Here is a 115343-nt window from a genome sequence, read left to right as displayed (position 1 = left end):
TACGTGGCAGCAAACGCGCGAAGTAGAAGCGTGCAGTGCCCAGTTTGCTGACATAAAAGGCTTCTTCGGACTCTTTGCCCAAAGCAGCCTTGGCCATCAATGCCCACATGTAGGCATAGGTCGTGTAACCAAAAACCTGCAGGTACTCGACCGATGCCGCGCCGATTTCATCGGGATTATTTTGCGAGCGGTCCAGAACCCAGGCCGTCAACTGGTCAAGGGTGTCCAGAGCGGCCGCCAGGGGCTGGGTAAACTCGCTCAAGTCGCTGGATTGCGCTGCGATGAACTGGCGGATTTCATCGGCAAACATCCGGTAGTAAGCCCCGCGGTTGCCAACCACCTTGCGGCCCATCAAGTCCAGCGCCTGAATGCCGTTAGTGCCTTCGTAGATCTGGGTGATACGCACATCGCGCACCAGTTGCTCCTGACCCCACTCACGAATATAGCCATGGCCGCCAAACACTTGCTGGCCATGCACGGTGGTTTCCAGCCCCAGATCGGTCAAAAAGGCCTTGGCCACAGGGGTCAGTAACGCCACCAGGGCATCGGCCCGTTCACGCGCCGCCGGGTCTTCGCTGAACTTGGCAATATCCAGCTGATTGGCGACATAGGTGGAAAATGCACGTCCGCCTTCGTTGCAGGCTTTCATGGTCAGGAGCATGCGGCGTACGTCAGCATGAACGATGATCGGGTCAGCCACTTTGTCCTTGGCCTGAGCGCCAGTTGCAGCACGCCCTTGCAGGCGGTCGCGGGCGTATTCCACCGCGTTCTGATACGAGCGTTCGCCCGAGGCCAGGCCCTGAATACCGACGCCCAGACGCTCGTAGTTCATCATGGTGAACATCGCGGCCAATCCACGGTTGGGCTCGCCCACCAGATAACCCACGGCTTCGTCGAAGTTCATGACGCAAGTGGCTGAAGCCTGAATTCCCATTTTGTGTTCGATGGAACCACAGGTAACCGGGTTGCGCTCACCCAGGCTGCCATCGGCATGCACCATGAACTTGGGCACCAGAAACAGCGAAATGCCTTTGGGCCCCGCCGGAGCATCCGGCAGTTTGGCCAGGACCAGATGGATAATGTTTTCGGTGAGGTCGTGCTCGCCACCGGTGATGAAAATCTTGGTGCCACTGACTTTGTAGGAACCATCAGCCTGAGGCTCGGCCCTGGTGCGAATAATCCCCAGATCGGTACCGGCATGTGGCTCGGTGAGGCACATGGAGCCCGCCCACACCCCCGAATACATATTGGGCAGGTAAGTGGCTTTCAACTCTTCACTGGCGTGAGCGTTGATCGATACACAGGCCCCGGCCGTCAGCATGGGATACAGGCCGAAAGCCAGGCTGGAGGAGTTGATCATTTCTTCAACCTGGGCCGATACCGACTTGGGCATGCCCATTCCGCCGAACTCGGGGGCGCCGCCCACGCCGACCCAACCGCCTTCAGCGTAGGTCCTGTAGGCATCGACGAAACCGGCTGGCGTAGTGACTACGGTGTCTTTCCAGTGGCAGCCTTCTTCGTCGCCGCTGCGGCTCAACGGCGCGATGCTTTTGGCAGTTACTTTGCCCGCCTCCTCAAGAATGGCTTCAACAGTTTCAACATCGACGGTTTCTGCTAATGCAGGCAATTGCGCCCAAAGAGAGGCGACCTCGAAAACCTCATTGAGGACGAAGCGCATATCGCGCAGGGGCGCTTTGTAATCAGCCATGGCAAACCTCGTAATCTGTAAACGTTGGAGCCCGTAGGGCAATTGAAACCGGCACTCAGTCTAGCTTAACGACGATAGTGATACATAGGGTCAAGCTGTGACCAGACATAATATTTAAGTCATGCCCTGCAGGAGCGAGCTTGCTCGCGAGGCGTTTTTATAAAAAGCTCGCGAGCAAGCTCGCTCCTACAAGGGGGGATGTGGATGGCGCACAATAAAAAAGCCGCGTCCCCTGGGGAGAAGCGGCTTTTTCAGATGACTCGCCGGGCTTAGTAGCCCAGGTCGAAGTCTTCTTCTTTCATGTCCATCAGGTTGCCTGCGCCCGAAAGCATGGTGGCAACGTGGGTACGGGTACGCGGCAAGATGCGCTGGAAGTAGAAACGTGCCGTTTGCAACTTGGCTTTATAGAACGCTTCTTCGGACGTGCCCGCTGCCAGCTTTTCAGCCGCCAGACGCGCCATGTCAGCCCAGAAATACGCCAGGCAGGCATAACCGGAATACATCAGGTAGTCGACCGAGGCCGCACCCACTTCTTCGCGGTCTTTCATGGCTGCCATACCGACCTTCATGGTCAGCTCGCCCCATTCCTTGTTCAGTGCAGCCAAAGGTGTCACGAACTCCTGAACGGCTTCGTTACCTTCATTGGACTGGCAGAACTTGTGCACGATCTTGGTGAAGCCTTTGAGCGCTTCGCCTTGAGTCATCAGCACTTTACGGCCCAGCAGATCGAGTGCCTGGATACCGGTGGTGCCTTCGTACAGCATCGAAATGCGGCTGTCGCGAACGTTCTGCTCCATACCCCATTCAGCGATAAAGCCGTGGCCGCCATAGATTTGTACGCCATGGTTGGCGGATTCAAAGCCGACTTCAGTCATGAACGCTTTAGCGATTGGAGTCATGAACGCCAACAACGCATCGGCTTTCTTTTTCTCGTCTTCATCAACGCCGTATTTCACGATGTCGACTTGCTTGGCGGTGAAGTAAACCATCGCACGGTTGCCTTCGGCGAATGCCTTCATGGTCAACAGCATGCGACGTACATCCGGATGAACGATGATCGGGTCAGCAGCCTTTTCCGGTGCCTTGGGCCCGGTCAACGAACGCATTTGCAGGCGGTCGCGAGCGTACTTCAGGCCGCCCTGGAAACCGATCTCGGCGTGGGACAGACCCTGCAGGGCAGTGCCCAGACGGGCCGTGTTCATAAAGGTGAACATGCAGTTCAGGCCTTTGTTCGGCGGGCCGATCAGGAAACCTGTTGCACCGTCGAAGTTCATCACACAGGTGGCGTTACCGTGGATCCCCATTTTGTGCTCAAGGGAGCCACAGGAAACCGCGTTGCGCTCACCGAGGCTGCCATCGGCGTTAGCGTTGAACTTGGGCACGATAAACAGCGAAATACCTTTGGTACCCGCCGGTGCATCCGGCAGGCGCGCCAGAACGATATGGACGATGTTGTCGGCCATGTCGTGTTCGCCGGCCGAGATGAAAATCTTGGTCCCGGAGATTTTGTAGGAACCATCAGCCTGAGGTTCAGCCTTGGTCCGCAGCAGACCCAGGTCGGTACCGCAATGGGACTCGGTCAGGCACATGGTGCCGGTCCACTCGCCGGTAACCAGCTTGCTCAGGTAGGTATTCTGCTGCTCGGGAGTACCGTGCTCAGAGATGGTGTTCATCGCACCATGGGACAGGCCCGGGTACATGCCCCACGACCAGTTGGCCGCACCCACCATTTCGCTGACTGCCAGACCCAGAGACTCCGGCAGGCCCTGGCCGCCGTGTTCTACGTCGTGAGCCAGGCTAGGCCAGCCGCCTTCAACGAATTGTTTGTAGGCTTCTTTAAAGCCGGTAGGCGTTTTAACCCCGGATTCACTCCAGGTGCAGCCTTCGATGTCACCCACGCGGTTCAGCGGTGCCAGCACTTGCTCACAAAACTTGGCGCCTTCTTCAAGAATGGCGTCAACCATATCTGGAGTAGCGTCCTGGCAAGCCGGCAGGCTCTGATAATGCGCTTCGTAACCGAGCAGTTCGTCACGAACGAAGCGAATATCACGCAAGGGGGCCTTGTAGTCAGGCATAGCGATAAACCTCTGCTGATGAATCCGGGGATGAACAACCGCGTGAATTTGTTATAGCGGTCAAACAGTTGTTTGAAACATACGTTTACGCCCATTTATTGTCAAGCAGCGCTATGCCGCCGTTCGTCTTGGGCATGATCGATACCCTTTTATATCGGGCCCGGCAGCAAATTGTGGGAGCCGGCTTGCCGGCCATCGCTTCAGCGTATTGCCACAGGCGCACCCGTCCCCAGGATCGCTGGCAAGCCAGCGCCTGAAGGGAGCAGTCACATGGGGAACAGAGCTTAGTCCAGCAAATCCAGCTGCAGATGCTCGGCCACAGCCTGCGCCGAGGCGCTCTTGAGCTTTGGCACACGGCCCAGGCAGGGAGCCGGGAGACGCTCGGCCAGGGTGGCGAGGTTTTCTTCAAGGCGGGAGGTCTTCGGACCAATGATGTTGGCCACCCAACCGGCCAGTTGCAGGCCATCCCGGGCAATCGCCTCGGCCGTCAACAGGGCGTGGCTGATGCAACCCAGGCGTACGCCCACCACCAGAATCACCGGCAGATCCAGTGCCTGGGCCAGATCCGACAAACTGTCTTGCCCGGACAGCGGCACGCGCCAGCCTCCGGCGCCTTCAATCAGAGTGAAATCCGCCTGCCGGGCCAGAATCTGGCGCATGGGCGACAACAACGATTTCACCGTCAGCACCACCCCGACTTCGCGCGCAGCAATGTGCGGAGCGATGGCCGGTTCGAATGCCACGGGGTTGACCTCGTCATAGCTGAGCTTGATTGAACACTCCGCCATCAGTGCCAGCGCGTCGGCGTTACGCAAACCTTCAGGGGTGTTGTCACAGCCCGAAGCCACCGGCTTGCCCGCCGCCGTGCTCAATCCGGCCTCGCGTGCGGCATACAACAAACCTGCTGCGATCGTGGTTTTGCCAACGTCGGTGTCGGTGCCAGTAATGAAGTACCCAGGGCTCATCGCGCTTTCTCCAGAATCCCGTAGACCACCTGATAGGTTGCCGGTAGTCCCGCAGGTTGACGAAACTGCTCGTAGGCACCCACCAATCCCTGAAGCCGTGCCCTGCCGGTCAGTCCTTCGGGGCGACCGGGGTTGAGATTATGCGCCCCTAGAGCCTTCAGCTCATGGGTCAACTGGCGCACTTGCGGGTAGTGCAGCACATGCGCCTGATTGTGCAGGCCGAGTACAGCCAGGCCGCTACCGGCGCACAGCTGTTGATAGGTCTCGAATTCACGGAAGCGATTGACGTGAACCTGACCATCCACCGCCCGCCAGCTATCACGCAACTCGCGCAATGTACCCACGCACAAACTGGCAAAGGCAAACACGCCTCCGGGTTTGAGCACCCGGCGGGCTTCGCTGAGCACGGCATTGAAATCGGCACACCATTGCAACGCCAGGCTGGAAAAAATCAAGTCACAACTGCCGGACTGCAGCGGCAGGCTTTCGGCATCCCCTGCAATAAAATGCTGGGCACCGCCCTGGGGCCGGGCGAACGCCAGCATGCCCTGGGCGATATCCAGCGCCAGCCCCTCACTGTGAGCAAAACGCTGCCCCAGCACCCGGCTGAAATAGCCCGTGCCACTGCCCAGATCCAGCCACCGCTCAGGCTTGAGATCTGCCGGTAAGCGGCTGGCCAGTTCATGACCTACTGCACGCTGCAGTTCAGCCACGCTGTCGTAGCTGGCTGCCGCCCGGGAAAACGAAACGGCCACCTGACGCTTGTCCGGCAAGGGATTGGCGTGGGTTGCAACACTCAAATCAGTCATCGCCCGACTCATGTAAAAAACCCTGGATCGCCGCCGCCAATTCGTGTGGGGCTTCCAGCAGGAATGCATGACAGGCCTGTTCAATCAGACCCACTTCGACATCTGGTAACAGCGCCAGCACATCGCTTGCGGCCTGTACCGGCACCAAGCCGTCAAGCCCGGCGAACAAATGCAATTGCGGACCGTTGAACGCCTGCAAGGCACTGCGCGTATCGAGCTTGCCCAGTAATTCCAGGCCTGCGAGCAGGATGTCCGGCTGCGCTTTGGGCGCGCCGCCCAACAGCTGGCTGGCCAATGCACGAGGCTCGGCCGAGCCCTGGCTGCATAACAGACAAAAGCGTTTCAGGGTGGTGTTGGGTGCTTCGCGAAAACCGCCAAGAAAGAGCTCGAAGGTAGCTGCCGGCATGCCACTGGTCCAGTCGTCACGGCTGACAAAGCTGGGGTTGCTGGCCAGGGTCACCAGCCCGCAACAACGCTCACCCCGGCGGGCGGCCAGCTCCGTGGCAAGCATGCCGCCCAGCGACCAGCCGCCCAGCCAGACGTTGTCGGGCAGTGTTGCATCCAGCTCATCGAGCCAGTCTTGCAACGTGGTCGACGCCAGCACCGGCAGCGGTTCGATTTCAACCCGAAAGTGCTCGTCCAGGCCTCGCAACGCTGCGGCCAGGGGCTCCAGCGGTGAAACCCCAAGGCCCCAGCCCGGCAGCAAAATCAAACGGTCACGCATGGTCGGGCTCCAGCTTGCGCCAACAGTCAGCGAGTGCATTTAACAATAGCTGCACCTGCGCCTCTGTGTGAGCGGCCGACAACGTCACGCGCAATCGCGCACTGCCTACCGGCACCGTTGGCGGACGAATCGCGGTCACCATCAATCCGCGTGTGCGCAGCATCTGTGACAGGCGAATCGCCCGGCCACTGTCGCCAATCATGATCGGCTGGATCGGAGTAAAGCTGTCCATCAGTTGCAGGCCAATCTGCTCGGCACCACGGCGGAACTGACTAATCAATTGCTTGAGGTGTTCACGGCGCCAGTGTTCGGTGCACAACAGCTCGAGGCTTTTCAGCGTGGCACAGGCCAGCGCCGGTGGCTGGCTGGTGGTGTAGATGTAAGGCCGGGCGAACTGGATCAGGCTTTCGATCAACTCTTCGCTGCCGGCCACAAACGCACCGCTGGTGCCAAATGCCTTGCCCAGGGTGCCGACCAGCACCGGAACATCGTCCGCGCTCAGGCCGAAGTGCTCGACAATCCCGCCGCCATTGGCGCCTAACGGGCCGAAACCATGGGCATCATCGACCATCAGCCATGCGCCTTTGGCTCTGGCCTGGCGGGCCAGGGCTGGCAGGTCAGCCAGATCACCGTCCATGCTGAACACGCCATCAGTCACCACCAGCGTATTACCGCAAGCCTTCTCCAGCCGCGCGGCCAGACTGAGCGCATCGTTATGCAGATAACGATTAAAACGCGCGCCGCTCAACAAACCGGCATCCAGCAGCGAAGCGTGATTGAGACGGTCTTCCAGCACCGTATCGCCCTGCCCCACCAATGCCGTGACCGTGCCCAGATTGGCCATATAGCCATTACTGAACAACAGCGCCCGCGGGCGACCGGTGAACTCGGCCAGCGCCTCCTCCAGTTCGTGATGCGGTGTGCTGTGGCCGATCACCAGATGGGATGCCCCGCCGCCCACGCCCCAGCGCGATGCCCCGGCCTGCCAGGCTTCGATGACCTGGGGATGATTGGCCAGACCGAGATAATCGTTATTGCAAAAAGCCAGTAACGGCTGGCCGTCGACCACTACCTGTGGCCCTTGCGGGCTCTCAAGCAACGGGCGCTGGCGATACAGGTGGTCGGCCCGACGCGCGGCCAGGCGGGCGCTTAGATCAAAAGACATGCTGGCCTCGAAAACAGATGGCGCACAACCTGCAGGAGCGAGCTGCCCCCTGTAGGAGCGAGCTTGCTCGCGAGCTTTTAAGCAACCTGAAACAGCTCGCTCCTACAGAGGGTGGGGCTCGGGTTTAAACCGCAGCGTTATAAAACTGTTCGCTGGATTTCTGATCCATCAGCGCGTGCTCAATGGCTGCCTGATGCACTTCGTCAGCGTGGTCCTCACCGGCCTCGGGCAAGATGCCCAGGCGGCTGAACAGCTGCATGTCCTTATCGGCCTGGGGGTTGGCCGTGGTCAGCAATTTATCGCCATAGAAAATCGAGTTGGCCCCGGCAAAGAACGCGAGTGCCTGCATCTGCTCGTTCATCGCTTCACGCCCCGCCGATAGCCGTACATGGCTCTGCGGCATCATGATCCGCGCCACCGCCAGCATGCGGATGAAATCAAACGGGTCGATATCTTCCGCGTTTTCCATCGGCGTACCGGCCACTTTCACCAGCATGTTGATCGGCACCGACTCCGGATGCCCGGGCAAGTTGGCCAGCTGGATCAGCAGATTGGCCCGGTCATCCAGCGACTCGCCCATGCCCAGGATCCCGCCGGAGCAGATTTTCATCCCGCTATCACGCACGTAACTCAGGGTTTGCAGGCGCTCGCTGTAAGTGCGGGTGGTGATGATGCTGGTGTAGAACTCAGGCGAGGTGTCGAGGTTGTGGTTGTAGTAATCGAGCCCGGCGTGGGCCAGCGCGCTGGTTTGCTCCTGGTCGAGCTTGCCCAGGGTCATGCAGGTTTCCAGCCCCAGCGCCTTGACCCCTTTGACCATTTCCAGCACGTAGGGCATGTCCTTGGCCGAAGGATGTTTCCAGGCTGCACCCATGCAAAAACGGGTGGCGCCGATCGACTTGGCCCGTGCCGCTTCTTCCAGCACTGCCTGGACCTGCATCAACTTCTCTTTGGCCAGGCCGGTGTTGTAATGGCCTGACTGCGGACAATATTTGCAATCTTCCGGGCAGGCCCCGGTCTTGATCGAAAGCAGCGTCGAAACCTGCACCCGATTGGCGTCGAAATGTGCGCGGTGAACGGTCTGTGCCTGGAATAACAGATCATTGAATGGCTGAACAAACAATGCGCGAACTTCGGCTAAGGACCAATCATGTCGCAAGTTGGCAAGGGTGCTGGCGCTCATCGGCGTTTCTCTTGATTTATGCTTTGACTTGAACCTGAAGCAAGGGCTTCAGACACGGCACGGATGCCCGGCATGTTTAAGGATGCAAGATGAACTGTCAACCACATTGGATTAGACTGGTTGACATCTGGCTATTTAATAACCAGAACTGTTTATTGTGCGATGAGGCGCTCAAGGGCGTTTTACCGATCTGCCGTGCCTGTGAGCCTGAGCTGCCTTGGCTGGGTGATTGCTGCCTGCGCTGCGCCTTGCCACTCCCGGCGGCCCGGTTGACCTGCGGTGACTGCCTCAAGCAACCGCCTGCGTTCGAGCAGGTGCATGCGGCCTGGGCGTACGGCTTTCCGGTCGACAGCCTGATCGTGGGTTTCAAACACAACAGTAAATGGCCCTATGGCCGGCTGTTGGCCGAACTTCTCGGCCAATGCCTGCTTGATAGCTTCAACTGCGGCCAAGAGCGACCCGACTTCTTGCTGCCGGTTCCGCTGTCCGTTCAGCGCCTGCGCCAACGTGGCTATAACCAGGCAGCCATGCTCAGTCACTGGCTCAGTGCCCGGTTGAACATCCCCTGCCGTGAACACTGGTTACTGCGCACCCAGGACACCCCCACGCAACAGGCGCTGAACGCCAAAGCCCGCAAGCGCAATCTGTTGCAAGCCTTCGGCCTGAGCCCGGGAGCGCAGGTCCAGGGCCTGCACCTGGCGCTGATTGATGACGTACTGACCACCGGCGCCACCGCTGAAAGCCTGGCGCGCCTGCTGCTCAAAGCCGGGGCTCGGCGGGTCGACGTGTATTGCCTGGCCCGCACCCCGAAACCTGACGGAGCGCCTTGACGGGCCCGGGCTGAACAGGCACTTTCCGGGCTTCCAGCCGCCTTGCGAATCCGCCGTCATGCACCTGCCCTCCTTGCTTGCACAACATATGGTCCGCCGCCCGCAGCGTATTGCGCTGTTACAGCACATTGCCGAACAGGGCTCGATCACTGCGGCGGCCAAAAGTGCGGGCATCAGCTACAAGGCCGCATGGGATGCCATTGATGAACTGAACAATCTGGCGCAAACCGCACTGGTTCAGCGCAGCGTTGGCGGCAAAGGCGGGGGCGGGGCGCGGCTGTCCGTTGCCGGAGAGCGGGTACTGCGTCTTTACCAGCGCTTGCAGGTGCTACAGAGCCAGGTGCTGGATGCCGCCGAAGACACCGAAGACCTCGACCTGCTGGGGCGCCTGATGCTCAGAACCAGCGCCCGCAACCAGTTGCACGGCAATGTGACTGCCATATCCAGCCATGGCCATAACGACATGATTGAGCTCGCCCTGGCGGGCGGTCTGAGCCTGCACGCGCAAATCACCCGCGACAGTACCCTGCGCCTGGAACTGCAGATCGGCAGCCCGGTGGTCGCCCTGATCAAGGCCGGCTGGCTACAACTAGTGGCTGCCAAACAGGCGCCCGCCCCGGGGCACAATCATCTGCAGGGGCGCATTGAGCAAATCCTCCACGCCGACGATGGCCCCAGCGAAGTGCGCATCAGCCTGTCCGGCGGCCAGGTTTTGTGCGCCCTGAGCGAGCCGCAACACCTTGAAATACTTGGCGCAAAGACGGGGGATGCAACCCAGGTGCAGTTCTCGCCGTCGCTGGTGTTGTTGGGCACCCCGCTGTAACGGCCACCACGGCCGCTTGCAACACGGCTGTCATACCCGCGGCTTATGGTGGCTGGCAAAATCGTCTGCGAGCCGAGCCTGACATGACCCTGTTAAAAGAAGACCAACCCACCGACCTTGAGCAGATCATCGGCCTCAGTCGACGTGGCTTTATCGGCGCCGGCGCCTTGTGCGGTGCTGCCATGTTTTTGGGCGGCGGCCTGCTGAGCCGCAGCGCCCTGGCTACCGGCATCAGCGCCGCCTCCAGCCCGTTGCTGGGTTTTGACAGTATCAAGGCGGCCACCACTGACAGTATCAGCCTGCCACCCGGCTATCGCTCCAGCGTACTGATCAGCTGGGGTCAGCCACTGCACGCCGCAGGCCCGGCGTTCGACCCCGACGGTAACGGCTCGGCCAGGGACCAGGAAGTGCAATTCGGCGACAACAATGACGGCATGAGCCTGTTCGCCTTCGCCGATGACCCGAACCGCGCCCTGATGGCCATCAACAACGAGTACACCAACTACCGCTATCTGTACCCCCACGGCGGCATGCCCGCCTCCCTTGAACAAGTGCATAAAGCCCAGGCCAGTGAAGGCGTATCGGTCATTGAAATCCGCCGCACCGGCAACGAATGGGCGTTTGCCCAGGGCTCACCGTTCAACCGGCGCATACATGGCAATACACCGATTCGCCTGGGTGGCCCGGCGGCCGGTCATGCCTTGCTGCGCACCCGGGCCGACAACACCGGCACCCTGGCCCTGGGCACCTTCCAGAACTGCGCCAATGGCAAAACCCCATGGGGCACCTACCTGACCTGTGAAGAGAACTTCACCGACTGTTTCGGCAGTTCTGACCCCAGGCAAGCCTTCGACACCGCGCAAAAACGCTATGGCGCCGTGGCCGCCAGCAAAGAAATCAACTGGCACCCCCATGACCCGCGATTCGATCTGGCGGTCAACCCCAACGAACTCAATCGCCACGGCTGGGTGGTGGAAATTGACCCGTTCGACCCGCACTCGATGCCCGTCAAACGCACAGCGCTGGGCCGCTTCAAGCACGAGAACGCCGCCCTGGCCGAAACCGCCGATGGCCGGGCGGTGGTCTATATGGGCGATGACGAACGCGGCGAATTTATCTACAAATTCATCAGCCGCGACCGGATCAACCATAAAGACCCCAAGGCCAATCGCGACCTGCTGGACCACGGCACCCTTTACGTTGCCCGCTTTGACGGCGGCGACAAAAACCCCGACCTGCCCAGGGGGCAGGGTCAGTGGGTTGAATTGAGCCATGGCAAAAACGGCATCGATTCCGCCGGCGGCTTCGCCAACCAGGGCGAAGTACTGATTCACGCACGCCTGGCAGGCAGCGCGGTGAATGCCACGCGCATGGACCGCCCGGAATGGATAGTGGTCAGCCCCAAGGACGGTCAGGTCTATTGCACCCTGACCAACAACGCCAAGCGCGGCGAAGACGGGCAACCGGTCGGCGGGCCCAACCCCCGGGAGAAGAATGTCTACGGACAGATCCTGCGCTGGAAAGCCCGCAACGACGATCACGGCACCGACACCTTCGACTGGGACCTGTTTGTAGTCGCCGGCAACCCGCTGGTGCATGCCGGAAAAGCCAAGGGCGGCTCGTCCAACATCACCCCGCAAAACATGTTCAACAGCCCCGACGGTCTGGGCTTCGACGACGCCGGACGCCTGTGGATCCAGACCGATGGCGATTCCGGCAATAGCGGGGACTTCGCCGGCATGGGCAATAACCAGATGCTCTGTGCCGACCCGGCAAGCGGTGAAATCCGCCGTTTCATGGTCGGGCCGATCGGTTGCGAAGTGACCGGCATCAGCTTCTCGCCAGACCAGAAAACCCTGTTCGTCGGCATCCAGCATCCCGGTGAAAACGGTGGATCGACCTTCCCCGAGCACTTGCCCAACGGCAAGCCACGCTCTTCGGTCATGGCCATCAGTCGCGAAGATGGCGGCATCATCGGCGCCTGATGACCGCAGGCCCATCTGTGGGAGCCGGCGTTGTGCCTCAATCGCCGGCAGCCACAGGTTTAGTGCCAGATCGTTCCCGGTCTGCGCTAACATGCATGGCCGGACGCGGCAGCCTGCTGCGCGCAGGAGTCAGCATGTCTCATCCGTTTGCAACACTTACCCCTGATCTGGTGCTCGACGCCGTCGAAAGCATCGGTTTCCTGAGCGATGCCCGCGTGCTCGCGCTCAACAGCTACGAAAATCGCGTGTACCAGGTCGGCATCGAAGACTCGGAACCGCTGATCGCCAAATTCTACCGACCGCAACGCTGGACCAACGAAGCCATCCTCGAAGAACACCGCTTCACCTTCGAGCTCGCCGACCTTGACGTCCCGGTGGTCGCACCGATGATTCACAACGGTCAGAGCCTGTTTGAACACGCAGGCTTTCGCTTCACCCTGTTTCCGCGCCGGGGCGGCCGTGCGCCGGAGCCCGGCAATCTCGACCAGCTGTACCGCCTGGGGCAATTGCTGGGGCGCCTGCATGCCGTGGGGGCAACCAAGCCATTTGAACACCGCGAAGCGCTGGGGGTGAAGAACTTTGGTCACGACTCCCTCACCACCCTGCTCGAAGGCAATTTCATCCCGCGCAGCCTGCTGCCGGCCTACGAGTCCGTGGCCCGTGACCTGCTAAAGCGTGTCGAAGACGTGTACGCCGCCACCCCGCACACCAACATCCGCATGCACGGTGATTGCCACCCCGGCAACATGATGTGCCGTGATGAAGTGTTCCATATCGTCGACCTCGACGACTGCCGCATGGGGCCTGCGGTGCAGGATCTGTGGATGATGCTTGCAGGTGATCGTCAGGAATGCCTGGGCCAGCTGTCAGAATTGATGGACGGCTACAGCGAGTTCCATGACTTCAACCCGCGGGAACTGGCGTTGATCGAACCGCTGCGGGCCTTGCGCCTGATGCATTACAGCGCCTGGCTGGCGCGCCGCTGGGACGACCCGGCGTTCCCCCACAGCTTCCCGTGGTTTGGCACCGAGCGTTACTGGGGCGACCAGGTGCTGGCTTTGCGCGAGCAACTGTCAGCGCTCAATGAAGAACCGCTGAAGCTGTTCTGACCCCCTCCGTTTTCTGTAGGTGCGAGCTTGTTCGCGGGTTTTTGACTACCCGGTAAACGAACAGCCCGGACCTACAAAAACTTTGCTCGCAATCTGTAAAACCTGCTTACACTCTTGGCCTGTTCCGTATCCGTTAGTTGCCTAAGCAAGGACTCTGCATGCAAGCCGCCAACCCGCGTCGCGGGTACATTTTAGGCCTCACCGCCTATATCATCTGGGGCATCTTCCCGCTCTACTTCAAACTCCTGGCCACTGTCCCCGCGGCCGAGATCATCGTAAACCGGGTGCTCTGGTCCGCACTGTTCGGCTCTTTGTTGCTGCTGTTCTGGAAACACCCCGGCTGGTGGCAGGAACTGCGCGACAACCCCAGGCGCCTCGGCGTGCTGGCCATCAGCGGGCTGTTGATTGCGGTCAACTGGCTGACCTATGTGTGGGCGGTCAATAACGACCGCATGCTGGAAGCCAGCCTCGGCTACTACATCAACCCGCTGGTCAATGTATTGCTTGGCATGCTGCTGCTGGGGGAGCGTTTACGCCGCCTGCAATGGCTGGCCGTAGGGCTTGCCGCCCTTGGCGTGGGGCAGCAGGTGTGGCAAGTGGGCAGCCTGCCGTGGGTGTCCCTGGTGCTGGCGCTGAGCTTCGGCTTTTACGGGCTGATCCGCAAACAGGCGCCCGTCAAGGCACTGCCCGGGCTGGTGGTCGAAACCTGGATTCTGGTGCCCATCGCCATTGGCTGGCTGCTCATGCACCCCGAGGCCAACAGTGCCCATACGGAGTTCTGGAGCAGTAAGGAAGCCTGGCTACTGGTGGCTGCAGGTCCGGCAACGTTGATCCCGCTGGTGAGCTTCAACGCCGCCGCCAGGCACTTGCCCTACACCACCCTGGGCTTTATGCAGTACATCGCGCCGACACTGGTACTGATTCTGGCGGTGTGGGTGTTTGGCGAGCATCTGTCAGAAGCCACACTGATGGCCTTTATGTTTATCTGGGCCGGTCTGGCGATCTATACCCTTGATGCAGTGCTGACCCTGCGCCGGGGATAGGGGGCGTGCCCAATCAGTTTCCACAGCACGCAGGTTCTGCTGTTGTGCAGCGCGGGAAGCGAGGCTGAATCATTCCAAACCAGCTTCGCGCAACACGGCTCTGCGCAACAGCAGGGCCGGCCCCTAGTCCTCGGGGCGCAACTCGAGCCCGACCATCAACTCGTCGGCCAGGGTTTCCAGGCGCGCCTGCAACACCTCCAGCGAGAGCGTCAGCGGTACCGCCAGAATGGCCTCGGCATGAAACAGCGGCTCGTTGCTCATGGGCGCGGGTCGCACATCCGTCACCAGACGCTCCAGATTCACTCCCTGCTCCGTCAGCACCAGGGTAATGTCGCGCACTATGCCCGGACGGTCATTTCCCACCAGGTCCATGGCAATCGGCTTCCAGGTGCAAGACTGCTCGATCCCGCTTTCGGCGATCAACACCCGAATCCCGTCCGGCGCCAGGCCGTGCAGCGCAGCGATCAATTCATCATGGGCTTCAGCCGGCACGCCTACGCGCAAGATCCCGGCGAATTGCCCGGCCATCCGTGACATCCGGCTTTCCAGCCAGTTGCCGCCATGCTCGGCGATGCATTGGGCAATACGTTCGACCTGCCCGGCCTTGTCCGGGGCAAAGACTGTAATCACAAGATGGTTCATGGCGGGACTCTCTTGTTAGGGGTCGGATGAGTATAGGCAAGACCTCGGGTGCCACTTCAGGTGCCACAAAAACACTTCGAAAGAACAAATTGTGTACTGTTTTTAGAATTATCTGGAACAAGCTGTACAATTCTTGAGAACATCCTGTTCTTCTGTATGACCGATAGCGTACAAATGGTCGCAGAACGACGTGATTAGTCTGATTTTCACATCTGCAATTGATCATGTAGTATCCCTTGGCGACCACTACATAATTTGTAATATGGTTCGCCAAGGCGTCTGCTACACCCCGCACAACCCCGCCAGCATGAGCTAACGCGGTGTTTTAAGAAGCGCTCCAGGCTTTAAATAAAAATGAGTGAGGCAAGCAATGACTGAACACGTTCACGTCGGTGGCCTGCAGGTCGCCAAAGTCCTGTTCGACTTCGTAAACAACGAAGCCATTCCCGGTACCGGCCTCGACGCCGACCAGTTCTGGGCCGGTGCCGACAAGGTTATTCATGACCTGGCACCCAAGAACAAAGCACTGCTCGCCAAACGCGATGATTTGCAGGCGCGGATCGACGCCTGGCACCAGGCTCAGGCCGGCAAAGCCCATGACGCCGTGGCTTATAAAGCCTTCTTGCAAGACATCGGGTATCTGCAGCCAGAAGCGGCGGATTTCCAGGCAACGACACAGAACGTCGACGACGAAATCGCCCGCATGGCAGGCCCCCAACTGGTGGTCCCGGTGATGAATGCGCGCTTTGCCCTCAACGCCTCGAACGCCCGCTGGGGGTCGTTGTATGACGCGTTGTACGGCACCGATGCCATCAGCGAAACCGATGGCGCCACCCGGGGCAAAGGCTACAACAAGGTCCGTGGCGACAAAGTGATCGCCTTCGCCCGCGCCTTCCTCGACGACGCCGCGCCCCTGGCAACAGGTTCCCACGTTGACGCCACAGGCTACGCCATTGTTGGCGGCGCCCTGCAGGTGATCCTCAAGGGCGGCGCCAGCAGCGGCCTGCGCGACACTGCGCAACTGACCGGCTACCACGGCGCGGCCGCAGCACCGACCGCCGTGTTGCTCAAACACAATGGCCTGCACTTCGAAATCCAGATCGACGCTGCCAGCCCGGTCGGCCAGACCGACGCTGCCGGGGTCAAAGACGTGCTGATGGAAGCCGCGCTGACCACCATCATGGACTGCGAAGACTCAGTCGCCGCCGTCGATGCTGACGACAAGGTGGTGATCTACCGCAACTGGCTCGGCCTGATGAAGGGCGACCTGAGCGAGCAAGTATCCAAGGGCGGCACAACCTTCACCCGCACCATGAACCCGGACCGCGAATACACCGCGCCCGACGGCGGCACTGTCAGCCTGCACGGCCGGTCGTTGTTGTTCGTGCGTAACGTGGGTCACTTGATGACCATCGATGCGATCCTCGACAAAGACGGCAACGAAGTACCTGAAGGCATTCTCGACGGCCTGCTGACCAGCCTGGCAGCGATCCATAGCCTCAATGGCAAAGCGACCCGCACCAACAGCCGCACCGGGTCGGTGTACATCGTCAAACCGAAAATGCACGGCGCTGAAGAAGCGGCGTTCACCAACGAGCTGTTCGGCCGCATCGAAGATGTCCTGAAGCTGCCACGCAACACGCTCAAAGTCGGGATCATGGACGAAGAGCGCCGCACCACCATCAACCTCAAGGCCTGCATCAAGGCCGCCAGCGAGCGGGTGGTGTTTATCAACACCGGCTTCCTGGACCGTACTGGCGACGAGATTCACACCTCGATGGAAGCCGGGCCAATGGTGCGCAAGGCGGACATGAAGTCCGAGAAATGGATTAGCGCGTACGAAAACAACAACGTCGATGTCGGCTTGAGTACTGGCCTGCAAGGTCGTGCGCAAATCGGTAAAGGCATGTGGGCCATGCCCGACCTGATGGCTGCCATGCTGGAGCAGAAAATCGCTCACCCGCTGGCCGGCGCCAACACCGCCTGGGTGCCTTCGCCGACGGCAGCCGCCCTGCATGCGCTGCACTACCACAAGGTTGACGTGTTCGCCCGTCAGGCCGAGCTGGCCAAACGCGCCCCGGCCTCCGTGGACGACATCCTGACCATCCCGCTGGCCGTTAGCCCGCAGTGGACGCCCGAGCAGATCCAGAACGAACTGGACAACAACTCCCAGGGCATTCTCGGTTACGTGGTGCGCTGGATCGACCAGGGCGTTGGTTGTTCGAAAGTACCGGACATCAATGACATCGGCCTGATGGAAGACCGTGCGACGCTGCGCATTTCCAGCCAGCACATCGCCAACTGGCTGCGCCATGGCATCGTCAACCAGACCCAGGTACTTGAAAGCCTCAAGCGCATGGCTCCGGTGGTCGACCGTCAAAATGCCAACGACGCGCTGTACCGTCCGCTGGCACCGGACTTCGACAGCAACATCGCCTTCCAGGCAGCGGTTGAACTGGTGATCGAAGGCAGCAAACAGCCAAACGGATACACCGAGCCTGTTCTGCACCGTCGTCGTCGCGAGTTCAAAGCCAGGAATGGTTTGTAACAAACCCCGAAAACCGCAAGCCCCTGCAGAGCGCTGTCTTTGCAGGGGCTTGCGGGTCCCGGGATATTCTCAATAACGCCGTGTTTACCCTGTAAACACGGCGTTATTGTTTAAAGCCCTCCCGCACCAGCTCGCCCCTGCAGTTGAGATAGCCGTTGTTCAAGCGAACCGCATTGCGGCCATGTGCCGGGCTACAACGCCAGTTCCTGCTTGATCAGCTTGAGCAACTTGGCGGTGTCGATAGGTTTGAGCAGGAAATCCACCACGTTGAGGTGCATCGCATCGATGGCATCACGCACTCCTGCATCGCCCGACATGATGATGATCGGCAAGCTTGCCCGCTCGGATGCGCGCACTTTGCGGATCAGGTGCAGGCCATCGTGGGGCACCATGCGCAAATCAGTGAGTATCAGCCCGATGGAGTGCTCAGACTTCAACAACGCCAGCGCCTGACGTTCATTTCTTGCGGTCACACACTCAATGCCGCTCAAGGTCAAAAACTCCGCCAGCAACTCGCAGGCCAACTCATCATCGTCAACAATCAACACCCCATGCTGCTCCGGCACAGGTGTTCGCATCACCTCGTTCAAGGCCTCGCGTTCGGCGTCGGTCAATATGTCGTGTTCAGTCATGCGGCTCTCGTAAACTGTCCTGCCGGTCAAATATCCCAGCGTTAAAGTCGGTTAATCCTTGATCGGATCAATGTGCACCCAGATCAGAGTAATTCCAAGTCCGGCATCAGGGTAAACAAGGAAATAGTCTGTAAGCATTCGCAAAAACTTCAACAGGCCTCTTCCCCATAGACTTACGTCCAATGGGCACCCGCGCCCAGACAACCGAGCATGAGGGTCACAACACGCCATGGGCCCGCCCCGTCCCGTCATAACAACAATGCGGTAATGGTAATGAGTAAATCGGATGCATTTCTCCAGGCAGGGAAAACTGCGGTGCTGCAGAACATTCACGGCACCATGCAATTCTTGCAGCGATTCCCGCCCTTCAACCAAATGGAAAATACGCACCTGGCATTCCTGGTGGAGCAGTGCCAGCTGCGCTTCTACGGGCCCGGTGAGAGCATCATCCGACCGACTGACGGGCCGGTGGATCACTTCTATATCGTCAAGCAGGGCCGGGTGGTGGGCGAACGGACCCATGTAGGCCGTGAAGACGCCGAGACCACCTTTGAAATCACTGCCGGCGAGTGCTTTCCGCTGGCCGCGTTGCTGGGCGAGCGCGCCACCCGTACCGAACATCTGGCCGCCGAAGACACCTTTTGCCTGCAACTGAACAAGCCTGCATTTATCAAATTGTTCGCCCTGTCCGACGAGTTCCGCGATTTTGCCCTGCGTGGCGTCAGCAGCTTGCTCGACAAGGTCAATCAACAGGTGCAGCGAAAAGCCGTAGAAACCCTCGGCACGCAATATTCACTCAACACCCGCCTCGGTGAACTGGCCATGCGCCACCCGGTGACCTGTCTGCCGGACACCGCGCTGCGTGAAGCTGTGCGCCTGATGCACGAACAGCAGGTGGGCAGCATTGTGGTGGTGGACGGGCACAAAGCGCCGCTGGGCATCTTCACCCTGCGCGACCTGCGCCAGGTGGTGGCCAGCGGGATTCAGGATTTCGCCCAAACCATCGACCTGTACATGACCCCCGGGCCGTTTTACCTGTCCCCCGATCACAGCGCCTTCGACGCCGCCATCGCCATGACCGAGCGCCATATTGCCCATGTGTGCCTGGTCAAGGATCAGCGCCTGTGCGGCGTAGTCTCCGAGCGCGATCTGTTTTCTCTGCAACGGGTTGACCTGGTTCATCTGGCCCGCACCATCCGTCATGCCCCCCGGCTGGAAAACCTGATCAGCCTGCGCGGCGAGATCGGGCAACTGGTGGAACGCATGCTGGCCCACGGCGCGTCCTCAACCCAGATCACCCACATCATCACCCAGCTCAACGACCACACCGTGTGCCGGGTCATCGAGCTGGTGCTGGCCGACCGTGGCGATCCTGGCGTGCCCTTCAGCTGGCTGTGCTTTGGCAGCGAAGGGCGACGCGAGCAAACCCTGCATACGGACCAGGACAACGGCATTTTATTCGAGGCCAAGGACGCCACCCAGGCCGCTGAAATCCGCCAGCGCCTGCTGCCCATCGCACAGCAGATCAACCATCATCTGGCGGCATGCGGCTTTACCCTGTGCAAGGGCAATGTCATGGCCGGCAACCCGGAGCTGTGCTTGTCGCGCGCCGAATGGGCCCGCCGTTTCGCCGCCTTCATTCGCGAGGCAACCCCCGAAAACCTGTTGGCCTCGAGCATCTATTTCGACCTGCGGGTGGTCTGGGGTGACGAACAGGGCTGCCAGCAACTGCGCCGCGGCATTCTCGAACAAGTGGCCGACAACCGCCTGTTCCAGCGCATGATGGCCGCCAACGCCCTGCGCCATAGCCCGCCGGTGGGGCGTTTCCGTGAGTTTGTACTGGAGCGCAAAGGCAGCGACAAAGCCACCCTGGACCTCAAGGTGCAGGGCCTCACGCCGTTCGTCGACGGTGCACGGCTGCTGGCTCTGGCCCACGGCGTGGAAGCCAACAACACCCTGGAACGCCTGCGCCAGCTGGTGACCCAGGAAGTGATCGAGGCACTGGATGGCGCGGCCTATGAAGAGGCCTACCACTTCATCCAGCAAACCCGCATGCAACAGCACCAGTTGCAAACCCGGGAGAACCGCCCGTATTCCAACCGTGTCGACCCGGACAGCCTGAACCAGCTGGACCGGCGCATCCTGCGTGAAGCCCTGCGCCAGGCCCAGCGCCTGCAGAGCAGCCTGGCCCTGCGGTATCAACTATGAGCCTGCTGTCCTGGTTGCTGCCGCGTAAAAAGCCGGTCCTGAGCCCTGAGCAACAACAACGGGTGCTGCAACTGCCGGCACCACCCGGGCTGAGCGAGGCCTCACTGCGCCAACAGCGCTGGGTGGTGGTCGACCTGGAAACCAGCGGCCTGAACCTCAATCGCGACCAGGTGCTGTCGATTGGCGCGATGGTCATCGAAGATGGTGCCATCGATCTGGGCCAGGCGTTCGAACGCACCCTGTTGCGCCCCGACAACACCCTCAACCCCAGCGTGTTGCTGCATGGTCTGAGCCCGGAAGCAATTGCCGCGGGCAGTGATCCGGTGGATGCCCTGCTGGACTTTATGGCCTTTGTCGGTGACAGCCCGCTGCTGGCCTTTCACGCCCCATTTGACCAGCACATGCTCGGGCGTGCCCTTAAAGACAGCCTGGGCTACCGCCTGCAGCACCCGTTTCTGGATGTGGCGGCCCTGGCGCCGATGCTGTGCCCGCAGGTCAATCCGCGAGAGGCGGGGCTTGATCACTGGATCCGGCACTTCAACCTGCAAGTCGAAGACCGCCACAACGCCAGCGCCGACGCCCTGGTCACAGCCGAACTGGCGTTGATCCTGTTCAGCCGCGCACGCACGCAACAGATCGACAGCCCCCTGGCCCTGCAGCAGCGGCTAAACCAATGGCAGCGACGCAAACAAGCCCATAGCTTCTGACACCGGACTCGACTCCTGAAGCGACACCACAGCTGACTTCACACCTGTAGGAGCGAGCTTGCTCGCGCGCCTTTCATGGCTGCGCCAAAGAGCTCGCGCCTGCAGGCTGTTTACCTTCCGATGAGTGTCAATTGCGCATGCCCATTGCCTCTGACACAATCGCGAATAGTTATCGTTAGTTAATGCATGTATTCGGTGATGCCCTTGTCGTCAGTCCAAACCCCCCACAGTGAACTGGTTGGAGCGCTTTACCGCGACCATCGCGGTTGGCTGCTGGCGTGGTTGCGACGCAATGTGGCCTGCCCGCAACGGGCGGAAGACTTGAGCCAGGACACTTTCGTGCGCCTGCTAGGCCGTGAAGACCTCAAGGCCCCCCGCGAACCCCGGGCTTTTCTGGCCGCCATTGCCAAAGGCCTGCTGTTTGACCATTTTCGCCGCGCTGCCCTGGAACAGGCCTACCTCAACGAGCTGATGCTGATCCCCGATGCCGAGCAACCCTCGCCCGAAGAGCAGCAACTGATCCTCGAAGACCTCAAAGCCATCGACCGCCTGCTGGCCAAACTCTCGAGCAAATCCCGGGCGGCCTACCTCTATAGCCGTATCGACGGCCTGACCCACGCTGAAATTGCCCAACGCCTCGGCGTATCAGTGCCCCGCGTGCGCCAGTATCTGGCCCAGGGCATCCGCCAGTGCTACATCGCCCTGTATGGCGAGCCGGCATGAGCCCGGTCAGCTCCAAACCGGTATCGGCACCCGTGCTGGATGCTGCCATTGCCTGGCAACTGTGCCTGGACTGCGGCAATGGCAGCGCCTTGGAGCAAGCCGAATTCAACAAGTGGTACAGCGCCAGCGAAGAGCACGCGCGGGCCTGGATGCAACTGGGCATGCTCGATCACCGCTTCAGCAGCACCAGTGTCCCGGCGCGTAACGCCTTGCTCAAGGCCCGCAGCGGCGTACAGCAACAGGTGCGCAAAATCGGCGGCGGCCTGGCCAGTATTGCGCTGGTGTGCGGGCTGACCTTGTTCGCCAGCAAAGACTACCTGCCGGTTGATTACTGGATGGCCGATCACCGCACCGCCACCGGCGAGCAACGCCAGTTACGCCTGGCCGATGGCACCCTGCTGAACCTCAACACCCACAGCGCAGTCGATGTGCGCTTTGATGGCACGACGCGACGCATCGTCCTGCAAGAAGGCGAAATCATGGTCGAGACCGGCCATGGCGACCCCCGGCCTTTTGTCGTGCAAACCCGTGATGGCAGCTTGCGAGCATTGGGCACGCGGTTTCTGGTCCGGCGCGAAGACGACGGCACCCGCCTCAGCGTGCTGCAGTCGCGGGTTGCAGCGCATCCCGAAAACAGCGTCGACGAAATCATCTACACCGAAGGTCAGCAAGTGCTGATGCACCGCGATTACCTGGGCCAGATGCTCGCCGTCAACCCCGGGGCAGACGCCTGGACCCGCGGCATGCTGGTGCTCGACAACGTACGCCTGGCCGACATGGTGCACGAACTCAAGCGCTATCGACGCGGCCACCTGGGCGTCGACCCCGACGTCGCCGACCTGCGCATCAGCGGCAGCTTCGCGCTGAACAACGTCGAGCTGGCCCTCAATGCACTGCTGCCCGCCTTGCCGGTGAAGATTGAACAGCACACCCCGTGGTGGGTCACCATCAGCGCCAGGCCGGAAAAAAACTAAATCTAAATTATTTTCAATCAGCCCTATCACTTTTCGGATCTCGTTCGGCAGATAGTCATTGAGAAACATTTCCATTCAGGAACCCGCCGAATGTCCCGCTCCCTCGACACCTTTTTGCGCCCTGGCCTGTTAGCCGTAGCCATCGCCCTCAGCATCCCGCTGACCAGCACCTGCGTCATCGCCGCCGAACAGGCCCCGACTGCGCGCAGCTACAACCTGCCCGCCGGACCGCTGGCCGCCACCCTGAACCAGATCGCCAGCCAGTCGGGTATCACCCTGGCCATCGACCCGGCCCTGGTTGCAGGTAAAACGTCAGCCCCGGTCCAGGGTTCGTTCGAGGCCAGCACTGCATTGCGCGAGGCATTGCGCGACAGTGGCCTGCAACTGGTGCCGGGAAGCGCCGGCAGCTTCAGCCTGATCGCCATTCCTGAAGGGGTGGTGGCGCTGGAAGCCACCACCATCAGCGGCCAGAGCAGCTATGAAAGCCCGTGGGGCCCGGTGGACGGCTACCTCGCCCAACGTACCGCCGCCGGCACCAAGACCGACACGTCCCTGCTCGAAGCCCCGCGCTCGATCTCCGTCGCCACCCGCAGCCAGATGCAGGACCGGGCGGTGCAGAACTTGGATGATGCGGTGCGTTACATGCCGGGCGTAACGGCCAGCAGCTATGGCAGCGACAGCCGTGCAGAATGGCTGAAGGTGCGAGGTTTCGAGCCAACCCAGTTCCTCGATGGCCTGCCATTGCCCAAGGGCACCTATGCCATGCCCAAGCTTGAAACCTGGGACCTGGAACGCGTGGCCCTGCTCCGCGGCCCGGCGTCATCGGTCTACGGCCAGACACCTGCCGGCGGCCTGCTGGATATGGTCAGCCGGCGCCCGGAAGACAGCGCCAGCCACGAAGTACAGATGCAGATCGGCAGCTATCAGCGCAAGCAGATCAGCTTCGACAGCACCGGCCCGATTGATGATGAAGGACGTTTTCTGTACCGCGTCAGCGGCGTGGTGCGTGACAGCAACACCGCCATCGACCACAACGAAGACAAGCGCTACAACATTGCACCGAGCCTGACCTGGAACATTGACGAAGACACCAAGCTGACCTTCCTCAGCCAGTTCAACCGTGATGACACCGGGATCACCAGCCAGTTCTTGCCGCTGCAAGGCACCAAGGTGTCCACGCCTGCGGGCAAAGTGAAGTATCACGAAAACCTCGGTGATCCGAAGTGGGAGTTCTACGACAAGACCTACTACGCACTGGGCTATGCGTTTGAGCACCGCCTGAACGACGTGTGGCAGTTCCGTCAAAATCTGCGTTACACCAAAAGCGATCTGGCCTTCCAGGGCATCACGGCGGGCGGTTACTACGGCTCGGTGGCAGACGATGGCACGGTTGAGCGCGGGGCCAACGTGGTGGATGAAGACATCAGCCAGTTCGCCGTGGACAACAATTTCCAGGCCGACTTCGACACCGGCGCAATCAAGCACACCGTGTTGATCGGTCTCGACCATCAGCGCGTCAATACCAACTACAAATGGGATTACGGCGCCGCGCCTGCCAGCAACATCATCAACCCGATCTACGGGCAGGATTTCAGCAACGTTAAATACACCACCTACAACGACTACAACCAGAAAACCCGCGACACCGGTCTTTACCTGCAAGACCAGATGGCTCTGGACAACTGGCGCTTGACCCTTGGCGGACGTCAGGACTGGTTGCACACCGACACCACGTTCTACAACGAGAAAAATGCCCGCGACACACGTGACGACAGCGCCTTTACCGGTAATGCCGCACTGAGCTATGTATTCGATTCCGGCTTCACGCCTTATGTTTCGTACGCCGAATCCTTCCAGGCCGAACCGGGCGGTTTTGCCGGCAAATCATTCAAGCCCGGCACCGGCAAGCAGTACGAACTGGGCCTCAAGTACCAGCCACCGGGCAGCGACATGCTGTTTACCGCCGCAGTCTATGACCTGACCCGCAAGAACATTGTGCTGAGCGATACGCTGGGCGTCAGCCGTCCGCTGGGTGAAGCCAACGTGCGTGGCCTGGAACTGGAAGCGGTGGGCAACGTTAACGAGAACCTGAAGTTGACGGCAGCCTATACCTACGCCAACACCAAAATGACCAAGGTGTCCGACCCGCTGGACAAGAACCGTCCACTGCCGCTGACCCCCGAGCATCAGGCTTCTATCTGGGCTGACTACACCTGGCACAAAGGCGCGCTGGAAGGCTTCGGCGTAGGCTTTGGTGCCCGCTACATCGGCGAGACCGACAACATCGCCATTGGCAGCATGGCCTATGTACCGGACGCTTCCTACGGTCATACAGACGCCTATACCGTCTACGATGCGGCGGTGCATTACGACCTTGGCAAGATGAACAAATCACTGCAGGGCGCCACGGTTTCGGTTAACGCCAACAACGTGTTCGACAAGCAATACCTGTCGACCTGCGATGGTTTCTACTGCTACTACGGCGACCGTCGCAACATCATGGCCAGCGTCAACTACAAGTGGTAACCCGCTAAACGCAACACCAATACCCACCTGCAGGAGCGAGCTTGCCTCGCGATGAAATCATCCCCCGACCGAGGGGCCGGCATCGCGAGACAAGTTCGCTCCTGCAGGGGAGTTTTTGCATTTGGGAATGTCATGAAAAGCAAAACCATCCGCCGCTGGTCCTTCATTCACACCTGGACCAGCCTGATTTGCACCGCGTTTTTGCTGATGCTGGCGCTGACCGGCCTGCCGTTGATTTTTCACCATGAAATCGACCATCTGCTGGGCGACGCCCCGCAGGTCAAGGAATTGCCCGCCGGTACTCCAACCCTCGATCTGCAACAACTGGTGCTCGCCGCGCAGGCCCACCGGCCGGGCGAGGTCATGCAGTATTTCGGCTGGGACGACGATGAACCCAACGCCGTCCTGACCATCATGGCCCCCACCGCAGGTACCGAACCCAATTCGTCCCATACCTTCATGCTCGATGCACGCACTGGCGAGGCGATTGATGTGCCCTCCGCCAACGGTGGCATCATGATGGTCATGCTGCGCCTGCACGTGGACATGTTTGCCGGCCTGCCCGGCAAACTGCTGCTGGCATTCATGGGTATCCTGTTCGTACTGGCGATCATCTCCGGCACCGTTTTGTACTTGCCGTTCATGCGCCGCCATGACTTCGCCACCGTGCGCACCGACAAGTCCCGGCGCCTGCGCTGGCTCGACCTGCACAACCTGATTGGCGTCGTGACCCTGACCTGGGCACTGGTGGTGGGCGTGACCGGGGTGATCAGCGCCAGCGCCGACCTGATCATCGCTGCCTGGCGTGCTGAAACCCTCAGCGCCATGATCGAACCCTACCGCGACGCCCCGCCATTGACTCACCTGGCACCTGCCAGTGATCTATTGCACATCGCCGCCAGGGCGGCACCCGACATGCAGCCGGACTTTATCGCCTTCCCCGGCACCCGGTTCTCCAGCGAACACCATTACTCGGTGTTCATGAAAGGCAGTACTCATCTGACCTCACACCTGCTGACTCCGGTCCTGATCGACGCCAGCAACCTTGAAGTCACCGCCGTGGCCGGACGGCCCTGGTACATGGATGCCATGGGCATGTCGCAGCCGCTGCACTTTGGCGACTACGGCGGCATGCCGATGAAAATCCTGTGGGCAGCACTCGACCTGCTGACCATCGTGGTCCTGGGCAGTGGCCTGTACCTGTGGTGGGTACGTCGCCGCGCGGCACAGGAGAGCACCCGATGAAACCGCGTCAGTCGAGTTTCTGGAAGGTGTTTTCCATTCCGCTGGCGATAGCCCTGGTGGGCGCCACCGGGTTGTTCTGCGCACTGCTGGACGATGGCGCCTGGGATTCGCTGAGCTGGATAGGGCTGGGCATACCGGCGTGGATCAGCCTGCGAGGCTTGCTCAAGCGTTGACCCTACCCCGCAGGGTAGGGCCAGGTCGCATCAGCAATCAGGCTTGTCTGCCGTATAACGACGGGCCGGGTTAACCGCGGCACCGAACTCGCGCAACGCCTTGGCACCGATCAGCAGCGGGTAGTTGAAGCTGCTGCGGTCGGTGAGGTTGACCTCAACCGTGCGTTTGACATTGCCCAGGCACATTTCCAGATCGACCACCGGGCGCTTGGCGCTTTCGCTCGCGTCCTTGTCTTCGTCTTCATCGGCGCGGCTTTTGATTTTGCTGATGCGTGCCACTTTGTGTTCATACACCTTGCTGCTCGCACCTTCGGTGGCCAGCTGGAAGCGTACCCAGTCGTCACCATCGCGGGTAAAGGTCTGGATGTTTTTGGCCGACAGCGACGCGGTCAGGGCACCGGTGTCCATCTTGGCTTTCAGGGTTTCACCGATTTCCGGCAACTTGATGTATTCGTAGCGCCCGTACAGGGTCGGCTCGGCGGCCATCACCGGCAATGCCAATACAGAGAGCAAGGCTAGAACAGACTTCATAAAGACAGTTTCCTTCGGTTTGACGCTGCCTGCAGGGGCGAGTCTGGCTCGCGATGCTGGCAACTCGTTTAATTCATTTGCCGTGGTGATGCTATTGCGAGCAAGCCCGCTTCTACAGTGTCGGTTGAACGATAGCGGCTGGCGCGTGAAACATTTGTCGATACGCCGATTTGGCGTTCGGCAAGGCTCTGCTTATCATTGCCTGTCATTAAACGTTCAAGAGTTACTTATGCGCCGCCTGCTCACCGGCTGTCTGGTCACACTGCTACTGCTGTGCAACACCCTCATCCTGTTTGGCCCCTTGATGCTGTTTGCCCTGCTCAAACTCATCTCGCCGGGTCGCCTGCGCGATTACAATTCGTGGGCCGTGATGTGGATCGCCGAGACCTGGTCTGAAATCGACAAACGCATTTTCGCCCTGTGCCTGCCCACCCAATGGGACATTCGCGGCGCTGAAGGCCTGAGCCGCGATACCTCGTACCTGGTGATCAGCAATCATCAATCCTGGGTGGATATCCCGGCGCTGATGCAGGGCCTTAACCGGCGTACGCCGTTCTTCAAGTTCTTCCTCAAAAAACAACTGATCTGGGTGCCCTTTCTGGGCCTGGCCTGGTGGGCGCTCGACTACCCGTTCATGAAGCGTTACTCCAAAGCCTTCCTCGCCAGACACCCGGAACTCAAAGGTGAAGACCTGAAAATCACCCGGGCAGCCTGCGAGCTTTTCAAGCGCCAGCCGGTGACCGTGGTCAATTACCTTGAAGGCACGCGTTTCACCCCGGCCAAGCGCGCCCGGCAACAATCGCCCTACACCTACCTGCTCAAACCCAAGGCGGGCGGCGTGGCGTTTGTACTGGCCGCCCTGGGCGAACAGCTGGATGCCGTGCTCGACGTGACCGTGGTTTATCCACAGGCAAAAATTCCGGGCTTTTGGGCATTGATCAGCGGGCAAGTGCCCAAGGTGATTGTCGACATTCAGATCCACCAACTGGACCCGGCGTTATGTCAGGGGGATTACGAGAATGATCCGCTGTTTCGCCAGCAGATCCAGAGCTGGGTCAACCAGCTCTGGATCAAGAAAGATCAGCGCATCAGCACCTTGCGTGCCGAGCGCGAGTGATCTTAAACGCCCCAGGCGCTACCCAGTTTGCTCAGCAGCGAAGTGCTGACGTTCTGGCCTTTGAAGTAGTCCAGCAGGACCGGAGCAAACTTGGCGACCATTCCGTCCTGCATGCCCAGCGCAGAGAACGCAGCATCAAGCTGGCTGGTATTGGCCACGTTGCTCACAGCGCTGGTCGCGGTTTCGGACACACCATTGGTCTTGCCCAGCAAACCGCCCAGTTGGCTCAGTTGACCCAGAGCACCGGCGCCAGCCAGTTTGTTAACACCCGGCACTTGCTTGGTCAGCTCGGAATAGTCACTTGAGGTCAGCTGGTTTTTCGCCAGGCTCAACATCGCGCCAACACCGCCAGCCGCCTGCTCGGGTTTGACCCCAAGTTCGTTGACCTTGCTCAGCAACTGTACCGCTTGTGCCGACTTGTCAGTGGTCGCGCCGTTACCGTTGGCGCCCTGCATTTGAGCCGCGACGCCAGCCACATCGCTCAAGCTGAAACCCGCAAACACCGGGCTTGCGGCCACGGTCATAAATGTTGCCAGTGCCACTGCGCTCAACTTTTTCATCGCATCAACCTCTATATCCAAAGAGCCGCGCGTCAATTAACGCGACGGCAAAACTGTGTGTAAGACCCGAAAAACCGGCAGATGTTCCCAAATGCCACTACGGGATCAAACGGCACGCAATCTTAATTGAAAAATTGTTTGCCCGCGCTGCATCCGCTTTGCCTTCGCCTGCGTATATCAAGCACGGACAGACCTTGTTGACCGCCTGCCAACCGACAAGGGCACAGACCATGAAACGCAACTCGATCAGAACCCCGTTGATTGCCAGCCTTCTGAGGCTGGTTGTTGCCGCCAGCAACTGTCGACAAAGTGCTGATGCCTGAATAGTGCATGCCTGCCCGGCCGGTGGGCACCCACGGTAAGCGGCCGGTCAATGGGAACCCCGCCATGAATGGAATAACTCTATATGCTCAACTAATCTCAACCGACAACTGGCATGGAGCCATCCCCAGTCATGTAGGGAGAACCGGTATTTTAACTGCCAACACCGAGAACCTGAGACAGCTGCTGGCCCAATGCTCGTTGGGCAATCGACGCGCTTTCGAAACCCTTTACCGCAGCGTTGCTCCCAGCTTGCACAGCGTAGCCCTGCGTTGCATGGGCCGACGCGACCTTGCTGAAGAAGTGGTGCAGGAAAGCTTTGTGCGTATCTGGCACAACGCCTCACGTTATGAAGCTCATTTGTCGGCGCCATTGACCTGGATGATCAACATCACCCGCAACCTGGCCATCGACCAACTGCGCAAACACCGGGAGTTGCCGTTAAGCGATCTGCAACAGAACGCCGTGGCCGATGACACCCCGGGCGCCGATGAGCAACTGGACAGCGCCCGCTCCTCCCGTGCCCTCAATCATTGCCTTGAGCAACTGGACGGCATGCAGCGCCAGACCATTACCATTGCCTACTTCCATGGCTTCAGTGCCAGCGAACTGGCCACGCAACTGGCAGCACCTCTGGGCACAGTCAAATCCTCGATTCGCCGGGGCATGGAACGTCTGCGCAGGTGCCTCGAATCATGAACTATCAAACTGCCGAGCGGCGCCGGGCTCTGGCTGGCGACTATGCCATTGGCCTGATGCCGCCCACTGCCCGCAAACGTTTTGAACAGCTGCTGCTGGACGACCCGCATTTGCGCGCCGAACTGGCGCAGTGGGACACCCATCTCGCCAGCCTGGCCGAACCCCTGTCTGCGCAGCCCGTACCCGAGCACGTATGGCAGGCCATCGTCTCGCGCATCGAACCACAAAAACTGCATGTGCCGGCCAGGCGTCCGTTCTGGACCTGGCTACGCACGGGGGCTGTGATCTGCTCTTTGCTGATTGCCGTCACCGTGGGCCTGCTCTATACCCGCGACAACGTCCAGTACAAGGCCACCCTGCTCAGCGGCACCGAGCAACCGGGCTTGCGGATCGAAGCTCACACCGACTATCTGCAGGTTCAACCGCTGCAACTGGCAGCCCTCGATGCCGGGCGCAGTCTGGAGTTGTGGGCGATTCCGGTGGATGGCAAGCCTGTATCACTGGGCCTGATCCCCACGGGCGGGGACGGTATGATCGGTCTGAGCAAAGGCCAGCAACAATTGCTTGGCCCCCATGTTGTGCTGGCCGTGAGTCTTGAACCCAAGGGCGGCTCAACCACCGGTCAGCCGAGCGGGCCAGTGTTGTACCAGGGCCCGTTGGCTGCGTTGTAAACATCACTGGCGCAGCGGTTCGCTGCGCCAGTGTGTGCAGGGATCAGACCCCGCTGAACAGTTTGTGCGGATCGATCACAAATTTCTTCGGTACCCCCGCATCAAACTCGCCATAGCCACGCGGAGCATCATCCAGACTGATCACTTCAACGCCGACGATGTCGGCGATTTTGATCCGGTCCCACATGATGGCCTGCATCAGTTGGCGGTTGTACTTCATCACCGGAGTCTGGCCGGTATGGAAACTGTGGGACTTGGCCCAGCCCAGACCAAAGCGAATGCTCAGGCTGCCCATTTTCGCAGCCGCATCCACAGCACCCGGATCTTCGGTCACGTACAGGCCAGGGATACCGATTTTGCCCGCTACCCGCACCACCCCCATCAGAGAGTTGAGTACCGTGGCCGGGGCTTCGTGCTTGACTCCGTCATGCCCGTGGCCACGGGCCTCAAAGCCCACCGCATCGACCGCACAATCCACTTCGGGCTCGCCCAGCAGCTCGGCAATCTGTTCGTGCAGCGGAGTGTCTTTGGACAAATCGGCAATTTCAAAACCCTGGGCCTTGGCGTGCGCCAGACGAATCGGATTGACGTCGCCGACAATCACCACGGCCGCGCCCAACAGTCGCGCCGAAGCCGCCGCTGCCAGACCGACCGGGCCTGCACCGGCGATGTACACCGTGCTGCCAGGGCCGACACCGGCGGTCACGGCACCGTGGTAGCCAGTGGGCAGAATGTCGGAAAGGCAGGTCAGGTCACGGATCTTCTCCATCGCCGCGTCGCGGTCCGGCAACTTGAGCAGGTTGAAATCGGCATAGGGCACCAGCACATATTCGGCCTGACCGCCGACCCAGTCGCCCATGTCCACGTAACCATAAGCGCCGCCGGGACGGGCCGGGTTGACGGTCAGGCACACCCCGGTATTTTGTTCCTTGCAGCTGCGGCAACGGCCGCATGCCACGTTGAAGGGCACCGATACCAGGTCGCCAACTTTCAAATGCTCCACGTCGCGTCCGGCCTCAATCACCTCCCCGGTAATCTCATGCCCCAGCACCAGCCCGGTTTGCGCCGTGGTGCGTCCGCGCACCATGTGCTGGTCGGAACCGCAGATATTGGTCGATACCACTCGCAGGATCACGCCGTGATTGATTTGTTTGCCCTGCGGGTTCTGCATCTTCGGGAAAGGGATGCTTTGCACTTCCACCTGGCCATTGCCCAGGTACACCACACCGCGATTGTCAGCCATCGAGTTCACCCTTGTTGTTATTTGAGGGCAGTTGCACGCGGCAAGCTAAAAGCCGCAAGCAGTCTGCTGTGACTTGCAGCTTGCAGCTTAGAACGGGCTGCTGCGGTTACAGCACCACCGTACGACCTCCATTTAGGAAAACGCGCCGCTCGATGTGATACCCCACGCCCCGGGCCAGGGTTTGCGCCTCGATGTCGCGGCCCTTGGCAATCAGGTCTTCGGGGTAATGGCTGTGATCCACCACCTCGACCCCCTGGGCGATGATCGGGCCTTCATCCAGGTCGTTGTTGATGTAGTGCGCAGTGGCGCCCACCAGCTTGACCCCCTTCTCGTAAGCCTGGTGATAGGGCTTGGCGCCTTTGAAACCGGGCAGCAGCGAGTGATGGATATTGATCGCCTTGCCGTCCAGTTTGCGACACAGCTCAGGCGACAGCACTTGCATGTAGCGGGCGAGAATCACCAGCTCGGCGCCGGTGTCTTCAATCACTTGCCAGACCTTCGCCTCCTGCGCCGGTTTGTCGGCGGGGTTGAGGGCGAAGTGGTGATAAGGAATGCCATGCCATTGGGCCAGCGGCTCAAGGTCCGGGTGATTGGACACCACGGCCACCACATCCATCGACAACTGGCCGATGCGCTGGCGGTAGAGCAAGTCGTTAAGGCAGTGGTCGGCTTTGGACACCATGATCAGCACTTTGGGCCGGTAGTGAGGCGGGGTCAGCTCGAACCTCATGCCAAAGGCTTCGCCGCGTTCGGCCAGGCCGGCGCGGAATTCGTGCTCGTCGAAGCCATCGGGCTGGCGGAACTCGACACGAATGAAAAACCGTCCGCAACGCTGGTCATCGAACGAATGGTGCTCGGTGACATAGCAGCGGTGCTCAAACAGATAACGCGTCACCGCATCCACCGTACCCAACAGGCTGGGGCAGTCAGCGGTGAGAATCCAGGTATCCGGGGCGCGGCTCATGGGGGGGTTCCTTGTAATTGTGTGGAATGGCGTAACCCTTGTGGAAGCTGGCAAGCCAGCTCCCACAATCAGTTATGTGATCGCGCGTTGCTCAGGCCTCGACACTCAGCCCGTATTGCGCCGCTGCGTCCTGCAACCATAACCACCAATAGTCCGAAAAGCTGCGCCGGATCAGCAGTTCCCAGGTGTCTTCGCCGGTATGGCGGATGACCAGCTGCGATTTGGCGAACACCGTACCCACGGCCTTGCCCACCGGGAAGTTGTCGGGGTGCACGTCATAGCTGGTGGACTTCATCAGCACTTCACGCACGTTGGACCCGCTCAGCTCCAGCAGTTGCTGGCCGCCACTGACATTGACCACCGAAATATGCAGCCCCGCCAGCGCTGCGCGCAGGGCTTGTTCCACAGCGAATTCCTGACCACCGGGCACAATCAGCAGCCACTCGTCAGGGCCCATCCATTGCAGCGATGTCTGATCCTTGGCCACCAGGCTCAAGGCCACCGGCAATTCCAGGCCCAGGGCCTTGTGCACACCTTCGGCAAAGGCCGGGTCTTTGGCGTCGCCACGCAGGGTCAGATGCCCCAGAAGTTTTTTCTCGCGCACGATGACACCGGGATTTTTACGGCCTTTGCCAATCAGCCCGGCGAGGTTGGCGTGGTGTAACGATGACTCGGCTTTCGCGCCCGAGTCAGGGCGTTGTTGGTACACGTTGGCTGTGGTCATGAATCACCCGTTCGCAATGTTATGTAGGATCGACCGCTATCGCTGGCAAGCCAGCTCCCACACTTGCAATGCAACCCATGTGGGAGCTGGCTTGCCAGCGATGGTCTTGATTCAAATATTCTGCCGTTCGCCCTTGGGGTCGAAGAACACCGAAGACACGATTTCAGCCTCGATCACGCTGCCGTCCGCCAACGGTGCGAACACCCGCTCGCCCATGCGTTTGAGGCCGCCTTTGACCACGCCCATGGCAAACGAGTAACCCAGAGAGCCGCAGGTGTAGCTGGAGGTCACATGACCGACCATGCTCATCGGGATCGCCTGCTTGGTGTCGAACACCAGCTGTGCGCCTTCAGGCAGCCATTTGGTCGGGTCCACCGGCTTGAGGCCCACCAGTTGTTTGCGCTGATCACGCACACAGTCTTCACGGTTCATCCCGCGCCAGCCGATCCATGAAAATGCCTTGGTGCGGCCCACACACCAGCCCATGTTCAGGTCGTCCGGGGTCATGGAACCGTCGGTGTCCTGACCGACGATGATGAAACCCTTCTCGGCCCGCAGCACGTGCATGGTCTCGGTGCCATACGGGGTGAGGTTGTACTGCTTGCCCGCCTCGACAATTTTTTCCAGCACGCCCATGGCGTAGTCAGCCTGGATGTTGACTTCATACGACAGCTCGCCGGTGAACGAGATACGGAACACCCGCGCCGGTACGCCGCCCACCAGACCTTCCTTCCAGGTCATGAACGGGAAAGCTTCACGGTCCAGGTCGATGTCGGTCACTTCGCTCAGCAGCTTGCGGCTGTTGGGGCCGGACAGGGTCAGGGTCGCGTAATGGTCGGTGACCGAGGTGAAGTACACCTTCAGCTCCGGCCACTCGGTCTGTTGATAGATCTCCAGCCATTGCAGTACCCGGGCCGCACCGCCGGTGGTGGTGGTCATCACAAAATGGTTGTCGGCCAGGCAGGCGGTCACGCCATCGTCGAACACCATGCCGTCTTCTTTGCACATCAGGCCGTAGCGGGCCTTGCCCACATCGAGCTTGGTCCAGGCGTTGGTGTAGATGCGGTTGAGGAACTCCCGGGCATCCGGGCCCTGAATGTCGATCTTGCCGAGGGTGGAAGCATCCAGAATGCCGACGCTGTCACGCACCGCCTGGCACTCGCGCTTGACCGCCGCGTGCAGATCTTCGCCATTGCGCGGGAAGTACCACGGGCGCTTCCACTGGCCGACGTCTTCAAATTCGGCACCTTGCTTGACGTGCCAGCTCTGCAGCGCGGTGTAGCGCACCGGCTCGAAGATGTGCCCGCAATGGCGGCCCGCCACCGCGCCGAATGTGACCGGCGTGTAGTTGGGGCGGAACATGGTGGTGCCCATTTGCGGGATGGTCACGTTCAGCGAACGCGCCGCAATGGCCAGCCCGTTGACGTTGCCCAGCTTGCCCTGGTCAGTGCCAAAACCCAGGGCGGTGTAGCGTTTGACGTGCTCCACCGACTCGAAGCCTTCACGGGTGGCCAGTTCAATGGCCGCGGCAGTGACGTCGTTTTGCAGGTCGACGAATTGCTTCGGCGCCCGTGCGGTGGCTTTTTCGTGGGGCACCTGAAACAGCGCCAGGGTGGCTTCTTCATGATGGTTCAGGGCTTTGGGCAACACGCCCTCAACCGGCTTGAACCCGGCTTCACTGGCCGCCCGAACGCCTCCTTCAAAGCCATCGGCCAGGCTGTCGCCGAGCTTGTAGACGCCATTGATGCCGCCCACGCAGACGCGTTTCTGCGGCGCTTCGCCGGGAACAAAGCCGAGAATGTCTTCACGCCAGGTCGGCTTGCCACCCAGGTGCGAGGCCAGGTGCACCACCGGGCTGTAGCCGCCGGAGGTCGCAACCAGATCACACTCCAGCCATTCGCCAGGGCTGGCGACGCTGTGTTGTTTAAGGTCAATCGCCGCCACACGGGCACCGATTACATGTTTGCTGCCGCGGGTTTCGATCACCGCGCTGCCGGTCAGAATCCGGATGCCTTTGGCCCGTGCCTCTTCGACCAGTGCACCGCGGGGATTGCTGCGGGCATCGGCAATGGCCACCACTTGCTGACTGGCGTCGAGCCAGTCCAGCGCCACGCGATAGGCATGGTCGTTGTTGGTGCTCAGCACCAGTTTTTTACCCGGAGCCACGCCGTAGCGGCGCACATAGGTCGACACCGCACCCGCAAGCATATTGCCCGGCACGTCGTTGTTGCCATACACCAGCGGCCGCTCGCACGCGCCAGTGGCCAGCACCACGCGCTTGGCCCGTACCCGATGGATGCGCTGACGCACCTGGCCGATGGGTGCGCGGTCGCCAAGGTGGTCGGTAAGGCGCTCGTGAATGGTCAGGAAATTGTGGTCGTGATAGCCGTTCACCGTGGCCCGTGGCAGCAGCAACACGTCCGGCAGCGCCTTGAGGGCCGCAATCACCCCGGCTACCCACTCCATCGCCGGTTTGCCGTCCAGGCTTTCGCGGCTGTCCAGCAGGCTGCCGCCGAACTCTTCCTGTTCATCGGCCACTACCACCCGTGCGCCGCTGCGCGCTGCTGCCAGGGCTGCTGCCAGTCCGGCCGGGCCGGCACCGACGATCAGCACATCGCAATGGTGGTTCATGTAGTCGTAGGTATCGGGGTCGTTCTGGGTTGGCGAACGCCCCAGCCCCGCCGCCTTGCGGATGTATTTCTCGTAAGTCATCCAGAACGACTGCGGGTACATGAAGGTTTTGTAGTAAAAGCCGGGCGGCATCAGCTTGCCGCCAACCTTGCCCAAAATCCCCATTACGTCATTGTTGACGTTGGGCCAGCCGTTGGTGCTGGTGGCCACCAGCCCTTGATACAGCGCCTGTTGTGTGGCGCGCACGTTGGGGATCTGGGTGGCTTCGGTGGCGCCGATTTGCAGCACCGCATTGGGCTCTTCGGCACCGGCGGCAAAAATGCCCCGCGGCCGGGAATATTTAAAGCTGCGACCGATCACGTCGACGCCGTTGGCCAGCAAGGCAGCGGCCAGGCTGTCGCCTTCGTAGCCTTTGTACTGTTGCCCGTTAAAGGTGAAGGTCAGCACTTTGTTGCGATCGACGCGGCCGCCGTTAGGCAAGCGGTGGGTCTGGCTCATACCTTTTCTCCCAGCTCGCGAGTGGCCGTGGTGGTCAGTGGTGCAGCCTGTTCGGTGAACTGCGGCTTGCTGCCGATCAGGTAGGTTTCAAGAATTTCATAGGTCAGGGTATTGCGGGTCGCGTTGAAAAACTGGCGACAGCCGGCCACGTGGTTCCACAACTCGTGGTGCAGGCCACGGGGGTTGTCGCGAAAGAACATGTAGTCGCCCCACTCGGCATCGGTGCAGGTGCCAGGGTCGAGCGGACGCGGAATGTGGGCCTGGCCACTGGCGTGAAATTCCTCTTCGGAACGCAGCTCGCCGCAATGGGGACAGAAGATGTGCAACATGGGTGATTCTCCTGTTAGTGGGCGACAGCGGCAGCGCCGTGTTCGTCGATCAGGGCGCCGTTGTGGAACCGGTCAATGGAAAACGGGGCAGCCAGCGGGTGCATTTCGCCTTTGGCCAGGCTGGCGGCAAACACGTTGCCCGAGCCCGGTGTGGCCTTGAACCCGCCCGTGCCCCAACCGCAGTTGAAGAACAGGTTCGGCACCGGAGTTTTGGAGATGATCGGGCAGGCGTCCGGCGTGGTATCGACGATGCCGCCCCACTGGCGGTTCATGCGCACCCGGGACAACACCGGGAACATCTCGACGATGGCCTGAATGGTGTGTTCGATCACCGGGTACGAGCCGCGCTGGCCATAGCCGTTGTAGCCATCGATACCGGCACCGATCACCAGGTCGCCCTTGTCGGACTGGCTGATATAGCCGTGCACGGCGTTGGACATGATCACGCTGTCGATAATCGGCTTGATCGGCTCCGACACCAGTGCCTGCAGCGGGTGCGATTCAATCGGCAGACGGAAGCCGGCCTGGCGTGCCATGTGCCCGGAATTACCGGCCGTGACCACGCCTACGCGCTTGGCACCGATAAAACCTTTACTGGTTTCGACGCCGATGCACACCCCGTTTTCCTTGCGAAAGCCCAGTACTTCGGTTTGCTGGATCAAGTCCACCCCCAGCGCATCGGCGGCCCGGGCAAAGCCCCAGGCCACGGCGTCATGCCGGGCCACGCCGCCACGTCGTTGCACGGTGGCGCCCATCACCGGGTAGCGGGTGTTTTTTGAACAGTCCAGGTACGGAATTTCGTCTGCCACCTGTTTCGCATTCAGCAACTCGCCGTCCACCCCGTTGAGGCGGTTGGCGCTGACCCGGCGCTCGGAATCGCGGATGTCTTGCAGGGTATGGCACAGGTTGTATACCCCGCGCTGGGAGAACATGACGTTGTAGTTCAGATCCTGGGACAGGCCTTCCCACAGCTTCATCGCGTGTTCGTAGAGATGCGCCGACTCGTCCCACAAATAGTTGGAACGCACGATGGTGGTGTTGCGCGCCGTGTTGCCACCCCCCAGCCAGCCCTTTTCCACCACCGCTACATTGGTAATGCCGTGCTCCTTGGCCAGATAGTAAGCAGTGGCCAGGCCGTGGCCGCCACCGCCGACAATGATCACGTCGTAAACCTTTTTCGGGGTCGGCGTGCGCCACATCTTCTGCCAGTTTTCGTGGTGGCTGAGGGAGTGTTTGAAGAGGCCGAAGCCTGAATACCGTTGCATAGGGATTACTCCAAAACCGCGCTCAGCGATAAACCGGGAAGTCTTTGCACAGTGCCGTTACCTGGCGCGCCACATCAGCCTCGATATCGGCATCGCCGAGGTGATCGAGGATGTCGCAGATCCAGCCGGCCAGCTCCGTACATTGCGCCACTTTGAAACCGCGGGTGGTGACCGCCGGGGTACCGATGCGCAGGCCCGAAGTCACGAAGGGGGATTGCGGATCGTTGGGCACGGCGTTTTTGTTGACCGTGATATGGGCCCGGCCCAGGGCTGCATCGGCGTCTTTGCCGGTCAGGCCCTGACGGATCAGGCTGAGCAGAAACAGGTGATTGTCGGTGCCGCCCGAAACCACGTCGTAACCGCGCTTCACAAACACCTCGGCCATCGCCCGGGCGTTGTCGATCACCTGTTGTTGATAGGCTTTGAAGCCGGGTTCCAGGGCTTCCTTGAAACACACGGCCTTGGCGGCGATCACGTGCATCAACGGCCCGCCCTGGCCGCCGGGGAACACCGCCGAGTTGAATTTTTTCTCCAGCGCTTCGTTGGCCCTGGCCAGAATCAGACCGCCACGTGGCCCGCGCAGGGTTTTGTGGGTGGTGGTGGTCACAACGTCAGCGTACGGCAGCGGGTTCGGGTACAGGCCCGCCGCCACCAGACCGGCCACGTGGGCCATGTCGACAAACAGGTAAGCCCCCACCTTGTCGGCGATCTGCCGGAAGCGCGGAAAATCGAGAAACTTGGAGTAAGCCGAGAACCCGGCAATGATCATCTTCGGCTGGTGCTCGACGGCCAGACGCTCGACTTCGTCGTAGTCGATCAGGCCGGTGGCGGTGTCGATGCCGTATTGCACGGCGTTGTACAACTTGCCGGAAAAACTCACGCTGGCGCCGTGGGTCAAGTGACCGCCGTGGGCCAGGCTCATGCCCAGCACGGTGTCCCCGGCATTGAGCAACGCCAGATACACCGCTGCGTTGGCCTGGCTGCCGGAGTGCGGTTGCACGTTGGCGTAATCGGCACCGAACAGTTGTTTGGCACGGTCGATGGCCAGCTGCTCGACTTTATCCACATGCTCGCAGCCGCCGTAATAACGCTTGCCGGGGTAGCCTTCGGCGTACTTGTTGGTCAGACCGCTGCCCTGGGCTTGCATCACGCGCCGACTGGTGTAGTTCTCGGAGGCAATCAGTTCGATGTGATCTTCCTGACGCTGGTCTTCGGCATTCATGGCCGCTAACAAGGCATCGTCGTAGCCCTGAATCTGATCCTGCTTGCTGAACATTGCGTTCTCCCAGCGCCAGCGCGCCTTTGGTCTCGGTTAGGGCTTGCCCTTTGAGCCAGATGGTAGAGCTGGCGCCCCCGGATCAAATGCCTATGGACGCCACACAAAGGTGCGTTTACGACATGGGACAAAAGCGGGTATCACTCATGCCCTGTGGGAGCCGGCTTGCCGGCGATACCTGATCTGCCATCGCCGGCAAGCCGGCTCCCACAAGAAGTCTGTCGAGCATTCTGTGCACCCGCCGGATTCTTGGATAAAGTGCAGCACGATCTTCGACCATGGAACCGGGAAATGACTGACAAGAGCCAACAATTCGCCAGCGACAACTACTCCGGTATCTGTCCCGAAGTCTGGGCCACCATGGAGCTGGCCAACCACGGCCACCAGCGTTCCTATGGTGATGACGAGTGGACGCTGCGCGCCGCCAACGATTTCCGCAAACTGTTTGAAACCGATTGCGAGGTGTACTTCGCCTTCAACGGCACCGCTGCCAACTCACTGGCCCTGTCGTCGTTGTGCCAGAGTTTCCACAGCGTGATCTGCTCCGAGACCGCCCACGTCGAAACCGACGAATGCGGCGCCCCTGAGTTCTTCTCCAACGGCTCCAAGCTGCTGCTCGCCCGTACTGAAAACGGCAAGATCACCCCCGAGTCGATCCGCGAAATCGCCCTCAAGCGCAAAGACATTCACTACCCCAAGCCGCGGGTCGTCACCATCACCCAGGCCACCGAAGTCGGCAGCGTGTATCGCCCGGAAGAAATCCGCGCCATCAGCGCTACCTGCAAGGAGCTGGGCCTGCTGTTGCACATGGACGGCGCCCGCTTCTCCAACGCCTGCGCGTTTCTGGGGTGCACGCCTGCGGAACTGAGCTGGAAGGCCGGGGTTGATGTGCTGTGCTTTGGCGGGACCAAAAACGGCATGGCGGTGGGTGAAGCGATTCTGTTCTTTGATCACGCCCTGGCAGTGGATTTTGACTATCGCTGCAAACAGGCCGGGCAACTGGCGTCGAAAATGCGTTTTCTGTCAGCCCCCTGGGTCGGCTTGCTGGAAAACGACGCCTGGCTCAAACATTCACGCCACGCCAACCACTGCGCACAATTGCTGAGCCAGCTGGTCAGTGACATTCCGGGGGTTGAGCTGATGTTTCCGGTGGAAGCCAACGGCGTGTTCCTGCAACTGTCGGAACCGGCTGTGGCAGCGCTGACAGCCAGGGGCTGGCGCTTTTACACCTTTATCGGCAAAGGCGGCGCACGCTTCATGTGCTCGTGGGACACCGAAGAGGCGCGGGTGCGGGAACTGGCTGCGGATATCCGCGAAGTGATGGGCGCAAATTAATGCAGGGGCGAGCTTGCTCGCGAGCTTCTAACAGCTCACGAACAAGCTCGCGCCCACAGAAGATGATTGTTTTTTGCGAGACTCAGGATTGCCCGAGAGTCCGCTCAATCACTTCGACCGTGGCGCTGACTTGCTCTTGATAACGGTCGATTTCCTGTTTGTGCTGCTGTTTGAGTTCAATCTGTTGTGAACACAGATTCAACGCGGCCAGCACCAGCAACTTGTCCCCGATCAAGCTCGGGTACTTTCTTTTCGTATCGGCCAAGGCAGTGTTCAACATCACCGATGCGGCCACCAGGGTTTGCAGCTCCCCCACAGGCGCCTTGATCGAATAGTCGTTGCCCAGAATCGAGACGACTTTTATTCCGTCTCTGTCTTCGCTCATGCGCTGACAGTGCTCGCACGTTCAACCAGTGCCTGGATGCGTGCAGCGGTTGCACCTTGCTTCTCTTCCTGTTCCATCAGGCTCAGTTGCAGGCTTTCGTTGTCGTCTTTGGCCTGGGCCAGTTCAGCGTTCAGCGCAGCGTTGGTGTCCAACAGCTCCTGCTTTTGTTGAACCAGGTCGCTGACCAGTTGTTCCAGTTTGCTAAGGGATGATTCCATCATGGTGGTGATCTCAAGCTGTTTTCAGAGGGCGCGTACGATAAAGAAAAGTCACCGGCTAAGCTAGCGGCAACCGGCCTTTAAGCCCCCTAAAGACTGTGGTTTCCAATCTTTGTTCCCGTCCTCCCCCAAACACCCACTGTGGGAGCGAGCTGTGGTTTTAAAAAGCTCGCTCCTACAGGTATCAGAATTCAATCCGCACATCGCCCTTGGGTACGCTGCAGCAAGACAAGATGTACCCTTCTGCCACGTCTTCGTCAGTGATGCCGCCGTTGTGCTCCATCTCGACTTCGCCGCCCAGCTTCAACACTTTGCACGTGCCACAAATGCCCATGCCGCAGGCTTTGGGAATCAACAGCCCCAGCTTGGCTGCCGCAGCGTGTACGGTTTCGGCCGGGCCCACGCGGATACTTTTGCCCGACGCGGTGAATTCCACCTGGTTGAGGTCCGCCAGATCCAGCTCCGGCGCATCTGCCGCCTGTTCGGCCTGCTCCACCGCATCGGCCCGGGCCTCGGGCGGGGTCGCACCAAAAGACTCTTCGTGGTACCGGCTCATGTCAAAACCGTTGGCTTCCAGCAGCCGCTTGACCGCGCTCATGTAAGGCGTGGGGCCGCAACAGAACACCTCGCGCTCCATGAAGTCGGGCGCCATCAGCTCCAGCATCTTGTGATTCAAATAGCCGCGGTAGCCGGCCCAGGGCTCGCCCAGGCCGTGCTTCTCGCAGATCAGGTGCAGGCTAAAGTTGTCGATGCGCGAAGCCATGTGCTCCAGCTCGCGGTGATAAATGATGTCTTTCGGTGAACGGGCGCTGTGGATAAACACCATGTCGACATTGGCGTTGGTGTCGTAAAACCAGCGCGCCATGGACATCACCGGGGTAATGCCGACCCCGCCGCTCAGATACAGCACCTTGGGGCTCGGTGCGTCGATGGCGTTAAACAGCCCGACCGGGCCGTGTACCGCCAGCTCCTGGCCCTCACTCAAGGTGTCGTGCAGCCAGTTGGAGACGCGCCCGCCCGGCACGCGCTTGATGGTCACCGAAAAGCTGTACGGCACCGAAGGCGAACTGGAAATGGTGTACGAGCGCATCACCGGATCGCCGTCGATTTCCAGCTCCAGGGTCACGAACTGCCCCGGCTTGAAAAAGAACAGGATCGGCTGGTCAGCCATAAAGCAGAAGGTGCGCACATCCCAGGTTTCCTGAATCACTTTGACGCAGCGCACGATGTGTCGGCCGTTGGCCCAGGTCTGGGTGGTTACCGGATTCAGAAAGCTGTTGGACATGGGCTTCTCCACGGCCGACAACCGGCCTCTTGCTGGCGATTCTGCGCATGCCCCGGGGCGGCCATTTACCTATTCGCGACATTCACATACTTATCGCGACCAGCCCCTTGAAACAGGGGCTGGCGCGTCGGGAACAGATTGGGCCATGTCGCCCGCAGATATGGCATCGGCCCGGCCGGAACGCACACTCAGCGCCACTGATAGCGTTAATTGCTTTGCCTTGCGTCGCACCCCTGAGCAGCTACTTTCGGCCACATAGAATGGCCATGAGGATTACAACGATGGACATCACCGCAACCCTGAGCCTGGGCGATCCACTGGAACCCGCACGCAAGGCCACCGCCGAGATGTTGCAGAGCCGTGAGCGTACTTTTTCGCTGCCGCAGCCGTTTTATAACGACGAGCGCCTGTTCGAAATCGACATGCAGGAGATCTTTCAGAAGGAGTGGCTGATTGCAGGCATGACCTGCGAGATCCCGACCAAGGGCAATTATCTGACGCTGCAAGTGGGCAACAACCCGATCATCGTGATTCGCGGTGCCGAGGGTCAGGTCCATGCATTCCATAACGTATGCCGGCATCGCGGCTCGCGGCTATGCACTTCCGAGAAGGGCAAGGTTGCCAAGCTGGTGTGCCATTACCACCAGTGGACCTATGAGCTCGATGGCCGCCTGCTGTTTGCCGGTACCGAGATGGGCGCCGACTTTGACATGAAGCAATACGGCCTCAAGCCGGTGAATGTGAAAACCGCAGGTGGCTACATCTTTATCAGCCTGGCCGAAAACCCGCCCGCAATCGACGAGTTCCTGGCCACCCTGAACCACTACATGGAACCCTACGACATGGAAAACACCAAGGTGGCGATTCATACCACCCTGGTGGAAAAGGCCAACTGGAAGCTGGTGCTGGAAAACAACCGCGAGTGTTATCACTGCAACGCGTCGCACCCGGAGCTGCTGAAAACCCTGCTGGAATGGGACGACGTCACCGATCCCCGGGCCGATCAGGCCTTCAAGGACCATGTGGCGGCTTCGGCAGCGGCCTGGGATGCGGAAAAAATCCCCTACGCCCACGCCAGCTTCGGCCTGCGCAACCGCATCGTGCGCATGCCGCTGCTCAAGGGCACGGTATCGATGACCCTGGATGGCAAACAGGGCTGCGCAAAACTCATGGGGCGGATTAAAAACCCGGACCTGGGCTCGATGCGCATCCTGCACCTGCCGCACTCGTGGAACCACTGCATGGGCGACCACATCATCGTCTTTACCGTGTGGCCGATCAGCGCCCAGGAAACCATGGTCACCACCAAGTGGCTGGTGCACAAGGATGCAGTAGAAGGCGTGGACTACGACGTGGAGCGCATGCGCAACGTGTGGGACGCCACCAACAACCAGGACCGGCGCCTGGCTGAAGAGAACCAGCGCGGCATCAACTCCGTGGCCTATCAGCCGGGGCCGTACTCACAAACCTATGAGTTCGGCGTGGTCAACTTCGTCGACTGGTACAGCGAGCGCCTGTTGAGCAATCTGGGCGCGGAGCCGGCGCCCTACCTCAAAGGCGTGCTCGCCCAGTAACCGTCCGACCAAACCTGTAGGAGCGAGCTTGCTCGCGAGCTGTTGAAATCTCGCGAGGCAAGCTCGCTCCTACTGGCTATTTTTTGACCAGCTGGCTACACCCCATACAATCAAAGGCCCGCAGCCCTTCACCAACATCTTATCCACAGTCACACCCACAGCAATTGTGGGGAAGTGGGTAAGTTATCCCGAAAACAGTGATTGGCTATTTTTTGTACAAAACTTTACAAGCCACGGGATACATGGCCTGCAAGCAACCGCAAACACCTTATCCACATATCCGCCAACAGAGATTGTGCGCAACTTATGCACCGCCCCCCATTACTGTGGAAAACCCTTTAAAGTCCCGATTTTTAAAGGGTTTGAGTGTTGAACAGTGGATAACCGGGGCAATTGAGCGTTTTTTGATCAGAAGCCTGTAAGCCTTGATCCGTATAGCGCTTAGCCGACAGCAAACAACTTATCCACATAAGCGCTAACAGACTTTGTGGGCAACTCAGCGCACCACGCCTTCTTCGATCAATAACTTCAAAATCGCCTGTGCCCCCTCTTCGCTGCTCAAGCCTTTGAGTATTTGACCGCTACCACCAGTGGCCTTGGCTGTGGCTGCTTTCATACGGTCGGCGGCACTTTTGGCCCTGATCACTTTGAGACGCTTTGGCCGGGGTCTGGCGGGCTGGAAAACACCCACTGTGGATAACTCATCAACAATCTCCTCAACCACTTCGGCATCCACCACCCCACGGGTAGCCGGGCCATAGGCACTTTGGCGGGCCTTGGGGGCAGCGTTATCCACAGTGGCCATGAACGGCAGGCGCACCTTAAGCCGGCGCCGCTGACCACGGGGCAATCCCTGCAACACCAGCGCGACACCGTTGTGGATAGATTCAACCTGAGCCACCCCCACCACCAGCGGCCAGCCCAGTTGCTCGGCCAGCAGATACGGCAACATGCCCGAGCCTTCGCCGGTTTCCGCCTGGCTGCCCGCGAGTACCACCTGCACCCCGGCTTCGCGGATGTAGTCGCGCAATACCGGCAGCGCATCGGCCCCGTGCGCCTGCTCAAGTACGTGAAGCTCTTCCAGGCCCATGCCCAGATACGCGCGTAGCGCCGGCTCATGGGGGTTGCCCGCATGCAGTACATGCAGGTTATCCCCAGCCAGTTGCAGGCCGAGCTCGACAGCCCGGGCATCCTGTTCAGCGCGGCGGGCCCGGCCGGAAGCCGGGTGGGCGCCGATTGAAACCAGTGCAACGGTGGCAATGGTCATAAGCGAATCTCCAAAACTGTAAACAGACTGTAGGAGCGAGCTCGCCTCGCGATCTGTTTAAAAGATCGCGAGACAAGCTCGCTCCCACAGGGGTTCAGGACAATCAGGCGGCATCGCGCCTGGCGCTCTTGCGCCAGTTATCCACAGCCGCAATCAACGCCTGCAGAATTGCCGCACCGTCACCAATCACCGAAAGATCAGCGCGCTTGATCATGTCGCAACCCGGATCAAGGTTGATCGCCACCACCTTGTCGCACCCGCCAATCCCTTGCAGATGCTGGATCGCGCCGCTGATGCCGACCGCAACATAGACCCGGGCGGTAACCCAGGTACCGCTGGCCCCGACCTGACGCTCACGCCCCATAAAGCCGTCATCCACCGCCACCCGTGACGCGCCTTCGGTGGCCCCCAGCGCTGCTGCAGCCCTGTGGAAAAGTCTCCAGTCCTTGATCCCGTTACCGCCACTGAGGATAAACTCGGCCTCTGCCATGGGCGTCGCCGCAGGATCCACCGCAACCGCACCCAGGTCTTCAATCCGGGGCAAGCAACGCGGCGCATCTGTGGATAACTGCACAGGCAATGCTTCATGCAGGGTTTCGCTGACCGGCTCGGCGCACTCGGCAGCGGCCAGGATCAACCGTGGCAACGGCTGCGCCAGATCCTGCAAGCCGGCCCCGGCTCGTCCCAGACAGGTTCCGTCCTTGATTTGCCACACCCGGGTGGCCGGGCGCTGGCCCAGGCTCGCAGCCAGACGACGGCCCAGTTCTGCACCGCCATTGCGGCTGTCGGGCAGCAACCAGTGTCTGGGCGCGAACTGGTTATCCACAGCCCGTAAATCGTGAACCCGTTGCTCCGGTGCATAACCTTCGCTGTCCAGTAACAACAAACGGTCTACCCCGGCCCTGGCAAAGGCCGTTTCTTTGCACTCGCCAAACACCACTGCCAGCACCGCGCCGTCGCTGCCCGCCAGTTGCCGGGCCAGGCCAAGCACGTCGCGGTCGTGACTGGCGAGGCGGCCACCGGCCATATCCGGTACCACGCAGATATAAAACGCCGGCGCCGGCACCTGATGCAGCGGCAATTGCACTTGCTCACTGGCCGCGCGTTTGACCGTGCCGCCCTGTTGCGCGCCACTGCGATCGATCCGCTTGATGCCGTTGGGGCCGATAAACCCCAGCCCATGTACATTTTTGCGCAGCACCCCGTTGGGCCCCATCCAGCTGGCGGATGCCGGCTGCATGGCGGCATGCAGCGGGTGCAGGCGGTTGCGGGCGATCCACTCGGCCCGCGGGTCGCGGCGGATAATGTCACTCATACCATCACCTCCGGGGCTGCGCGGCTGGGCGCTTTGGCGGGCACGATCGGTTCAATCAGAGCTTCAGCCACCAGTTCGGCAATGTCCTTGATCAGCGGCCGTGGCTCGACCACGCCTTCGAGCATGGCCGTGCATTGCGGGCATCCCACCGCCACACGCTCGGCGCCGGTCTCGCGGATGTCGTCCATGCGCATGTCGGGAATCCGTTGTTTGCCGGGGATGTCAGTAATGGGGGCACCACCGCCGCCGCCACAGCAGCGTGAGCGAAAGCCCGAGCGCTGCATCTCTTTGACTTCAATGCCCAGCGCGCGCAATACCGCGCGGGGAGCCTCGTATTCGCCGTTGTAACGCCCCAGATAACAGGGGTCGTGATAGGTCACGCTGCCGCCCGTATCCGCGTTCAGGGCAAGAGCGCCCTGGTCGATCAGTTCGGCCATGTAAGTGCTGTGATGTTGCACCAGGTACTCACCGCCAAAGGCGCCATATTCATTTTTCAGTACGTGGAAACTGTGGGGATCGCAGGTCACGATGCGTTTGAAACGGTATTGCCCCAGGGTCTGGATATTGCGTCGGGCCAGCGCCTGAAAGGTCGCTTCGTCGCCCAGACGCCGGGCTACGTCACCGCTGTCGCGCTCTTCGAGCCCCAGTACCGCGAAATCGACCCCGGCGGCTTTCAGTACCTTGACGAATGCCCGCAGGGTGCGTTGGTTACGCATGTCGAAGGCGCCATCACCGACCCAGAACAGCACGTCCACCGAGGGTTTATCGCGCATCAGATCAAGATTCAGGTCTGCAGCCCAGTTCATCCGCCCGCCCGGTGCAAAACCGCCGGGGTTGTCGGTGGCGATCAGGTTGTCCAGCACCTGGGCGCCGTTGTTCGGGGTTGCACCTTTTTCCAGGGTCAGGAAGCGGCGCATGTCGACGATGGCATCTACGTGCTCGATCATCATCGGGCACTCCTCAACACAGGCACGGCAGGTGGTGCAGGACCACAGGGTGTCTGCATCCACCAGGCCGTCAACTATGGGTTGATGCGGGTTGCCGCCATGTTCACCAACGGGTTTGCCCGGGTACGGGCTGCCGGCAAAGTGCGCATCGGTACCGCCCGCAAGCCCCACCACCATGTCCTGAATCAGTTTCTTCGGGTTCAACGGCTGGCCCGCAGCGTAGGCCGGGCACGCCGCTTCGCACTTGCCGCATTGCACGCAGGCGTCAAAACCCAGCAGCTGGTTCCAGGTGAAGTCCTTGGGTTTTTCCACCCCCAGGGGCGCGCTGCGATCATCCAGGTCCAAAGGCATCAAGCCGGTAGAACGGCCACCGCCAAAGCGCTCGGCGCGCCGATGCCAGGCCAGGTGCAAAGCCCCGGCGAAGGCGTGCTTCATCGGCCCGCCCCAGGTCATGCCGAAGAACAGCTCCGCCACGCCCCACAGCACTCCCACCCCCAACAGGGTTGCCAGCAACCAGCCGCCAAAGTCCTGGGGCAGCAAACCGGCGACCGGCAAGGTGAGGATAAAAAAGCTCAGCGAAAATGCCAGCAGGCTTTTTGGCAAGCGCATCCACGGGCCTTTGGACAGGCGGGCCGGTGGATTGAGGCGACGTTTGAACACAAAGAGCGCGCCGACAAACATCAGCGCCGTGGCCACCAGCAGGGCGTAGCCGAGGATGCGGTTATGCAGCCCCAGGCCATGCACCAGAATCGCCAGCAACGCCGCCAGTACAAAACCCCCGGCAGTGGCAACGTGGGTATTGGCCATGTACTTGTCACGGGCGACCACGTGGTGCAGATCAACCATATAACGCCGAGGCATGGCCAGCAGGCCAGCGAGCAGATCGACCCTGGCCGGGCGGCCACGACGCCACATATGCATCCGCCGCACGGCGCCGATGACGGCCAGACCGAGGGCAGCGAATAACAGAACAGGGAGAACAATATTGAGCATGGTGAAGCTCCCGAAGACCTCAGGGGTTGCGCAAATCCTGTGGGAGCCGGGTTGCCGGCGATGTTGCTGGCAATTGCCTATGCCTCATCGCCGGCAAGCCAGCTCCCGGAGTTATTCACACGTGCTTAGAAATCCTTGCACAACCTGAGTGCGTCATAGATCGCGGCATGTACGTTGCGCTGGGCCACGCAGTCACCGATGCGGAACAGCAGGTAACCGTCCCCCGGCTCGCTCAGGCACGGTTGCGGCTTGATCGCAAACAGCGCTTCGACGTCGATCTGGCCCTTGTTGCGCGAGTCCGGTTTAAGCCCGTAATACAATTCTTCATCCGGACGCACGCCATTCTCGATCACCACCTGGTCCACCACCCGCTCCTCCCTGGCGCCGGTGTATTCGTTCTCCAGAACGGCAATCAGCTTGTCGCCTTCGCGGTAGACCTTCTCCAGCATCATGTCCCCGGTCATGATCACTTCCTTGGGGTACAGGCTGCGGTAGTAGGTGGGGAATGAGGTGCCGCCAATCGCCACCCCGGGCTTGGTGTCGTCGGTCACGATCTCGACCTGGGCACCTTTGTCGGCCATGAAGTCGGCGACGGACATGCCGGTAAACTCGCAGATGGTGTCGTACACCAGCACGTTCTTGCCCGGCTCGACCTTGCCGTCGAGCACGTCCCAGCTGCTGACCACCAGCCCTTCGGCAGCGCCCCAGTGTTCGTTCTGTTCCACAAACGGATGCCCGCCCACGGCCAGCACCACGATGTCGGGACGCAGATCGAGAATGGTCGCCGGGTCTGCCGCAGTACCCAGGCGCAGATCAACGTTCAGGCGCGCCAGTTCCAGCTGGAACCAGCGGGTAATGCCGGCCATCTGGTCCCGTTGCGGGGCTTTGGAGGCGGTGGTGATTTGCCCGCCGATGACATCCTTTTTCTCGAACAGGGTCACGTCGTGACCCCGTTCCGCGGCTACCCGCGCCGCCTCCATGCCGGCAGGCCCGGCGCCGACTATCACCACCTTGCGTTTGGCCCCGGTACTTTTCTGGATGATATGCGGCACGCCCATGTATTCCCGGGAGGTGGCGGCGTTCTGGATACAGAGCACGTCCAGGCCCTGGTACTGACGGTCGATGCAGTAGTTGGCGCCCACGCATTGCTTGATCTGGTCGATCTGGCCCATTTTGATTTTGGCGATCAGGTGCGGGTCGGCGATGTGGGCACGGGTCATGCCCACCATGTCCACGTAACCGCCTTCCAGAATCCGCGTGGCCTGATTCGGGTCCTTGATATTTTGCGCGTGCAGCACCGGGGCCTTGACCACTTCCTTGATCCCGGCGGCCAGGTGCAGAAACGGCTCCGGTGGAAAACTCATGTTGGGGATCACGTTGGCCAGGGTGTTGTGGGTATCACAGCCCGAGCCGACCACGCCGATAAAGTCGAGCATGCCGGTGTCGTCGTAGTACTTGGCGATTTGTTTCATGTCCTCGTGGCTCAAGCCATCGGGGTGAAATTCGTCACCGCACAGGCGAATGCCGACGCAGAAATCCGGACCGACTTCGGCACGCACGGCCTTGAGTACTTCGAGGCCGAAGCGCATGCGGTTTTCAAAACTGCCGCCCCATTCATCAGTGCGTTTGTTGACCCGTGGGCTCCAGAACTGGTCAATCATGTGCTGGTGCACCGCCGACAGTTCGACCCCGTCCAGCCCGCCTTTCTTGGCGCGCCCTGCCGCACTGGCGTAGTTGCCGATCACGCGCCAGATTTCTTCTGGCTCGATGGTTTTGCAGGTGGCACGGTGCACCGGTTCGCGCACCCCGGACGGCGACATCAGGGTCGGCCAGTTGAAGCCGTCCCAGCGTGAGCGGCGGCCCATGTGGGTTATCTGGATCATGATCTTGGCGCCGTGCTTGTGCATGGCATCGGCCAGGTTCTGGAAATGCGGGATGATGCGGTCGGTGCTCAGGTTGACCGAGCTCCACCACTCCTGGGGGCTGTCGATGGCCACCACCGATGACCCCCCGCAAATCGCCAGGCCGATACCGCCCTTGGCTTTTTCTTCGTAGTACTGCACGTAGCGCTCAGTGGTCATGCCGCCATCGGTGGCATACACCTCGGCGTGGGCCGTGCTGAGCACGCGGTTGCGGATGGTCAGTTTGCCGATTTGAATCGGCTCAAACATTGCTTCGAACGCCATATCCCGATCCTCGACTTACAACGGCTTGACGATAAACAGGCCGTGGTCGTGGCCCTCTTCCGATCCGCTATAAATCTGCTCGGCGCGGGTGCGAATGTGGCTGCCACGGGCCTGCAGAATCTGATCCATGGCGCCGGCAAACCAGCCGGTGAACATGTAATCGACCTTGCGCCCGACCTTGCCGTACACGTAGACGAAACAGGAGTGCTCGAGCTTGATGGTGGCTGTGCCTTTATCGAGGTCGATGTCCTGGATTTCGAACAGGCCCCAGCCACGCTGGGACAGACGCTTCATGTAGTGCTCGAACACCGCGACCCCTTCCAGGCCGTGGCACTCGGCTTCTTTTTCGCACCAGTGCCAGGCGGATTTGTAGCCGGCCTTGTAGAGGATTTCGGCGTAGGCGTCAGCGCCCAGCACCTCCTCGATGCCCATATGGTTGTTGACGAAAAAATGCCGTGGCACATAGAGCATGGGCAGGGCGTCGGAGGTCCAGACACCGGTTTCACTGTCGACTTCGATAGGCAATTGCGGGGCGATTTTAGCCATGGAACAAAACTCCAGAAATTCAACAAATCTATGTAGTCGCTGCCGCAGGCTGCGAAGGGTTGCGAAGCAGCCCGTTTTTCAAGAAGTCCTCATCGCAGCCTTCGGCAGCGACTACGAGGAGCTGTTCGGCTATTCGCCCCAGACGTCCTTGAGCACGTTGACCCAGTTTTCGCCCATGATTTTGCGCACCACGCGCTCAGGGTGACCGCGCTTGAGCAGGGTTTCAGTGAGGTTGGGGAACTCACCCACAGTGCGGATGCCCAGCGGGTTGATGATCTTGCCGAAGCTGGTCAGACGCCGGGCATAGCCCTTGTCGTGGGTCAGCATTTCGAAGAAGTCCTGACCGTGACCCTGGGTGAAGTCGGTGCCGATACCGATCGCATCTTCGCCGACGATATTCATCGTGTACTCGATGGCCTGGGCATAGTCGTCAATGGTGGAGTCGATGCCCTTGGCCAGAAATGGCGCAAACATGGTCACCCCGACAAAACCGCCGTGGTCGGCGATGAATTTAAGTTCGGCGTCGGATTTGTTGCGCGGGTGCTCTTTGAGGCCGGACGGCAGACAGTGCGAGTAGCAGACCGGTTTCTTCGATTCGAGGATCACCTCTTCCGAGGTTTTTGAACCCACATGGGACAGGTCGCACATGATCCCGACGCGGTTCATTTCGGCCACCACTTCGCGGCCAAAGCCCGAGAGCCCGCCATCACGCTCGTAGCAGCCGGTGCCCACCAGGTTTTGCGTGTTGTAGCACATCTGCACCACGCCGACTCCGAGCTGCTTGAAGATCTCGATATAGCCCAGCTGGTCTTCAAAGGCGTGGGCGTTCTGGAAGCCAAAAATGATACCGGTCTTGCCCTGTTCCTTGGCCCGACGAATATCCGCAGTGGTTTTTACCGGGATCACCAGGTCGCTGTTTTCGCGAATAAGGGTCTGGCTGGCCACGATATTATTGATCGTGGCTTGAAAACCCTCCCACACCGACACCGTGCAGTTGGCTGCTGTGAGGCCGCCTTTACGCATGTCTTCGAACAGTTCGCGGCTCCATTTGGCAATGATCAGCCCGTCGATAACGATGCTGTCTGCGTGCAACTCGGCTGGGCTCATCAGGCGTCCCCTTATGGGCGCCGAATCGTCTGCCGGCGCTTTGGGGCCAGCATAGGCTCGGGGTTAAAAACAGCCGGGTGCAAAAGCGACAGCGCAATTGCCGAAAGCGTCAATCCGCGACAAAGCCTTCGGCGCCAAAGTAATGACCTATGCTGCGTGGCTGTTCTTTGGCCCACGCTTAAGCCAGAATCCGTCCCATCTATGGATTAGGAAGCCGCAATGAAATCGATTCTCCTGGCCTTGGCGTTGATCACAAGCGGTGCGTACGCAGCCGATGATGCCGACTACAACCCGTGCGATGCGGTGGAAAACGACCAGCAAACCCTGGCGTGTTCGGCGTACAGCAAGAATGCGGCCGAGCTGTTGCTGACCGAAAATTACGAAGCCCTGCAGACGCGAATGAACTCGATGTACGGCTCAAACGCAACTCAGCTCAATAACATCATCAGCAAGATCAAGACCGCTCAGGCGCTGTGGTTGCACCAGCGTGACGCCGACTGCGCGATTGTGGTGTTCCCTGCCACATCCGGCACCGAGACCTTCAACATTGCCCAGAACGACTGCATGGCCCGCATGAGCGATGATCGTTCGGAGTTTCTGGAATCGATCGGGCAGGAATAACCACCCTGCTCCCACAGCTCAGATGCCTTATTTAAATCCAGGGTTTTTATGACTATTTGCGGTATCGATATCAAAGGCAGCGAAGCGATCTTCGCCGTCGCCACCCAGGGCCCCGACGGTCTTCAACATCTAGCCATTGCGACCAAGAAAATCGCCCTCGACGATGATGACGATGCCCTCAACGTCAAAGCCTTCGCCGCGCAGGTCACAGCCTTTGTAAAGACCAACGCCATCACCCGCATCGCGATTAAAAAGCGCAGTAAAAAAGGCGAGTTCGCCGGCGGACCGACCACCTTCAAAATCGAAGGCATCATCCAGTTGCTGGACGCTTGCGAGGTGCAATTGCTGTCACCGCAAACCCTCAACGCGCAATTCAAAAAGCACGCTTTCGAGCTGCCCGCCTCGCTGAACAAATATCAGCATGATGCGTACAAGGCTGCGTGTGCGGCGCTGCTCAAGGGTTAACCGACCCGGTCCTGTCGCGGCGCACAGGCAAATCGCGCGCGATAGCTGCGGGTGAAGTACGACGGTGATTCAAAACCGCAGGCCAGGCTGATATCCAGCACGCTCATGTCGGTCTGGCGCAGCAGTTGCCGGGCTTTGTGCAGGCGCAGGCCAAGGTAGAAGTTGCGCGGAGTATCGTTCAGGTGCAGGCGGAACAGGCGCTCCAGCTGGCGCTGGGTGACGTTGATGCTCAGTGCCAGTTGCGAAATGCTCAGGGGCGGCTCGGTGTGCTGCTCCATCTCGCCAATCACCTGCACCAGCTTCTTGTTACGGATGCCGTAACGCGTGGCAACTTGCATGCGCTGGTGATCCTTGCGCGGGCGGATACGCCCGAGCACGAACTGCTCTGATACCTCGATAGCCAGTTCCGGGCCGTGCGCCTGGGCAATCAGATCGAGCATCATGTCGATAGAGGCCGTACCGCCCGCGCAGGTAATCCGTCGGCGGTCGATTTCAAACAGCTCTTGCGTGACCTGTAACCGCGGCCATGATTCCTTGAACGCCTCCAGCGCTTCCCAGTGCAGGGTCAGACGATAGCCGTCGAGCAGGCCCGCCTCGGCCAGCACAAAACTGCCGGTATCGATCCCGCCCAGGCTTACCCCTTCGCCGTCCAGACGCCGCAGCCAGTGAATCAGTGCCGGCGTGACATGGGCCAGTGGCTCGAAACCGGCCACCACCAGTAACGTCGCCCCTGCGGTGAGCGCCTCCAGCCCTGCCTCGGCATTGACCGACATGCCGTTACTCGCCGGTACCGCGCCACCGTCGCTGCTCAGCACGTGCCAGCGGTACAGCTCGCCGCGAAAGCGGTTGGCCACCCGCAGCGGCTCAATCGCAGAAATAAAGCCCAACGAGGAAAAGCCGGGCAGCAGCAGGAAATAGAAGTCCTTGGGCATGGAGGCGCTCGTGCAGTCAGTTCGCAGGATTGAAACACACTCAGGTCGCTACAGTGCAAAAGCCCGTCGCTCCAGTGCGGTTAAGCAATACCCGACCTCGGTAACTTGGCGTCACGGTGCACAAAGACACCGGCTACCTAATAACAACCTGCCGAGGCCCGCTCCATGAAACGACTGATCAGCTGTTGCTTGTTGGTACTCAGCCCCTATGTGCTGGCTGGCGAAGATCCATCGTGCAAGAACGTACGCATGGGCGTGGTCAACTGGACCGATGTGATCGCCACCAGCGCCATGGCGCAAACCCTGCTCGACGGTCTCGGCTACAAAACCAAACAGACCAGCGCCTCCCAGCAAATCATCTTCGCCGGGATACGTGACAACCGGCTGGACATGTTTCTGGGCTACTGGAACCCGATCATGAACCAGAGCATCACCCCCTTTGTCGATGCCAGACAGGTGACGGTGCTGGCCGAGCCCAGCCTTAAAGATGCCAAGGCCATGCTCGCCGTGCCGACCTATATGAGCGACAAGGGGCTTAAAAGCTTTGCTGACATTGCCCGATTCGAAAAAGAACTGGGGGGCAAGATTTACGGGATTGAACCGGGCTCCGGTGCCAACACCCAGATCAAGGCCATGATCGAGCAAAACCGCTTTGGCCTGGGCAAGTTCCAGCTGGTGGAATCCAGCGAGGCCGGAATGCTTTCGGCCGTGACCCGCGCGGTCAACCGCAATGAACCGATTGTGTTCTTTGGCTGGACCCCGCACCCGATGAACATCAACCAGAAAATGACCTACCTGACCGGCAGTGAAGACGCACTGGGCCCGAATGAAGGCCTGGCCACGGTGTGGACAGTGACCACGCCGGACTACGCCAGCCGCTGCCCGAACGTCAGCCGCTTGCTGAGCAACCTGACCTTCAGCGCCGATGACGAGAGCCGCATGATGCAGCCGTTGCTGGATCACAAAGACGCCCGGGCATCGGCCCGCCAGTGGCTCAGGGACCACCCGCAAGACCAGCAGCGCTGGCTCGAAGGTGTTACCACAGCGGACGGCAAACCCGCTGCAGGGAACCTGAAACTCAGCGCCAAATAATTCAACACCGAGCCCCTCGGCCGCCGCCTGCAACGGCAGCGGCGTGGCGCTCTACGCCCAAAGGAAATGCCCCATGAACCACGACGTCATCATCACTTGCGCACTCACCGGTGCCGGCGACACCAGCGCCCGCAGCCACCTGGTACCGATCACGCCCAAGCAAATTGCCGACGCCGCCGTGGAAGCGGCCAAGGCCGGAGCCACAGTGGTGCATTGCCATGTGCGCGATCCGAAAACCGGTCAGTTCAGCCGTGATGTGGCGCTGTACCGCGAACTGATGGAGCGCATCCGCGAGGCCGACATCGACATTATTGTCAACCTCACGGCCGGGATGGGCGGTGACTTGCACATCGGCCCCGGCGAGAACCCGATGGAGTTTGGCCCCAATACCGATCTGGTCGGGCCGCTGACCCGTCTGGCACACGTCGAAGCCTTGCTGCCGGAAATCTGCACCCTGGACTGCGGCACCCTGAACTTCGGTGACGGCGACACCATTTACGTTTCTACCCCGGCGCAGCTGCGGGCGGGGGCCAAGCGCATTCAGGAGCTGGGGGTCAAAGCCGAACTGGAGATTTTCGACACCGGCCATCTGTGGTTCGCCAAGCAAATGATCAAGGAAGGCCTGCTCGACGACCCGCTGTTCCAGCTGTGCCTGGGCATCCCCTGGGGTGCTCCGGCAGACACCACCAGCATGAAAGCCATGGTCGACAACCTGCCCGCCAATGCGGTGTGGGCCGGGTTCGGCATTGGTCGCATGCAAATGCCCATGGCTGCCCAGGCGGTCTTGCTCGGCGGCAACGTCCGGGTCGGGCTGGAAGACAACCTGTGGCTGGATCGCGGGGTACTGGCGAGCAACGGACAGCTGGTGGAGCGTGCCGCAGAAATCCTCAGCCGCCTTGGCGCCAGGGTGCTGACCCCGGCTGAAGGCCGGGTAAAGATGGGTTTGAGCCAGCGCCACTAACCCCGCCTCCCCCTGCCCACCTGCCCACCTGCCTGTAGGAGCGAGCTTGCCTCGCGAGCTCTTCAGCGAAACAGCGAAAAGCTCGCTCCTACAGGTTTAAGACCGAATTTTGATCAGGAATCGCCCATGACCTTTATCACTAACATCAAAACCTTCGCCGCCCTTGGCAGCGGTGTCATTGGCAGCGGCTGGGTCGCCCGCGCACTGGCCCACGGCCTCGACGTGGTGGCCTGGGACCCTGCCCCCGGCGCCGAAGCCGCCCTGCGCAAGCGCGTGGCCAAGGCCTGGCCGGCGCTGGAAAAAAGCGGCCTCGGCAAAGGCGCGTCCCAGGACCGCCTGCGCTTTGTCAGCACCATTGAAGAATGTGTACGCGACGCCGATTTCATTCAGGAAAGCGCACCCGAGCGGCTCGATCTCAAACTCGAGCTGCACAGCAAAATCAGCGCTGCCGCCAAACCCGATGCACTGATCGGCTCCAGCACCTCGGGCCTGCTGCCCAGCGAGTTCTACGAGACATCCACCCATCCCGAGCGCTGCATCGTCGGCCACCCTTTCAACCCGGTGTACTTGCTGCCGCTGGTGGAAGTGGTGGGCGGACAAAAAACTGCACCACAAGCCATTGCGGCTGCGATCGAGGTCTATAAATCCCTGGGCATGCGCCCCTTGCATGTGCGCAAGGAAGTACCGGGTTTTATCGCTGACCGCTTGCTCGAAGCCCTGTGGCGCGAGGCGCTGCACCTGGTCAATGACGGGGTGGCAACCACTGGCGAGATCGACGATGCCATTCGCTTTGGCGCCGGTTTGCGCTGGTCGTTCATGGGCACATTCCTCACCTACACCCTGGCCGGTGGCGATGCGGGCATGCGGCACTTCATGAACCAGTTCGGCCCGGCCCTGAAACTGCCGTGGACCTACCTGCCGGCGCCGGAACTCAGCGAAAAACTGATCGACGACGTGGTTGAAGGTACAACTGAACAACTGGGCAGCCACAGCATTGCCGCGCTGGAGAGCTATCGTGACGATTGCCTGCTGGCGGTGATGGAAGCGGTGAACGCGACCAAACTCAAACACGGCATTGCCATCAACGATTGAGCGAGGTTCTGCATGCCCATCCTCACCACCTACAGCACCCCCGTTCTTGAAGAGTGGGTCGATTACAACGGCCATTTGCGGGACGCGTTTTACCTGCTGATTTTCAGCTATGCCACCGATGGGCTGATGGACCACCTGGGACTCGACAGCCAGAATCGCGAAGCCAGCGGCCATTCGCTGTTCACCCTGGAAGTGCACATGAACTACCTGCACGAAGTGAAGCTCGGCGCCCGGGTCGAAGTGCGCACCCAGATCATCGGCCATGATAAAAAGCGCCTGCATCTTTATCACAGCCTGCACCTGATCGGCGAAGAGCAAACCCTGGCCGGCAATGAGCAAATGCTGCTGCATGTCGACCTTGCAGGTCCGCACTCGGCACCGTTCAGCGAACATTCACTGGCGTTGTTGCAGGCAATAGAAACCCGCCAGGGAGACCTGCCCAAACCGGCTTATGTGGGCAGGGTGATCGGTTTGCCCGGCACCACCAGGGCATGAAAAAAGCCCCGGACCTGCCGTGACAGGTTCGGGGCTAACTCTGTGTGATGCCGAGAGGGTGACCAAACCATCGACGATGCCGCGAAAGTCAGTGTGCACAGCCCAGTGCACCGGCACTTAGCCGAAAACGACCTGCGCTTAGGCATCCCGGACATATCGTCAGACCGCCCCTTGCCCCCTTGCCCAAGCCGTACCAGAATCGAGTTCGATCGCGCCTCTGTAGAAGGATAAAAAAATGATGCACGCGGATTTGATTGATGAGCAAGACCTGCTGGGCCAACTGCGCTCACTGGGGTTTGAGGTGTCTGGCAGCGCCGAGCAAGCCTGTACGACGGTGGTCTGTGGACTGAATGAAACCAATGCTCGCGCACTCAAGGGCCTGGTAGAAAAACTCTACACCGGCAGCGCGACCATTTTGCCGGCGGTGCGCCAGGCCATAGATCAACAGCTGCTGCCGGGGCTGGCGCAATTCAAGCAAAGCAAAATGGCCTGACCCCACCTCTGCCTGCCCCCACCTCTGTAGGAGCGAGCTTGCCTCGCGAGCTCTTCGCTGAAATGCTCGCGAGCAAGCTCGCGCCTGCAGAAGGCTTTGCGGCGTTACAGTCGTACGCTGGCAAAGGTCGATTCGTTGCGCGCCTGATTCAAGGCAGACATGGGGCCGGCCAGCGGCGTCATCAGCAGTGACTGCGGAATCGGGATCAGGGTTGTCTGTTGCGCGGTGTTGGAGCCCACTCGCTCATCCCGTGGCGGAATACCGAAATACTCGCGGTAACACTTGGAGAAATGCGGGGTAGAAACAAAGCCGCACACCGCTGCCACTTCAATGATCGACATGGGTGTCTGCTTGAGTAACTGCCGCGCCCGTACCAGCCTCAGCTTGAGGTAGTAACGCGATGGCGAGCAGTGCAAATACTTCTGAAACAGGCGCTCCAGCTGACGTCGCGATACGGTGACATACACCGCCAGCTCATCAAGGTCGATGGGCTCTTCGAGATTGGCCTCCATCAATGCCACGATTTCCTGCAGCTTGGGCTGGTTGGTGCCAAGCATGTGCTTGAGCGGCACCCGCTGATGGTCCTGTTCGTTGCGAATGCGTTCATACACAAACATTTCCGAAATGGCCGCCGACAGCTCACGGCCATGATCGCGGCTGATCAGGTGCAGCATCATGTCCAGCGGTGCGGTACCGCCCGAACTGGTAAAGCGGCTGCGGTCGAGGGTAAACAGGCGGGTACTCATGGCGACCCGCGGAAAGGCTTCCTGCATGGAGGCCAGACATTCCCAGTGCACGCTGCAATCAAAGCCGTCCAGCAGACCGGCGTAGGCCAGGGCCCAGCTACCGGTGCATACGGCGCCCAGACGGCGCGACTGGCGCGCCTGGCTTTGCAACCATGAAACGTGCTCGCGGGTAACAGTGCGTTGAATACCGATACCGCCGCAAACAATCACCATGTCCAGTGCCGGGGCCTTGTACATGCTTGCATCGGGGGTTACTTGCAGGCCGTCGCTGGCCCATACCTGACTGCCATCTGCGGTGAGGGTGCTCCAGCGATACAACTCGCGACCGGACAGCTGATTGGCCATGCGCAAGGGTTCTATCGCGGAAGCCAGGGAAATGAGCGTGAAATTGTCCAGCAGCAGAAAGCCGATGGATTGAGGCGTACGGTTCTGGGGTTGAACCCCGGAGTTGAACGACGTCATCGCGATATCTCCTCACACAATGCGGGTGATGGCCCCAGGCACAGGCTCTTGTTATTGCCCTCGTTTGACGGGGCTTTGCAATCACAACGCAAATGCCATGCCTAAACTTGAATGACCATTCAACTAAGCCTGAAAACGACGTCGCAATGTGTCTGCGCGGGTATTGACCAAACCGCTGACAAGCATTGTTTAAAAGGACCCGACACGCACAGCCCGGCGCTTTTGAGCACATTGGTAGCACTTGTGGGAAGGCGGCAGAAACAGAGCCGTGACGGAATGTCACCAAGCGCACGAATGCGCCAAAAGAGATCGGTGTGCGCTGAAACAGCGCGCGGAAAACCTGACTACAAACCTGTAGGAGCGAGCTTGCTCGCGAGCTTTTGATCTTGAAAGCTCGCGAGCAAGCTCGCTCCTACAGGAGGGGGGGGCGACCCAGTGATCCGGTGCTCAGCACTCCACCGCGCTGACGGCCAGCCCGCCGCGTGAGGTCTCTTTGTATTTGTCGTGCATGTCGGCACCCGTATCGCGCATGGTGCGGATCACCCGGTCCAGCGAGATAAAGTGCTGGCCATCGCCACGCAAGGCCATTTGGGCCGCATTGATGGCTTTGACTGCAGCGATGGCGTTGCGCTCGATACAGGGCACTTGCACCAGCCCGCCCACCGGGTCACAGGTCAGGCCCAGGTTGTGCTCCAGACCGATTTCGGCCGCGTTGCACAGTTGCTCGGGGGTGGCACCCAGGATTTGCGCCAGCCCGGCGGCGGCCATGGCGCAGGCTGAACCGACCTCGCCCTGGCACCCCACTTCGGCCCCGGAAATGGAGGCGTTCTTTTTGCACAGAATGCCGATCGCCGCCGCGCTTAATAAATAGTCAACCACATGGGCTTCGCTGACCTCGTCGCTGAATTTCATGAAGTAGTGCAGTACCGCCGGGATGATGCCCGCCGCGCCGTTGGTGGGCGCCGTGACCATGCGCCCGCCCGCTGCGTTTTCTTCGTTGACCGCCAGTGCAAACAGGTTGACCCACTCCATGGCGCTGAGGGTCGAGCCGATGACATTGGGTTTGCCCAATTCCTGCAAGCTGCGGTGCAGGCGCGCCGCGCGGCGACGCACATGCAAACCGCCGGGCAGGATGCCTTCATGCTTCAGCCCCTGCTCCACGCAGTCCTGCATGGCGCGCCAGAGCTTGATCAGGCCACAGCGGATCTCCTCTTCACTGCGCCATGTGCGTTCATTGGCCATCATCAGGGCCGCCACGCTCAGGTGATGTCTGGCGCACAGTTCGAGCAACTCGCCAGCGCTGGAGAAGTCATAGGGCAACAGGGTCCGGTCCATGTCCAGCACACCGCTGGCCGCTTGCGCAGCGTCCACCACAAAGCCGCCGCCCACCGAGTAATAGCTGTCGCGATGCAGCTCGCCCTGTTCACTGGCGGCGACCAGCGTCATGGCATTGGGATGAAACGGCAGGTTTTCGTCAATCAGGCGCATGTCTTGCGCCCACTCGAACGGGACTGGCAGATAACCGTCGAGTAGCAGGGTCCGGGTCTCGCGCAACTGTTCGATGCGTTCGCCAATGCAGGCCGGGTCGATGACGTCCGGCCATTCGCCCATCAGGCCCATGATCACTGCATTGTCGCTGCCATGGCCGATCCCGGTGGCAGACAACGAGCCATAAAGCTGCACTTCGATACGCCGTACCTGTTGCAGCTGGCCGCGTTCGCGCAAGCCCTGCACAAACAGCGCCGCCGCCCGCATGGGCCCGACCGTGTGGGAGCTGGAGGGACCGATGCCGATCTTGAACAGGTCAAACACGCTGATAGCCATGAGCACAAAGCCTCGGGGGTGAATGCCCGCACTATGGGCGGTTTTCAATCAGCTAAAACGTCCAGCTACGACCCGGCTTTGCCTGCCAGCGCCCTCGCCGTTTTATACGGTGCAGACAGATGGAAAAGGCAGTTTCAGCAGCGGAATTTTCCATATACGACCTCCCAAGTACCAGATACGACCCTCCCTGTACTGGATGCGACGCACCCTGTAGGCGTTTGAATTTCACTGTTACATGATCAGTCTCGACTCGATTGCCAGATGCGCGGCCAAACCCCTGCCGGGCATCGCCCAACCGCAACTGATACGTGCGGCTTTTCGATTCGGAAACCGCCACCCAGACACCCAGGAGTCGTTCCATGAAACATTCCCCGTCGCTGTTGCTGGCTGCACTGTTGAGTCTGCCCGTGATCGTCCAGGCTGCCGAGCCGGCGCAATGCAGCACCGTTAACTTCTCGGATGTCGGCTGGACCGACATCACCGTCACCACCGCCGTCACCAGCGAGGTGCTCAAGGCCCTCGGTTACAAAACCAAAACCACCATGATTTCAGTACCCGTCACCTACAAGTCACTGGCCGATGGCAAGAACATGGACGTGTTTCTGGGCAACTGGATGCCCACCATGGAAAACGACATCAAGGCTTACCGCGATGCCGGAACGGTGGAGACCGTACGGGCCAATCTGGAGAACGCCAAATACACCCTGGCCGTGCCCGAAGCGCTGTATGACAAGGGTTTGAAAGACTTCTCCGACCTGCCCAGATTCAAGAAGGAACTGGACGGCAAAATCTACGGCATCGAACCCGGCAACGATGGCAATCGCATGATCCAGACCATGATCGACAAAAACGCCTTCGGCCTTAAGGACGCAGGCTTCAAGGTGGTGGAGTCGAGCGAAGCCGGAATGCTGTCACAAGTCGATCGCGCCCAGCGCCGTGGCACCGAGGTGGTGTTTCTGGGCTGGGAACCGCACCCGATGAACACCCGTTTCAAGATGAAATACCTCACCGGTGGCGATGAGTTCTTCGGCCCCAATTATGGTCAGGCAACCATCTACACCAACACCCGCAAGGGCTACACCCAGGAATGCCCGAACGTCGGCCAGTTGCTGAAGAATCTGGTGTTCACCCTGGACATGGAAAGCACCCTGATGGGCAAGGTGCTCGATGACAAGACCAAACCGGACGTGGCGGCCAGAGCCTGGCTTAAACAGAACCCGCAAGTGCTCGACACCTGGCTGGCGGGCGTGACCACTATCGACGGCAAGCCGGGCCTTGAGGCCGTCAAGGCCAGTCTCGCGAAGTAAGCTCGGGCGCCGGGGGGCACGCTCGCCCGGCTCCGTTTCAATTCCCCTGCATGCGGACGTTCACTACCATGCTGATTGATCACAAGATCCCTCTGGGCGAGTACATCGCCAGCTTCGTCGACTGGCTGACCAAACACGGCGCCAGCACCTTCGACGCCATTGCGCTGACGCTGGAAACCATGATCCATGGCGTGACGTTCGCGCTGACCTGGTTCAACCCCTTTGTGTTTATCGGACTGATTGCACTGCTCGCGCACTTTATTCAACGCAAGTGGGGGCTGACGGTGTTTGTGGCACTGTCGTTTCTGCTGATCCTCAATCTGGGGTACTGGCAAGAGACCATGGAAACCCTGGCGCAGGTGCTGTTCGCCACCTTTGTCTGCGTGATCATCGGGGTGCCGCTGGGCATTCTGGCGGCGCACAAACCCATGTTCTACACCTTCATGCGCCCGGTGCTGGACTTGATGCAGACCGTGCCGACCTTCGTTTACCTGATCCCGACCCTGACCCTGTTCGGGCTGGGTGTGGTGCCGGGGCTGATCTCCACCGTGGTCTTTGCCATTGCCGCGCCGATTCGCCTGACCTACCTGGGCATTCGCGATGTACCCCATGAACTGCTCGATGCCGGCAAGGCCTTTGGCTGTTCGCGCCGCCAGCTGCTCACACGCATCGAACTGCCCCATGCCATGCCCAGCATCGCGGCCGGGATTACCCAATGCATCATGCTGTCGCTGTCGATGGTGGTGATTGCTGCCCTGGTGGGTGCCGACGGCCTGGGCAAACCGGTGGTCAACGCACTGAACACCGCAGACATCGCCCTGGGCTTTGAGGCCGGGCTGGCAATTGTATTGCTGGCGATCATGCTCGACCGGATCTGCAAGCAGCCGGAAGCCAAGAAAGGAGCTGACGCATGAGCATTATCCGCTTCGACAAGGTTGACGTTATCTTTGCCAAAGATCCGCGCGAGGCCCTGGGCCTGCTGGACCAAGGGCTGTCACGGGATCAGATCCTGAAAAAGACCGGGCAGATTGTCGGCGTCGAGAGCGCCAGCCTGGACATCGACAAAGGCGAAATCTGCGTGCTGATGGGTTTGTCCGGCTCGGGTAAATCCAGCTTGCTGCGCTGTATCAACGGGCTTAACACCGTGAGCCGTGGCCAGTTGTATGTGGAGCATGAAGGCAAGCAGATCGATATCGCATCCTGCACCCCGGCCGAACTGAAAATGATGCGCACCCAGCGCATCGCCATGGTGTTTCAAAAGTTCGCCCTGATGCCATGGCTGACCGTACGCGAAAACATCAGTTTTGGTCTGGAGATGCAGGGCCGGCCCGAGAAGGAACGCCGCGCGCTGGTGGACGAAAAGCTGGAGCTGGTGGGCCTGACCCAGTGGCGCAACAAAAAGCCGGATGAACTGAGCGGCGGCATGCAGCAGCGGGTCGGCCTGGCCCGGGCACTGGCCATGGACGCCGATATTTTGCTGATGGATGAACCCTTCTCGGCACTGGACCCGCTGATTCGCCAGGGCTTGCAGGACGAATTGCTGGAGCTGCAGCGCAAGCTCAGCAAGACCATTGTGTTTGTCAGCCACGATCTGGACGAAGCCCTGAAACTGGGGAGCCGCATCGCGATCATGAAAGACGGCAAGATCATTCAGTACAGCAAGCCTGAAGAAATCGTGCTCAACCCGGCAGACGACTATGTGCGCACCTTCGTCGCCCATACCAACCCCCTGAACGTACTGTGCGGGCGCAGCCTGATGCGCACGCTGGACAACTGCAAACGCATCAACGGCTCGGTGTGCATAGATCCGGGGGACGACTCGTGGATTGATCTGGCAGAAGGCAACACCATCAAGGGCGTGCGCCAGGGTGCCAGCAACGTGGACTTGCAGCACTGGAGCCATGGGCAGGCAGTGGAAGGACTGGGGCGTGGCCCGACCCTGGTGGACTCGGGAATCGGCATGCGCGACGCGCTGCAAATCCGTTATCAGACCGGCAACAAGCTGGTGCTGCACGACAATCAGAAAGTGGTGGGGATACTCGGCGATACCGAGCTGTATCACGCGCTGCTGGGCAAAAACCTGGGCTAGGTGCCCGTAACTGACCTTGTAGGAGCGAGCTTGCTCGCGAGCTGTTCAAACCGGCTCGCGAACAGGCCCGCTCCTGCAGGAGGGACGTTAATTTAGCTGTAAACCCGCCCAAGGAGCTGGCGATGGCTTTCAAACTGGTCGAGCACGTCACGGCTGATTTGCTCTGGGGTGAAGCCCATCAGGTCGTATTCCTGGCTGCCGTTATGCAAATACACTTCAGCCCGGTAGTAACGGTTGCGCACTTCATCCTGACCAGACTCGCCCGGTGCCGCCATGTAGCGGTCCAGGCTGACTTCGTAGACAAACGGGTTGCCTTCTTCCATCTCGACCCGCACGCCCATGCAACGCTTGGCTTTACCCAGCAGGGTCTGTACATCAAAGCCTTGGGCACGCAGTTGCGTGGCGGCTTCTTCCAGTGCCGGGGTCACGTGCTTGTCCATAAAGCGCTGCACCACTGCCTGGGTCGGCTGCAGGTCCTGGGCGGTCAAACGCTCGCTGAAAAAGCCGCTGCGACCACGGGCCGCCAGTTCAGCCTGTTCCTGTCCCATCTGGGTGTCCTGGCGCATCGCTTTGTGCAGGCCGAACATGAACAGGATCAGCACCACCGAAAACGGCAGGCCGGCCAGCACCACCATGGTTTGCATGGCGGCAAAGTTACCGGCAAACAACAGACCGATGGTCACCAGGGTAATCACCACCGACCAGAAGATGCGCAACCAGTGCGGGGCGTCTTCATCCACATCGCCGCCTTTGCAGGACAGGTTGGCCATCATTACCGCGCCGGAATCCGCCGGGGTCAGGAACAGTACAAAGCCGACAAAGATCGACACGCCGATCACGATTTTCGAGGCAGGGTAGTGCTCAAGCAGTTGGTAAATTGCCATCGACGGCTGTTCGAGCGCCGTTTTACCCAACTCCACCGCCCCCTGGTTAACCACCAGGTCCAGGGCCGAGTTACCGAAGATCGACAGCCAGGCCAGGGTGAAGCCCAACGGAATCAGCAATACGCCCGCTACCAGTTCACGCACGGTCCGCCCGCGGGAAATACGCGCAATGAACATGCCGACGAACGGGGCCCAGGAAATCCACCAGGCCCAGTAGAACAGGGTCCACAGACCCAACCAGCCTTCGGTCTTCTTGGTGTCGCCTTCATAGACATACAGGTCGAAGGTTTTCATGACGATACCGTTGAGGTAGTCGCCGGTGTTTTGCACAAAGCCGTTGAGCAGGTGCAGGGTCGGGCCGAACAACAGCACGAAAATCAGCAAGCCACTGAACAGCACGATGTTCAGGTTGGACAGACGGCGAATGCCGTTCTCAACGCCCGAGACCGCCGCGATGGTGGCCACGGTGCTCATCACGATGATCACGATCAGCAAGTTGGTGTTGCTGTGCTCCATGCCGAACAGGTTCTCAAGCCCCGACGACACTTGCATCGAGCCAATGCCCAGGTTGGTCACCAGGCCAAGCAACGTCACGAACATGCCGAAGCCGTCTACGGCGTGGCCCGCAGCGCCTTTGACCCAGCGTTCACCCATCAACGGATACAACGCCGAGCGCAGGGCCAGCGGCTGGTTGTGACGATAGGCGAAGTAAGCCACGGCCAGACCGACCAGTGCGTAAATCGCCCAGCCGTGCAGACCCCAGTGCAGGAAAGTCAGTTGCAGCGCCTGGCGCGCGGCCTCGTGGCTGCCCGATACCCCTTCAGGCGGGTTGAAGTAGTGATCCAGGGGCTCGGAAGCGCCGAAATACAACAGCGAAATACCGATGCCGGACGAGAACAGCATCCCGGCCCAGGCGCCGTAGCTGAAGTCGGGGGTGTCTTGCTTGGTCCCCAGTTTCAGCTTGCCATAGGACGAAAACGCCAGCCCCACGACGAAAATCAGGTAAGCGGCGATCACCACCATGTAGTACCAGCCGAAACTGCGCGACAGCCATTCCTGGGCAACACCCAGTACGCGGCCTGCTTCTTCGGGGGCGATGATCAAAATGGCAGTCAGCAACAATATCAAGGCAGTGGAGGTGTAAAACACCCAACCGTTGACCGTCACCTTTTGCGGTGGGGTCTTTATAAGAGAAGCAGAACTCATGGCACGGATGCTCCAGGCAGCGCGAGAGAAAGACTTGAGGCTACGCACCACTCGACCAAACGCTTAGATAGCGACCAACGGTCGAGTGATATAAAGACACCGCTAAAAAAACTGGACCCGCCCGGACCCTGCTGTTTCTGTAGGAGCGCGCTTGCTCGCGAGCTTTTTAATCGCGTTACAGGGCTCGCGAGCAAGCTCGCTCCTACACAAAACCGGGGTTCCAGCGATGTTTGCTGTGTCGTTTTGCGCCATTGATGCCCAGGCAAACGGCATAAATCGCGACGATTTGTCGCAGAGCTTATTCTTTGTTGATTGAACGTTCAATCAAAACAAAATAGACTGGTCTTCGCTCAGTGATCGATTTGCACTGCTCGCAGGCCCAAGGAGATTTGCAAGATGCCAAAGGTCGGGATGCAACCCATACGCCGCCAGCAGTTGATCGAAGCCACGTTAACGGCAGTCGATCAGGTCGGGATGGCCGATGCCAGCATTGCGCTGATTGCCCGTTTGGCCGGTGTGTCGAATGGCATCATCAGTCACTACTTTCGCGACAAGAACGGTCTGATTGCCGCCACCATGCGGTACTTGATGAACGTCTTGATCGACAACGTCACCGCCCGCCGCCAGGCGCTGAGCGATGACAGCCCCAGGGCTCACCTGCAGGTAATCGTTGAAGGCAACTTTGACGCCAGCCAGGTCAGTGGCCCGGCAATGAAAACCTGGCTGGCCTTTTGGGCCGCCAGCATGCACCAACCGTCTTTGCACAGATTGCAGCGGATCAACGATCACCGCTTGTACTCCAATCTGTGCTGCCAGTTCCGCCGAGTTTTGCCGCAGGCCCAAGCCCGCAATGCAGCACGGGGCCTGGCAGCTCTCATCGATGGTCTATGGTTGCGGGGTGCCCTGTCGGGAGACGCTTTCGACACCGAACAGGCACAACGCATCTGCTACGAATACATGGATCTACAACTGGCGAAAAAGGTGAGTTAGGCCTCAATCAATGCTTAACCCCTGAACTGTCGTGAATCTGAGTTGCCCCAGTTAGATGGCATCCAGGTTCACGATGAACGCCAACCACTTATGCACTTGCGAGGATTTTATGGCCCGTTTCGAACTGCAAAAACTCTACATCGACGGCGGCTACACCGACGCCAGCAGCGATGCAACCTTCGATGCCATCAACCCGGCTAACGGCGAAGTCCTTGCGCAAGTGCAACGTGCGACTAAAGAAGACGTTGAGCGCGCTGTTGTCAGCGCCGAAAAAGGCCAGAAAATCTGGGCTGCCATGACTGCCGTGGAGCGTTCGCGCATCCTGCGCCGGGCCGTGGACATCCTGCGCGAGCGCAACGATGAACTGGCTGCCCTGGAAACCCTGGACACCGGCAAGTCGTACTCCGAAACCCGTTACGTGGACATCGTGACCGGTGCCGACGTACTGGAATACTACGCAGGCCTGGTGCCCGCCATTCAGGGCGAGCAGATCCCGCTGCGCGACACTTCGTTCGTTTACACCCGTCGCGAGCCGCTGGGCGTTGTGGCCGGCATCGGCGCATGGAACTACCCGATCCAGATCGCTTTGTGGAAATCCGCACCGGCACTGGCCGCCGGTAACGCGATGATCTTCAAGCCAAGTGAAGTCACTTCCCTGACCACCTTGAAACTGGCCGAGATCTACACCGCTGCCGGCGTACCGGACGGCGTGTTCAACGTACTGACCGGCAGCGGCCGCGAAGTCGGCACCTGGCTGACCGAGCACCCGCGCATCGAGAAAATCTCGTTCACCGGCGGCACCGACACCGGCAAGAAAGTTACCTCCAGCGCCACCAGCTCTTCGCTCAAAGAAGTGACCATGGAACTGGGCGGCAAGTCGCCGCTGATCATTTTTGACGACGCCGACCTGGATCGCGCGGCTGACACCGCGATGATGGCCAACTTCTACAGCTCGGGCCAGGTGTGCACCAACGGCACCCGCGTGTTCGTACCGACCGCACTGAAAGCAGCGTTCGAAGCCAAGATTCTGGAGCGCGTTGCCCGTATTCGTATCGGCAACCCGGAAGACGAAAACACCAACTTCGGTCCGCTGGTCAGCTTTGCTCATATGGAAAGCGTGCTGGGCTACATTGCCAAGGGCAAGGAAGAAGGTGCCCGCCTCCTGTGCGGCGGCGAACGTCTGACCCAGGGTGACCTGGCCAAGGGCGCATTCGTGGCACCGACCGTGTTCACTGACTGCACCGATGAGATGACCATCGTCAAAGAAGAAATCTTTGGCCCGGTGATGAGCATCCTCACCTACGACACCGAAGAAGAAGTGATCCGTCGCGCCAACGATACCGAGTTCGGCCTGGCTGCCGGTGTCGTGACCAAAGACCTGAACCGCGCCCACCGCGTGATTCATCAGCTGGAAGCGGGCATTTGCTGGATCAATGCCTGGGGCGAGTCCGACGCAAAAATGCCGGTAGGCGGCTACAAGCAGTCGGGTATTGGCCGCGAAAACGGTATCAGCTCCCTGGCGCAGTACACCCAGATCAAATCGGTACAGGTTGAGTTGGGCGATTACGTTTCGGTGTTCTAAGCCAGCGCCCCCATCGCCGGCACGCCAGCTCCCACGCACCTTGTGGGAGCCCGGCTTGCCGGCGATCGAGGGCAAAGCGCTCGCCATGACCTGACCAACTTCAAAGAGGGTGCATTTTATGTCCCAAGAATTCGATTACATCATCATTGGTGCCGGCTCTGCCGGTAACACCCTGGCGACCCGTCTGACTGAAGACGAAGGCGTCACCGTGCTGCTGCTCGAAGCAGGCGGCCCGGACTACCGTTTAGATTTCCGGACCCAGATGCCCGCGGCTCTGGCGTTTCCGCTGCAAGGCCGTCGCTACAACTGGGCCTTTGAAACCGATCCGGAACCCCACATGGACAACCGCCGCATGGAATGTGGCCGTGGCAAAGGTCTGGGCGGTTCTTCCCTGATCAACGGCATGTGCTACATCCGTGGCAACGCGATGGACTACGACGGCTGGGCAAAACTGCCAGGCCTCGAAGACTGGGATTACCTGAACTGCCTGCCGTACTTCCGTAAAGCGGAAACCCGCGACATCGGCGCCAACGATTACCACGGCGGTGATGGCCCGGTCAGCGTGACTACGCCAAAAGCGGGGAACAACGTGTTGTTCCACGCCATGGTTGAAGCCGGCGTACAGGCAGGCTACCCGCGTACCGAAGACCTGAACGGCTACCAGCAGGAAGGTTTCGGCCCGATGGACCGTACCGTCACGCCAAACGGTCGTCGTGCCAGTACCGCTCGCGGTTACCTGGACACCGCCAAGCAGCGTTCGACCCTGACCATCGTCACCCACGCCCTGACCGACAAGATCGAGTTTGAAGGCAAGCGTGCGGTTGGCGTTTCCTACATGGTCGGCGACAGCGACACCCGCATTCTGGCCAAGGCCCGTAAAGAAGTGCTGCTGTGCAGCGGCGCGATCGGTTCGCCAACCGTGCTGCAACGCTCCGGCGTCGGCCCGGCCGAACTGCTCAACAGCCTCGATATCCCGGTGGTTCACGACCTGCCGGGCGTCGGCCAGAACCTGCAGGACCACCTGGAGCTGTATCTGCAATACGCATGCACCCAGCCGGTTTCGCTGTACCCGTCCTTGCTGTGGTACAACCAGCCGGCCATCGGTGCCGAGTGGTTGTTCCTGGGCAAAGGCATCGGCGCCAGCAACCAGTTCGAAGCAGGCGGTTTTATCCGTACCCGCGAAGAGTTCGAATGGCCGAACATCCAGTACCACTTCCTGCCGGTTGCGATTAACTACAACGGCAGCAACGGTGTGAAAGAGCACGGTTTCCAGGCACACATGGGCTCCATGCGTTCGCCGAGCCGGGGCCGGATCAACGTCAAGTCCAAGGACCCGCGCGAGTACCCGAGCATCCTGTTCAACTACATGGCGGCCGAGCAGGACTGGCAGGAATTCCGTGACGGCATCCGCCTGACCCGGGAAATCATGCAGCAACCGGCTCTGGACGCTTACCGTGGCCGCGAAATCAGCCCGGGTATCGACAAGCAGACTGACGAAGAGCTGGACACCTTTATCCGTGAACACGCGGAAACGGCGTTCCACCCTTCCTGCTCGTGCAAGATGGGTACCGACGAAATGGCCGTAGTGGACGGCGAAGGCCGGGTGCATGGCATGCAGGGTCTGCGGGTAGTCGATGCGTCGATCATGCCGCTGATCACCACCGGCAACCTCAACGCACCAACGATCATGATCGCCGAGAAAATCGCCGACAAGATCCGTGGTCGTGCGCCACTGCCGCGCAGCACAGCCAGCTACTACGTTGCAGGCGATGCACCGGTACGCGGCAAGCCGCTGCGTGATGTGAGCCGTACCGCGCAGTAACCGCGATTGCGATTGAGCCCGTTCCTGCTGCTGTGGGAGCGGGCTTGCCCGCTATAGCATCACCTCGATTTGCCTGAAGTACCGGGTCGTGCGCATCACGGGCAAGCCCGCTGCCGCAACCGCTGCAGTTTCATCCCTCCCCGCTTGTCCCGGCCTCAACGCAGGCCTACTCTAGTGCCTCGCTTCAGTTCCCAAACCCAAGCTTCGATACACTTTCCGATGTTCGGAGGTCTGTGCATGTTCGATTTCTACCCTCAGCTCAAGCAGCGCTTTGCCGCGTTGCGCACCCGGGCCGAGTTCTTTTCGTTGCGTTATGTGCGCGAGTCCGGGCAACACCTGTCGGTACGCAAGAACGTTGCAGAACCTCCTGCCTTCAGTCACGACCAGGGCGCGATGCTGACCGTGCGGGTCAAGGGCGTTGAAGCCTATGCCGCCACCAACGACCTGTCACAGGCCGGTTTGCAGGCCGCCCTGGATCGTGCCGAGGCCCAGGCCCGCCTGATCACGCCCCACGCGTTGCTCGACCTGACCCTGGAACCGGTATCCCGGGAATGCGCCGACTATTACTCGCCCGATCTGGACCAGACATTCCCGTCCCTCAGCCAGTGCTTTGAGCTGCTGGGCGCCGAGTCGGCAGCCGTGCCCAAAGACCCGCGACTGGTGAGCTGGGACGTGTCCCTGGGACTCAACCACGTCGAGCAGATTTATCTCAACAGCGCCGGCGCCGAGTTGCGCCGGGCCCAGCGCTTCGTGTTTCCGGGCATGAGCGTCACCGCCTATGACGGCAATGACAGCCAGACCCGCAGCCTGGGCCGGGAAAACTTTGGCCAGCAAGGCGGCGTGGATGTGATTGGCCGCTGCGGCTTGATCGGCGCCGCGCCCCAGGTCGCCGAGCAAGCCCTGCAGTTGCTGCTTGCGCCCAACACGCCCCAGGGCCAGCGCGACCTGCTGTTGCTGCCCGACCAGATGATTCTGCAGATTCACGAGTCCATCGGCCACCCGCTGGAGCTTGACCGCATTCTGGGCGACGAGCGCAATTACGCGGGCACCAGCTTCGTCAAGGCCGGTGACTTCGGCAACCTGCAATACGGCTCCAGGCTGCTCAACGTGACCTTCGACCCGACCATTGCCGAGCAGTTGGCCAGCTACAACTTTGACGACGACGGTACCCCGGCGCACAAGGAGTTCCTGATCCGTGAAGGTTTGCTGCTGCGGCCTTTGGGCGGAGCGCTGTCGCAATTTCGCGCAGGTCTCGACGGCGTAGCCAACAGCCGCGCCTGCAGCTGGAATCGTCCACCGATAGACCGTATGGCCAACCTCAATATCGAACCCGGCGACCAGTCGATGGCGCAACTGATTGGCAATATCGAAAACGGAATCCTGATGGCCACCAACCGCTCATGGTCGATTGACGATGCGCGCAACAAATTCCAGTTCGGCTGCGAATGGGGCCAGTTGATCGAAAACGGTGAACTCAAGGGCGTGGTCAAGAACCCCAACTACCGCGGTATCTCCGAGCAGTTCTGGCGCAATCTGAGCGCCGTGGGCGACGCCAGCACGTTCAAGGTGCTGGGTACCCCCAACTGCGGCAAAGGCGAACCCAATCAGGTGATCCGGGTGGGCCATGCATCCCCGGCCTGCGTGTTCAGTAATATCGACGTGTTTGGAGGCGATGCCTGATGAGTACCCCAATGAGTCAGGCCGGGCAGTTCAAGGCACTGGTGCAGTGGCTGCGCGATGCGCTGCGCAGTCCCGAGCAATTCACCCTGGACTACAACGCCGAAGCCTCGGAATTTATTCGTTTCAACAAGGGCAAGGTACGCCAGGCAGGGCTGGTGCAGCAGGCGAGCCTGAGCCTGAAGCTGATCGACAACGGGCGTCACGCTGACGTCAGCATCACCCTCGCCGGTGAACTGGAGGTCGATCAGCAGCGCTTGTCCGAAGCACTGCAACAATTGCGCGACACCCTGCCCCTGCTGCCGATTGATCCCTGGCTGCTGCTCAACCCCGAGCCGTGGCAAAGCCACAATGTGCAGGACCAGCCGTTGCCGGACACCGCCCGGGTGCTGGAGGAAATCCGCCGCGCCGCCGAGGGCATCGATCTGGTGGGCTTTTATGCCAGCGGCCCGATCAGCTATGGCTACGCCAGCTCCGAAGGCGCACTGGGCTGGCATCAGGCCAACAGTTTCAATTTTGACTGGAGCCTGTTCCACAGCAACGGCCAGGCGGTCAAAGCCAGCTACGCCGGGGCCGACTGGGACAGCCAGGGCTTTGCCCGGCGCATGCAATCGGCCCGCGAACAGCTGGCCTATCTGGATCGTCCGTTGCATGCCCTGGCACCCGGCGAATACCGTGCTTATCTGGCTCCGGCGGCACTGGAAGAAGTGATGAGCATGTTGAGCTGGGGTGGGTTTTCGGCCCAGGCCCTGGCCAGCAAGTACAGCCCGCTGCAAAAACTCTACGCCGGCGATGCGCAGCTGAGCCCGCTGGTGTCGCTGGACGAACAGGTCAGCCAGTCCCTGAGCCCGGCGTTTTCCGCTGAGGGTTATCCGCGCCAGGACCTGTCGCTGGTCAGGCACGGCAAGGCCAACCAGCAACTGGTGGGCTCGCGCAGTGCTGCCGAGTACGGCCTCGAGGTCAACGGCGCGCCCTGGGGTGAAGGGCCCAGCGCACTGGCGATGGCAGCGGGCAGCCTGGAACAGGCCGATATCCTCAAGCAGTTGGGTACCGGGCTATACATCAGCAACCTGTGGTACCTGAACTACTCCGACCAGTCGGCGGCACGCCTGACCGGCATGACGCGCTTCGCCACGTTCTGGGTGGAAAACGGCGAAATCAAGGCACCGGTCAACACCATGCGCTTTGATGACAGCGTCTATAGTCTGCTGGGTTCACAACTTGAAGCACTGACCGTGGAGCGCGAGCTGCTGTTGTCGGCCAGCACCTATGACCAGCGCCAGACCGCGTCAAACCTGTTGCCGGGGGCACTGGTAAAAAAACTGACATTGACGCTTTAACCCCCCTGCCCACTGTGGGAACCGGCTTGCCGGCGATTGGTGCAACCGGGCTTTCCTGACCATCGCCGGCAAGCCGGCTCCCACAGAGTGGGGCCAACCGGCCCCGCAGCGGGTTCTCGACTGTTCATAAAAAGAGGTCCTATGCCCGTACGTCCGGTTCTAAGTCCTGAAGTCCTTCGCTGGTTGCCCTGGGTAGTGGCCATCGCGTTTTTCATGCAGTCGCTCGACGGCACCATCCTCAATACCGCACTGCCCGACATGGCCAGCGACCTGAAAGAAAACCCGCTGCGCATGCAAGGCGTGATCGTCGCCTACATGCTTACCGTTGCACTGCTGATCCCGGCATCAGGCTGGATCGCCGACCGCTTCGGCACCAAAAAGATCTTCTTCAGCGCCATCCTCCTGTTCAGTTTCGGTTCTTTGCTGTGCGCGCTGTCCGGCACGCTCAACGAGCTGATCGGCGCACGTATCGTCCAGGGCCTGGGCGGTGCCTTGATGCTGCCCATCGGGCGACTGGTGGTGCTCAAGGCTTATCCGCGTTCGGAGCTGGTGCGGATCATGGGCTTTATCACCATCCCCGGTTTGCTCGGCCCCCTGATCGGGCCGACCATGGGCGGCTGGATGGTGCAGTACCTGAGCTGGCACTGGATTTTCCTGATCAACCTGCCCGTCGGAATGCTCGGCTGCTGGGCGGTCTGGCACTTCATCCCGGACCTGCGCGGCAGCGAGCGTACGCGCTTCGATACCCTGGGCTTTGTGCTGTTTGGCGCCGCGATGGTGTTTATCACCATTGCCATGGAAGGCCTGGGCGAATTGCACATGCCGCACCTGCGAGTGATGTTGCTGCTGTTCGCGGGGCTGGCGTGCCTGGCGGCCTATTGGCTGCGGGCAGGCAATATCAGCAACCCGCTGTTCTCGCCGGTGCTGTTTAAAACCAGGACCTTTGCCGTGGGTATATTGGGCAACCTGTTTGCCCGGCTCGGCAGCGGCGCCTTGCCGTTTCTGGTGCCGCTGCTGCTGCAGGTCGCCCTGGGCTATTCGCCGTCCCAGGCCGGGATGAGCATGCTGCCACTGGCGGCCGCCGCAATGCTGGCCAAGTGGGTGGCGCGGCCGCTGATCGAGCGCGTGGGCTATCGCACCGTGCTCACGACCAATACCTTTGCCCTGGGCCTGATGCTGGCCAGCATGGGCCTGGTCACCGAGCACACGCCGTACCCGCTGCTGCTGGGGATGCTGGCCGTTCTGGGCGCGATCAACTCGCTGCAATTCACGGCCATGAACACTGTGACCCTGATCGACCTCGACGACGCCAGCGCCAGCAGCGGCAACAGTTTGCTGTCGGTGGTCGCGCAGCTGTCCTTGAGCCTGGGTGTGGCGTGCGCCGGGGCCCTGCTCGGCGGTTTTACCGGCGATGGCGGCGATGAGGGGGTGGATACGGTACTTGGAGCATTCCAGCTGACCTTCCTGACAGTGGGCATCATGGCAATGCTGGCGGCCGCGATCTTCCTGCAGCTGTCACCCAAGGACGGGCGCAAGCCCAAGGCCAACTCGGAGCACGACCTGGAGCATTAAGAACGCAACACCTGTAGGAGCGAGCTTTTTAACAGCTCGCTCCTACAGAGTTGTCAGGGTTCAGATGACAACTCGTCCAGAATGTTCAGGCTAAGGGCATAGGGCTGTTACACTGCGCGACATTTTGTTTTGCAGGCCAGTCTCGTGACCACCATTGCCACCGCTTTTAACTCTCTGCCTCTGTCCGCCGCCATGCTGGCTAACCTCGACTCCCTCGGTTATGCCCAGATGACGCCGATCCAGGCGCAGAGCTTGCCGGTGATCCTCAAAGGCATGGACCTGATCGCCCAGGCGAAGACCGGCAGCGGCAAAACTGCCGCCTTCGGCATCGGCCTGCTGAACCCGATCAACCCGCGTTTCTTCGGTTGCCAGGCCCTTGTGATCTGCCCGACCCGCGAACTCGCTGACCAGGTTGCCAAAGAGATCCGCCGTCTGGCTCGCGCCGAAGACAACATCAAGGTGCTGACCCTGTGTGGCGGCGTGTCCTTCGGCCCGCAGATCGGTTCGCTGGAGCACGGCGCGCACATCATCGTCGGCACCCCGGGGCGCATCCAGCAGCACTTGCGCAAAGGCTCGCTGAAGCTCGACGGCCTCAACACTCTGGTACTCGACGAAGCTGACCGCATGCTCGACATGGGCTTCTACGATGCCATCGAAGACATCATCCGCCAGACTCCGGAACGCCGTCAGACCCTGTTGTTCTCGGCCACCTACCCGGTCGGTATCAAGCAACTGTCGTCCAAGTTCATGCGCAACCCGCAGCAGGTAAAAGCTGAGGCCTTGCACACTGACAGCCAGATCGAGCAACGTTTCTACGAAATCTCGCCTGAAGAACGCATGGACGCCGTGACCAAAGTGCTCGCGCATTTCCGTCCGCAATCGTGCGTGGCTTTCTGCTTCACCAAGCAGCAGGTTCAGGAAACCGTTGATCACCTGACCTCCAAGGGCATTTCCGCCGTCGGCCTGCACGGCGACCTGGAACAGCGCGACCGTGACCAGGTACTGGCGATGTTCGCCAACCGTTCGACTTCGGTACTGGTAGCCACAGACGTTGCCGCCCGTGGTCTGGACATCGATGCACTGGACATGGTGCTCAACGTCGAACTGGCCCGCGATTCGGAAATCCACATTCACCGTGTCGGCCGTACCGGCCGCGCTGGCGAAAAAGGGGTGGCGATCAGCCTGGTTGCTCCGTCCGAAGCGCACCGCGCCCAGGCCATCGAGCAACTGCAGAAAGCTCCGCTGAACTGGGAAACCCTGGACACCCTGAAATCCCAGGGCGGCGCGCCATTGCTGCCGGCCATGAGCACTCTGGTGATTGGTGCAGGCCGTAAAGACAAGGTTCGCCCGGGCGACATCCTTGGCGCCCTGACTGGCGACGCGGGCATCCCCGGCGCCCAGGTCGGCAAGATCGCGATCTTTGACTTCCAGGCCTACGTGGCCGTTGACCGCACTATTGCCAAGCAAGCGGCCCAGCGCCTGAGCGAAGGCAAAATCAAAGGCCGCGTACTGCGCGTCCGGGTTTTGTAAACCCAAACGACACACTCATTGTGGGAGCTGGCTTGCCGGCGAAGTCAGCACCTCGGACCGGGTTGCCTGCATCGCTGGCAAGTCAGCTCCCACAGTGCTTTTAAACAGAGAATTTTTGTGAGGACACCGCTTTGCGCTCTACCGACGTTGTGATTATTGGCGCTGGCGCCGCAGGTTTGATGTGCGCGCTGAGCGCTGCCGGGCGTGGGCGCAAGGTGATGCTGATTGACCACGCCAACAAGGCGGGCAAGAAGATCCTGATGTCGGGCGGTGGCCGCTGCAACTTCACCAACATGTACACCGAACCGAACAATTTCCTGTCGCAGAACCCGCACTTCTGCAAGTCGGCGCTGGCGCGTTACACCCAATGGGATTTCATCGAACTGGTCAGCAAGCACGGCGTGCCCTACCACGAGAAGAAACTCGGCCAGCTGTTTTGCGATAACAAATCCAGCGACATCCTCGAAATGCTCCTGAGCGAGTGCCAACAGGCCGGCGTCAGCCTGCACCTGGACACCTCGGTGGAGCAGATCGAAAAAACCGAAACCGGCTACAGCCTCAACACCACCCTGGATCAGTTGAACTGTCAGTCGCTGGTGATCGCCACCGGCGGCCTGTCGATTCCGACCCTCGGCGCCACCGGTTTCGGCTATCAAGTGGCCAGGCAGTTTGGTCACACCTTGCTGCCGACCCGCGCAGGTCTGGTGCCCTTCACCATCACCGATCAGCTCAAAGAGATTTGCACCGAGCTCTCCGGGACCTCGGTGGACTGCCTGGTGAGCTGCAACGATCAGAGCTTCAGGGAAAATATCCTGTTCACCCACCGCGGTTTGAGCGGACCGGCGATCTTGCAGATTTCGTCGTTCTGGAACTCCGGCGATACGGTTGAAATCAACCTGCTGCCCGACCTCGACGCGCTGAGCTGGCTGCACACCCAGCAGGCCGAACGCCCGAACAGCGAACTGAAGACTCTGCTCGGTGAGATTTTCACCAAGAAGATGGCCAACCTGCTGGCCGAGCACTGGTTTGTGTCCAAGCCCATGAAGCAATACACCCCGGGCGAGCTGGCGGAAGTGGCTGACAGGCTGGCGTGCTGGAAAGTGGTACCGGCCGGCACCGAGGGCTATCGCACCGCGGAAGTGACACTGGGCGGGGTCGATACCCGTGAAGTGTCATCCAAGACCATGGAGTCGCTGAAGAGCCCCGGCTTGTACTTTGTCGGTGAAGTGCTGGATGTGAGCGGCCATCTGGGCGGTTTCAACTTCCAGTGGGCGTGGGCTTCGGGGTACGCCGCGGCGCAGTTCGTCTGACGACGTCACCCTGTGGCCGCTGTCGAAGGCTGCGGCTACAGAGTCTGAGTCAAAAAATATTTTGTGTCCGATGTGAAGAGTGTCATTGCGCTGTCGTCTTATCTGGCTCAATTTAGCGAAATACGAGCCAGGCACCGCCACCTCCATGTCATCGACCTCCTTCAGTCAGTCCCTGCGCCGCTTGTGGGCACGGGACAAGTTCAGTTACAGCGTTCGCGTATTTATCGCCCTGACCGGCAGCATGGCTTTTTGCTGGTATCAGGACGAGATGTCACTGCTGATCCCGCTGTTCCTGGGGATTATCGCCAGCGCCCTGTCCGAGACCGATGACAGCTGGCAAGGCCGACTGAACGCGTTGCTGGTGACCCTGGTGTGTTTCAGTGCCTCGGCCTTCAGTGTCGAATTACTTTTCCCCTACCCCTGGTTGATGGTCTGCGCGCTGGCGCTGGCCAGCTTCGGCCTGACCATGCTCGGGGCGCTGGGCGAGCGCTACGGGGCGATTGCCTCAGCCACGCTGATTCTGGCCGTGTACACCATGATCGGGGTCGATCAGCGCGGCGGGGAAGTGCTCAATTTCTGGCATGAGCCCTTGCTGCTGGTGGCGGGCGCGGCCTGGTACGGGCTGCTGTCGGTACTGTGGCAGGCCCTGTTTTCCCACCAGCCGGTGCAGCAAAGCCTGGCGCGGCTGTTCTGGGAGCTGGGCCTGTATCTGAAGATCAAGTCCTCGCTGTTCGAGCCCGTGCGCAAGCTGGATGTCGAGGCCGGCCGGCTGGAACTGGCACGCCAGAACGGCAAGGTGGTGGCCGCCCTGAACAGCGCCAAGGAAATCATTTTGCACCGGGTCGGCAACTCCAGGCCGGGGTCCAAGCTCAGCCGCTACCTCAAGTTGTACTTCCTCGCGCAGGATATCCACGAGCGCGCCAGCTCCTCCCATTACCCGTACAACGCACTGGCCGAGGCGTTCTTTCACAGCGATGTGATGTTCCGCTGCCAGCGTCTGTTGCGCCAGCAAGGCGTGGCCTGCCAGCGCTTGTCAGAGTCGATCAAGCTGCGCCAGCCATTCGTCTATGACGACAGCTTTGCCGAGGCCCTGGGCGATCTGCACGCCTCCCTGGAGCATCTGCGCATCCAGAGCAACCCGGCCTGGCGCGGGCTGTTGCGTTCACTGCGGGCGCTGGCCGCCAACCTCGGTACGCTGGACCGCCTGCTGAGCGATGCCAGCAACCCTGACAGCCTTGCCGATGCCACCGACAGCAGCCTGCTGGATCGTTCGCCGCGCAACCTCAAGGATGTGTGGTCGCGCTTGCGCCAGCACCTCACCCCCACTTCGCTGATTTTCCGCCACGCCCTGCGCCTGCCGTTGGCGTTGTCCATCGGCTTTGCGATGGTGCACTGGATTCATCCCAGCCAGGGTTACTGGATCATCCTCACCACGCTGTTTGTGTGCCAGCCGAGTTACGGCGCGACACGCCGCAAGTTCAGCCAGCGGATCATAGGTACGGCCATCGGCCTGGCCGTGGGCTGGGCGCTGTTCGACCTGTTCCCCAACCCGCTGGTGCAATCGATGTTCGCGGTGGTGGCCGGGGTGGTGTTCTTTATCAACCGCACTACCCGCTACACCTTGAGCACTGCTGCCATCACCCTGATGATTCTGTTTTGCTTCAATCAGGTGGGCGACGGTTACGGGCTGTTTCTGCCAAGACTGTTCGATACCCTGGTGGGCAGCGTGATTGCTGCCGCAGCGGTGTTCCTGTTCTTGCCTGACTGGCAGGGCCGACGCCTGAATCAGGTGCTGGCCAATACCTTGAGTTGCAACAGTCAGTACCTGCGGCAAATCATGCACCAGTACGCCCAGGGCAAAAGTGACGACCTGGCGTATCGTCTGGCGCGGCGCAACGCCCACAACGCCGATGCTGCCCTGTCGACCACACTGGCCAACATGCTGATGGAGCCGGGGCACTTCCGAAAGGATGCCGATATGGGCTTCCGCTTTTTGGTGCTTTCACACACCCTGCTCAGCTATTTGTCGGGCCTGGGCGCGCACCGCGATACCCGGTTGCCCAGCGACATTCGCGAGCACTTGATCGAAGGCGCGGGGCGCAGGATCGCTGACAGCATCGACCTGATCGCTCAAGGCCTGACCACCAAACAGGCCGTGGCGGTGCAGAGTGACGAAGAAGAAGCGCTGGCCAATGAGCTGGAACAGATGCCGGATGAGCTCGACGAAAGCCAGCGCCTGGTGCAAACCCAGCTGGCGCTGATTTGCCGTCAGCTGGGGCCATTGCGGACCCTGGCCGCGCATTTGATCAAAGCGCCTTAGCGCTTGGCGCCACCGGGCTTCGGGCCTACTATCCGCTGATCGTTTTCTCGCACAAGGACTGGACCGTGACCACTGACTGGCTCTGCAAACACCACACCGATCTGGGCAAGGAGCAGCTCTACGCCATACTGGAGCTGCGTTCGGAGGTATTTGTCGTCGAGCAAAAATGCGCCTATCAGGACGTCGATGGACAAGACCTCAGTGGCGATACCCTGCACCTGATGGGCTGGCAGAACAACCAGCTGGTGGCATACGCCCGGCTGCTCGATCCTGATTCCCAGGGCGGTGATGTGGTCATTGGCCGGGTGATCATTGCCCCCGCGGGCCGCGGGCAAAAGCTGGGGCACGAGCTGCTGGCTCAAGCACTGGAAAATATCGATGACTACTGGCCCGGGCAACCCGTGTTCATGTCAGCCCAGGCTCATTTGCAGCCGTTCTATGAGCAACACGGGTTTAGCGCCGAGGGCGAAATCTATCTTGAAGATGACATCCCGCATATCGGCATGCGCCGTAATCAAACACCTCAGGGATAACCGAGTACCTGCTTGATCTGCGCCAGATGCTGGCCGATCCAGGCCTTGTCGACCGGGCCCCAGCTGTGAATCTGATAGCGGCCGGCATGATTGCGGGCACCATCCTGCTGCTCGAATTCGCAGACGATGTCCAGATCGGCCAGCGCGGCGATGGTGTCCTGGGCGGTACGGCGCGGCATACCGGTGACCTCGGTCAGGGCTGGAACACTGCTGGCGGTCTGGCTGTCGATCAACCAGGCCACATACAGGCGCCGGTAAAAGCTGCTTTTGGTTTTGCTGACTTCCATTCAGAACTCCTGATATCTGTACTTGGCGACTACTTCTGCAGGCGCCTGCAGGCTGTCATCGACCAGCCTGCATGTCGCGCCACGTGAGATACACCCGCAGGTCAAATTCCAGCTGGTGGTAGCCCGGCTGCATGTATTCACACAGCTTGTAAAACGCCTTGTTGTGATCTGACTCCTTGAGGTGTGCCAGCTCATGGACCACGATCATTTTCAAAAACTCTGGCGCCGCCTCCTTGAACAACGAAGCTACGCGCAGCTCTTTCTTGGCCTTGAGCTTGCCGCCCTGCACCCGCGAAATGGTGGTGTGCAAACCCAGCGCACGGTGGGTCAGATCCAGCTTGTTATCAAACAGCACCTTGTCGAAGGACGGCGCATTGCGCAGGTGTTCCTGCTTCAGTTCCAGCGCATAGGCATACAAGGCCTTGTCGCTTTGCACCGCGTGACGTTGTGGATAACGCTCGCTCAGGTAACTGCCCAGCTGATCGCGCTCAATCAGGTGACGCACCTGATCTTGCAAGGTCTGGGGATAAGCCTGGAGGTATTTGAGGACAGTCATGGGGCGCCAACGTACAACGTAAAGGTGCGCCAGTGTAGCGAATTCAGGATTAAGCAGTGCCATCACTTCAACTGGCCACCCGCCAGGCTTTATAAAGACTTCCCTTCCAGGTCCCGGTTTAGAGCCTGCACTGCGGTTTTATCGCTGTAAGTGGCGATTTTTAAAGGCTAGTCATGATTGATTTGGCAACCTGGAACCTGAGCGTTCAGCAAACTGGATATTGACCACAACAAGCTCTGACATCCGGGCCGCAAAGTCAGAACTTACTCTGAAACACGTAGGACGTTTCCTAGAATGTAATTTCGCCTCGAGTGCCACTTGCTGCGCTGAAAGTCACGGGGCTATCTTCTTGAGTCGCCTCAGTCTTGGCTCGAATGATGGCCTGCGTGGAAAACCCATGAAAGCTTCCAAGCCCAAACGTATCAAGCGCGATGATCATCAATACGATGAAGCAACCCGGCGCATTCTCGACCGCCTGCGCGCTGCGCCCGCCCTGCTCGATGAGCTTGAACCTACCCGGCCCCGGAAAATCAGCCCCCGCTCTCCCTTTGCAGTGTTGCCCGACATCCCTGCACTGGAAGCCCTGGTGCATGTCTCAGTGATGCTCAAGAGCGCAGAAGAGGTCTCGGACGAGATCACTGAAATGGCCAGTGGCATCGAGCGCGGCTTGGTGTGGTCGCTGGTGCACTCGGTGGAAATGGCCCGTTCGCTGGTGGATGCACTGCTCCAGGGCAACGGCGTCGACCCGGAGCAATTACAGCGTCCCGGATGACGCCCACAAAAAAGCCCGCATTGCGAATCGCAGCGGGCTTTTTTAAACGCCGGGGTCTTAGTTGACCTTGGCGTTCAGCTCACCTTTGAGGTAGCGCTGGTACATGGCTTCGAGGGAGATCGGCTTGATCTTCGAGGCATTACCGGCAGTACCGAAGGCTTCGTAACGTGCGATACACACGTCACGCATGGCGGTCACGGTTGCGCCGAAGAACTTGCGCGGGTCGAACTCGCTCGGGTTGGTGGCCATCAGGCGACGCATGGCGCCAGTCGATGCCAGACGCAGGTCGGTGTCGATGTTGACCTTGCGCACGCCGTGCTTGATGCCTTCAACGATTTCTTCTACCGGCACACCGTAGGTTTCTTTGATGTCGCCGCCGAATTCATTGATGATCGCCAGCCACTCTTGTGGCACAGACGACGAACCGTGCATCACCAGGTGAGTGTTGGGGATACGTTTGTGGATCTCTTTGATCCGGTCGATGGCCAGCACGTCACCGGTAGGTGGCTTGGTGAACTTGTAAGCGCCGTGGGAAGTACCGATGGCGATAGCCAGGGCGTCCACTTGGGTGCGCTTGACGAAGTCAGCCGCTTCTTCCGGGTCGGTCAGCATCTGGCTGTGATCCAGAACGCCTTCTGCGCCGATGCCGTCTTCTTCGCCAGCCATGCCGGTTTCCAGGGAACCCAGGCAGCCCAGCTCGCCTTCAACCGATACGCCGCAGGCGTGGGCCAGGGCAACAGTCTGCTGAGTGACACGCACGTTGTAGTCGTAGTCGGTCGGCGTTTTGCCGTCTTCGCCGAGCGAGCCGTCCATCATCACCGAGCTGAAGCCCAGCTGGATCGAGCGCTGGCAGACGTCAGGGCTGGTGCCGTGGTCCTGGTGCATGCACACCGGGATATGCGGGAATTCTTCGATTGCCGCCAGGATCAGGTGACGCAGGAACGGTGCACCTGCGTATTTACGCGCACCGGCCGAAGCCTGAACGATCACCGGGGAGTCAGTCTTGTCAGCGGCTTCCATAATGGCGCGCATCTGCTCAAGGTTGTTGACGTTGAAGGCTGGAACGCCGTAGCCGAATTCGGCGGCGTGGTCCAACATCTGGCGCATGCTGATAAGTGCCATTGTGTGTGTCTCTCCCGGACGAGGGTCGTTAATCGTGCAAGCCTGCCGTAGCGGCGGCTGCTATTCAAGTTATTGCAGATCGGGGGCGCGCCCCTGAAATGCGAATTCTGTCTAGCTGAAACGTTACAGCTTCAGCTATAGCTACTCGCTATTTAATGTGGGAGCTGGCTTGCCAGCGATGCAGGTAATACGGTCTGTCAGGCAAACCGCCTCGATGCCATCGCTGGCAGGCCAGCTGCCACAATATCTCTCACCCGCTTTACGGGCACCCGTGCTCTTTTGAAGGTTGGGGCGACTCGTATTTCTCCAGCGCCTCCGGCCCTGAGCGTTTATTCACCAGCGGCACACTCTGCGCCTGCCATTCTGCCTGGTAGCAACCACTCTCTTCAGGGGTTGCAGCCTCGGGCGTCGGCTTGCTCGAACCGGCACAACCGGCCAAAAAGCCCGCAATCATTAACAGCGGTAACAACTTGACCATGTCGATGCTTCCTTTCAGGGCCTGAGTCATGTTCAGGCTTTGGCGCGGCTTTCCAGGATTTCAACGGCAGGCAATACCTTGCCCTCAACGAACTCGAGAAATGCACCGCCGCCGGTGGAGATGTAAGAAATCTGATCGGCAATACCGTACTTGTCGATGGCCGCCAGGGTGTCGCCGCCGCCAGCGATGGAAAATGCCGAACTTTCGGCAATCGCTTTGGCCAGCGTTTTGGTGCCTTCGCCGAACTGGTCGAATTCGAAGACGCCCACCGGGCCGTTCCACAGAATGGTTTTGGACGACTTCAGCAGTTCTGCGAAGTGCGCGGCCGTTTGCGGACCGATATCCAGGATCATGTCGTCTGCTGCCACGTCAGCGATCAGTTTGACCGTCGCTACAGCCGACTCAGCGAATTCCTTGGCAACCACCACATCAGTCGGCAAAGGCACGTTGACCTTGGCCGCGATGGCGCGGGCAGTGTCCAGCAGATCCGGCTCGTACAGCGATTTGCCCACCGGGTGACCCGCAGCGGCAAGGAAGGTGTTGGCGATACCGCCACCCACGATCAACAGATCGCAGATCTGGCTCAGGCTGTTGAGCACTTCAAGTTTGGTCGACACCTTGGAGCCAGCAACGATCGCCGCCATTGGCTTGGCCGGGGCGCCCAGGGCCTTGCCCAGTGCTTCCAGCTCGGCCGCCAGCAACGGGCCTGCCGCTGCAACCTTGGCGAACTTGGCTACGCCGTGGGTCGAACCTTCGGCACGGTGCGCAGTACCGAACGCATCCATTACAAATACGTCGCACAGGGCGGCGTATTGCTTGGCCAGCTCGTCGGCGTTTTTCTTTTCGCCCTTGTTGAAGCGCACGTTTTCGAACAGCACGATGTTGCCGGGCTCAACGTCGACGCCATCGAGGTAGTCGCTGACCAGCGGCACGTCGCGGCCAAGGGCTTTGCTCAGGTACTCGGCGACAGGCTTGAGGCTGTTTTCAGCCGAGAACTCGCCTTCAGTCGGACGTCCCAGGTGCGAGCAGACCATGACAGCCGCGCCTTTTTCCAACGCCAGCTTGATGGTCGGCAGCGAAGCAAGGATGCGCGCATCGCTGGTGACTACACCGTCCTTTACCGGGACGTTGAGGTCTTCGCGGATCAGTACGCGCTTACCTTGCAGATCGAGGTCGGTCATCTTCAACACGGTCATGGGTCGCAGTTCCTGAGTTTCTAATGTTAGAGAGCGGGGTTGGGGTGGGTAACGTGCAAATAGTGCTCTGCCACATCGATCATTCGATTGGCAAAACCCCATTCGTTGTCAAACCAGGCCAGCAGGTTCACCAGCCGTGGGCCGGAAACCCGGGTCTGACTGGCATCAACAATCGCCGAATGCGGATCATGGTTGAAATCACAACTGGCGTGGGGCAATTCGGTATAGGCCAACAAGCCTTTGAGCGGGCCGCTGGTGGCAGCCTCGCGCAGCACGCGGTTGACTTCCACGGCGTCGGTGTCGCGCGCCGTGACCAGGGTAATGTCAAGGCACGACACGTTTAACGTCGGCACCCGAACTGCTTTGGCCTGGATTCGGCCGGCAAGTTCCGGCAATAAACGTTCGATGCCTTTGGCCAGGCCGGTGGAGACCGGAATCACTGACTGAAACGCCGAACGGGTACGACGCAAGTCTTCGTGGTGGTAGGCATCAATCACCGGCTGATCGTTCATCGCCGAGTGAATGGTGGTGATCGACACGTACTCCAGACCAAACGCCTGATCCAGCAAGCGCAACAGCGGCACGCCGCAGTTGGTGGTGCAGGATGCATTGGACACCAGACGCTCTTCGCCGGTCAGCGTGTGCTGGTTGACGCCGTACACGATGGTGGCGTCGACATCGGCGTCGCTGGCCATCGGTTGCGAAAACAATACGCGGGGAGCCCCGGCATCAAGAAAGCGCTGGGCGTCGGCGCGGGTGTTGTAGACGCCGGAGCATTCCAGCACCAGGTCAACGCCCAGCGCGGCCCAGTCGATCCCTTCCGGGGTGGCACTGCGGAACACTTTCACGCAGTCGCCATTGATATGCAGGCAGTCGCCTTCGATCCGTATCTCGCCGGGGAACCGGCCATGGGTGGAGTCGAAGCGCGTCAAATATTCGAGGCTGGCCATATCGGCCAAGTCATTGAGTGCAACAATTTCAAACCCGGCAGCGGCCCCTCGCTCAAACAACGCACGCAAGACGCAACGACCAATCCGGCCGTAGCCGTTGAGTGCAACTTTGTAAGGACGCGGTTGAGGCATGGGGTTCTCGAATTGTCGGGTGACGCTAATGCCATCGCGAGCAAGGCCGCGCCTGCAGAATGAATAACCATCCTGCAGGCGCGAGCTTGCTCGCGATCTGGCGCTTTTAGTCTTCCAGCAGCTCTTCAGCCTGACCCAGGATGTTTTCCAGGGTGAAACCGAACTCTTCGAACAAGGCAGGCGCAGGCGCCGACTCGCCGTAGGTGGTCATGCCGATAACGCGGCCTTCCAGGCCCACGTACTTGTACCAGTAGTCTGCATGGGAAGCTTCGATCGCAATCCGCGCGCTGACCTGCAGCGGCAGAACCGACTGCTTGTAGCCTGCGTCTTGAGCTTCGTAAACGCTGGTGCATGGCATCGAAACCACGCGCACCTTGCGGCCCTGTTCGGTCAGCTTCTCGTAAGCCTGAACCGCCAGGCCCACTTCGGAACCGGCCGAGATCAGGATCAGTTCAGGCTCGCCTGCACAGTCCTTGAGCACGTAACCGCCACGATTGATGTCTGCGATTTGTGCAGCATCACGGGTTTGATGGTTAAGGTTCTGACGCGAGAAGATCAACGCGGACGGACCGTCGTTGCGCTCCAGGGCGAATTTCCAGGCCGCGGCAGATTCCACCGCGTCGGCCGGACGCCAGGTGTCCAGGTTCGGCGTGGTACGCAGGCTGGTGAGTTGCTCCACCGGCTGGTGCGTCGGGCCGTCTTCGCCCAGACCGATGGAGTCGTGGGTGAATACATAGATCACACGCTGCTTCATCAGGGCCGACATGCGGATGGCGTTACGGGCGTATTCCATGAACATCAGGAAGGTAGCGCCGTAAGGCACCAGGCCGCCGTGCAGGGCGATGCCGTTCATGATGGCGCTCATGCCGAACTCACGTACGCCGTAGTACATGTAGTTGCCGCTGGCGTCTTCAGCCGAAACACCTTTGCAGCCTTTCCACAGGGTCAGGTTGGAACCGGCCAGGTCAGCAGAGCCGCCCAGCAGTTCAGGCAACAGCGGGCCAAAAGCGTTCAGGGCGTTCTGGCTGGCTTTACGGCTGGCGATGGTTTCGCCTTTGGCAGCCACTTCATTGATGTAGGCAGTAGCCTTGGCATCGAAGTCAGCTGGCAGCTTGCCGCTCAGGCGACGGGACAGTTCTGCAGCCAGCTCCGGGAACTCGGCGGCGTAGGCGGCGAAGCGCTTGTCCCACTCGGACTCGGCAACAGCACCGGCTTTCTTGGCATCCCATTCGGCGTAGATATCGGCCGGGACTTCAAAAGGACCGTGGTTCCAGTTCAGCGCCTTGCGGGTCAGAGCGATTTCTTCCAGGCCCAATGGAGCGCCGTGGCAGTCTTCTTTACCCTGTTTGTTCGGCGAGCCGAAACCGATGGTGGTTTTGCAGCAGATCAGCGTTGGCTTGTCGCTTTTGCGTGCAGTCTCGATCGCGGTTTTGATTTCTTCCGGGTCGTGACCGTCAACGTTGCGGATCACTTGCCAGTTGTAGGCTTCGAAACGCTTTGGCGTGTCGTCGGTGAACCAGCCTTCAACTTCGCCATCGATGGAGATGCCGTTGTCATCGTAGAACGCGATCAGTTTGCTCAGGCCCAGGGTGCCGGCCAACGAGCCAACTTCGTGGGAAATGCCTTCCATCATGCAGCCATCACCCATGAATACGTAGGTGTGGTGGTCGACAATGTTATGGCCAGGACGGTTGAACTGCGCGCCCATGACTTTTTCTGCCAGAGCAAAACCCACGGCATTGGCGAAACCCTGGCCCAGAGGACCGGTGGTGGTTTCAACGCCCGGCGTGTAGCCCAGCTCCGGGTGGCCCGGGGTACGGCTGTGCAGTTGACGGAAGTTTTTCAGGTCTTCGATCGACAGGTCATAGCCGGTCAGGTGCAGCAACGAGTAAATCAGCATCGAACCGTGGCCGTTGGACAGCACGAAGCGGTCACGGTCAGCGAATGAAGGGTTGCTCGGGTTGTGCTTCAGATAATCGCGCCACAGTACTTCGGCGATATCCGCCATACCCATAGGGGCACCGGGATGGCCGCTGTTGGCTTTTTGCACGGCATCCATGCTGAGTGCACGAATGGCGTTGGCACGCTCACGACGGCTGGGCATCGCTGTTCTCCTAGGTTTGGTAAAAACGAACTTAAATAAAACGGAACGCAAAAAAGGCGAGCATTTTCCCTCAGGCACTGCCCTCGGGGCAATGACAGATAGTCACTTGGGGCGTTTTTCCTGTGCTTAACCGTTCAAGCTGTTAAGGATCGGACATTTCGTTTCGTTAATAGACACAACCCATCCGACAAACGCGCCATCCATCACCCAATATCGAAAAGTTTTGATATTGAACTTGCGGGCCGCGAACGGGGTAACTAGACTGCGGCCCCATGAACCTACACGCGCCTTCAATCCGCCACGACGATTGCGATGAGCTCTTGGCCCTGTGCAAGGCCGGAGGCGATCCGCTGCGACTGAATGTGTTGCGCGCGCTGGCCAATGATTCGTTTGGCGTGCTGGAGCTGACCCATATTTTCGCCACCGGCCAGTCAGGCATGAGCCACCACCTCAAGGTGCTGTCACAGGCGCAACTGGTGGCAACCCGACGCGAAGGCAATGCCATTTTTTATCGCCGTGCCCTGCCCCACACCGAACTGCCGGGCGGGAAGTTGCACGCAGCGCTGCTGGAAGAAGTCGACAACCTGACCCTGCCCACCGATGTACAGGCACGTATCAGTGCCGTCCATGGGCAACGTGCTGCGGCCAGTCAGGACTTTTTCTCGCGGGTCGCCGAAAAGTTTCGCGCTCAACAGGATTTGATCGCAGGTTTGCCGCAGTACCGGGATAGCGTCCTGGCCTTGCTCGACAAACTAAGCTTCAACCCAGCGGCCACGGCCCTGGAAGTGGGCCCCGGAGATGGCAGTTTCTTGCCTGACCTGGCCCGTCGCTTTCACCAGGTCACGGCACTGGACAACAGCCCGGCGATGCTTGAACTGGCCCGCCAGTTGTGTGAACGCGAGTCACTGGAGAACGTCAGCCTGATCCTCGCTGACGCTTTGCAGGATGCACAGATCCAAGCCGATTGTGTCGTTGTGAACATGGTCTTGCACCATTTCGCCGCACCGGCCGAAGCATTCAGGCAACTGGCCAACTTGTTGCGCCCTGGCGGTAGCCTGCTGGTAACAGAGTTGTGCAGCCATAATCAGGCATGGGCCCGCGAAGCCTGCGGTGATCTGTGGCTGGGTTTTGAACAAGATGATCTGGCCCATTGGGCCACCGCTGCGGGACTCGTTCCCGGGGAAAGCCTCTATGTAGGCTTACGTAATGGTTTCCAGATTCAGGTCCGCCACTTTCAGCGGCCGGCTGGCGACACTCACCATCGGTAAATATTAGGAAACCGTCGAGATGAGCGAATACTCCCTTTTCACCTCCGAGTCCGTGTCTGAAGGGCATCCGGACAAAATCGCCGACCAGATTTCTGATGCGGTGCTGGACGCCATCATTGCTGAAGACAAGTTCGCCCGTGTGGCGTGCGAAACTCTGGTGAAAACCGGCGTAGCAATCATCGCGGGCGAGGTCACCACCTCGGCCTGGGTTGACCTGGAGCAGCTCGTCCGTGATGTGATCACCGACATCGGCTACAACAGCTCCGACGTTGGCTTCGACGGCGCGACCTGCGGCGTGATGAACATCATCGGCAAGCAGTCGCCCGACATCAACCAGGGTGTTGACCGTGCCAAGCCTGAAGATCAGGGTGCCGGCGACCAGGGCCTGATGTTCGGCTACGCCAGCAACGAAACTGACGTGCTGATGCCGGCGCCGATCACTTTCTCCCACCAGCTGGTTCAGCGTCAGGCTGAAGCCCGCAAATCCGGCCTGCTGCCGTGGCTGCGTCCGGACGCCAAGTCCCAGGTCACTTGCCGCTACGAAGGCGGCAAAGTTGTGGCGATCGACGCCATCGTACTGTCGACCCAGCACAACCCGGATGTCTCCTACAAAGATCTGCGCGAAGGCGTGATGGAGCTGATCGTCAAGCATGTGCTGCCAGCCGAGCTGCTGCACAAGGACACCCAGTTCCACATCAACCCGACCGGCCAGTTCATCATCGGTGGCCCGGTGGGCGACTGCGGCCTGACCGGACGCAAGATCATCGTTGACACCTATGGCGGCATGGCCCGTCACGGCGGCGGCGCGTTCTCGGGCAAGGATCCATCCAAGGTTGACCGTTCGGCGGCCTATGCCGGTCGTTACGTGGCCAAGAACATCGTGGCAGCCGGCCTGGCCGAGCGTTGCGAAATTCAGGTTTCCTACGCTATCGGCGTCGCTCAACCGACTTCGATTTCGTTGAACACCTTTGGCACCGGCAAAATCTCCGACGACAAAATCATCAAGCTGGTACGTGAGGTGTTCGACCTGCGTCCATACGCCATCACCACCATGCTTGACCTGCTGCACCCGATGTACCAGGAAACTGCTGCGTACGGCCACTTCGGCCGTACACCGCAGGTCAAGACTGTCGGTGACGATACCTTCACCACGTTCACGTGGGAACGTACCGACCGTGCTGAAGAGCTGCGCACCGCTGCCGGGTTCTAACGGAACCTGCTGCACCAAAAGCCCCGGACAGGTGACTGTCCGGGGCTTTTTGTTATCTGCACGCGGGAGCCGGTTCGTTTGAAATACCCGGCAAAGCTCCTGGTGCGAGACGCAAAATACCTTCACTAGGCTTAAGCATTCACCCCGGGCAAGGACGCTCATGATGCTCGCCTCACTTCGATTTATCTGCGGGTTCTGGCTCGCGCTACTGGCACTCAACGCACTGGCTGACACCTGCCCCGACCGGGCTCGATACCAGGCTCTGCAGCAACAGCTGGAAACCTGGGACGACAGCTATCACCGCCTGGGTATTTCACAGGTCAGCGACGCGGTTTACGACCAGTCCCGCACGCGCTTTGAAGGCTGGCAGCACTGTTTCAAATTTGCTGTTGTGGATAACCCGCTAAAAACCGCGGGCGGCAGTGTGCCTCACCCCGTGATCCATACCGGCCTGCTGAAACTGCCCGATGAGAAGGCCGTCAAACAGTGGATCCAGGGGCGCCAGGAGCTCTGGGTTCAGCCCAAGGTCGATGGCGTAGCCGTCACCCTGGTGTATCGACAAGGGCAACTGCACCAGGTGATCAGCCGGGGAGACGGGCAAACCGGGCAAAACTGGAACCGGGCGGCACGGGCCATCAGCGCCATCCCCCAGCAATTGCTGCAACCTGTGGATATCGTGCTGCAAGGCGAACTGTACTGGCGGCTGCCCGGACATATCCAGGCCAGATCCGGCGGCGTGAATGCCCGCAGCACGGTCGCCGGCCTTATGGCGCGTCATCAATTGAGTGCCGGGCAAGGGCAAGGCATCGGCCTGTTTGTCTGGGACTGGCCTGAAGGCCCCGACACCCAGGACGGGCGGCTCGCCCGACTGAGCACCCTGGGTTTTGCCGACAGCCAGGCCTTGAGCCAGCCGATAGAGAGTTTCGAACAGGCCCGGCAGTGGCGCGAACACTGGTACAACAACCCGCTACCGTTCGCCAGCGACGGTCTGGTGCTGCGCCAGAGCCGGCGCCCTGCGGCTGAACGCTGGCAGGCAAAACCGCCGAACTGGGCTGCCGCCTGGAAATACCCGCACGCTCAAGCCCTGGGCGAAGTTCGCAAGGTGACCTTCAAGATTGGCCGCACCGGACGCATAACCCCGATGCTGGAATTGATCCCGGTGCGCCTCGACGACCGCACCATCAAACGCATCAGTGCCGGTTCCTTCAAGCGCTGGCAGGCCCTGGACATCCGCCCCGGGGATCACGTGGCCATCAGCCTGGCAGGCATGACCATCCCGCGACTGGACCGTGTCGTATTTCGTACCAGTAAAAGGGTTGAAGTGCAGGCACCCGATCCCGATAATTTCCACGGCCTCAGTTGCTGGCAGCTGTCACCAGGCTGCGAGGGCCAGTTTTTGGCCCGTTTGAGCTGGCTGAGCGGTAAAAAAGGTCTGGCCATGCAACATGTCGGCCCCGGAACCTGGAATGCATTGCTTCAGGCAGGGCGAATCAACAACCTGACCGATTGGTTGACCCTGGATGCCGCGCAGCTTGCTAACATTGATGGCTTGGGCGAGCGTAGCACCGCCCGCTTGCTCGGCAGTTTGCATGCAGCCCGGTTACAACCGTTCGAACGCTGGCTGCGGGCCATTGGCCTGCCGCCGACTGCAGACGCGCCGTTGGGCCAGTCGTGGCAAGCGCTGGCGGCACGTGACACCTTGGCCTGGCAGGCACAACCAGGCATTGGAGCCAGTCGCGCGGTGCAGTTGAGTTCTTTTTTTCGCGATCCGAACGTGCAGGCTTTGAGTGAAGAATTACGCGCTGCCGGTATTGCCGGTTTCGACTAGAAACCCCAGGCCGCAGCATTACTTTTGAAAATTGTGTTTATTGTCATCTTTTGTCATGGAGCTCTTTATGAAACTTCTTTCCCCGCTCGCCCTGTTAACTGTCTGCAGCCTGCTGGCTGCTCCGCTGATGGCCGCAGAGCCTGCGCCGGAACTGACGGGCTGCGCAGCCAAGAAACAGGCCATCAGCCTGCAGCTTGAACAAGCTCGCGCCCACAACAATTCCGGCCAGATTGCCGGCCTGGAAAAAGCCCTGAGCGAAGTCACTGAACATTGCACCGACGCGGGCCTGAAGAAAGAACGCGAGAACAAGGTGCTGGAAGCCAAGCACGAAGTCAGCCAGCGCCAGGCCGACCTGGACAAAGCCATGAAGAAAGGCGATCCGGAAAAAATCGACAAGCGCAAAACCAAACTGGCCGAGTCGCGCAAAGAGCTGCAAGAGGCGCTGGATCAGCTGGATAAATAAGCCCCCTCTGCAGGAGCGAGCTTGCTCGCGAGCTCTTCAACATGATCACGTGACTGCGTGATCGCGAACAGCTCGCTCCTGCAGGACGGATTGCAGTTGCGGTTCACTCAGTGATTACGAAATTCCTTGTGACACGCACTGCAGGTGTCTTCGACCTTTTGCATTGCAGGGGTCAGGTTGCTGGCTTTATAGGGTTGTATCCGGCTAGCGACAACCAGCTCGCCTGTGGCAGCTTCCAACTGGCGAGCCAACTCCTGAAAACGTGCCTGTTTTTGCCAGACATCGTCGGTGGCGCTGGTTTGATCGGATTCCTTCACCTGCGGAAAATGCTTCCACGGCTCGTAAGCCAGGGCATCGAGCTTGACTGCTCCCTCGGCAAAGCGTGGTCCGTCAAAGGCGATCCTGCCACGCAACATGCCGCCCAGGTCTTCACTGGTCTTGAGCATTTGCTTGAAAATCGCTTTACGCTGGCCCAGCGGCGAATCGGGATCAACCCCGCCACACGCCGATAACGTCAGGCAGGCCAGTAATACAACAGTCAGTCGTTTAACAATCATAGTGGCTCACGTCACGGGAATCGGCCGCCAGTATCCTCGCGTCACACACAAAGACCAATAGCCCTATTGAATATAGGGTTTGCCTTGAAGGTCACTCGGCAAATCTCGAAGGAACCTGCTGATGAGTACATTTTTCAAGCCTCTGGCCTGGGCACTGCCCGTTGTCATGTTACTGGCCGGATGCAATGGCACCGACAAGGATGCTGACAAGGGCAGCACCAAACCGGAGCCCCACACCACTTACAGCAAAGCTGAATGGAGTGCCCTGCCGCAAGTGACAGGCAGCGACCTGCAAAGCGGGTTTGCCTCATGGCGCAGTGCCTGTACCCGACTCAAGGCCGACCCTAACTGGGGAAGCGTGTGCAGCGATGCCGCCAAGCTGACAGCCAGCCCGAGCGTAGAGCAAATCAGCAGTTTTCTGCAGACCCATCTCGATGTGTACAGCCTGCGCTCGGCCGAAGGCAGCAGTGACGGGCTGATCACCGGGTATTACGAACCGGTTTACCCCGGAAGCCTGAAACCCACCCAGGCCGCGAATGTGCCGATCTATGGCATTCCGTCCGACCTGATTGTGGTGAATCTGGACAGTATCTACCCCGAACTGAAGGGCAAGCGCCTGCGCGGTCGCCTTGAAGGCCGCGTACTCAAGCCTTACGACACCGCCGAAACCATCAACAGCAAAGGTCTGAACGCACCGGTGCTGGCGTGGCTCACTGATCCGATGGACCTGCAGTTCCTGCAGATCCAGGGCTCGGGCCGAGTGCAACTCGACGATGGTCGCCAGCTGCGCATCGGCTATGCCGACCAGAACGGTCATCCGTACAAACCCATTGGCCGCTGGCTGGTAGAGCAAGGCGAGCTGAAAAAAGAAGACGTGACCATGGGTACCATTCACGCCTGGGCAATGGCGCACCCGGAGCGCGTTCACGAAATGCTGGCCAGCAATCCGAGTTATGTATTTTTCACCCAGAACCCCGACAGCAACGAAGGCCCGCGCGGCTCACTGAACGTGCCGCTCACGGCCGGCTATAGCGTGGCGGTGGATCGCAAGGTCATTCCGCTGGGCAGCCTGCTGTGGTTGTCGACCACCCAGGCCGACGGCCAACCCATAGTCCGGCCGGTTGCGGCCCAGGACACCGGCGGTGCAATTGCCGGTGAGGTTCGCGCGGACTTCTTCGTCGGCACCGGCCCCCAGGCCGGGCAAATAGCCGGCGACATGAAGCAAAAGGGCAATATCTGGCTGCTGTGGCCTAAAGGCGCGGCGTTGCCACAGTAACCTGGTGCAGGAGCGAGCTTGCTCGCGGGCGCTTCAACATGGTCCCGTGATCGCGAACAGCTCGCTCCTGCATTTTCAGCCTGAACTTACATCGACACAAAAAAGAAGCTGACCACCAGCCCCATGCCGATAAACCAGACCACCGAACGCATCATGGCCCAGTCGGCCAGATAACAGATGATGTACAGCAGGCGGCTGGTAACAAACAGCACCGCCAGCACGTCGATGGTCACGGGCTGCGCATTGCCCACGATATCGGCAATGATCACCGCGGCGGCAAACGCCGGGGTCACTTCAAAGCTGTTGAGCTGGGCGCTATGGGCGCGCTTGGCAAATCCTTGCAGACCGTCGAGAAACGTCCGTGGATCATGGTTCTGCCGCGGCCCGAACTTGCCGTCGCTGAACTTGGCAAAGGCGGTACAGACATAGGGCAGGCAAAGGGCAATCAGTACACACCAGAAGGCAACCGTCATTGGAATTTCCTTTTTAGAGTTTCATCACGAGCATGCCGATCAGCACCAGCCCACAGGCTAAGAGCCTCGGCCCACCAAAAGGTTCTTTGAGGTAACGCATACCGAACAGCACCACCAGAATCACACTGACTTCACGCAATGCCGCGGCCTCGGCAATCGAGCCCAGCTGCATGGCCCACAACACCAGGCCATAGCTGGCCAGAACACAAATCCCTACTGCCACCCCCAAACGCCATTGCGTACGCCAGAACAGGGTAAACGCGGTACGCCTGCGGGTCAGCGCCAGCAACGGGAACGGCCAGGCGCTGATCAGGGTTACCCAAACCAGATAATCCAGCGGGTGCGACCAGCGCCGCAGGGCCTGACCATCCAGGAAGGTATAGCAGCCGATGCACAGGCCAATCAGTGCAACCACTGGCAGCAGCGACCAAGGCAACCGATCACCGCCACCGCCCTGCCACAGCAGGCAGGCCATGCCGCACGGGATCAGCAGGATACCGATGATTTGCTGACCGGTAAGGGCTTCGCCGGCAAACGTCAGGGTCAACGCCAGCACCACCAGTGGCGAAAGCCCGCGCATCAGCGGATAGACTAATCCCAGATCACCCACCCGATAGGCGCGAATCAACAACACCCGGTAAAGCAGTTCGAATACGGCAGATGCCAAAATCCACGGCCAGATGTCCATGGGCGGAAATGCCACAAACCCCACCAGCGCAACAACCAGCAGCAGCGCAACCGTGTCCATGCACGCGATCACCAGCAAACGTTCGCCACTGAACTTAATCAGGGTATTCCAGATCGCATGCAACACAGCCGCGATCAGCACCAACGTGGTTGCCAGCACCGTTACCTCCTTTATTTTTATGGATCGGCATCTTTTTTATACGGTATTCATGACTGTGCCGCGAATATGTGTCGCTGCCGTCTGCTTTTTCATCAAACAAGACCTGACCCGATCAGGGTCTCCACTGACTCCCGCCACTACAGGATCCCGGATGCTTGAACTTGTTGCTGCGTTTATCTGCCTGACCTCACTGCTGACATACGTGAACTTCCGTTTTATCGGCCTGCCGCCAACCATTGGTGTGATGGTCACCGCCCTCATGTTTTCCCTGCTGTTGCAAGGCTTGAGCTTTATTGGCTATCCCGGTCTCGAAGATCGCGTGCAGGAGTTGATCGGCCAGATCGATTTCGGCGATCTGCTGATGAACTGGATGCTTTCCTTCCTGCTGTTTGCCGGCGCCTTGCACGTAAACTTCAACGACGTACGCAGCTACCGCTGGCCCATCGGCCTGCTGGCCACCGTCGGTGTGCTGATTGCCACCACCGTGATCGGCAGCCTGGCGTACTGGATCTTTGGCCTGTTTGGATGGCATATCAGCTTCCTGTATTGCCTGCTGTTCGGCGCCCTGATTTCGCCCACTGATCCGATCGCCGTGCTTGGCGTGCTGCGTACCGCCAACGCATCCAAACCGCTGAAAACCACGATTGTCGGTGAGTCGCTGTTCAATGACGGCACCGCCGTTGTGGTGTTCACCGTATTGCTGGGCATTGTGCAACTGGGCGAAACCCCGAGCCTGGGCGCCACCGCGATGCTGTTTGCCCATGAAGCCATTGGCGGCGTGGTGTTTGGCGGTTTGATCGGCTATCTGGTCTATCGAATGATCAAAAGCATCGAGCAATACCAGATCGAAGTGATGCTGACCCTGGCGCTGGTGATCGGCGGCTCCGCCATGGCCAGCGAGCTGCATGTCTCGGCACCCATTGCGATGGTGGTCGCCGGTCTGATCATCGGTAATCTGGGCCGCAACAAGGCCATGAACGAGATGACCCGGCGCTACATGGACGGTTTTTGGGAGTTGCTCGATGACATGCTCAACGCGCTGCTGTTTGCCCTGATCGGCATGGAATTGCTGTTGCTGCCGTTCTCATGGTTGCACTTGCTGGCAGCGAGCGTGCTGGCCCTGGCCATCCTGCTCTCGCGCCTGTTGACCGTGGCCCCGGCCATTGTGCTGCTGCGCCGCTGGCGTACGGTGCCCCGCGGCACCATCCGCATCCTGACCTGGGGTGGTTTGCGCGGCGGGGTTTCGGTAGCCCTGGCTCTGGCCTTGCCACTGGGGCCGGAACGCGACCTGATCCTGAGTATTACCTACATCGTGGTGCTGTCGTCGATCCTGTTCCAGGGTTTGACCATCGGCAAACTGGTCAAGCATGTGACCAAAGATGCACCGGCTCCGGTCGAGACGGATCCCGCGCATTGATCTGAAGCCCGCAATCTCGCTGCCACCGCCCCCCCGGTAGCGACTGCGAAACTGCCGGGGCACCTCGTCCCGGCGTTTCCTGCCAGCTTGGCTACACTCTTTTTCCTAATGCCTGAGAGCATAAAACGTAAAGGAGAAAGGGATGAGTACTTCTGCTGGCTATGCACCGCCCAGGCGCCATACAGGCGCCTACATCATAGTTATCACCGCACTGATCGCCCTGGCCATTACGGCATGGCGATTTTTTACGCCACTGTCGGGCGTGACTGACTCCGGCGGCGCGATGGTAACGATGCTGGGCGAATTCGTTCTGTTCATTCTTGGCCTGTTGCTGATCAAGCATGAATTCGGGGGACTAAGAAGTTTCTTCGTTGTTCTTAGCTGGCTCGCGGTCATCGGGACGCTGTTTGGCGCGGTCCTCTTGCATGGCTGGTGGACAGCTCTGGTGCTGGTGGTGTGCGCCGCAGGGGTGGTCATCGAAACTTTTTGCGGCAAGCCAACAAGGAGCGCGTGACATGGATAAAGTAAAAAAACATCTTTTCACGGCACCGGTCATCTGCATGCTCGCGGGTATTTCAACCGCACACGCTGACACCGCTTACATAGTGCCCACGCCCCTGCTGGCGCCATCCAGTATCTCCGCCGAAGACGCCAGAATACCCGTGCCCAATGGCAAGGAGTGGGACTCGTTCCATGGCCAGTTAAGCTCGCAAAAATATTCGCCGCTGAACCAGATCAACAAGGACAACGTCGGAAAACTGACCAAGGTCTGGCAGTATTTCACCGGCGACATGTCGGACGGGACCGGTAAAACCCCTGCCACTGTATGGTCCGCCACCCCGATCTTTGCCAATGACACGCTGTACGTCGGCACGCCTTTTTACCGGATCATTGCCCTTGAGCCTGAGACGGGTAAAGAAAAGTGGAGTTATGACACCAAGTCGCCGCTGGAGGCCCTCACCCAGCCGGCCTTGAAATCCCGTGGCGTAGCCTACTGGCAGGAAAAAAACCCGCAACCCGGGGTTGCCTGTCAGAAAGTCGTGTACCTGGGGAATATGACAGCCCAGTTGTTTGCAGTGGATGCCGACACCGGCAAGCCATGCGAAAACTTTGGCAAAAACGGCGTGGTTGATATCAACCAGTGGAACAAGCTCAACGCCAAATGGCCGCTGTCGGTCCTGCAGCCGCCGACCGTTATCGGTGACAAGCTGATCGTCGGCTGGGCCGGCAAGGACTGGGAGTACGAAGTCGAATCACCAGGCTCGCTGTTTGCGCTCAACGCCCGTACCGGCGAACTGGAATGGGAATTCAAACCGATTCCCGATGATGAGGCCGGCAATACCGGTACCGCCAATATCTGGACCGCCATGTCCTATGACGCGGCACTCGGCCTGCTGTACATCCCGGTCTCCTCGCCTTCACCCAACTACTGGGGCGGCAACCGGCCAAAAGCGATTCCTTTGGGTACCTCAACAACCGCGCTGGATATCAATACGGGCAAGGTCGTATGGTCCCGTCAGTGGGTTCACCACGATTTGTGGGACTACGATATCAACTCGGCCCCGACCCTGATGGACATCACCGTCGATGGCAAACCTGTAGCCGCGCTGGTTCAAGCTACCAAAATGGGCTTTCTGTTCACCGTTGACCGTCGTACCGGTGAAGACGTGTGGCCGATTGAAGAGCGGCCGGTGCCAAAAGGCGATGCCGATGGCGAAGTCTACTCACCCACGCAGCCCTTCCCGACCAAACCTGCTCCGTTGCTGGACCAGTCCAAGAAGCCCGCAATCTGGAAAATCGCCGATATTGTCGGCTTTGGCCAGTGTTCGAAAATGTGGGACGGCCTGGAATACAACGGCATGTACTCGCCACCTTCCACCAAAGGTAACGGCGTACTGGCCTACCCGGACAGCGCCGGTGGCGTGCAATGGGGTGGCGTAGCCTTCGATCCGGTCAGCCAGGTGGCAGTGGTTAACACCTCGCACATCGTGCAGATGATCAAGCTGTGGGATCGCGCCTCCTATGACAAACAACCCAAGGAAGCAGGCAACGAAAACGGCTTCTATCCGCAGATCGGCGCACCCTATGGCATGTCCTTGCTCAATGCGCAGAACTGGGCCGGCATGCCGTGCTGGGCGCCGCCTTTCGGTGAAATCGTCGCCATCGACATGCACACCGGTGACGTGAAATGGCGTCGTCCGATGGGCGCGGTGCAGCAATATGGCTGGTACATGCCTGAAAGCATGGGCTCACCTACCATCGGCGGGCCGGCAATCACGGCCGGTGGCGTGGTGTTCATTGGTGCCTCGATGGATGCCAAGGTGCGCGCCTACTCCCTGGATGACGGCAAGGAACTGTGGTCGGATAACGTCATGGCACCTGCTGTCGCCAACCCCGCGGTGTATGAGTACAAGGGCCGGCAATATGTGGCGTTTGTCGCGGGCGGCAACTCCATCATGAAAGATCAGGTGGGCGATCAAGTGGTGGTCTACGCACTGCCGAAATGATGCCGGGCTCCCACACGCCCTGATCGGGCCTTGTGGGAGCTGGCTTGCCAGCGATGCTATCGCCGGCAAGCCGGCTCCCACAGGTTATGTGTTTCCCTCCATCAACCGCTGCAACCGTTCCCCGGCCCCGCAGCACCAACACCACCAAAAGTACTGGTCGATGCCGGGCTACCACAGGCTCTGACTGGACCTTGTGGGAGCTGGCTTGCCAGCGATGCTATCGCCGGCAAGCCGGCTCCCACAGGTTATGTGTTTCCTCACATCAACCGCTGCAACCGTTCGCCGGCCCCGCAGCGCCAACGCTACCAAAAGTACTGGTCGACGCCGGGCTACCACAGGCTCTGATCGGGCCCTGTGGGAGCTGGCTCCCATAGGTTATGTGTTTCCTTCCATCAACCGCTGCAACCGTTCGCCGGCCCCGCAGCGCCAAAGCCACCAAAAGTGCTGGTCGATGCCGGGCTACCACAGGCTCTGACCGGGCCCTGTGGGAGCTGGCTTGCCAGCGATGCTATCGCCGGCAAGCCGGCTCCCACAGGTTATGTGTTTCCTTCCATCAACCGCTGCAACTGTTCGCCGGCCCGCAGCGCCAACACTACCAAAAGTGCTGGTCGATGCCGGGCTACCACAGGCTCTGACAGGATCTTGTGGGAGCTGGCTTGCCAGCGATGCTATCGCCGGCAAGCCGGCTCCCACAGGTTATGTGTTTCCTCCCATCAACCGCTGCAACCGTTCGCCGGCCCCGCAGCGCCAAAGCCACCAAAAGTACTGGTCGATGCCGGGCAACCACAGGCTCTGATCGGGCCCTGTGGGAGCTGGCTTGCCAGCGATGCTATCGCCGGCAAGCCGGCTCCCACAGGTTATGTGTTTCCTCCCATCAACCGCTGCAACTGTTCGCCGGCCCGTACGGCGAACAGTTCCAGCAACCCCTCCAGCGTATGCGCCGGTGCTTCGTCGGCACGGGTCAGTGCATACAAGGTAATCGGCAATGCAGGACTCAGCGGACGAATCAGGGTGCTCGCCCGCGAAGCACCCAGCGCCGTGAACGGGTCAATCACCGCCAGCCCCGCTCCAGACTCCACCATCGCCCGCGCCAGAGAATAGGTTTGCACCGCAATGCTGATACGCGGCGGCGGCTCAATGGTTTTCAGATAACTGTCTAGACGCGCGAATAACGGGTCGGCATTGCTCAGGCCGATCAACGGCGCATCTGCCAGTTCATGCAGCGCCAGCGGTTCTCCCTCACTCTCATCCGGCCAGTAACCCCGCGGCGCCAACGCCACCAATACGCCGTGGGCCAATGCCTGGGCCTTGAGCCCTGGATGGTCAGGCAGCTTGAATGTCAGGGCCACGTCCAGCTCGCGCATCAACAGGTTCTGCACCAGCTCCCGGCTATGGGCACTGGCCAGTTCGCAACTGATATCCGGGTAGCGCCGGGTCCACTCGCTGATCACCGGCGGCAATAGCGACAGCGCCAATGCCGGCGTACTGCCGATGCGCAAGCGGTGCCCGGGGGCACGGCGCAGGCTTTCGGCCAGTCGCTGTACCCCTTGCAGGCTCTCGCTGACCTTCTCGACTTCGCGTTCCAGCAGCAGGGCTTCAGGGGTGGGCTGCAGTTTGCCGCGTACCCGCAAAAACAGCGGGAACCCCAGTTGCAGCTCTGCGTGCTGCAGCACCTTGCTCACCGCCGGTTGCGAGACATGCAGCAGTTGCGCGGCGGCACTCACCGAGCCGGTTTGACGGATGGCCTGAAAGATTTCGATATGTCGCAAACGCATGGCGGTAGTCCATAACCTTTGTTTATGGGTAAGGCATCTTTATTCATTGTTCAGCCTCTGTCACCTACCCCTAATCTGAGCCCGAACAACATTGGGCTAAGGACTGACATGGGACAGCGGGTTTGCATCATCGGTGGTGGCGTTATCGGGCTGGCAACCGCGTATGCGCTGGTGCGCGACGGCTTTTCAGTGAGCCTGATCGAAGCCCGGCCCACGCTCGCCAGCCAGACCAGCTTCGCCAATGGCGGCCAGCTTTCCTATCGCTATGTGGCACCGCTGGCCGATGCCGGGGTGCCCTGGCAAGCGATGGGCTGGATGTTGCGCGGCGACTCGCCACTCAAGTTGCGGCCCCGCATGGACCCGGCCCAATGGCGCTGGATGGCGTCATTTATCGCCGCCTGCCGGGGCTCGGTGAATCAGCGCAATGCTGCGCACTTGCTGCGCTTGGCGCTCCTGAGTCAGGCCACCTTGCAGCAGTGGCGTGAAGAAGATCAATTGAGCGGTTTTGAGTGGCGGCGCAACGGCAAGCTGGTGACCTTCCGCAATCCGGAAAGCTTCGACAAGGCGCGGGCCAGAGTTGCCCACAGCCCATTTCAACAAGCACTGTCTGCCAGCGAATGCGCAACCCTTGAACCAGGCCTGAAGGACTCGGCGTTTATCGGCGGCATCTATACCCCCGACGAGGAAGTGGGTGATTGCCATGCTTTCTGCCAGCAACTGGTCGCCCGTTTGCAAGCCAGCGGCCGTTGCACCTTTTTGCTGGGTAAAACCGTCACCCGTATCCATCACGCCAACGGCGCAGTCAGTGCCGTGCAAATGGGCGATGAGCATTTGCCAGTGGATCAACTGGTGCTCTCAGCAGGACACACCAGCCCGGCCCTGAGCTTGCCGGGGTTGAATTTGCCGCTTTACCCGCTCAAGGGCTACAGCCTGACCCTGCCCCTGAGCGACCCGCAAAAAGCGCCGAATGTGAGCATCACCGATTACGACCGTAAAATCGTCTACGCCCGCATTGGCGAGCAGTTGAGAATTGCGGCCATGGTCGACATCGTCGGTTTCGATACTTCCCTGGACCCCAAGCGTCTGGCACAAATGCGCCAACTGGCCGCCAGCACCTTCCCGGATGCCGGCAACTATCACGACGCCATCGAATGGGCCGGCATGCGTCCTGCAACACCTGGCGGCGTGCCTGTCCTCGGTGCCAGCGGATATCGCAACCTGTGGCTCAACCTCGGCCACGGAGCCCTGGGCTTCACCCTGGCCTGCGGCAGCGCGCGCCTGTTAAGCGACCTGATCGGACAACGTAAACCCGCCATCGACATGCAGGGTCTCTGCGCCTGAATATCTAACTCAACGTACAAGGAAATCCCCGATGACGATTCACCGCCTCAACAGCAATGACCGTTTAAGCGCCGCTGCGACCTTCGAGGCGCTGGTATTTTTGTCGGGACAGGTTCCCACCCAAAGCACAGATATTTCCGCGCAGACTCAGGAAGTTCTCGCCAAGATCGACGCATTGCTGGCCGAGACCGGCAGCGACAAAGACCACATCCTCAACGCCACGATTTACCTGCAAAACATCGAGCACGACTTTGCGGCCATGAATGCCGTGTGGTCGGCCTGGCTCTCGGCGGGCAAGGCGCCGACACGCACCACCCTGCAAGCCGAACTGGCGCGGCCTCAGGTGCTGGTAGAAATCAGCGTGATTGCCGTTCGTCACTGACCTGTTTGCAACCGGAGAACAAGAAGATGAAAAAACTCACTTTGATCAGTTGTACGCTGGGTCTGTTGCTCAGCCACTCACTGCACGCCAGCGAAGCGCCATTACAGGGCACGCTGAAGAAAATTGCCGACTCGGGAAGCATTACCCTGGGTTATCGCGACGCCTCAGTGCCGTTTTCGTATGTGGGCGACAACAGCGGCAAGCCCATGGGCTATTCGGTGGAGCTGGCGAACAAGATCGTCCAGCGCATTCAGCAGCAGTTGGGCGACCAGCCGCTCAAGGTCAAATACAACCTGGTGACCTCGCAAACCCGTATCCCGCTGGTACAAAACGGCACCGTCGACCTGGAGTGCGGGTCTACGGGGGTGACTGCCGAGCGGCAAAAGCAGGTGGCGTTTTCATATGGCTTCATTTACGTCAAAGGCCAGCTGCTGACCGCCAAGGACAGTGGCATCAAAGGCTTTGATGACTTGCGCGACAAAAACGTGGTGACCACCGCCGGCACCACCAACGAACGTTTCATCAAAAGCTATAACGCTGATCACAAGATGAACATGAACGTGATCAGCGCCAAGGACCACGGCGAAGCATTCAAGATGCTGGAGACCGGCCGGGCTGCGGCGTTCTATATGGACGACGCGCTGCTTTACGGCGAACGCGCCAAAGCCCGCGACCCGCACAACTGGGTCGTGGTGGGCGACGAGCAATCGCGGGAAATCTACAGCTGCATGGTGCGCAAGGACGACCCGCAGTTGCTGGCAGTGGTGAACAAAACCCTGGCCGATTTATACCAGTCCGGGGAAATTACCGGCATCTACCAGCGCTGGTTTGAACAGCCAATCCCGCCCAACGGCCTGAATCTCGAATTCCCGATGACCGCCGAGTTGAAACAGATCATCGCCACGCCGGTGAGTGACCCGGTGGAGTAAAGGCCGGCCCCCACTCCATTTTCTCCGTGATCAGGAAGCCCAGGGCGATTTGCGGATGATTTCGACGAAGTTCAGCGGTTTGAAGCCCGGGTCGCAGTCCACCAGTACGTCGGCGTTAACCGTGCCAAAGGTGGTTTGCGGACGATGCTTAAAACCGTTGGCGAAGGCGCAGAGAATGCACTCTTTGAAACCTTTGCCCCGCGGGTGAGCATGGACTACGGCTTCACGCTGCGCGGCAGGGAACGCCGCGTAGTCGATGCCCAGCACATCCATTTCAACCCCCGCCGTCACCAGCGCCACAGTCGGACGCAGGTGCTGCGTGACGCCCGGCGTGGTGTGCAACGCGATGGATAACCACACCTGCTCCACATCGTCATCGCTCAGGCCGAACGGTTTCATAAAGGCTTTGGCATTGTTGGCACTGTCCACTTCAAAGCGCTCGTCTTCAGTACGGTGGCCTTCGACCAGCCCCAGGTCGTGAAACATCGCCCCCACATAAAGCAGTTCCGGGTCATAGGCCAGTTGCTGGCGCTGCCCGCTCAGGGCGCCAAACAAAAATACCCGGCGCGAGTGGTTGTAGAGCAAATCGGACTCGACGTCGCGGATGTATTCGGTGGTAGCTTTGGCCAGGGCGCTGTCCGGGATGACGATGCCTGCGATGGTCTGACTCATGGCGAACTCCTCGAGCGAGCGCCGGGTTGGCGCCGTGATGTTTAGTGTGGGCGCATGCCCCAATGGCAACAATCAGCGGACAGTGACGATTCGTGCCAATCAGGTTGCAATGCCGGCCATCGTCCTGCAGGCGCTTGTCCACATCAGCGGACTACGGTATTTCATCTCTTACCCACCTGACGGCCGACTCTGATGACCCTGACCGTAGCATTGATCGTATTTCCTGGCGTGCAGGCACTGGACGTGACCGGCCCCATGGATGTGTTTGCCGAAGCCAATGCCTTTCTGGCCCCCGACAAGCAATACCGGCTTGACGTACTGGGGCTGGAGTCAGGGCTGCTGAGGTGCTCGAACGGGCTGTCGATTCAGGCCCACCGGCATTTTTCTGCAGCACCAGACAGCTATGACCTGGTGTTATGTGCAGGAGGCCCGGCCTTGCCCGGGCAGGATTTCGGCGCGGAGTTTTACACCTGGCTGCGCGGTATATGCCGGCGGTCGCGACGCTATGGCTCGATCTGCAATGGCGCATTGATGCTCGCCCGTACCGGGTTGCTGGACGGGCGCCGTGTCACCACGCACTGGAGTGATGTCGCGGCCCTCGCCCGTCTGTGCCCCGACGCCGTGCTGGAGGTGGATCGCCTGTATGTGCAGGACGACAATTTGTACACCTCGGCCGGGGTCACGGCGGGGATTGATCTGTCGTTATATGTACTGACTCAGGATCACGGCCCGCAGGTGGCGCTGAATGTGGCCAGACGCTTGGTGGTCTTTACCCAGCGCTCAGGCGGGCAGTCGCAGTTCAGCCCGTTTCTGACCGCAACCCCCCATACCGCTTCAGCGGTCGCGGCAGTGCAAGGCCTGGTGCTGCAGAATCTGCGCACCGACCTGAGCATCGCCGAGCTGGCACAGGCTGCCGCCATGAGCCCACGTAATTTCTCTCGGATATTTGCCCGGGAAACAGGGACCACACCCGCGCAGTTCGTGGAAGGAGCCCGGGTGGACGCTGCCCGGGCCCTGCTCGAAAACGCCACCCTGGCGCTCAAGACGGTGGCATACGAATGCGGTTTTCGCGATGCGCACCATATGCGTAGCGTGTTTATGCGCCGGCTGGGGGTATCGCCCCAGCAGTTCCGGATGAATTTTGCACCGATGGTTTAAGCCACAGGCGCAGGCTTGCCCGCGCCAAAACCGGGATCAGCGCGCAATCAGAAATCGCCCCACAACTGTTGGGCCACGGCCAGGGCCACAACCGGTGCCGTTTCGGTACGCAGTACCCGAGGACCAAGGCGCGCAGGCTGGAAACCCGAGGCCTGGGCCTGATCGATTTCGTTGTCGGTCAGCCCGCCTTCTGGCCCGATCAGAAATGCCAGACGCCCGGGTTTGGCGTGGCTGGCCAGCGGCTCGGACACCGGGTGCAGCACCAGCTTGAGATCAGCCTCGGTGGTTTTGATCCACTCACTGAGCAACACCGGCGGGTGAATGACCGGCACCCGCGAACGACCGCATTGCTCGCACGCGCTGATTGCCACCTGGCGCCAGTGCGACAGACGCTTCTCGGCGCGCTCGTCCTTGAGCCGCACTTCACAGCGCTCGCTCATGATCGGGGTAATTTCGTTGACCCCCAGCTCGGTGGCCTTCTGAATGGCCCAGTCCATGCGTTCGCCACGGGACAAACCCTGGCCGAGATGAATGGCCAGTGGCGATTCAATTTGCCCGGCAAAGCTTTCGTCGAGCAACACCCGCACCCGTTTTTTCCCGACTTCCAGCAGGCGCCCGGTGAACTCATGTCCCGAGCCATCGAACACCTGCAGGGCATCGCCCTCGGCCATGCGCAGCACGCGGCCAATGTAATGCGCCTGGGCTTCAGGCAATTCGTGTTCACCGAGGCTCAAAGGTGCATCGATAAAAAAGCGGGACAATCTCATGTAGGTTCTCTGAAAATTAAATGACTTATGTCGCCGTCTGCGCCAGCGGCTACAAAACAGGGCTTAGCCGGGGTCACGGAAGTCGGGATGGAAGTTCGACGGCACGGCCACGCTGATATCACTGCGGGTCGCAATGTCGATCCCTTCACTGGCCACTTCGGCCAGAAAGTCGATCTGCTCCGGAGTAATCACGTAAGGGGGCAAGAAATACACCACGCTGCCCAATGGGCGCAACAAGGCGCCGCGCTCCAGTGCGTGCTGGAAGACTTTCAAACCGCGCCGCTCCTGCCATGGGTAAGCGGTTTTGCTGGCTTTGTCCTGGACCATTTCAATGGCCAGCACCATACCCGTCTGACGCACTTCCGAGACATGGGGATGGTCAACCAGATGCGCCGTCGCACTGGCCATGCGCTGGGCCAGGGCTTTGTTGTTCTCGATCACATTGTCCTGCTCGAAGATATCCAGCGTCGCCAGAGCGGCCGCGCAAGCCAGCGGGTTGCCCGTATAACTGTGGGAATGCAGGAAGGCGCGCAGAGTCGGATAGTCATCGTAGAACGCGCTGTAGATCTCGTCGGTGGTCACGCAAACGGCCAGCGGCAAGTAGCCGCCGGTAAGGGCCTTGGACAGGCACAGGAAGTCCGGCGTGATGCCGGCCTGCTCGCAGGCGAACATGGTGCCGGTACGGCCAAAACCCACTGCAATTTCATCGAGGATCAGGTGTACGCCATAACGGTCGCAGGCTTCACGCAGCAGCGTCAGGTATACCGGATGGTACATGCGCATGCCGCCCGCGCCCTGAATCAGCGGCTCGACAATCACCGCAGCCACAGTGTCGTGGTTCTCGGCGAGTGTCTGCTCCATGGCCAGAAACATCGTGCGCGAGTGTTGTTCCCAGCTCACGCCCTCGGGGCGCAGGTAGCAATCGGGGCTCGGCACTTTAATGGTGTCGAGCAACAGCGCTTTGTAGGTTTCAGTGAACAGCGGCACGTCACCCACCGACATCGCCGCCATGGTTTCACCGTGGTAGCTGTTGGTCAGGGTCACGAAACGCTTTTTTTCCGGCTGGCCACGGTTCAGCCAGTAGTGAAAGCTCATCTTCAGCGAGACTTCGATACAGGACGAACCGTTGTCCGCATAGAAGCAGCGGGTCAGGCCCTCAGGTGTCATCTTGACCAGGCGCTCGGACAGCTCAATCACCGGCTGATGGCTGAAGCCGGCAAGAATCACATGCTCAAGCTGGTCGACCTGATCCTTGATGCGCTGGTTGATACGCGGGTTGCAATGGCCAAACACGTTGACCCACCACGAACTCACCGCGTCCAGGTAGCGCTTGCCTTCGAAGTCTTCCAGCCATACGCCTTCGCCGCGCTTGATCGGAATCAGCGGCAGCTGCTCGTGATCTTTCATTTGGGTGCAGGGGTGCCATAACACGGCAAGGTCACGCTGCATCCACTGATTATTCAGGCCCATATCCACTCTCCTGGCGCTGGCTCCCGGCGTGTGCGGGCAAACAATCGCGCAAGCCTATGCAATGCGCGTGCGTGTAACAACCCATTACTATTCACCAAAGCCCGGGGTGTTGAACTTTGAGACGCTCACGGGCATACAAGAGCGACATAAAACATCGTTAACGTTTGCTTAACTTTTCACTCTCAGGCTACTGATCGCATTTATCGATGCCTTACAGCAAATAAATGCGCTTTCATTCGATAGGTAAATCATTAGTCTTAGGCGCAAGTTCCCACAGGATGTCGGTAATGCAGTTACGTAACTCGTCTTCTCGCTATGGTGCGGTCAGTATTTTCATGCATTGGTCCGTTGCGCTGGCGGTGTTCGGATTGTTTGCCCTGGGCTTGTGGATGGTCGGCCTCGACTACTACAGCCCATGGCGCAAGGAAGCACCGGACCTGCATAAAAGCATTGGCCTGACGCTATTCGCCGTGATGTTGCTACGGGTGCTATGGCGCTGGATCAGCCCCGCTCCGCCGGCACTTGAAAGCTACAGCCGGGCAACGCGCATTGGTGCCAAACTCGGCCATGGCTTGTTGTATCTGGGGTTGTTCGCCGTGATGTTTGCCGGCTACCTTATTTCCACTGCCGAAGGCGTCGGTATTCCGTTTTTCGGCCTGTTTGAAGTACCCGCTCTGATTTCCAACTTGCCCGATCAGGCCGATGTGGCCGGTGTCGTGCATCTGTGGCTGGCGTGGGCCGTGGTGATTTTTGCCGGTTTGCATGGCCTGGTCGCCTTGAAACACCACTTTATCGATCGTGATGCGACCCTGACTCGTATGCTGGGACGCAAAGCCTGATGCTCAACCTCAACTCAAAAGGAATAGAACGCATGTTGAAAAAGACCCTCGCTGCACTGGCTCTCGGTACTGCTCTGCTGACTGCCGGCCAGGCCATGGCTGCTGACTACACCATCGACAAGGAAGGCCAGCACGCCTTCATCGACTGGAAAATCAGCCACCTGGGCTTCAGCTTCATTCACGGTACTTTCAAGGACTGGAGCGGCACCTTTTCGTGGGACGCAGCCAAGCCTGCAGACAGCAAAATTGACGTTACCCTGAAAACCGCAAGCCTGTTCTCCAACCACGCCGAACGCGACAAGCACATCGCCAGCAAAGATTTCCTGGACGTGAGCAAGTACCCGGAAGCGACCTTCAAGTCGACCAAAGTGGTGCCAACCGGCGACACGACTGCTGACGTGACCGGCGACCTGACCCTGCACGGCGTGACCAAGCCGGTAACGTTCAAGGCCACGTTCAACGGTGAAGGCAAGGATCCATGGGGCGGCGAGCGCGCTGGCTTCAACGCGACCACCACCATCAACCTGCAGGACTTCGGTATCAAATCCCCAAGCAAGGACCAGACTCTGAGCCTGGACATCTCGCTGGAAGGCGTGAAAGCCAAGTAATCGCGCTTTCATACGGCTAAAAAAAACGCCCCGACTCGCAAGAGCCGGGGCGTTTTTTTGTGTACGGAATAAACCTGTACCCATTCGGTCTGCAGGTTAAACCCTGTTGACGCATTCGCCGGCAAGCCGGCTCCCGCAATGGCGGGGAGAATAAAGGCGCTTGCTCCTGCAGAACCCTCGCCAGACGCGCATAAAAAAATGCCCCTGATCTCTCGATCGGGGGCATTTTTTCAGGCGGTGTTAACTCAGCGGTTGCGAGTCAACAGCGCTGGCTTCTCGCCACGAGGGCGGTTCGGCAATTGATCCAGCTGCTCAGGTGTCGGGAAGCGATCGCTTTTCGACTCCTTGTGCATGATCTTCGGCTGGTTCTCGCGCGGGCCTTTAACCGCTGGCTCTTGACGGGCATCGTCACGGGCCGGACGGTTTTCGCGACGGGCCTGACCGTCACGCGGAGCACCACTGCGTGGGCCGCTGCGCTTGGCTGGCGGAGTGCCAGTGCTGGCGCCGCTGCCGGTACGCGGGCCGTTCTGGCGACCCTGAGAAGCACCACCGGTACGGGCAGGTGCAGCACCGGTGCCAGCAGCAGGTGCGCCCGGACGGCGACCACGGCTCTGGTTGTTCTTGTTCTGGTACGGGCTGACGTAGTCAGCGCGGTTACCAAAGTTGTCTACGTCGTCATCACGGAACTCGTCCGGCGCGCGGTTGGCGTCCGAACGCGGAGCAGGCTGACGCTGTTCACGGGCAGGTTGCGCTTCCCGTGGCTTTTGCTCACGGGCAGGACGTTCGCCGCGAGCAGCTGCCGGTTTTTCCTTGCTCTTTTCCTTGCCCTTGTCTTTACGACCACCGCCACCGCCCGGGTTACCCGGACCGTCGCCACGTGGACCGCGAGGCGGGTTGCGCGGGTTACGCACATCCGGACGCTCACGTACTTCAGGCTTTTCGGCTTCTACTGTGCTGGAGTCAAAACCCATCAGGTCGCCATCGGCGATTTTCTGCTTGGTCATGCGCTCAATGCTTTTCAGCAGTTTTTCTTCGTCCGGAGCGACCAGCGAGATCGCCTCGCCCGAACGACCGGCACGGCCAGTACGGCCGATACGGTGAACGTAATCTTCATCGACGTTTGGCAGCTCGAAGTTGACCACGTGTGGCAGCTGATCGATATCCAGACCGCGAGCGGCGATATCGGTGGCTACCAGAATGCGTACGGCACCGGCCTTGAAATCGGCCAGGGCTTTGGTCCGCGCGTTCTGGCTCTTGTTACCGTGGATGGCCACAGCGCTGAGGCCGTGTTTGTCCAGGTATTCAGCCAGACGGTTGGCACCGTGCTTGGTACGGGTGAAGACCAGAACCTGTTCCCAGGCGCCTGCGGTAATCAAGTGCGCCAGCAAGGCACGCTTGTGGGTAGCCGGCAGACGGAAAACGCGCTGTTCGATACGCTCGACCGTGGTGTTCGGCGGCGTAACTTCGATGCGTTCCGGGTTGCGCAGCAGCTTGCCGGCCAGATCGGTGATGTCCTTGGAGAACGTCGCCGAGAACAGCAGGTTCTGACGCTTGGACGGCAGACGGGCGAGGACTTTTTTCACGTCATGGACGAAGCCCATGTCGAGCATCCGGTCGGCTTCGTCGAGCACCAGAATTTCAACGTGGGACAGGTCAACGCTGCCTTGGCCGGCCAGGTCGAGCAAACGGCCCGGGCAAGCAACCAGTACGTCGACACCGCGGGCCAGTGCTTGCACCTGAGGGTTCGTACCGACACCGCCAAAGACGCAGGCACTGACGAACTTCAAGTCGCGGGCATAGAGCTTGAAGCTCTCATGCACCTGGGCGGCGAGTTCGCGAGTAGGGGTCAGGACCAGCACGCGTGGTTGGCGTGGGCCGTGGCGCTGGGATTTGTCCGGGTGGCCATTGGGAAACAGCTTTTCCAGAATCGGAAGAGCGAAGCCGCCGGTTTTGCCAGTACCTGTCTGAGCCGCAACCATCAGGTCGCGACCTTGCAACACGGCGGGAATGGCCCGCTGTTGCACCGGAGTAGGCTCGGTATAGCCCGCAGCTTCAATGGCGCGGACTAAAGCCTCGGAGAGACCGAGGGAAGCAAAGGACATGAGTAATCCTGTTCTAGTTAGGGCTTGGCCCAAAGGGATAGTCTTGCCTGGCGTGAATGGCGTTTAAGGTGACGCAATCCCGTCCGGTCCTGCTCCAGTCCTGAAGGCTCATTCAAACTGCTCGCGCTGGCTGAAAGCTGCGCTGTAGCCGGGTTGAATGCCTTGTACAAGGACGAGCGGCCGGGCGTAAGCCTGGCGGAAAGCCCGGAGTATAACAGAGCAATCACGGCGCGCCGATTTCATGCTGCTGAACGGCTTTGCAGAGCTGTACGGCACATTCCCTGCGGGAGCGAGCACACTCGCTCCCGCAGGGGGGTGTGTCAGCGAGGCAGCTTGAGGTTGTTCCAGATCGCCAGGCTGGGCTCGGCCTGGTTCAGGGTGTAGAAGTGCAAGCCCGGGGCGCCGCCGTCGAGCAGGCGTTCGCACATTTCGCTGATGACCTGTTCGCCAAATGCCTGAATGCTCTGGATGTCGTCGCCGTAGGCTTCCAGCTGCTTGCGAATCCAGCGCGGGATTTCAGCGCCACAGGCGTCCGAGAAGCGCGCCAGCTTGCTGTAGTTGGTGATCGGCATGATGCCCGGCACGATTGGAATCGTGACGCCAGCCGCCCGCACACGCTCGACAAAACGGAAGTAGCTGTCTGCGTTGAAGAAGTACTGGGTGATTGCGCTATCGGCGCCGGCATGGGCCTTGCGCACGAAGTTGTTGATATCGTCTTCGAAGTTGCGCGCTTGCGGGTGCATTTCCGGATAGGCAGCCACTTCGATATGGAAGTGATCAGCGGTCTCTTCACGAATGAAGCTCACCAGATCATTGGCATGGCGCAGCTCGCCACTGGCCATGCCCATACCCGAAGGCAGGTCGCCACGCAGCGCAACAATGCGCTTGATACCCGCAGCTTTGTACTGGGTCAGCAGGCCGCGCAAGTCAGCCTTGCTGTCACCCACACATGACAAATGCGGGGCGGCAGGTACTTTTACTTCGCTCTCCAGTTGCAGCACGGTATTGATCGTGCGGTCACGGGTGGAGCCACCGGCACCATAGGTGCAGGAGAAAAAATCCGGGTTATAGGTCGCCAGCTGGCGAGCCGTGTTCATCAGTTTTTCATGTCCAGCATCGGTCTTGGTCGGGAAGAACTCGAAGCTGTAACGACGGTCTTGAGACATGGAGGCAACCTCCAGCGGCAAGCTACAAGCTTCAAGCGCCAAGAGGGCGATGCGCCAGGCTCTTGTGCTGCAGGCTTACAATTTGCAACTGCTTATTATTGTTTACACTCAATAGCTGGCCCCAAGCCTCAAGCTACAAGCCAAAGCAATCTGCTTTGCTGGCAACTCGAGGCTTGAAGCTTGCAGCTGCTATTAGTAGCGGTAAGCGTCCGGCTTGAACGGGCCTTCGACGGTAACGCCGATGTAGTCAGCCTGTTGCTTGGTCAGCTGGGTAACTACGCCGCCAAAGCCGCGAACCATTTCCAGGGCCACTTCTTCGTCAAGTTTCTTCGGCAGCACTTCTACAGTCAGACGCTCGGCTTGCAGCTCGGCTGGCAGGTCTGCGTATTTCTGGGCGAACAGGAAGATCTGGGCCAGAACCTGGTTGGCGAACGAACCGTCCATGATGCGGCTCGGGTGACCGGTGGCGTTGCCCAGGTTCACCAGACGACCTTCGGCCAGCAGGATCAGGTAGTCGTCGTTCTGCGGGTCGAATTCGCCCAGGCCAGTACGGTGAACCTTGTGA

The 115343-nt window shown here is 60.1% G+C and carries 101 protein-coding genes (2 of these 101 only partly in view); 53 read left to right on the top strand and 48 right to left on the bottom strand.

Going from position 1 to position 115343, the window contains the following annotated elements:
• The 7 genes from EQV90_RS05185 to bioB form a co-directional block, all read right to left on the bottom strand.
• Positions 1–1708, bottom strand: the 5' portion of a protein-coding gene (locus tag EQV90_RS05185; RefSeq protein ID WP_240877818.1) for an acyl-CoA dehydrogenase C-terminal domain-containing protein. 71 nt of this gene lie to the left of the window's left edge; 1708 of the gene's 1779 nt are visible here — the first part of the coding sequence; its start codon is at positions 1706–1708; its stop codon lies off the left edge, out of view.
• Positions 1709–1977: 269 nt separating this feature from the next.
• Positions 1978–3783 (bottom strand): phenylacyl-CoA dehydrogenase, encoded by a 1806-nt coding sequence (locus EQV90_RS05180; RefSeq protein WP_004419459.1) that lies wholly within the window; start codon positions 3781–3783, stop codon positions 1978–1980.
• A 284-nt stretch (positions 3784–4067) separates the two neighbouring features.
• A complete protein-coding gene (gene bioD / locus EQV90_RS05175; protein WP_127196508.1) occupies positions 4068–4748 on the bottom strand; it encodes a dethiobiotin synthase in 681 nt (226 codons plus the stop codon).
• Positions 4745–5557, bottom strand: a complete 813-nt coding sequence (gene bioC, locus EQV90_RS05170) for a malonyl-ACP O-methyltransferase BioC (protein ID WP_004419463.1) — start codon at positions 5555–5557, stop codon at positions 4745–4747. Before bioC ends, bioD begins: the two co-directional genes overlap by 4 nt.
• Positions 5550–6281 (bottom strand): alpha/beta fold hydrolase, encoded by a 732-nt coding sequence (locus EQV90_RS05165; RefSeq protein ID WP_240877817.1) that lies wholly within the window; start codon positions 6279–6281, stop codon positions 5550–5552. Before EQV90_RS05165 ends, bioC begins: the two co-directional genes overlap by 8 nt.
• Positions 6274–7446, bottom strand: coding sequence for an 8-amino-7-oxononanoate synthase (bioF, locus tag EQV90_RS05160; protein WP_240877816.1), 1173 nt, complete (start codon positions 7444–7446; stop codon positions 6274–6276). The genes EQV90_RS05165 and bioF overlap by 8 nt, the downstream gene beginning before the upstream one ends.
• A 124-nt stretch (positions 7447–7570) precedes the next feature.
• Positions 7571–8626 carry a biotin synthase BioB gene (bioB, locus tag EQV90_RS05155; RefSeq protein ID WP_004419470.1) on the bottom strand — a complete coding sequence of 352 codons (1056 nt, stop codon included), beginning with the start codon at positions 8624–8626 and terminating at the stop codon, positions 7571–7573.
• 89 nt (positions 8627–8715) lie between these two features.
• Between bioB and EQV90_RS05150 the strand changes: the two genes are divergently transcribed.
• The 5 genes from EQV90_RS05150 to rarD all read left to right on the top strand — a co-directional run bounded on the left by EQV90_RS05150 (position 8716) and on the right by rarD (position 14416).
• Positions 8716–9456 carry a ComF family protein gene (locus EQV90_RS05150; RefSeq protein ID WP_240877815.1) on the top strand — a complete coding sequence of 247 codons (741 nt, stop codon included), beginning with the start codon at positions 8716–8718 and terminating at the stop codon, positions 9454–9456.
• Between the two features lie 58 nt (positions 9457–9514).
• The gene (locus tag EQV90_RS05145) at positions 9515–10279 is read left to right on the top strand and encodes a TOBE domain-containing protein (RefSeq protein WP_010656675.1); all 765 of its coding nucleotides are present in this window, start codon (positions 9515–9517) and stop codon (positions 10277–10279) included.
• Between the two features lie 83 nt (positions 10280–10362).
• Positions 10363–12264 (top strand): PhoX family phosphatase, encoded by a 1902-nt coding sequence (locus EQV90_RS05140; RefSeq protein WP_240877814.1) that lies wholly within the window; start codon positions 10363–10365, stop codon positions 12262–12264.
• 134 nt (positions 12265–12398) lie between these two features.
• Positions 12399–13373: a serine/threonine protein kinase gene (locus EQV90_RS05135; RefSeq protein WP_004419476.1), complete on the top strand. Its 975-nt coding sequence runs from the start codon at positions 12399–12401 to the stop codon at positions 13371–13373.
• Between the two features lie 158 nt (positions 13374–13531).
• Positions 13532–14416: an EamA family transporter RarD gene (rarD, locus tag EQV90_RS05130; RefSeq protein WP_240877813.1), complete on the top strand. Its 885-nt coding sequence runs from the start codon at positions 13532–13534 to the stop codon at positions 14414–14416.
• A 123-nt stretch (positions 14417–14539) separates the two neighbouring features.
• Here rarD and EQV90_RS05125 read toward each other — a convergent pair whose 3' ends face one another.
• Entirely contained in the window at positions 14540–15058 is a 519-nt protein-coding gene (locus EQV90_RS05125) for an ACT domain-containing protein (RefSeq protein WP_240877812.1), read from the bottom strand.
• Between the two features lie 370 nt (positions 15059–15428).
• On the opposite strand from EQV90_RS05125, the gene EQV90_RS05120 reads away from it, so the two are divergent.
• On the top strand, positions 15429–17606 hold the full coding sequence (locus EQV90_RS05120) for a malate synthase G (RefSeq protein ID WP_240877811.1): 2178 nt from the start codon (positions 15429–15431) through the stop codon (positions 17604–17606).
• A gap of 191 nt (positions 17607–17797) precedes the next feature.
• Here the strand turns inward: EQV90_RS05120 and EQV90_RS05115 are convergent, their stop codons facing one another.
• Entirely contained in the window at positions 17798–18238 is a 441-nt protein-coding gene (locus tag EQV90_RS05115) for a response regulator (RefSeq protein WP_004419482.1), read from the bottom strand.
• 273 nt (positions 18239–18511) lie between these two features.
• Between EQV90_RS05115 and EQV90_RS05110 the strand changes: the two genes are divergently transcribed.
• From EQV90_RS05110 to EQV90_RS05080, 7 genes are all read left to right on the top strand, one after another.
• A complete protein-coding gene (locus EQV90_RS05110) occupies positions 18512–20446 on the top strand; it encodes a putative nucleotidyltransferase substrate binding domain-containing protein (protein WP_240877810.1) in 1935 nt (644 codons plus the stop codon).
• Positions 20443–21153 (top strand): 3'-5' exonuclease, encoded by a 711-nt coding sequence (locus tag EQV90_RS05105; RefSeq protein WP_004419485.1) that lies wholly within the window; start codon positions 20443–20445, stop codon positions 21151–21153. The genes EQV90_RS05110 and EQV90_RS05105 overlap by 4 nt, the downstream gene beginning before the upstream one ends.
• A gap of 198 nt (positions 21154–21351) precedes the next feature.
• The gene (locus tag EQV90_RS05100) at positions 21352–21876 is read left to right on the top strand and encodes an RNA polymerase sigma factor (protein WP_165439574.1); all 525 of its coding nucleotides are present in this window, start codon (positions 21352–21354) and stop codon (positions 21874–21876) included.
• Positions 21873–22850, top strand: coding sequence for a FecR family protein (locus EQV90_RS05095; RefSeq protein ID WP_160626624.1), 978 nt, complete (start codon positions 21873–21875; stop codon positions 22848–22850). Before EQV90_RS05100 ends, EQV90_RS05095 begins: the two co-directional genes overlap by 4 nt.
• A gap of 90 nt (positions 22851–22940) precedes the next feature.
• On the top strand, positions 22941–25376 hold the full coding sequence (locus EQV90_RS05090) for a TonB-dependent siderophore receptor (protein ID WP_010656678.1): 2436 nt from the start codon (positions 22941–22943) through the stop codon (positions 25374–25376).
• Between the two features lie 132 nt (positions 25377–25508).
• A complete protein-coding gene (locus EQV90_RS05085) occupies positions 25509–26621 on the top strand; it encodes a PepSY-associated TM helix domain-containing protein (protein ID WP_004419491.1) in 1113 nt (370 codons plus the stop codon).
• Complete coding sequence (locus EQV90_RS05080) at positions 26618–26794, top strand: hypothetical protein (RefSeq protein WP_004419493.1); 177 nt, start codon at positions 26618–26620, stop codon at positions 26792–26794. Before EQV90_RS05085 ends, EQV90_RS05080 begins: the two co-directional genes overlap by 4 nt.
• Positions 26795–26824: 30 nt before the next feature.
• Here EQV90_RS05080 and EQV90_RS05075 read toward each other — a convergent pair whose 3' ends face one another.
• The gene (locus tag EQV90_RS05075; protein ID WP_004419495.1) at positions 26825–27325 is read right to left on the bottom strand and encodes an ATP-dependent zinc protease; all 501 of its coding nucleotides are present in this window, start codon (positions 27323–27325) and stop codon (positions 26825–26827) included.
• A 229-nt stretch (positions 27326–27554) separates the two neighbouring features.
• Between EQV90_RS05075 and EQV90_RS05070 the strand changes: the two genes are divergently transcribed.
• Positions 27555–28442, top strand: coding sequence for an acyltransferase (locus EQV90_RS05070; RefSeq protein ID WP_161719912.1), 888 nt, complete (start codon positions 27555–27557; stop codon positions 28440–28442).
• A 2-nt stretch (positions 28443–28444) separates the two neighbouring features.
• On the opposite strand, the gene EQV90_RS05065 is transcribed toward EQV90_RS05070, so the two are convergent.
• A complete protein-coding gene (locus EQV90_RS05065) occupies positions 28445–29002 on the bottom strand; it encodes a DUF2780 domain-containing protein (RefSeq protein ID WP_004419500.1) in 558 nt (185 codons plus the stop codon).
• Positions 29003–29389: 387 nt separating this feature from the next.
• On the opposite strand from EQV90_RS05065, the gene EQV90_RS05060 reads away from it, so the two are divergent.
• A complete protein-coding gene (locus EQV90_RS05060; protein WP_085985557.1) occupies positions 29390–30022 on the top strand; it encodes a sigma-70 family RNA polymerase sigma factor in 633 nt (210 codons plus the stop codon).
• Positions 30019–30693 carry an anti-sigma factor gene (locus EQV90_RS05055; protein WP_240877809.1) on the top strand — a complete coding sequence of 225 codons (675 nt, stop codon included), beginning with the start codon at positions 30019–30021 and terminating at the stop codon, positions 30691–30693. The genes EQV90_RS05060 and EQV90_RS05055 overlap by 4 nt, the downstream gene beginning before the upstream one ends.
• A 43-nt stretch (positions 30694–30736) precedes the next feature.
• Here EQV90_RS05055 and fdhA read toward each other — a convergent pair whose 3' ends face one another.
• The 7 genes from fdhA to glyA all read right to left on the bottom strand — a co-directional run bounded on the left by fdhA (position 30737) and on the right by glyA (position 39623).
• Entirely contained in the window at positions 30737–31936 is a 1200-nt protein-coding gene (gene fdhA / locus EQV90_RS05050; protein ID WP_004419507.1) for a formaldehyde dehydrogenase, glutathione-independent, read from the bottom strand.
• 106 nt (positions 31937–32042) lie between these two features.
• Positions 32043–32900, bottom strand: coding sequence for a formyltetrahydrofolate deformylase (purU, locus tag EQV90_RS05045; protein WP_004419510.1), 858 nt, complete (start codon positions 32898–32900; stop codon positions 32043–32045).
• A 91-nt stretch (positions 32901–32991) separates the two neighbouring features.
• Complete coding sequence (gene soxG, locus EQV90_RS05040; RefSeq protein ID WP_240877808.1) at positions 32992–33624, bottom strand: sarcosine oxidase subunit gamma family protein; 633 nt, start codon at positions 33622–33624, stop codon at positions 32992–32994.
• Between the two features lie 111 nt (positions 33625–33735).
• Positions 33736–36753, bottom strand: a complete 3018-nt coding sequence (locus EQV90_RS05035) for a sarcosine oxidase subunit alpha (RefSeq protein WP_240877807.1) — start codon at positions 36751–36753, stop codon at positions 33736–33738.
• Positions 36750–37082, bottom strand: coding sequence for a sarcosine oxidase subunit delta (locus tag EQV90_RS05030; RefSeq protein ID WP_004419517.1), 333 nt, complete (start codon positions 37080–37082; stop codon positions 36750–36752). Before EQV90_RS05030 ends, EQV90_RS05035 begins: the two co-directional genes overlap by 4 nt.
• A 14-nt stretch (positions 37083–37096) precedes the next feature.
• Entirely contained in the window at positions 37097–38347 is a 1251-nt protein-coding gene (locus EQV90_RS05025; RefSeq protein ID WP_004419522.1) for a sarcosine oxidase subunit beta, read from the bottom strand.
• 22 nt (positions 38348–38369) lie between these two features.
• Positions 38370–39623 (bottom strand): serine hydroxymethyltransferase, encoded by a 1254-nt coding sequence (gene glyA, locus EQV90_RS05020; RefSeq protein ID WP_127196515.1) that lies wholly within the window; start codon positions 39621–39623, stop codon positions 38370–38372.
• A gap of 291 nt (positions 39624–39914) precedes the next feature.
• On the opposite strand from glyA, the gene EQV90_RS05015 reads away from it, so the two are divergent.
• The gene (locus EQV90_RS05015) at positions 39915–40958 is read left to right on the top strand and encodes a low specificity L-threonine aldolase (RefSeq protein ID WP_004419528.1); all 1044 of its coding nucleotides are present in this window, start codon (positions 39915–39917) and stop codon (positions 40956–40958) included.
• A gap of 82 nt (positions 40959–41040) precedes the next feature.
• Here the strand turns inward: EQV90_RS05015 and EQV90_RS05010 are convergent, their stop codons facing one another.
• From EQV90_RS05010 to gbcB, 3 genes are all read right to left on the bottom strand, one after another.
• Positions 41041–41343 (bottom strand): cell division protein ZapA, encoded by a 303-nt coding sequence (locus EQV90_RS05010; protein WP_004419530.1) that lies wholly within the window; start codon positions 41341–41343, stop codon positions 41041–41043.
• Entirely contained in the window at positions 41340–41564 is a 225-nt protein-coding gene (locus EQV90_RS05005) for a hypothetical protein (RefSeq protein WP_004419533.1), read from the bottom strand. Before EQV90_RS05005 ends, EQV90_RS05010 begins: the two co-directional genes overlap by 4 nt.
• Before the next feature lie 181 nt (positions 41565–41745).
• Positions 41746–42846, bottom strand: a complete 1101-nt coding sequence (gene gbcB, locus EQV90_RS05000) for a glycine-betaine demethylase subunit GbcB (protein ID WP_004419536.1) — start codon at positions 42844–42846, stop codon at positions 41746–41748.
• A 281-nt stretch (positions 42847–43127) separates the two neighbouring features.
• Here gbcB and gbcA point away from each other — a divergent pair, with 281 nt between their 5' ends.
• Positions 43128–44420, top strand: a complete 1293-nt coding sequence (gbcA, locus tag EQV90_RS04995; RefSeq protein WP_004419538.1) for a glycine-betaine demethylase subunit GbcA — start codon at positions 43128–43130, stop codon at positions 44418–44420.
• 496 nt (positions 44421–44916) lie between these two features.
• Here gbcA and EQV90_RS04990 read toward each other — a convergent pair whose 3' ends face one another.
• The 6 genes from EQV90_RS04990 to EQV90_RS04965 all read right to left on the bottom strand — a co-directional run bounded on the left by EQV90_RS04990 (position 44917) and on the right by EQV90_RS04965 (position 52781).
• On the bottom strand, positions 44917–45687 hold the full coding sequence (locus EQV90_RS04990) for an electron transfer flavoprotein subunit beta (protein WP_240877806.1): 771 nt from the start codon (positions 45685–45687) through the stop codon (positions 44917–44919).
• A gap of 103 nt (positions 45688–45790) precedes the next feature.
• Positions 45791–47002 (bottom strand): electron transfer flavoprotein subunit alpha/FixB family protein, encoded by a 1212-nt coding sequence (locus tag EQV90_RS04985; RefSeq protein WP_240877805.1) that lies wholly within the window; start codon positions 47000–47002, stop codon positions 45791–45793.
• Complete coding sequence (gene dgcB, locus EQV90_RS04980; RefSeq protein ID WP_010656687.1) at positions 46999–48942, bottom strand: dimethylglycine demethylation protein DgcB; 1944 nt, start codon at positions 48940–48942, stop codon at positions 46999–47001. The genes EQV90_RS04985 and dgcB overlap by 4 nt, the downstream gene beginning before the upstream one ends.
• 125 nt (positions 48943–49067) lie before the next feature.
• Complete coding sequence (dgcA, locus tag EQV90_RS04975) at positions 49068–51128, bottom strand: dimethylglycine demethylation protein DgcA (protein ID WP_004419549.1); 2061 nt, start codon at positions 51126–51128, stop codon at positions 49068–49070.
• 15 nt (positions 51129–51143) lie between these two features.
• Positions 51144–51674 (bottom strand): 4-vinyl reductase, encoded by a 531-nt coding sequence (locus EQV90_RS04970; protein ID WP_004419551.1) that lies wholly within the window; start codon positions 51672–51674, stop codon positions 51144–51146.
• A gap of 129 nt (positions 51675–51803) precedes the next feature.
• Positions 51804–52781 (bottom strand): dipeptidase, encoded by a 978-nt coding sequence (locus tag EQV90_RS04965; protein WP_004419552.1) that lies wholly within the window; start codon positions 52779–52781, stop codon positions 51804–51806.
• Positions 52782–53000: 219 nt separating this feature from the next.
• Between EQV90_RS04965 and EQV90_RS04960 the strand changes: the two genes are divergently transcribed.
• Together EQV90_RS04960 and EQV90_RS04955 are read left to right on the top strand one after the other, a co-directional pair.
• Positions 53001–53402, top strand: a complete 402-nt coding sequence (locus EQV90_RS04960) for a lysozyme inhibitor LprI family protein (protein WP_004419553.1) — start codon at positions 53001–53003, stop codon at positions 53400–53402.
• 48 nt (positions 53403–53450) lie between these two features.
• Entirely contained in the window at positions 53451–53867 is a 417-nt protein-coding gene (locus EQV90_RS04955) for a DUF3010 family protein (RefSeq protein ID WP_004419555.1), read from the top strand.
• On the opposite strand, the gene EQV90_RS04950 is transcribed toward EQV90_RS04955, so the two are convergent.
• Positions 53864–54799: a GlxA family transcriptional regulator gene (locus tag EQV90_RS04950; protein ID WP_127196517.1), complete on the bottom strand. Its 936-nt coding sequence runs from the start codon at positions 54797–54799 to the stop codon at positions 53864–53866. The genes EQV90_RS04955 and EQV90_RS04950 overlap by 4 nt on opposite strands.
• 165 nt (positions 54800–54964) lie before the next feature.
• On the opposite strand from EQV90_RS04950, the gene choX reads away from it, so the two are divergent.
• The 5 genes from choX to EQV90_RS04925 all read left to right on the top strand — a co-directional run bounded on the left by choX (position 54965) and on the right by EQV90_RS04925 (position 58932).
• A complete protein-coding gene (gene choX / locus EQV90_RS04945; RefSeq protein ID WP_004419560.1) occupies positions 54965–55891 on the top strand; it encodes a choline ABC transporter substrate-binding protein in 927 nt (308 codons plus the stop codon).
• Positions 55892–55964: 73 nt separating this feature from the next.
• Positions 55965–56852 (top strand): 3-keto-5-aminohexanoate cleavage protein, encoded by an 888-nt coding sequence (locus EQV90_RS04940; protein ID WP_004419561.1) that lies wholly within the window; start codon positions 55965–55967, stop codon positions 56850–56852.
• A 126-nt stretch (positions 56853–56978) separates the two neighbouring features.
• Positions 56979–57944, top strand: coding sequence for an L-carnitine dehydrogenase (locus EQV90_RS04935; RefSeq protein ID WP_004419563.1), 966 nt, complete (start codon positions 56979–56981; stop codon positions 57942–57944).
• A 12-nt stretch (positions 57945–57956) separates the two neighbouring features.
• On the top strand, positions 57957–58439 hold the full coding sequence (locus tag EQV90_RS04930) for a thioesterase family protein (RefSeq protein WP_240877804.1): 483 nt from the start codon (positions 57957–57959) through the stop codon (positions 58437–58439).
• Positions 58440–58674: 235 nt separating this feature from the next.
• Entirely contained in the window at positions 58675–58932 is a 258-nt protein-coding gene (locus tag EQV90_RS04925) for a hypothetical protein (RefSeq protein ID WP_004419567.1), read from the top strand.
• Between the two features lie 104 nt (positions 58933–59036).
• Here the strand turns inward: EQV90_RS04925 and EQV90_RS04920 are convergent, their stop codons facing one another.
• Positions 59037–60140 (bottom strand): GlxA family transcriptional regulator, encoded by a 1104-nt coding sequence (locus EQV90_RS04920; RefSeq protein ID WP_004419569.1) that lies wholly within the window; start codon positions 60138–60140, stop codon positions 59037–59039.
• 447 nt (positions 60141–60587) lie between these two features.
• Complete coding sequence (locus EQV90_RS04915) at positions 60588–61964, bottom strand: L-serine ammonia-lyase (protein ID WP_004419571.1); 1377 nt, start codon at positions 61962–61964, stop codon at positions 60588–60590.
• Between the two features lie 359 nt (positions 61965–62323).
• On the opposite strand from EQV90_RS04915, the gene EQV90_RS04910 reads away from it, so the two are divergent.
• From EQV90_RS04910 to choV, 3 genes are all read left to right on the top strand, one after another.
• Positions 62324–63271 (top strand): choline ABC transporter substrate-binding protein, encoded by a 948-nt coding sequence (locus EQV90_RS04910; RefSeq protein ID WP_004419573.1) that lies wholly within the window; start codon positions 62324–62326, stop codon positions 63269–63271.
• Between the two features lie 68 nt (positions 63272–63339).
• Complete coding sequence (choW, locus tag EQV90_RS04905) at positions 63340–64185, top strand: choline ABC transporter permease subunit (RefSeq protein WP_004419575.1); 846 nt, start codon at positions 63340–63342, stop codon at positions 64183–64185.
• Entirely contained in the window at positions 64182–65360 is a 1179-nt protein-coding gene (choV, locus tag EQV90_RS04900; protein ID WP_004419578.1) for a choline ABC transporter ATP-binding protein, read from the top strand. The genes choW and choV overlap by 4 nt, the downstream gene beginning before the upstream one ends.
• Positions 65361–65452: 92 nt before the next feature.
• On the opposite strand, the gene EQV90_RS04895 is transcribed toward choV, so the two are convergent.
• Complete coding sequence (locus EQV90_RS04895) at positions 65453–67393, bottom strand: BCCT family transporter (RefSeq protein ID WP_240877848.1); 1941 nt, start codon at positions 67391–67393, stop codon at positions 65453–65455.
• Between the two features lie 453 nt (positions 67394–67846).
• Here EQV90_RS04895 and betI point away from each other — a divergent pair, with 453 nt between their 5' ends.
• The 10 genes from betI (at position 67847) to EQV90_RS04845 (ending at position 82126) form a co-directional block, all read left to right on the top strand.
• Positions 67847–68440, top strand: a complete 594-nt coding sequence (gene betI, locus EQV90_RS04890) for a transcriptional regulator BetI (RefSeq protein WP_004419582.1) — start codon at positions 67847–67849, stop codon at positions 68438–68440.
• A gap of 109 nt (positions 68441–68549) precedes the next feature.
• Positions 68550–70022, top strand: a complete 1473-nt coding sequence (gene betB, locus EQV90_RS04885; RefSeq protein ID WP_004419584.1) for a betaine-aldehyde dehydrogenase — start codon at positions 68550–68552, stop codon at positions 70020–70022.
• Between the two features lie 118 nt (positions 70023–70140).
• Entirely contained in the window at positions 70141–71844 is a 1704-nt protein-coding gene (betA, locus tag EQV90_RS04880; protein WP_004419586.1) for a choline dehydrogenase, read from the top strand.
• Between the two features lie 237 nt (positions 71845–72081).
• Entirely contained in the window at positions 72082–73524 is a 1443-nt protein-coding gene (locus tag EQV90_RS04875; RefSeq protein ID WP_240877803.1) for a TldD/PmbA family protein, read from the top strand.
• Positions 73524–74861, top strand: a complete 1338-nt coding sequence (locus EQV90_RS04870) for a TldD/PmbA family protein (protein WP_240877802.1) — start codon at positions 73524–73526, stop codon at positions 74859–74861. The genes EQV90_RS04875 and EQV90_RS04870 overlap by 1 nt, the downstream gene beginning before the upstream one ends.
• 141 nt (positions 74862–75002) lie before the next feature.
• Positions 75003–76433, top strand: a complete 1431-nt coding sequence (gene mdtD / locus EQV90_RS04865; protein ID WP_004419591.1) for a multidrug transporter subunit MdtD — start codon at positions 75003–75005, stop codon at positions 76431–76433.
• Positions 76434–76625: 192 nt separating this feature from the next.
• A complete protein-coding gene (dbpA, locus tag EQV90_RS04860; RefSeq protein ID WP_232286864.1) occupies positions 76626–77963 on the top strand; it encodes an ATP-dependent RNA helicase DbpA in 1338 nt (445 codons plus the stop codon).
• Positions 77964–78094: 131 nt separating this feature from the next.
• Complete coding sequence (locus EQV90_RS04855; RefSeq protein WP_010656692.1) at positions 78095–79273, top strand: NAD(P)/FAD-dependent oxidoreductase; 1179 nt, start codon at positions 78095–78097, stop codon at positions 79271–79273.
• Positions 79274–79418: 145 nt separating this feature from the next.
• The gene (yccS, locus tag EQV90_RS04850) at positions 79419–81593 is read left to right on the top strand and encodes a YccS family putative transporter (RefSeq protein ID WP_004419597.1); all 2175 of its coding nucleotides are present in this window, start codon (positions 79419–79421) and stop codon (positions 81591–81593) included.
• A gap of 65 nt (positions 81594–81658) precedes the next feature.
• Positions 81659–82126 (top strand): GNAT family N-acetyltransferase, encoded by a 468-nt coding sequence (locus EQV90_RS04845; protein WP_004419598.1) that lies wholly within the window; start codon positions 81659–81661, stop codon positions 82124–82126.
• On the opposite strand, the gene EQV90_RS04840 is transcribed toward EQV90_RS04845, so the two are convergent.
• On the bottom strand, positions 82117–82413 hold the full coding sequence (locus EQV90_RS04840; protein WP_004419599.1) for a winged helix-turn-helix domain-containing protein: 297 nt from the start codon (positions 82411–82413) through the stop codon (positions 82117–82119). The two genes, EQV90_RS04845 and EQV90_RS04840, sit on opposite strands and share 10 nt — an antisense overlap.
• 55 nt (positions 82414–82468) lie before the next feature.
• Positions 82469–82969 carry a M48 family metallopeptidase gene (locus tag EQV90_RS04835; RefSeq protein WP_004419601.1) on the bottom strand — a complete coding sequence of 167 codons (501 nt, stop codon included), beginning with the start codon at positions 82967–82969 and terminating at the stop codon, positions 82469–82471.
• Positions 82970–83366: 397 nt separating this feature from the next.
• Here EQV90_RS04835 and EQV90_RS04830 point away from each other — a divergent pair, with 397 nt between their 5' ends.
• A complete protein-coding gene (locus EQV90_RS04830; protein ID WP_010656693.1) occupies positions 83367–83741 on the top strand; it encodes a hypothetical protein in 375 nt (124 codons plus the stop codon).
• Positions 83742–83798: 57 nt separating this feature from the next.
• Here EQV90_RS04830 and fba read toward each other — a convergent pair whose 3' ends face one another.
• From fba to tkt, 5 genes are all read right to left on the bottom strand, one after another.
• Complete coding sequence (gene fba, locus EQV90_RS04825; protein WP_004419605.1) at positions 83799–84863, bottom strand: class II fructose-bisphosphate aldolase; 1065 nt, start codon at positions 84861–84863, stop codon at positions 83799–83801.
• A gap of 259 nt (positions 84864–85122) precedes the next feature.
• Positions 85123–85341 carry a hypothetical protein gene (locus tag EQV90_RS04820; protein WP_004419607.1) on the bottom strand — a complete coding sequence of 73 codons (219 nt, stop codon included), beginning with the start codon at positions 85339–85341 and terminating at the stop codon, positions 85123–85125.
• Positions 85342–85373: 32 nt separating this feature from the next.
• The gene (locus EQV90_RS04815; RefSeq protein WP_004419608.1) at positions 85374–86537 is read right to left on the bottom strand and encodes a phosphoglycerate kinase; all 1164 of its coding nucleotides are present in this window, start codon (positions 86535–86537) and stop codon (positions 85374–85376) included.
• A 26-nt stretch (positions 86538–86563) separates the two neighbouring features.
• Complete coding sequence (gene epd, locus EQV90_RS04810; protein WP_010656695.1) at positions 86564–87619, bottom strand: erythrose-4-phosphate dehydrogenase; 1056 nt, start codon at positions 87617–87619, stop codon at positions 86564–86566.
• 106 nt (positions 87620–87725) lie between these two features.
• Positions 87726–89723, bottom strand: coding sequence for a transketolase (gene tkt, locus EQV90_RS04805; protein WP_010656696.1), 1998 nt, complete (start codon positions 89721–89723; stop codon positions 87726–87728).
• A 272-nt stretch (positions 89724–89995) separates the two neighbouring features.
• On the opposite strand from tkt, the gene EQV90_RS04800 reads away from it, so the two are divergent.
• From EQV90_RS04800 to EQV90_RS04785, 4 genes are all read left to right on the top strand, one after another.
• A complete protein-coding gene (locus EQV90_RS04800) occupies positions 89996–90991 on the top strand; it encodes a metalloregulator ArsR/SmtB family transcription factor (RefSeq protein ID WP_004419611.1) in 996 nt (331 codons plus the stop codon).
• Between the two features lie 19 nt (positions 90992–91010).
• Complete coding sequence (metK, locus tag EQV90_RS04795) at positions 91011–92201, top strand: methionine adenosyltransferase (RefSeq protein WP_004419612.1); 1191 nt, start codon at positions 91011–91013, stop codon at positions 92199–92201.
• Between the two features lie 163 nt (positions 92202–92364).
• On the top strand, positions 92365–94029 hold the full coding sequence (gene ligB / locus EQV90_RS04790) for an NAD-dependent DNA ligase LigB (RefSeq protein ID WP_240877801.1): 1665 nt from the start codon (positions 92365–92367) through the stop codon (positions 94027–94029).
• Between the two features lie 67 nt (positions 94030–94096).
• A complete protein-coding gene (locus tag EQV90_RS04785) occupies positions 94097–94492 on the top strand; it encodes a DUF1090 domain-containing protein (protein WP_004419614.1) in 396 nt (131 codons plus the stop codon).
• A 107-nt stretch (positions 94493–94599) separates the two neighbouring features.
• Here the strand turns inward: EQV90_RS04785 and EQV90_RS04780 are convergent, their stop codons facing one another.
• The gene (locus tag EQV90_RS04780) at positions 94600–95049 is read right to left on the bottom strand and encodes a cytochrome c (protein WP_004419615.1); all 450 of its coding nucleotides are present in this window, start codon (positions 95047–95049) and stop codon (positions 94600–94602) included.
• A 121-nt stretch (positions 95050–95170) separates the two neighbouring features.
• Between EQV90_RS04780 and EQV90_RS04775 the strand changes: the two genes are divergently transcribed.
• Positions 95171–96325, top strand: coding sequence for an MltA domain-containing protein (locus EQV90_RS04775; protein WP_160626601.1), 1155 nt, complete (start codon positions 95171–95173; stop codon positions 96323–96325).
• An 86-nt stretch (positions 96326–96411) separates the two neighbouring features.
• Here EQV90_RS04775 and EQV90_RS04770 read toward each other — a convergent pair whose 3' ends face one another.
• Positions 96412–96798 carry an MAPEG family protein gene (locus EQV90_RS04770; RefSeq protein ID WP_004419617.1) on the bottom strand — a complete coding sequence of 129 codons (387 nt, stop codon included), beginning with the start codon at positions 96796–96798 and terminating at the stop codon, positions 96412–96414.
• A 13-nt stretch (positions 96799–96811) separates the two neighbouring features.
• Positions 96812–97645, bottom strand: a complete 834-nt coding sequence (locus tag EQV90_RS04765) for a DMT family transporter (RefSeq protein WP_004419618.1) — start codon at positions 97643–97645, stop codon at positions 96812–96814.
• A gap of 151 nt (positions 97646–97796) precedes the next feature.
• Between EQV90_RS04765 and EQV90_RS04760 the strand changes: the two genes are divergently transcribed.
• From EQV90_RS04760 to EQV90_RS04750, 3 genes are all read left to right on the top strand, one after another.
• Entirely contained in the window at positions 97797–99062 is a 1266-nt protein-coding gene (locus EQV90_RS04760; protein ID WP_004419620.1) for a sodium:proton antiporter, read from the top strand.
• 142 nt (positions 99063–99204) lie between these two features.
• A complete protein-coding gene (locus EQV90_RS04755; RefSeq protein ID WP_004419622.1) occupies positions 99205–99576 on the top strand; it encodes a hypothetical protein in 372 nt (123 codons plus the stop codon).
• 1 nt (position 99577) lies between these two features.
• Positions 99578–101569 (top strand): pyrroloquinoline quinone-dependent dehydrogenase, encoded by a 1992-nt coding sequence (locus tag EQV90_RS04750; protein ID WP_127196524.1) that lies wholly within the window; start codon positions 99578–99580, stop codon positions 101567–101569.
• 857 nt (positions 101570–102426) lie between these two features.
• On the opposite strand, the gene EQV90_RS04745 is transcribed toward EQV90_RS04750, so the two are convergent.
• Positions 102427–103344 (bottom strand): LysR substrate-binding domain-containing protein, encoded by a 918-nt coding sequence (locus tag EQV90_RS04745; RefSeq protein WP_240877800.1) that lies wholly within the window; start codon positions 103342–103344, stop codon positions 102427–102429.
• 108 nt (positions 103345–103452) lie between these two features.
• Here EQV90_RS04745 and EQV90_RS04740 point away from each other — a divergent pair, with 108 nt between their 5' ends.
• The 3 genes from EQV90_RS04740 to EQV90_RS04730 are packed head-to-tail and all read left to right on the top strand — an operon-like array spanning position 103453 to position 105996.
• Positions 103453–104685 carry a D-amino acid dehydrogenase gene (locus tag EQV90_RS04740; protein WP_127196525.1) on the top strand — a complete coding sequence of 411 codons (1233 nt, stop codon included), beginning with the start codon at positions 103453–103455 and terminating at the stop codon, positions 104683–104685.
• Positions 104686–104716: 31 nt separating this feature from the next.
• Positions 104717–105067, top strand: a complete 351-nt coding sequence (locus EQV90_RS04735) for a RidA family protein (RefSeq protein WP_240877799.1) — start codon at positions 104717–104719, stop codon at positions 105065–105067.
• Between the two features lie 26 nt (positions 105068–105093).
• Positions 105094–105996 carry a transporter substrate-binding domain-containing protein gene (locus EQV90_RS04730; RefSeq protein ID WP_004419631.1) on the top strand — a complete coding sequence of 301 codons (903 nt, stop codon included), beginning with the start codon at positions 105094–105096 and terminating at the stop codon, positions 105994–105996.
• 30 nt (positions 105997–106026) lie between these two features.
• On the opposite strand, the gene EQV90_RS04725 is transcribed toward EQV90_RS04730, so the two are convergent.
• A complete protein-coding gene (locus EQV90_RS04725; RefSeq protein WP_240877798.1) occupies positions 106027–106668 on the bottom strand; it encodes an HD domain-containing protein in 642 nt (213 codons plus the stop codon).
• Positions 106669–106860: 192 nt separating this feature from the next.
• On the opposite strand from EQV90_RS04725, the gene EQV90_RS04720 reads away from it, so the two are divergent.
• Positions 106861–107826 carry a GlxA family transcriptional regulator gene (locus EQV90_RS04720; RefSeq protein WP_004419635.1) on the top strand — a complete coding sequence of 322 codons (966 nt, stop codon included), beginning with the start codon at positions 106861–106863 and terminating at the stop codon, positions 107824–107826.
• A gap of 47 nt (positions 107827–107873) precedes the next feature.
• Here the strand turns inward: EQV90_RS04720 and EQV90_RS04715 are convergent, their stop codons facing one another.
• On the bottom strand, positions 107874–108593 hold the full coding sequence (locus EQV90_RS04715) for a 16S rRNA (uracil(1498)-N(3))-methyltransferase (protein WP_004419638.1): 720 nt from the start codon (positions 108591–108593) through the stop codon (positions 107874–107876).
• A 63-nt stretch (positions 108594–108656) separates the two neighbouring features.
• Complete coding sequence (locus tag EQV90_RS04710) at positions 108657–110063, bottom strand: adenosylmethionine--8-amino-7-oxononanoate transaminase (RefSeq protein ID WP_240877797.1); 1407 nt, start codon at positions 110061–110063, stop codon at positions 108657–108659.
• A 287-nt stretch (positions 110064–110350) separates the two neighbouring features.
• On the opposite strand from EQV90_RS04710, the gene EQV90_RS04705 reads away from it, so the two are divergent.
• Both EQV90_RS04705 and EQV90_RS04700 read left to right on the top strand, forming a co-directional pair.
• Positions 110351–110902, top strand: a complete 552-nt coding sequence (locus EQV90_RS04705) for a cytochrome b (RefSeq protein ID WP_004419642.1) — start codon at positions 110351–110353, stop codon at positions 110900–110902.
• Positions 110903–110934: 32 nt separating this feature from the next.
• Complete coding sequence (locus EQV90_RS04700; RefSeq protein WP_004419644.1) at positions 110935–111510, top strand: YceI family protein; 576 nt, start codon at positions 110935–110937, stop codon at positions 111508–111510.
• Between the two features lie 245 nt (positions 111511–111755).
• Here EQV90_RS04700 and EQV90_RS04695 read toward each other — a convergent pair whose 3' ends face one another.
• From EQV90_RS04695 to ahcY, 3 genes are all read right to left on the bottom strand, one after another.
• Positions 111756–113612 (bottom strand): DEAD/DEAH box helicase, encoded by a 1857-nt coding sequence (locus EQV90_RS04695; RefSeq protein ID WP_004419646.1) that lies wholly within the window; start codon positions 113610–113612, stop codon positions 111756–111758.
• Between the two features lie 320 nt (positions 113613–113932).
• A complete protein-coding gene (gene metF / locus EQV90_RS04690; RefSeq protein ID WP_004419648.1) occupies positions 113933–114778 on the bottom strand; it encodes a methylenetetrahydrofolate reductase [NAD(P)H] in 846 nt (281 codons plus the stop codon).
• Between the two features lie 192 nt (positions 114779–114970).
• Positions 114971–115343: the end of an adenosylhomocysteinase gene (ahcY, locus tag EQV90_RS04685; RefSeq protein ID WP_004419650.1), read on the bottom strand. The gene runs 1037 nt beyond the window's last position; 373 of the gene's 1410 nt are visible here — the last part of the coding sequence; its start codon lies off the right edge, out of view; the stop codon is at positions 114971–114973.

This window comes from Pseudomonas sp. TMW22089, from assembly GCF_022496645.1.
Taxonomy (GTDB): domain Bacteria; phylum Pseudomonadota; class Gammaproteobacteria; order Pseudomonadales; family Pseudomonadaceae; genus Aquipseudomonas; species Aquipseudomonas paraversuta.
The sequence above is the reverse complement of the archived record's forward strand: the minus strand, read 5'-3'. Positions and strand labels throughout refer to the sequence as shown.

What these genes read in the sequence shown, in the direction of transcription:
- EQV90_RS05180 (WP_004419459.1), bottom strand. Translation starts at nt 3,783, where the DNA reads ATGCCTGACTACAAGGCCCCCTTGCGTGATATTCGCTTCGTTCGTGAC.
- bioD (WP_127196508.1), bottom strand. Translation starts at nt 4,748, where the DNA reads ATGAGCCCTGGGTACTTCATTACTGGCACCGACACCGACGTTGGCAAA.
- bioC (WP_004419463.1), bottom strand. Translation starts at nt 5,557, where the DNA reads ATGACTGATTTGAGTGTTGCAACCCACGCCAATCCCTTGCCGGACAAG.
- EQV90_RS05165 (WP_240877817.1), bottom strand. Translation starts at nt 6,281, where the DNA reads ATGCGTGACCGTTTGATTTTGCTGCCGGGCTGGGGCCTTGGGGTTTCA.
- bioF (WP_240877816.1), bottom strand. Translation starts at nt 7,446, where the DNA reads ATGTCTTTTGATCTAAGCGCCCGCCTGGCCGCGCGTCGGGCCGACCAC.
- bioB (WP_004419470.1), bottom strand. Translation starts at nt 8,626, where the DNA reads ATGAGCGCCAGCACCCTTGCCAACTTGCGACATGATTGGTCCTTAGCC.
- EQV90_RS05150 (WP_240877815.1), top strand. Translation starts at nt 8,716, where the DNA reads ATGAACTGTCAACCACATTGGATTAGACTGGTTGACATCTGGCTATTT.
- EQV90_RS05145 (WP_010656675.1), top strand. Translation starts at nt 9,515, where the DNA reads ATGCACCTGCCCTCCTTGCTTGCACAACATATGGTCCGCCGCCCGCAG.
- EQV90_RS05140 (WP_240877814.1), top strand. Translation starts at nt 10,363, where the DNA reads ATGACCCTGTTAAAAGAAGACCAACCCACCGACCTTGAGCAGATCATC.
- EQV90_RS05135 (WP_004419476.1), top strand. Translation starts at nt 12,399, where the DNA reads ATGTCTCATCCGTTTGCAACACTTACCCCTGATCTGGTGCTCGACGCC.
- rarD (WP_240877813.1), top strand. Translation starts at nt 13,532, where the DNA reads ATGCAAGCCGCCAACCCGCGTCGCGGGTACATTTTAGGCCTCACCGCC.
- EQV90_RS05125 (WP_240877812.1), bottom strand. Translation starts at nt 15,058, where the DNA reads ATGAACCATCTTGTGATTACAGTCTTTGCCCCGGACAAGGCCGGGCAG.
- EQV90_RS05120 (WP_240877811.1), top strand. Translation starts at nt 15,429, where the DNA reads ATGACTGAACACGTTCACGTCGGTGGCCTGCAGGTCGCCAAAGTCCTG.
- EQV90_RS05115 (WP_004419482.1), bottom strand. Translation starts at nt 18,238, where the DNA reads ATGACTGAACACGACATATTGACCGACGCCGAACGCGAGGCCTTGAAC.
- EQV90_RS05110 (WP_240877810.1), top strand. Translation starts at nt 18,512, where the DNA reads ATGAGTAAATCGGATGCATTTCTCCAGGCAGGGAAAACTGCGGTGCTG.
- EQV90_RS05105 (WP_004419485.1), top strand. Translation starts at nt 20,443, where the DNA reads ATGAGCCTGCTGTCCTGGTTGCTGCCGCGTAAAAAGCCGGTCCTGAGC.
- EQV90_RS05100 (WP_165439574.1), top strand. Translation starts at nt 21,352, where the DNA reads ATGCCCTTGTCGTCAGTCCAAACCCCCCACAGTGAACTGGTTGGAGCG.
- EQV90_RS05095 (WP_160626624.1), top strand. Translation starts at nt 21,873, where the DNA reads ATGAGCCCGGTCAGCTCCAAACCGGTATCGGCACCCGTGCTGGATGCT.
- EQV90_RS05090 (WP_010656678.1), top strand. Translation starts at nt 22,941, where the DNA reads ATGTCCCGCTCCCTCGACACCTTTTTGCGCCCTGGCCTGTTAGCCGTA.
- EQV90_RS05085 (WP_004419491.1), top strand. Translation starts at nt 25,509, where the DNA reads ATGAAAAGCAAAACCATCCGCCGCTGGTCCTTCATTCACACCTGGACC.
- EQV90_RS05080 (WP_004419493.1), top strand. Translation starts at nt 26,618, where the DNA reads ATGAAACCGCGTCAGTCGAGTTTCTGGAAGGTGTTTTCCATTCCGCTG.
- EQV90_RS05075 (WP_004419495.1), bottom strand. Translation starts at nt 27,325, where the DNA reads ATGAAGTCTGTTCTAGCCTTGCTCTCTGTATTGGCATTGCCGGTGATG.
- EQV90_RS05070 (WP_161719912.1), top strand. Translation starts at nt 27,555, where the DNA reads ATGCGCCGCCTGCTCACCGGCTGTCTGGTCACACTGCTACTGCTGTGC.
- EQV90_RS05065 (WP_004419500.1), bottom strand. Translation starts at nt 29,002, where the DNA reads ATGAAAAAGTTGAGCGCAGTGGCACTGGCAACATTTATGACCGTGGCC.
- EQV90_RS05060 (WP_085985557.1), top strand. Translation starts at nt 29,390, where the DNA reads ATGAATGGAATAACTCTATATGCTCAACTAATCTCAACCGACAACTGG.
- EQV90_RS05055 (WP_240877809.1), top strand. Translation starts at nt 30,019, where the DNA reads ATGAACTATCAAACTGCCGAGCGGCGCCGGGCTCTGGCTGGCGACTAT.
- fdhA (WP_004419507.1), bottom strand. Translation starts at nt 31,936, where the DNA reads ATGGCTGACAATCGCGGTGTGGTGTACCTGGGCAATGGCCAGGTGGAA.
- purU (WP_004419510.1), bottom strand. Translation starts at nt 32,900, where the DNA reads ATGAGCCGCGCCCCGGATACCTGGATTCTCACCGCTGACTGCCCCAGC.
- soxG (WP_240877808.1), bottom strand. Translation starts at nt 33,624, where the DNA reads ATGACCACAGCCAACGTGTACCAACAACGCCCTGACTCGGGCGCGAAA.
- EQV90_RS05035 (WP_240877807.1), bottom strand. Translation starts at nt 36,753, where the DNA reads ATGAGCCAGACCCACCGCTTGCCTAACGGCGGCCGCGTCGATCGCAAC.
- EQV90_RS05030 (WP_004419517.1), bottom strand. Translation starts at nt 37,082, where the DNA reads ATGTTGCACATCTTCTGTCCCCATTGCGGCGAGCTGCGTTCCGAAGAG.
- EQV90_RS05025 (WP_004419522.1), bottom strand. Translation starts at nt 38,347, where the DNA reads ATGCAACGGTATTCAGGCTTCGGCCTCTTCAAACACTCCCTCAGCCAC.
- glyA (WP_127196515.1), bottom strand. Translation starts at nt 39,623, where the DNA reads ATGTTCAGCAAGCAGGATCAGATTCAGGGCTACGACGATGCCTTGTTA.
- EQV90_RS05015 (WP_004419528.1), top strand. Translation starts at nt 39,915, where the DNA reads ATGACTGACAAGAGCCAACAATTCGCCAGCGACAACTACTCCGGTATC.
- EQV90_RS05010 (WP_004419530.1), bottom strand. Translation starts at nt 41,343, where the DNA reads ATGAGCGAAGACAGAGACGGAATAAAAGTCGTCTCGATTCTGGGCAAC.
- EQV90_RS05005 (WP_004419533.1), bottom strand. Translation starts at nt 41,564, where the DNA reads ATGATGGAATCATCCCTTAGCAAACTGGAACAACTGGTCAGCGACCTG.
- gbcB (WP_004419536.1), bottom strand. Translation starts at nt 42,846, where the DNA reads ATGTCCAACAGCTTTCTGAATCCGGTAACCACCCAGACCTGGGCCAAC.
- gbcA (WP_004419538.1), top strand. Translation starts at nt 43,128, where the DNA reads ATGGACATCACCGCAACCCTGAGCCTGGGCGATCCACTGGAACCCGCA.
- EQV90_RS04990 (WP_240877806.1), bottom strand. Translation starts at nt 45,687, where the DNA reads ATGACCATTGCCACCGTTGCACTGGTTTCAATCGGCGCCCACCCGGCT.
- EQV90_RS04985 (WP_240877805.1), bottom strand. Translation starts at nt 47,002, where the DNA reads ATGAGTGACATTATCCGCCGCGACCCGCGGGCCGAGTGGATCGCCCGC.
- dgcB (WP_010656687.1), bottom strand. Translation starts at nt 48,942, where the DNA reads ATGCTCAATATTGTTCTCCCTGTTCTGTTATTCGCTGCCCTCGGTCTG.
- dgcA (WP_004419549.1), bottom strand. Translation starts at nt 51,128, where the DNA reads ATGGCGTTCGAAGCAATGTTTGAGCCGATTCAAATCGGCAAACTGACC.
- EQV90_RS04970 (WP_004419551.1), bottom strand. Translation starts at nt 51,674, where the DNA reads ATGGCTAAAATCGCCCCGCAATTGCCTATCGAAGTCGACAGTGAAACC.
- EQV90_RS04965 (WP_004419552.1), bottom strand. Translation starts at nt 52,781, where the DNA reads ATGAGCCCAGCCGAGTTGCACGCAGACAGCATCGTTATCGACGGGCTG.
- EQV90_RS04960 (WP_004419553.1), top strand. Translation starts at nt 53,001, where the DNA reads ATGAAATCGATTCTCCTGGCCTTGGCGTTGATCACAAGCGGTGCGTAC.
- EQV90_RS04955 (WP_004419555.1), top strand. Translation starts at nt 53,451, where the DNA reads ATGACTATTTGCGGTATCGATATCAAAGGCAGCGAAGCGATCTTCGCC.
- EQV90_RS04950 (WP_127196517.1), bottom strand. Translation starts at nt 54,799, where the DNA reads ATGCCCAAGGACTTCTATTTCCTGCTGCTGCCCGGCTTTTCCTCGTTG.
- choX (WP_004419560.1), top strand. Translation starts at nt 54,965, where the DNA reads ATGAAACGACTGATCAGCTGTTGCTTGTTGGTACTCAGCCCCTATGTG.
- EQV90_RS04940 (WP_004419561.1), top strand. Translation starts at nt 55,965, where the DNA reads ATGAACCACGACGTCATCATCACTTGCGCACTCACCGGTGCCGGCGAC.
- EQV90_RS04935 (WP_004419563.1), top strand. Translation starts at nt 56,979, where the DNA reads ATGACCTTTATCACTAACATCAAAACCTTCGCCGCCCTTGGCAGCGGT.
- EQV90_RS04930 (WP_240877804.1), top strand. Translation starts at nt 57,957, where the DNA reads ATGCCCATCCTCACCACCTACAGCACCCCCGTTCTTGAAGAGTGGGTC.
- EQV90_RS04925 (WP_004419567.1), top strand. Translation starts at nt 58,675, where the DNA reads ATGATGCACGCGGATTTGATTGATGAGCAAGACCTGCTGGGCCAACTG.
- EQV90_RS04920 (WP_004419569.1), bottom strand. Translation starts at nt 60,140, where the DNA reads ATGACGTCGTTCAACTCCGGGGTTCAACCCCAGAACCGTACGCCTCAA.
- EQV90_RS04915 (WP_004419571.1), bottom strand. Translation starts at nt 61,964, where the DNA reads ATGGCTATCAGCGTGTTTGACCTGTTCAAGATCGGCATCGGTCCCTCC.
- EQV90_RS04910 (WP_004419573.1), top strand. Translation starts at nt 62,324, where the DNA reads ATGAAACATTCCCCGTCGCTGTTGCTGGCTGCACTGTTGAGTCTGCCC.
- choW (WP_004419575.1), top strand. Translation starts at nt 63,340, where the DNA reads ATGCTGATTGATCACAAGATCCCTCTGGGCGAGTACATCGCCAGCTTC.
- choV (WP_004419578.1), top strand. Translation starts at nt 64,182, where the DNA reads ATGAGCATTATCCGCTTCGACAAGGTTGACGTTATCTTTGCCAAAGAT.
- betI (WP_004419582.1), top strand. Translation starts at nt 67,847, where the DNA reads ATGCCAAAGGTCGGGATGCAACCCATACGCCGCCAGCAGTTGATCGAA.
- betB (WP_004419584.1), top strand. Translation starts at nt 68,550, where the DNA reads ATGGCCCGTTTCGAACTGCAAAAACTCTACATCGACGGCGGCTACACC.
- betA (WP_004419586.1), top strand. Translation starts at nt 70,141, where the DNA reads ATGTCCCAAGAATTCGATTACATCATCATTGGTGCCGGCTCTGCCGGT.
- EQV90_RS04875 (WP_240877803.1), top strand. Translation starts at nt 72,082, where the DNA reads ATGTTCGATTTCTACCCTCAGCTCAAGCAGCGCTTTGCCGCGTTGCGC.
- EQV90_RS04870 (WP_240877802.1), top strand. Translation starts at nt 73,524, where the DNA reads ATGAGTACCCCAATGAGTCAGGCCGGGCAGTTCAAGGCACTGGTGCAG.
- mdtD (WP_004419591.1), top strand. Translation starts at nt 75,003, where the DNA reads ATGCCCGTACGTCCGGTTCTAAGTCCTGAAGTCCTTCGCTGGTTGCCC.
- dbpA (WP_232286864.1), top strand. Translation starts at nt 76,626, where the DNA reads ATGCTGGCTAACCTCGACTCCCTCGGTTATGCCCAGATGACGCCGATC.
- yccS (WP_004419597.1), top strand. Translation starts at nt 79,419, where the DNA reads ATGTCATCGACCTCCTTCAGTCAGTCCCTGCGCCGCTTGTGGGCACGG.
- EQV90_RS04840 (WP_004419599.1), bottom strand. Translation starts at nt 82,413, where the DNA reads ATGGAAGTCAGCAAAACCAAAAGCAGCTTTTACCGGCGCCTGTATGTG.
- EQV90_RS04835 (WP_004419601.1), bottom strand. Translation starts at nt 82,969, where the DNA reads ATGACTGTCCTCAAATACCTCCAGGCTTATCCCCAGACCTTGCAAGAT.
- EQV90_RS04830 (WP_010656693.1), top strand. Translation starts at nt 83,367, where the DNA reads ATGAAAGCTTCCAAGCCCAAACGTATCAAGCGCGATGATCATCAATAC.
- fba (WP_004419605.1), bottom strand. Translation starts at nt 84,863, where the DNA reads ATGGCACTTATCAGCATGCGCCAGATGTTGGACCACGCCGCCGAATTC.
- EQV90_RS04820 (WP_004419607.1), bottom strand. Translation starts at nt 85,341, where the DNA reads ATGGTCAAGTTGTTACCGCTGTTAATGATTGCGGGCTTTTTGGCCGGT.
- EQV90_RS04815 (WP_004419608.1), bottom strand. Translation starts at nt 86,537, where the DNA reads ATGACCGTGTTGAAGATGACCGACCTCGATCTGCAAGGTAAGCGCGTA.
- epd (WP_010656695.1), bottom strand. Translation starts at nt 87,619, where the DNA reads ATGCCTCAACCGCGTCCTTACAAAGTTGCACTCAACGGCTACGGCCGG.
- tkt (WP_010656696.1), bottom strand. Translation starts at nt 89,723, where the DNA reads ATGCCCAGCCGTCGTGAGCGTGCCAACGCCATTCGTGCACTCAGCATG.
- EQV90_RS04800 (WP_004419611.1), top strand. Translation starts at nt 89,996, where the DNA reads ATGAACCTACACGCGCCTTCAATCCGCCACGACGATTGCGATGAGCTC.
- metK (WP_004419612.1), top strand. Translation starts at nt 91,011, where the DNA reads ATGAGCGAATACTCCCTTTTCACCTCCGAGTCCGTGTCTGAAGGGCAT.
- ligB (WP_240877801.1), top strand. Translation starts at nt 92,365, where the DNA reads ATGCTCGCCTCACTTCGATTTATCTGCGGGTTCTGGCTCGCGCTACTG.
- EQV90_RS04785 (WP_004419614.1), top strand. Translation starts at nt 94,097, where the DNA reads ATGAAACTTCTTTCCCCGCTCGCCCTGTTAACTGTCTGCAGCCTGCTG.
- EQV90_RS04780 (WP_004419615.1), bottom strand. Translation starts at nt 95,049, where the DNA reads ATGATTGTTAAACGACTGACTGTTGTATTACTGGCCTGCCTGACGTTA.
- EQV90_RS04775 (WP_160626601.1), top strand. Translation starts at nt 95,171, where the DNA reads ATGAGTACATTTTTCAAGCCTCTGGCCTGGGCACTGCCCGTTGTCATG.
- EQV90_RS04770 (WP_004419617.1), bottom strand. Translation starts at nt 96,798, where the DNA reads ATGACGGTTGCCTTCTGGTGTGTACTGATTGCCCTTTGCCTGCCCTAT.
- EQV90_RS04760 (WP_004419620.1), top strand. Translation starts at nt 97,797, where the DNA reads ATGCTTGAACTTGTTGCTGCGTTTATCTGCCTGACCTCACTGCTGACA.
- EQV90_RS04755 (WP_004419622.1), top strand. Translation starts at nt 99,205, where the DNA reads ATGAGTACTTCTGCTGGCTATGCACCGCCCAGGCGCCATACAGGCGCC.
- EQV90_RS04750 (WP_127196524.1), top strand. Translation starts at nt 99,578, where the DNA reads ATGGATAAAGTAAAAAAACATCTTTTCACGGCACCGGTCATCTGCATG.
- EQV90_RS04745 (WP_240877800.1), bottom strand. Translation starts at nt 103,344, where the DNA reads ATGCGTTTGCGACATATCGAAATCTTTCAGGCCATCCGTCAAACCGGC.
- EQV90_RS04740 (WP_127196525.1), top strand. Translation starts at nt 103,453, where the DNA reads ATGGGACAGCGGGTTTGCATCATCGGTGGTGGCGTTATCGGGCTGGCA.
- EQV90_RS04735 (WP_240877799.1), top strand. Translation starts at nt 104,717, where the DNA reads ATGACGATTCACCGCCTCAACAGCAATGACCGTTTAAGCGCCGCTGCG.
- EQV90_RS04730 (WP_004419631.1), top strand. Translation starts at nt 105,094, where the DNA reads ATGAAAAAACTCACTTTGATCAGTTGTACGCTGGGTCTGTTGCTCAGC.
- EQV90_RS04725 (WP_240877798.1), bottom strand. Translation starts at nt 106,668, where the DNA reads ATGAGTCAGACCATCGCAGGCATCGTCATCCCGGACAGCGCCCTGGCC.
- EQV90_RS04720 (WP_004419635.1), top strand. Translation starts at nt 106,861, where the DNA reads ATGACCCTGACCGTAGCATTGATCGTATTTCCTGGCGTGCAGGCACTG.
- EQV90_RS04715 (WP_004419638.1), bottom strand. Translation starts at nt 108,593, where the DNA reads ATGAGATTGTCCCGCTTTTTTATCGATGCACCTTTGAGCCTCGGTGAA.
- EQV90_RS04710 (WP_240877797.1), bottom strand. Translation starts at nt 110,063, where the DNA reads ATGGGCCTGAATAATCAGTGGATGCAGCGTGACCTTGCCGTGTTATGG.
- EQV90_RS04705 (WP_004419642.1), top strand. Translation starts at nt 110,351, where the DNA reads ATGCAGTTACGTAACTCGTCTTCTCGCTATGGTGCGGTCAGTATTTTC.
- EQV90_RS04700 (WP_004419644.1), top strand. Translation starts at nt 110,935, where the DNA reads ATGTTGAAAAAGACCCTCGCTGCACTGGCTCTCGGTACTGCTCTGCTG.
- EQV90_RS04695 (WP_004419646.1), bottom strand. Translation starts at nt 113,612, where the DNA reads ATGTCCTTTGCTTCCCTCGGTCTCTCCGAGGCTTTAGTCCGCGCCATT.
- metF (WP_004419648.1), bottom strand. Translation starts at nt 114,778, where the DNA reads ATGTCTCAAGACCGTCGTTACAGCTTCGAGTTCTTCCCGACCAAGACC.